The 115343-nt window shown below is 43.9% G+C and carries 93 protein-coding genes (2 of these 93 running past the window's edge); 40 read left to right on the top strand and 53 right to left on the bottom strand.

Annotated elements, in window-relative coordinates; genetic code table 11:
* Nucleotides 1-5379, bottom strand: partial view of a KxYKxGKxW signal peptide domain-containing protein gene (locus ACYQ0Y_RS07500; protein WP_459935469.1) — the 5' portion only. It extends 111 nt beyond the left edge of the window; only the first 5379 of its 5490 coding nucleotides appear in the window; it begins with the start codon at nucleotides 5377-5379; the stop codon falls past the left edge of the window.
* A 686-nt stretch (nucleotides 5380-6065) separates the two neighbouring features.
* Between ACYQ0Y_RS07500 and ACYQ0Y_RS07495 the strand changes: the two genes are divergently transcribed.
* From ACYQ0Y_RS07495 to wecB, 8 genes are all read left to right on the top strand, one after another.
* Entirely contained in the window at nucleotides 6066-6860 is a 795-nt protein-coding gene (locus ACYQ0Y_RS07495) for a helix-turn-helix domain-containing protein (RefSeq protein WP_407882922.1), read from the top strand.
* A gap of 816 nt (nucleotides 6861-7676) precedes the next feature.
* Nucleotides 7677-7805 carry a hypothetical protein gene (locus ACYQ0Y_RS07490; RefSeq protein ID WP_407882920.1) on the top strand — a complete coding sequence of 43 codons (129 nt, stop codon included), beginning with the start codon at nucleotides 7677-7679 and terminating at the stop codon, nucleotides 7803-7805.
* A gap of 130 nt (nucleotides 7806-7935) precedes the next feature.
* Nucleotides 7936-9708, top strand: coding sequence for an ABC transporter ATP-binding protein (locus ACYQ0Y_RS07485; protein ID WP_407882918.1), 1773 nt, complete (start codon nucleotides 7936-7938; stop codon nucleotides 9706-9708).
* A 160-nt stretch (nucleotides 9709-9868) separates the two neighbouring features.
* Nucleotides 9869-10411 carry a hypothetical protein gene (locus ACYQ0Y_RS07480; RefSeq protein WP_407882916.1) on the top strand — a complete coding sequence of 181 codons (543 nt, stop codon included), beginning with the start codon at nucleotides 9869-9871 and terminating at the stop codon, nucleotides 10409-10411.
* A gap of 135 nt (nucleotides 10412-10546) precedes the next feature.
* Nucleotides 10547-11776, top strand: a complete 1230-nt coding sequence (locus ACYQ0Y_RS07475; protein WP_407882914.1) for a hypothetical protein — start codon at nucleotides 10547-10549, stop codon at nucleotides 11774-11776.
* A gap of 701 nt (nucleotides 11777-12477) precedes the next feature.
* Nucleotides 12478-13347 (top strand): helix-turn-helix domain-containing protein, encoded by an 870-nt coding sequence (locus ACYQ0Y_RS07470; RefSeq protein WP_407882913.1) that lies wholly within the window; start codon nucleotides 12478-12480, stop codon nucleotides 13345-13347.
* Nucleotides 13348-13485: 138 nt separating this feature from the next.
* On the top strand, nucleotides 13486-15375 hold the full coding sequence (locus tag ACYQ0Y_RS07465; RefSeq protein WP_407882911.1) for a SpaA isopeptide-forming pilin-related protein: 1890 nt from the start codon (nucleotides 13486-13488) through the stop codon (nucleotides 15373-15375).
* Between the two features lie 337 nt (nucleotides 15376-15712).
* Nucleotides 15713-16855: a non-hydrolyzing UDP-N-acetylglucosamine 2-epimerase gene (wecB, locus tag ACYQ0Y_RS07460; RefSeq protein WP_407882909.1), complete on the top strand. Its 1143-nt coding sequence runs from the start codon at nucleotides 15713-15715 to the stop codon at nucleotides 16853-16855.
* A gap of 18 nt (nucleotides 16856-16873) precedes the next feature.
* On the opposite strand, the gene ACYQ0Y_RS07455 is transcribed toward wecB, so the two are convergent.
* Nucleotides 16874-17632 carry an SDR family NAD(P)-dependent oxidoreductase gene (locus ACYQ0Y_RS07455; protein ID WP_407882907.1) on the bottom strand — a complete coding sequence of 253 codons (759 nt, stop codon included), beginning with the start codon at nucleotides 17630-17632 and terminating at the stop codon, nucleotides 16874-16876.
* Nucleotides 17633-17732: 100 nt separating this feature from the next.
* Between ACYQ0Y_RS07455 and ACYQ0Y_RS07450 the strand changes: the two genes are divergently transcribed.
* Nucleotides 17733-18134 carry a MerR family transcriptional regulator gene (locus ACYQ0Y_RS07450; protein WP_407882905.1) on the top strand — a complete coding sequence of 134 codons (402 nt, stop codon included), beginning with the start codon at nucleotides 17733-17735 and terminating at the stop codon, nucleotides 18132-18134.
* A gap of 270 nt (nucleotides 18135-18404) precedes the next feature.
* On the opposite strand, the gene ACYQ0Y_RS07445 is transcribed toward ACYQ0Y_RS07450, so the two are convergent.
* Together ACYQ0Y_RS07445 and ACYQ0Y_RS07440 are read right to left on the bottom strand one after the other, a co-directional pair.
* On the bottom strand, nucleotides 18405-19115 hold the full coding sequence (locus ACYQ0Y_RS07445; protein ID WP_407882903.1) for a DUF4811 domain-containing protein: 711 nt from the start codon (nucleotides 19113-19115) through the stop codon (nucleotides 18405-18407).
* A complete protein-coding gene (locus ACYQ0Y_RS07440; RefSeq protein ID WP_407883450.1) occupies nucleotides 19115-20542 on the bottom strand; it encodes an MDR family MFS transporter in 1428 nt (475 codons plus the stop codon). The genes ACYQ0Y_RS07445 and ACYQ0Y_RS07440 overlap by 1 nt, the downstream gene beginning before the upstream one ends.
* Nucleotides 20543-20645: 103 nt before the next feature.
* Between ACYQ0Y_RS07440 and ACYQ0Y_RS07435 the strand changes: the two genes are divergently transcribed.
* Nucleotides 20646-21329: a TetR/AcrR family transcriptional regulator gene (locus tag ACYQ0Y_RS07435; protein WP_407882901.1), complete on the top strand. Its 684-nt coding sequence runs from the start codon at nucleotides 20646-20648 to the stop codon at nucleotides 21327-21329.
* Nucleotides 21330-21691: 362 nt separating this feature from the next.
* Here the strand turns inward: ACYQ0Y_RS07435 and ACYQ0Y_RS07430 are convergent, their stop codons facing one another.
* The 5 genes from ACYQ0Y_RS07430 to ACYQ0Y_RS07410 all read right to left on the bottom strand — a co-directional run bounded on the left by ACYQ0Y_RS07430 (nucleotide 21692) and on the right by ACYQ0Y_RS07410 (nucleotide 26124).
* Nucleotides 21692-21922, bottom strand: a complete 231-nt coding sequence (locus tag ACYQ0Y_RS07430) for a hypothetical protein (RefSeq protein WP_407882899.1) — start codon at nucleotides 21920-21922, stop codon at nucleotides 21692-21694.
* 393 nt (nucleotides 21923-22315) lie between these two features.
* On the bottom strand, nucleotides 22316-22495 hold the full coding sequence (locus ACYQ0Y_RS07425; protein WP_407882897.1) for a PspC domain-containing protein: 180 nt from the start codon (nucleotides 22493-22495) through the stop codon (nucleotides 22316-22318).
* Between the two features lie 2 nt (nucleotides 22496-22497).
* Nucleotides 22498-23007: a helix-turn-helix domain-containing protein gene (locus tag ACYQ0Y_RS07420; protein WP_407882895.1), complete on the bottom strand. Its 510-nt coding sequence runs from the start codon at nucleotides 23005-23007 to the stop codon at nucleotides 22498-22500.
* 493 nt (nucleotides 23008-23500) lie between these two features.
* Nucleotides 23501-24958 carry an NCS2 family permease gene (locus ACYQ0Y_RS07415; protein WP_407882893.1) on the bottom strand — a complete coding sequence of 486 codons (1458 nt, stop codon included), beginning with the start codon at nucleotides 24956-24958 and terminating at the stop codon, nucleotides 23501-23503.
* A 179-nt stretch (nucleotides 24959-25137) separates the two neighbouring features.
* Nucleotides 25138-26124: an aldo/keto reductase gene (locus ACYQ0Y_RS07410; protein ID WP_407882891.1), complete on the bottom strand. Its 987-nt coding sequence runs from the start codon at nucleotides 26122-26124 to the stop codon at nucleotides 25138-25140.
* Between the two features lie 267 nt (nucleotides 26125-26391).
* On the opposite strand from ACYQ0Y_RS07410, the gene ACYQ0Y_RS07405 reads away from it, so the two are divergent.
* The 3 genes from ACYQ0Y_RS07405 to ACYQ0Y_RS07395 all read left to right on the top strand — a co-directional run bounded on the left by ACYQ0Y_RS07405 (nucleotide 26392) and on the right by ACYQ0Y_RS07395 (nucleotide 29100).
* On the top strand, nucleotides 26392-27459 hold the full coding sequence (locus ACYQ0Y_RS07405; RefSeq protein ID WP_407882889.1) for an ABC transporter permease: 1068 nt from the start codon (nucleotides 26392-26394) through the stop codon (nucleotides 27457-27459).
* A 9-nt stretch (nucleotides 27460-27468) separates the two neighbouring features.
* Nucleotides 27469-28158, top strand: a complete 690-nt coding sequence (locus ACYQ0Y_RS07400) for an ABC transporter ATP-binding protein (protein ID WP_407882887.1) — start codon at nucleotides 27469-27471, stop codon at nucleotides 28156-28158.
* Nucleotides 28159-28326: 168 nt separating this feature from the next.
* On the top strand, nucleotides 28327-29100 hold the full coding sequence (locus ACYQ0Y_RS07395) for a (S)-acetoin forming diacetyl reductase (protein WP_407882885.1): 774 nt from the start codon (nucleotides 28327-28329) through the stop codon (nucleotides 29098-29100).
* Nucleotides 29101-29166: 66 nt separating this feature from the next.
* On the opposite strand, the gene rihA is transcribed toward ACYQ0Y_RS07395, so the two are convergent.
* Nucleotides 29167-30099, bottom strand: a complete 933-nt coding sequence (gene rihA / locus ACYQ0Y_RS07390) for a pyrimidine-specific ribonucleoside hydrolase RihA (protein WP_407882883.1) — start codon at nucleotides 30097-30099, stop codon at nucleotides 29167-29169.
* A gap of 154 nt (nucleotides 30100-30253) precedes the next feature.
* On the opposite strand from rihA, the gene ACYQ0Y_RS07385 reads away from it, so the two are divergent.
* The 4 genes from ACYQ0Y_RS07385 to ACYQ0Y_RS07370 all read left to right on the top strand — a co-directional run bounded on the left by ACYQ0Y_RS07385 (nucleotide 30254) and on the right by ACYQ0Y_RS07370 (nucleotide 33053).
* Nucleotides 30254-30586, top strand: a complete 333-nt coding sequence (locus ACYQ0Y_RS07385) for an ArsR/SmtB family transcription factor (RefSeq protein ID WP_407882881.1) — start codon at nucleotides 30254-30256, stop codon at nucleotides 30584-30586.
* A complete protein-coding gene (locus ACYQ0Y_RS07380; RefSeq protein ID WP_407882879.1) occupies nucleotides 30576-31190 on the top strand; it encodes a cation efflux transmembrane domain-containing protein in 615 nt (204 codons plus the stop codon). The genes ACYQ0Y_RS07385 and ACYQ0Y_RS07380 overlap by 11 nt, the downstream gene beginning before the upstream one ends.
* A gap of 198 nt (nucleotides 31191-31388) precedes the next feature.
* Nucleotides 31389-31913: a DUF1440 domain-containing protein gene (locus ACYQ0Y_RS07375; RefSeq protein WP_407882877.1), complete on the top strand. Its 525-nt coding sequence runs from the start codon at nucleotides 31389-31391 to the stop codon at nucleotides 31911-31913.
* Between the two features lie 354 nt (nucleotides 31914-32267).
* Nucleotides 32268-33053, top strand: a complete 786-nt coding sequence (locus ACYQ0Y_RS07370) for a CPBP family intramembrane glutamic endopeptidase (RefSeq protein WP_407882875.1) — start codon at nucleotides 32268-32270, stop codon at nucleotides 33051-33053.
* Nucleotides 33054-33329: 276 nt separating this feature from the next.
* Here the strand turns inward: ACYQ0Y_RS07370 and ACYQ0Y_RS07365 are convergent, their stop codons facing one another.
* From ACYQ0Y_RS07365 to xylA, 3 genes are all read right to left on the bottom strand, one after another.
* Nucleotides 33330-34490: an ROK family transcriptional regulator gene (locus ACYQ0Y_RS07365; protein ID WP_407882873.1), complete on the bottom strand. Its 1161-nt coding sequence runs from the start codon at nucleotides 34488-34490 to the stop codon at nucleotides 33330-33332.
* A gap of 125 nt (nucleotides 34491-34615) precedes the next feature.
* Complete coding sequence (gene xylB, locus ACYQ0Y_RS07360) at nucleotides 34616-36118, bottom strand: xylulokinase (protein WP_407882871.1); 1503 nt, start codon at nucleotides 36116-36118, stop codon at nucleotides 34616-34618.
* 68 nt (nucleotides 36119-36186) lie between these two features.
* Nucleotides 36187-37527 (bottom strand): xylose isomerase, encoded by a 1341-nt coding sequence (gene xylA, locus ACYQ0Y_RS07355; RefSeq protein ID WP_407882869.1) that lies wholly within the window; start codon nucleotides 37525-37527, stop codon nucleotides 36187-36189.
* Between the two features lie 403 nt (nucleotides 37528-37930).
* On the opposite strand from xylA, the gene ACYQ0Y_RS07350 reads away from it, so the two are divergent.
* From ACYQ0Y_RS07350 to ACYQ0Y_RS07335, 4 genes are all read left to right on the top strand, one after another.
* Entirely contained in the window at nucleotides 37931-39322 is a 1392-nt protein-coding gene (locus ACYQ0Y_RS07350) for a sugar porter family MFS transporter (RefSeq protein WP_407882867.1), read from the top strand.
* A 183-nt stretch (nucleotides 39323-39505) separates the two neighbouring features.
* Nucleotides 39506-40576 carry an aldose epimerase family protein gene (locus ACYQ0Y_RS07345; protein ID WP_407882865.1) on the top strand — a complete coding sequence of 357 codons (1071 nt, stop codon included), beginning with the start codon at nucleotides 39506-39508 and terminating at the stop codon, nucleotides 40574-40576.
* Between the two features lie 63 nt (nucleotides 40577-40639).
* On the top strand, nucleotides 40640-42121 hold the full coding sequence (locus ACYQ0Y_RS07340) for an MFS transporter (protein ID WP_407882863.1): 1482 nt from the start codon (nucleotides 40640-40642) through the stop codon (nucleotides 42119-42121).
* A gap of 45 nt (nucleotides 42122-42166) precedes the next feature.
* Nucleotides 42167-43852, top strand: a complete 1686-nt coding sequence (locus tag ACYQ0Y_RS07335) for a glycoside hydrolase family 43 protein (RefSeq protein ID WP_407882861.1) — start codon at nucleotides 42167-42169, stop codon at nucleotides 43850-43852.
* 36 nt (nucleotides 43853-43888) lie between these two features.
* On the opposite strand, the gene ACYQ0Y_RS07330 is transcribed toward ACYQ0Y_RS07335, so the two are convergent.
* The 4 genes from ACYQ0Y_RS07330 to ACYQ0Y_RS07315 form a co-directional block, all read right to left on the bottom strand.
* Entirely contained in the window at nucleotides 43889-44599 is a 711-nt protein-coding gene (locus ACYQ0Y_RS07330; protein WP_407882859.1) for an N-acetylmannosamine-6-phosphate 2-epimerase, read from the bottom strand.
* Between the two features lie 129 nt (nucleotides 44600-44728).
* Nucleotides 44729-45469, bottom strand: coding sequence for an SDR family oxidoreductase (locus tag ACYQ0Y_RS07325; protein WP_407882857.1), 741 nt, complete (start codon nucleotides 45467-45469; stop codon nucleotides 44729-44731).
* Nucleotides 45470-45489: 20 nt separating this feature from the next.
* The gene (locus ACYQ0Y_RS07320; RefSeq protein WP_407882855.1) at nucleotides 45490-45921 is read right to left on the bottom strand and encodes an HIT family protein; all 432 of its coding nucleotides are present in this window, start codon (nucleotides 45919-45921) and stop codon (nucleotides 45490-45492) included.
* Between the two features lie 36 nt (nucleotides 45922-45957).
* The gene (locus tag ACYQ0Y_RS07315) at nucleotides 45958-47280 is read right to left on the bottom strand and encodes an MFS transporter (RefSeq protein ID WP_407882853.1); all 1323 of its coding nucleotides are present in this window, start codon (nucleotides 47278-47280) and stop codon (nucleotides 45958-45960) included.
* A gap of 157 nt (nucleotides 47281-47437) precedes the next feature.
* On the opposite strand from ACYQ0Y_RS07315, the gene ACYQ0Y_RS07310 reads away from it, so the two are divergent.
* Entirely contained in the window at nucleotides 47438-48334 is an 897-nt protein-coding gene (locus ACYQ0Y_RS07310) for an AraC family transcriptional regulator (RefSeq protein WP_407882851.1), read from the top strand.
* A gap of 105 nt (nucleotides 48335-48439) precedes the next feature.
* On the opposite strand, the gene ACYQ0Y_RS07305 is transcribed toward ACYQ0Y_RS07310, so the two are convergent.
* Nucleotides 48440-48904: a restriction endonuclease subunit S domain-containing protein gene (locus ACYQ0Y_RS07305; RefSeq protein ID WP_407882849.1), complete on the bottom strand. Its 465-nt coding sequence runs from the start codon at nucleotides 48902-48904 to the stop codon at nucleotides 48440-48442.
* A 10-nt stretch (nucleotides 48905-48914) separates the two neighbouring features.
* Between ACYQ0Y_RS07305 and ACYQ0Y_RS07300 the strand changes: the two genes are divergently transcribed.
* The gene (locus tag ACYQ0Y_RS07300; protein ID WP_407882847.1) at nucleotides 48915-49514 is read left to right on the top strand and encodes a restriction endonuclease subunit S; all 600 of its coding nucleotides are present in this window, start codon (nucleotides 48915-48917) and stop codon (nucleotides 49512-49514) included.
* Nucleotides 49515-49572: 58 nt separating this feature from the next.
* Nucleotides 49573-50490 carry a site-specific integrase gene (locus ACYQ0Y_RS07295; RefSeq protein WP_407882845.1) on the top strand — a complete coding sequence of 306 codons (918 nt, stop codon included), beginning with the start codon at nucleotides 49573-49575 and terminating at the stop codon, nucleotides 50488-50490.
* Nucleotides 50491-50534: 44 nt separating this feature from the next.
* On the opposite strand, the gene ACYQ0Y_RS07290 is transcribed toward ACYQ0Y_RS07295, so the two are convergent.
* From ACYQ0Y_RS07290 to ACYQ0Y_RS07275, 4 genes are all read right to left on the bottom strand, one after another.
* Complete coding sequence (locus ACYQ0Y_RS07290) at nucleotides 50535-53687, bottom strand: type I restriction endonuclease subunit R (protein ID WP_407882843.1); 3153 nt, start codon at nucleotides 53685-53687, stop codon at nucleotides 50535-50537.
* 63 nt (nucleotides 53688-53750) lie between these two features.
* On the bottom strand, nucleotides 53751-54938 hold the full coding sequence (locus tag ACYQ0Y_RS07285; RefSeq protein WP_407882841.1) for a restriction endonuclease subunit S: 1188 nt from the start codon (nucleotides 54936-54938) through the stop codon (nucleotides 53751-53753).
* Nucleotides 54928-57720, bottom strand: coding sequence for a type I restriction-modification system subunit M (locus tag ACYQ0Y_RS07280; protein WP_407882839.1), 2793 nt, complete (start codon nucleotides 57718-57720; stop codon nucleotides 54928-54930). The genes ACYQ0Y_RS07285 and ACYQ0Y_RS07280 overlap by 11 nt, the downstream gene beginning before the upstream one ends.
* 142 nt (nucleotides 57721-57862) lie before the next feature.
* Nucleotides 57863-58969, bottom strand: a complete 1107-nt coding sequence (locus tag ACYQ0Y_RS07275) for an acyltransferase (RefSeq protein WP_407882837.1) — start codon at nucleotides 58967-58969, stop codon at nucleotides 57863-57865.
* Nucleotides 58970-59117: 148 nt separating this feature from the next.
* On the opposite strand from ACYQ0Y_RS07275, the gene ACYQ0Y_RS07270 reads away from it, so the two are divergent.
* The 4 genes from ACYQ0Y_RS07270 to ACYQ0Y_RS07255 all read left to right on the top strand — a co-directional run bounded on the left by ACYQ0Y_RS07270 (nucleotide 59118) and on the right by ACYQ0Y_RS07255 (nucleotide 61987).
* On the top strand, nucleotides 59118-59966 hold the full coding sequence (locus ACYQ0Y_RS07270; protein WP_407882835.1) for an alpha/beta hydrolase: 849 nt from the start codon (nucleotides 59118-59120) through the stop codon (nucleotides 59964-59966).
* A 220-nt stretch (nucleotides 59967-60186) separates the two neighbouring features.
* Entirely contained in the window at nucleotides 60187-60933 is a 747-nt protein-coding gene (locus tag ACYQ0Y_RS07265; RefSeq protein ID WP_407882833.1) for a glycosyltransferase family 2 protein, read from the top strand.
* 112 nt (nucleotides 60934-61045) lie between these two features.
* The gene (gene greA, locus ACYQ0Y_RS07260) at nucleotides 61046-61495 is read left to right on the top strand and encodes a transcription elongation factor GreA (protein WP_407883448.1); all 450 of its coding nucleotides are present in this window, start codon (nucleotides 61046-61048) and stop codon (nucleotides 61493-61495) included.
* A gap of 171 nt (nucleotides 61496-61666) precedes the next feature.
* Entirely contained in the window at nucleotides 61667-61987 is a 321-nt protein-coding gene (locus ACYQ0Y_RS07255; RefSeq protein WP_407882832.1) for a DMT family transporter, read from the top strand.
* A gap of 84 nt (nucleotides 61988-62071) precedes the next feature.
* Here ACYQ0Y_RS07255 and ACYQ0Y_RS07250 read toward each other — a convergent pair whose 3' ends face one another.
* A complete protein-coding gene (locus ACYQ0Y_RS07250; RefSeq protein ID WP_407882830.1) occupies nucleotides 62072-63442 on the bottom strand; it encodes an FAD-dependent oxidoreductase in 1371 nt (456 codons plus the stop codon).
* Between the two features lie 262 nt (nucleotides 63443-63704).
* Here ACYQ0Y_RS07250 and ACYQ0Y_RS07245 point away from each other — a divergent pair, with 262 nt between their 5' ends.
* On the top strand, nucleotides 63705-66434 hold the full coding sequence (locus ACYQ0Y_RS07245; protein WP_407882828.1) for an HAD-IC family P-type ATPase: 2730 nt from the start codon (nucleotides 63705-63707) through the stop codon (nucleotides 66432-66434).
* A gap of 200 nt (nucleotides 66435-66634) precedes the next feature.
* On the opposite strand, the gene ACYQ0Y_RS07240 is transcribed toward ACYQ0Y_RS07245, so the two are convergent.
* From ACYQ0Y_RS07240 to ACYQ0Y_RS07215, 6 genes are all read right to left on the bottom strand, one after another.
* Nucleotides 66635-66919 (bottom strand): hypothetical protein, encoded by a 285-nt coding sequence (locus tag ACYQ0Y_RS07240; protein ID WP_407882826.1) that lies wholly within the window; start codon nucleotides 66917-66919, stop codon nucleotides 66635-66637.
* Between the two features lie 42 nt (nucleotides 66920-66961).
* Nucleotides 66962-67603 (bottom strand): DedA family protein, encoded by a 642-nt coding sequence (locus ACYQ0Y_RS07235; protein WP_407882824.1) that lies wholly within the window; start codon nucleotides 67601-67603, stop codon nucleotides 66962-66964.
* 90 nt (nucleotides 67604-67693) lie between these two features.
* Nucleotides 67694-69079, bottom strand: a complete 1386-nt coding sequence (locus ACYQ0Y_RS07230) for a sensor histidine kinase (RefSeq protein WP_407882823.1) — start codon at nucleotides 69077-69079, stop codon at nucleotides 67694-67696.
* Nucleotides 69069-69770, bottom strand: coding sequence for a response regulator transcription factor (locus tag ACYQ0Y_RS07225; RefSeq protein ID WP_407882821.1), 702 nt, complete (start codon nucleotides 69768-69770; stop codon nucleotides 69069-69071). The genes ACYQ0Y_RS07230 and ACYQ0Y_RS07225 overlap by 11 nt, the downstream gene beginning before the upstream one ends.
* Nucleotides 69771-69805: 35 nt before the next feature.
* Nucleotides 69806-71491 carry a hypothetical protein gene (locus tag ACYQ0Y_RS07220; protein ID WP_407882819.1) on the bottom strand — a complete coding sequence of 562 codons (1686 nt, stop codon included), beginning with the start codon at nucleotides 71489-71491 and terminating at the stop codon, nucleotides 69806-69808.
* Between the two features lie 90 nt (nucleotides 71492-71581).
* Nucleotides 71582-72451 carry a COG4705 family protein gene (locus ACYQ0Y_RS07215; protein ID WP_407882817.1) on the bottom strand — a complete coding sequence of 290 codons (870 nt, stop codon included), beginning with the start codon at nucleotides 72449-72451 and terminating at the stop codon, nucleotides 71582-71584.
* A 258-nt stretch (nucleotides 72452-72709) separates the two neighbouring features.
* Between ACYQ0Y_RS07215 and ACYQ0Y_RS07210 the strand changes: the two genes are divergently transcribed.
* The gene (locus tag ACYQ0Y_RS07210; RefSeq protein ID WP_407882815.1) at nucleotides 72710-73624 is read left to right on the top strand and encodes a DNA/RNA non-specific endonuclease; all 915 of its coding nucleotides are present in this window, start codon (nucleotides 72710-72712) and stop codon (nucleotides 73622-73624) included.
* A gap of 120 nt (nucleotides 73625-73744) precedes the next feature.
* Here ACYQ0Y_RS07210 and ACYQ0Y_RS07205 read toward each other — a convergent pair whose 3' ends face one another.
* A complete protein-coding gene (locus tag ACYQ0Y_RS07205; protein ID WP_407882813.1) occupies nucleotides 73745-75139 on the bottom strand; it encodes an FAD-binding oxidoreductase in 1395 nt (464 codons plus the stop codon).
* 143 nt (nucleotides 75140-75282) lie between these two features.
* On the opposite strand from ACYQ0Y_RS07205, the gene ACYQ0Y_RS07200 reads away from it, so the two are divergent.
* The 3 genes from ACYQ0Y_RS07200 (at nucleotide 75283) to ACYQ0Y_RS07190 (ending at nucleotide 78935) form a co-directional block, all read left to right on the top strand.
* Nucleotides 75283-76344, top strand: coding sequence for a TMEM175 family protein (locus ACYQ0Y_RS07200; RefSeq protein WP_407882811.1), 1062 nt, complete (start codon nucleotides 75283-75285; stop codon nucleotides 76342-76344).
* 176 nt (nucleotides 76345-76520) lie between these two features.
* Nucleotides 76521-76742, top strand: a complete 222-nt coding sequence (locus ACYQ0Y_RS07195; RefSeq protein ID WP_407883446.1) for a helix-turn-helix domain-containing protein — start codon at nucleotides 76521-76523, stop codon at nucleotides 76740-76742.
* A gap of 72 nt (nucleotides 76743-76814) precedes the next feature.
* On the top strand, nucleotides 76815-78935 hold the full coding sequence (locus ACYQ0Y_RS07190; protein ID WP_407882809.1) for an ATP-dependent Clp protease ATP-binding subunit: 2121 nt from the start codon (nucleotides 76815-76817) through the stop codon (nucleotides 78933-78935).
* A gap of 124 nt (nucleotides 78936-79059) precedes the next feature.
* Here ACYQ0Y_RS07190 and ACYQ0Y_RS07185 read toward each other — a convergent pair whose 3' ends face one another.
* The 5 genes from ACYQ0Y_RS07185 to ACYQ0Y_RS07165 form a co-directional block, all read right to left on the bottom strand.
* Nucleotides 79060-80652, bottom strand: a complete 1593-nt coding sequence (locus ACYQ0Y_RS07185; protein WP_407882807.1) for an SSURE domain-containing protein — start codon at nucleotides 80650-80652, stop codon at nucleotides 79060-79062.
* A 301-nt stretch (nucleotides 80653-80953) separates the two neighbouring features.
* Nucleotides 80954-81997 (bottom strand): sensor histidine kinase, encoded by a 1044-nt coding sequence (locus tag ACYQ0Y_RS07180; RefSeq protein WP_407882805.1) that lies wholly within the window; start codon nucleotides 81995-81997, stop codon nucleotides 80954-80956.
* A complete protein-coding gene (locus ACYQ0Y_RS07175; protein ID WP_407882803.1) occupies nucleotides 81984-82691 on the bottom strand; it encodes a response regulator transcription factor in 708 nt (235 codons plus the stop codon). Before ACYQ0Y_RS07175 ends, ACYQ0Y_RS07180 begins: the two co-directional genes overlap by 14 nt.
* A 157-nt stretch (nucleotides 82692-82848) precedes the next feature.
* Nucleotides 82849-85461 carry a cation-translocating P-type ATPase gene (locus ACYQ0Y_RS07170; protein WP_407883444.1) on the bottom strand — a complete coding sequence of 871 codons (2613 nt, stop codon included), beginning with the start codon at nucleotides 85459-85461 and terminating at the stop codon, nucleotides 82849-82851.
* A 288-nt stretch (nucleotides 85462-85749) separates the two neighbouring features.
* Nucleotides 85750-87048: an amino acid permease gene (locus tag ACYQ0Y_RS07165; RefSeq protein ID WP_407883442.1), complete on the bottom strand. Its 1299-nt coding sequence runs from the start codon at nucleotides 87046-87048 to the stop codon at nucleotides 85750-85752.
* A 373-nt stretch (nucleotides 87049-87421) separates the two neighbouring features.
* Here ACYQ0Y_RS07165 and ACYQ0Y_RS07160 point away from each other — a divergent pair, with 373 nt between their 5' ends.
* Complete coding sequence (locus tag ACYQ0Y_RS07160; RefSeq protein ID WP_407882801.1) at nucleotides 87422-88828, top strand: DHA2 family efflux MFS transporter permease subunit; 1407 nt, start codon at nucleotides 87422-87424, stop codon at nucleotides 88826-88828.
* Nucleotides 88829-88955: 127 nt separating this feature from the next.
* Here ACYQ0Y_RS07160 and ACYQ0Y_RS07155 read toward each other — a convergent pair whose 3' ends face one another.
* The 5 genes from ACYQ0Y_RS07155 to ACYQ0Y_RS07135 form a co-directional block, all read right to left on the bottom strand.
* Nucleotides 88956-89384, bottom strand: a complete 429-nt coding sequence (locus ACYQ0Y_RS07155) for a MarR family winged helix-turn-helix transcriptional regulator (protein WP_407882799.1) — start codon at nucleotides 89382-89384, stop codon at nucleotides 88956-88958.
* A gap of 3 nt (nucleotides 89385-89387) precedes the next feature.
* Complete coding sequence (locus ACYQ0Y_RS07150) at nucleotides 89388-90737, bottom strand: MFS transporter (RefSeq protein ID WP_407882797.1); 1350 nt, start codon at nucleotides 90735-90737, stop codon at nucleotides 89388-89390.
* A gap of 284 nt (nucleotides 90738-91021) precedes the next feature.
* Nucleotides 91022-91822, bottom strand: a complete 801-nt coding sequence (locus ACYQ0Y_RS07145) for an alpha/beta hydrolase fold domain-containing protein (RefSeq protein ID WP_407882795.1) — start codon at nucleotides 91820-91822, stop codon at nucleotides 91022-91024.
* Between the two features lie 476 nt (nucleotides 91823-92298).
* Nucleotides 92299-93147 carry an aldo/keto reductase gene (locus ACYQ0Y_RS07140; RefSeq protein WP_407882793.1) on the bottom strand — a complete coding sequence of 283 codons (849 nt, stop codon included), beginning with the start codon at nucleotides 93145-93147 and terminating at the stop codon, nucleotides 92299-92301.
* A 306-nt stretch (nucleotides 93148-93453) separates the two neighbouring features.
* The gene (locus tag ACYQ0Y_RS07135) at nucleotides 93454-93846 is read right to left on the bottom strand and encodes a tautomerase family protein (RefSeq protein ID WP_407882791.1); all 393 of its coding nucleotides are present in this window, start codon (nucleotides 93844-93846) and stop codon (nucleotides 93454-93456) included.
* A 276-nt stretch (nucleotides 93847-94122) separates the two neighbouring features.
* On the opposite strand from ACYQ0Y_RS07135, the gene ACYQ0Y_RS07130 reads away from it, so the two are divergent.
* On the top strand, nucleotides 94123-95016 hold the full coding sequence (locus ACYQ0Y_RS07130) for an ABC transporter ATP-binding protein (RefSeq protein WP_407882789.1): 894 nt from the start codon (nucleotides 94123-94125) through the stop codon (nucleotides 95014-95016).
* A complete protein-coding gene (locus ACYQ0Y_RS07125) occupies nucleotides 95013-96242 on the top strand; it encodes an ABC transporter permease (RefSeq protein ID WP_407882788.1) in 1230 nt (409 codons plus the stop codon). The genes ACYQ0Y_RS07130 and ACYQ0Y_RS07125 overlap by 4 nt, the downstream gene beginning before the upstream one ends.
* 102 nt (nucleotides 96243-96344) lie before the next feature.
* Here ACYQ0Y_RS07125 and ACYQ0Y_RS07120 read toward each other — a convergent pair whose 3' ends face one another.
* Entirely contained in the window at nucleotides 96345-97346 is a 1002-nt protein-coding gene (locus ACYQ0Y_RS07120; protein ID WP_407882786.1) for a tRNA dihydrouridine synthase, read from the bottom strand.
* Nucleotides 97347-97417: 71 nt separating this feature from the next.
* A complete protein-coding gene (locus ACYQ0Y_RS07115; RefSeq protein WP_407882784.1) occupies nucleotides 97418-98344 on the bottom strand; it encodes a LysR family transcriptional regulator in 927 nt (308 codons plus the stop codon).
* A 185-nt stretch (nucleotides 98345-98529) separates the two neighbouring features.
* On the opposite strand from ACYQ0Y_RS07115, the gene ACYQ0Y_RS07110 reads away from it, so the two are divergent.
* Nucleotides 98530-100398 (top strand): FAD-binding protein, encoded by a 1869-nt coding sequence (locus ACYQ0Y_RS07110; protein WP_407882783.1) that lies wholly within the window; start codon nucleotides 98530-98532, stop codon nucleotides 100396-100398.
* Nucleotides 100399-100492: 94 nt separating this feature from the next.
* Here the strand turns inward: ACYQ0Y_RS07110 and ACYQ0Y_RS07105 are convergent, their stop codons facing one another.
* The 5 genes from ACYQ0Y_RS07105 to citC all read right to left on the bottom strand — a co-directional run bounded on the left by ACYQ0Y_RS07105 (nucleotide 100493) and on the right by citC (nucleotide 105437).
* The gene (locus ACYQ0Y_RS07105) at nucleotides 100493-101389 is read right to left on the bottom strand and encodes a LysR family transcriptional regulator (RefSeq protein ID WP_407882781.1); all 897 of its coding nucleotides are present in this window, start codon (nucleotides 101387-101389) and stop codon (nucleotides 100493-100495) included.
* A 261-nt stretch (nucleotides 101390-101650) separates the two neighbouring features.
* On the bottom strand, nucleotides 101651-103189 hold the full coding sequence (gene citF, locus ACYQ0Y_RS07100) for a citrate lyase subunit alpha (RefSeq protein ID WP_407882779.1): 1539 nt from the start codon (nucleotides 103187-103189) through the stop codon (nucleotides 101651-101653).
* On the bottom strand, nucleotides 103179-104093 hold the full coding sequence (gene citE / locus ACYQ0Y_RS07095; RefSeq protein ID WP_407882777.1) for a citrate (pro-3S)-lyase subunit beta: 915 nt from the start codon (nucleotides 104091-104093) through the stop codon (nucleotides 103179-103181). The genes citF and citE overlap by 11 nt, the downstream gene beginning before the upstream one ends.
* A gap of 2 nt (nucleotides 104094-104095) precedes the next feature.
* Nucleotides 104096-104389 (bottom strand): citrate lyase acyl carrier protein, encoded by a 294-nt coding sequence (citD, locus tag ACYQ0Y_RS07090; protein ID WP_407882775.1) that lies wholly within the window; start codon nucleotides 104387-104389, stop codon nucleotides 104096-104098.
* Nucleotides 104379-105437, bottom strand: a complete 1059-nt coding sequence (gene citC, locus ACYQ0Y_RS07085) for a [citrate (pro-3S)-lyase] ligase (RefSeq protein ID WP_407882773.1) — start codon at nucleotides 105435-105437, stop codon at nucleotides 104379-104381. Before citC ends, citD begins: the two co-directional genes overlap by 11 nt.
* 243 nt (nucleotides 105438-105680) lie before the next feature.
* On the opposite strand from citC, the gene ACYQ0Y_RS07080 reads away from it, so the two are divergent.
* Nucleotides 105681-106625: a sugar-binding transcriptional regulator gene (locus ACYQ0Y_RS07080; RefSeq protein ID WP_407882771.1), complete on the top strand. Its 945-nt coding sequence runs from the start codon at nucleotides 105681-105683 to the stop codon at nucleotides 106623-106625.
* 82 nt (nucleotides 106626-106707) lie between these two features.
* On the opposite strand, the gene ACYQ0Y_RS07075 is transcribed toward ACYQ0Y_RS07080, so the two are convergent.
* The 6 genes from ACYQ0Y_RS07075 to ACYQ0Y_RS07050 form a co-directional block, all read right to left on the bottom strand.
* Complete coding sequence (locus ACYQ0Y_RS07075; RefSeq protein ID WP_407882769.1) at nucleotides 106708-107637, bottom strand: aldo/keto reductase; 930 nt, start codon at nucleotides 107635-107637, stop codon at nucleotides 106708-106710.
* 172 nt (nucleotides 107638-107809) lie between these two features.
* Entirely contained in the window at nucleotides 107810-109228 is a 1419-nt protein-coding gene (locus ACYQ0Y_RS07070; protein WP_407882768.1) for an anion permease, read from the bottom strand.
* Nucleotides 109229-109239: 11 nt separating this feature from the next.
* Nucleotides 109240-109371, bottom strand: a complete 132-nt coding sequence (locus ACYQ0Y_RS07065) for a hypothetical protein (protein ID WP_407882766.1) — start codon at nucleotides 109369-109371, stop codon at nucleotides 109240-109242.
* 23 nt (nucleotides 109372-109394) lie between these two features.
* Complete coding sequence (locus ACYQ0Y_RS07060) at nucleotides 109395-110777, bottom strand: class II fumarate hydratase (RefSeq protein ID WP_407882764.1); 1383 nt, start codon at nucleotides 110775-110777, stop codon at nucleotides 109395-109397.
* A gap of 210 nt (nucleotides 110778-110987) precedes the next feature.
* A complete protein-coding gene (locus ACYQ0Y_RS07055) occupies nucleotides 110988-111938 on the bottom strand; it encodes an L-lactate dehydrogenase (protein WP_407882762.1) in 951 nt (316 codons plus the stop codon).
* A gap of 276 nt (nucleotides 111939-112214) precedes the next feature.
* Nucleotides 112215-113006, bottom strand: coding sequence for an alpha/beta hydrolase fold domain-containing protein (locus ACYQ0Y_RS07050; RefSeq protein ID WP_407882760.1), 792 nt, complete (start codon nucleotides 113004-113006; stop codon nucleotides 112215-112217).
* A 303-nt stretch (nucleotides 113007-113309) separates the two neighbouring features.
* Here ACYQ0Y_RS07050 and map point away from each other — a divergent pair, with 303 nt between their 5' ends.
* Nucleotides 113310-114092 carry a type I methionyl aminopeptidase gene (gene map, locus ACYQ0Y_RS07045; RefSeq protein WP_407882758.1) on the top strand — a complete coding sequence of 261 codons (783 nt, stop codon included), beginning with the start codon at nucleotides 113310-113312 and terminating at the stop codon, nucleotides 114090-114092.
* Between the two features lie 93 nt (nucleotides 114093-114185).
* Nucleotides 114186-115343: the 5' portion of a DUF2252 domain-containing protein gene (locus tag ACYQ0Y_RS07040; protein WP_407882756.1), read on the top strand. Its footprint extends 201 nt past the window's final position; the window shows 1158 of its 1359 coding nt (coding positions 1-1158); it begins with the start codon at nucleotides 114186-114188; its stop codon lies off the right edge, out of view.

Here is a 115343-nt window from a genome sequence, read left to right as displayed (position 1 = left end):
CCCATCAGCATCCTTACCTTGACCAGCCTTGTTGGAGCCAGTTGAAGAAGCTGTTAATGGCGTCTTCGAGGAACCCATTGCGGATAACTGTTGGTTGCCAAGGTTGGCAGCATTGACAGTTGTCGGTGCAGCATTGGTAAACCCCATGTTGCTGGAATTAGCACCATTATTGTTTTGACTTCCAGTAGTATCATTGTTATTCGTATGATCCGTGTTTGAACCGACACTTGAACCATCAGAAGTCCCATTTCCTTCGGAGTTGCCACTACCTTCGGACGTTTGGCCGCCCTCTGAATGATCGTTACCTTCAGAAGATTGGTTGCCTTCGGAACTGTTGTTACCCTCTGAACCAGAGCCAGAAGTCGAGTCACCAGCTTCTGCACGGGCAACAGCTTGATTCAAATCGGCCGTCGCCAGTTCAATTTGTTTTGGCGTTGCATTAGGGTCATTTAATAGCTTGTTTAAAGCATTTAAGTCAGCTTGAACGGTTGCATCACCAGCAACTGAGGACTGTTTGGCATTAACCATCGCGGCGTTTGCATCCTGCTTGGCTTGCACAGCAGTCGCTTGATCAGCCTGTTGACGCTGGGCAGTGCCAATCGCATCATTTAGCTTAGCCGCTGCCTTTTCAATCGCGTCTGCGTTGGCTTCTGGATCTTGAGCCAATAACTGTTTCAAGGCGTTTTCAGCATCAACCACAGCTGGATCCTTAGTGACTGTTGAATGTTCCGCATTTAAAATTGCGTTATTTGCATCTGTCACTGCACTGACCCAAGCTGGCGTCTTTGCTTCATTCAACTCGCTATTACCTTTAGCAATATCAGACTTACCTTGCGTAACTTCACTGTTACCTTTGGCAATGTCAGCATTGCCAGTGGCGACCTCACTATTACCTTTAGCGATGTCAGACTTACCAACGGCAATTTCACTGTTACCTTTGGCAATATCAACGTTGCCAGTAGCGACTTCGCTCTTACCTTGGGCAATGTCGGAATTACCTTGGGCAATTTCGCTATTACCAGTAGCAATATCAGACTTACCTTGGGCAATTTCACTATTACCTTTGGTGATATCCTGATTGCCTTGGGCTTGTTCAGACTTACCCTTGTTGACTTCACTAGCACCTTTAGCCAAATCAGAGGCGCCTTGGTTCAACTCACTGAGCCCTTTGGTCATATCTGATTGACCGGCCGCATTGTCACCAGCATTTAACTCTGATTCGCCTTTAGCATAATCAGACGTTCCGGCAGCTGCTTCAGAACTACCGTTGTTCAGATCATGATTACCTTGGGCAATATCACTAGCTGCTTGGTTTAACTCGTCATTACCTTTAGCAATATCGGAACTTCCAGCGGCAATTTCACTATTCCCTTTAGTAATATCAGAATTACCAGCGACAATTTCACTGTTACCTTTGGCAATATCAGAATTACCAGCAGCGACTTCACTAGATCCTTTAGTAACATCTGAATTACCGGTTGCAATTTCACTATTGCCTTTGGCGATATCTGAGTTACCGGCCGCGATCTCACTAGATCCTTTGGCGATATCTGAGTTACCAGTTGCAATTTCACTAGAACCCTTCGCAATGTCTGAGTTTCCTTTGGCTGTTTCTGAACTAGCAACGTCACTATTCGTCACTGCCAAGCCTTCGTTAGCGGCTAACTTGGCTTCTGCGTCGGCCACTGCATTTGTTAACGCCGCTGTGTCATCTGCTAATTGTTTGGCCGAGCTATCGGGGTTATCCAAGTCATTTTGTAACTGCTTTTTGGCGGCTGCGACGGCGGAATCATTGGCAACGGAAGACTGATCAGCACCAGTGATTGCTGACTTTGCATCAGTAATTGCAGCTGGTTTTGAAATTGAAGCATCATTTTGCTTTTGCGCATTTGCAACAGCTCGATTTAAATCGGCAGCTGCTTGTTCAATCTGCGCAGTCGTACTGGTTGGATCGGTGGCCAATAAGTTCTTTAATGCATTTTCTGCTTGTACAACGGCCGGATCATCCTTGACCGATGACGCATCAGCGTTGTTAATCGCAGCCTTAGCATCCGTTACTGCATTCAACCAATTTGAATCAGATGCATTTTGGTTTTCACTATTACCTTTGGCCGTATCAGAACTGCCAGCCGCAATTTCGCTGTTACCTTTGGCGGTATCGGAACTACCGGCGGCAATTTCGCTGTTACCTTTGGCGGTATCGGAACTACCGGCGGCAATTTCACTGTTACCTTTAGCCGTGTCGGAACTACCGGCGGCAATTTCACTGTTACCTTTAGCCGTGTCGGAACTACCGGCGGCAATTTCGCTGTTACCTTTGGCGGTATCGGAACTACCGGCGGCAATTTCACTGTTACCTTTGGCCGTGTCGGAACTACCAGCCGCGATTTCACTGTTACCTTTGGCGGTATCAGAACTGCCAGCCGCGATTTCACTGTTACCTTTGGCCGTGTCGGAACTGCCAGCCGCGATTTCACTGTTACCTTTGGCCGTGTCAGAACTACCAGCCGCGATTTCACTGTTACCTTTGGCCGTATCAGAACTGCCAGCCGCGATTTCACTGTTACCTTTGGCGGTATCAGAATCACCAGCGGCCGCTTCACTACTGCCTTTGGCATAATCAGAACTGCCCTGAGCGTAGTCGGAACTGCCTTTGGCGTAATCAGAACTGCCTTTAGCCAGCTCACTGGAGCCGTTAGCTTTATCAGAGTTCCCAGCATTGATTTCAGACTGGCCCTTGTCAACGTCACTGTTACCTGCAGTACTGTCACCAGCATTTAATTCACTCCGGCCTTTATCGAGGTCACTAAGTCCCGTATTGACCTCTGATTCACCTTTAGCTATATCTGAGCTACCAGTAGCCATCTCGCTGGACCCCTGGACCATTTCGCTAGAACCTTGGGCCATTTCGCTGCTACCCTTATCCATATCGGAACTACCCGTGACTGCTTCACTGGATCCTTTAGCAACGTCGGAATTACCAGCTACTGTTTCACTGGATCCTTTAGCAACGTCGGAATTACCAGCTGCTGTTTCGCTGGATCCTTTAGCAACATCGGAATTACCAGCTGCTGTTTCGCTGGATCCTTTAGCAACATCGGAATTACCAGCTGCTGTTTCACTGGATCCTTTAGCAACGTCGGAATTACCAGCTGCTGTTTCACTCGAACCTTTAGCTAGATCGGAACTACCGGCTGCTGTTTCACTCGAACCTTTAGCTAGATCGGAACTACCGGCTGCCGTTTCACTAGACCCCTTAACTTGATCGGAATTGCCGGCAGCGATTTCGCTCGATCCTTTAGCAACGTCGGAATTACCGGCGTCTGTTTCACTTGAGCCCTTAGCCAAATCGGAACTACCGGCTGCTGTCTCGCTAGAACCTTTAGCAACATCAGAATTACCGTCATTCGTCTCGCTGGAACCTTTAGCTAAGTCAGAACTACCTTTTGCTTTTTCTGAACTAGCAACGTCAGATGTCTGGCTATTGTCAGATGAACCGGTGCCTTCGGACGAACCAGTCCCTTCGGATGAACCGGTGCCTTCGGATGATCCAGTACCTTCAGACGAACCGGTGCCTTCGGATGATCCAGTGCCTTCAGATGATCCGGTGCCTTCAGATGATCCAGTACCTTCAGATGATCCGGTGCCTTCAGATGATCCGGTGCCTTCGGATGATCCAGTGCCTTCAGATGATCCAGTGCCTTCAGATGATCCAGTACCTTCAGATGATCCAGTACCTTCAGATGATCCAGTACCTTCAGATGATCCAGTACCTTCAGATGATCCAGTACCTTCGGATGAACTGTTTCCATCAGACGTCTGATCACTGCCACCAGTTGTTGGGTTTGCCACGTACATCAACTTCACCGCCTGTGGATTGGCAGAGTTGCCGACAACGTAAGTCACGGGACTGAGTAGCGTATATCCTGCAACTGTCGGAGCTACGGCGACTAAAGTTGGATCCGCGCCATTGGCAATCGCCTTATCTGCGGCCGCTTGTGTTGGATAAATCGCTACGGAATCACCTACAAACCCAGTCGCAATCGTTGTCGTCGTTCCTGATAGGTATGCGCCAGTCGCTGCATCCACTTCACTAATCGAAAGTGTCCCTGGAGCCTTTGAGTAACTTACTGAGGTAATCATGCCACCAAATGGATTAACTCCCTTGTCATTGGCAACACCATCACCAGTTGCACCAGTACCTGTCCCATTAGAGGCAGAAATAGCAAATGAAAACGCTTTGTTCCGCAAATCAACTGGCACCGTATAGGTCCAAGTATTGTAATTTGCAACCGCATATTCGCCATTTGGATTTTTAGCCTGCATGGCTTGCGGTTTCCCATTACTTAAATCAGCGGCATCTGGAACATAGATGGTCATGACACCAGTTGTCGCATCATAATCAATCTTAAACTGATGATAGTTACCGTCAGTCATGTTGCTGTCTAAGGTTACTAATTGTGCAATCGTACTATCTGATGTGTAACTTGTATGTCCTAGCCAAGAGTTAGCCTTTACTGAAACAGGTACCAGATTCCCATTGCCATCGGTGATTCGCCAACCGATATACCCGTTTTGGGAGGGTTTGTTGACTTGGATTCCGCTAACGTCGTGCCATTGAGGGTCATAGTTATTCCCTTCTACTTCGTCAAAAACGAGCCCAAACGAATTTGGTAACCCGGTCATCCCCAGTGAACCTGATGATGTATCAACTGAGTGTTGCGTGGTATCGTTGCTTGTTCCATAACCGCCTTGCGCCAACTGTTGTGGTGTAGATGGACTAAAAATTAAAGCTAACCCATCACCACCGGTATCGTGATCGCCCAAGTTAACTTGTCCAGTAATGGAGAAATTCTTGGAAAAATCGATCGCGTTGTTCATGGTCATGTGTGCTTGCTGGCCAATTCCTTCCGACGTCAATTGGCTTGAACCATCAGCCTGAATCGGTGCGGCACTACCATTAACAGTAAAATCATTCTGGGTATCAGCGGCTTGTTTAGTGGCGCTTTCCGCGGTTCCAAACTGAGTCACATCGGTAACCAGTGGCGCAGAATTGGTATTCGTAGTTGTTGTGGTAGGGGCAGCGATGGTTGCTGCTTGTGGTGCCGGCGTAACCGGTGCCGCAGTTACTGCTGACGTTGCTGACTTGGATGGCGTCACCGTCGTCGTGCTAGATGGTGCATTTGCGGGAGCTTGCGTGGTTACCACTGCTTGATTAGCGGTGTCCGCATTAGCAACCACATCAACACCGGTAAGCCCCATCCCGAAGGTCAAGACAGCAATTCCGGCAAACAACCATCGCTTGCCATCCTTGTACATCTTGTAGTGCACCTTATCGGAAATCACTTTTTCGTGAAGATTATTATGCTTGTTGATCAATGAAATACCCCCTAGTTTTAAGTCCTATGACAGACTGGATAACACAGCAGCCCGTAGGTGAACGATGTGAAAAAGTGAGTGTTTAGCAATCACCATCCATCGGTTAGCTGTCTTCAGCATCAAAACTAACTAATAATTTAATTAACGTATTGTGTCGAAATGGCCAAAGTTGTAATTTTCTCGTGTGAAATAAATCGAGAAACAAAAAAGTTGCACACCAGTTATTTGGTGTGCAACTTAAATCTCCCATGCAACATTTTTAAAATCGACGGCTTACATCCCCCTTGGAGTTAGGATAAGCTGAATAATGTGTCAGATATTGTACTTTTTAGCAAATTAATTGTATTAAAAAGGGTTTAATTACATACTTTGTGGTAATAACTAAATAAAGATAGCGTTATTACTAATATTCTTGGGTACAATCACAGTAATCCCAAATACGACTTGCAGAATCAAATTATCGAATCGAAATCTCAGTACAAATACTTAACTCAAAATCACAATGTGTTGGTAAAGGTGTTTATCGAACTGCTTAAGCTTGATGGGCCTGAGTTTTTGTGCTGTTCATTTATTCGAGACGACTTTAACGTAAAATCTTCCATGACTTGATTCTGATCACATGCTCTGTTCAATATTAATCGACGCTTGCGGTTGCCCTGCTAAATACTCAGGGGGAATAAAGTTGTATGCAGTTCTTTGTAGACACCGACTATAAGCAATTCATCGCACACCAAAATGCCAACTCGACACCAGTTCGGTTAGCTATTTTTAATTTTGAGCAACTCGTTATGGATCAGTTACCGAATGGTGGGATCGACGAGATGTTATTTTCTTTTAACCAGCTCACCACAACTTATGAAGATCAGCTGAACAACCTGTCACACCAGCAGGTTGAAGATGTTTTGATTGAAATTGTCTGTTGTTGTAGTGATGCAGCACTAACAATTGGTGTCAGCCATGTTCCTTACATGTATCTACGTGACTATTTCATTAACCAGTTACATCGCCAACAAAATCTGCAAGCTAATCTACTGGCGATCGCTAAAGAGATCATGCTGACATTTGGAAATAAACTCGCCAGTGAACAACAACAGCATCGTCCATATTCTAAGGTGACCTTGATGATCCTTGAAGCTGCTGATACGATCCCTATCGACCAACTAACACCCAGTGCTATCAGTAAACAACTGCGTTATTCGACATCTTATATTTCACGACTGTTCAAACAAGAAACTGGTGAATCTCTGATGAGCTTTATTACCAAGAATAAGATCAAAATAGCGTTACACTTACTCACAACATCGGCCCTAAGTATCGCTGATATTGCGACAACTCTCGGTTTTTATGACAGCAGCGCCTTTATCCACGCATTTAAGAAAACATGTCATGAAACCCCTTCTCATTACCGTAAAAATCATCAATTTGAAATTGTGAATACAAAATATGATCCTACATTACCGTCATTACATCTCTTCAGCTAATCATTTTTAATGAAATTAATCCTGCGTTATAACCTGTCTTTGGTGAATCTGCCAAAAAGACAGGCTTTTTTGCTCTACTGAACTGTGCCAGTTGTTGCCAATTGAGTAGTGACTCAGATTCCGCGCCTGTCTCATAGTTTGAGGTGCAAGCTGCTTAAAAATCAGCCCCACCTATAATTAAATATTTCGAAATTGTCTTTTTTGTCAAAAATTGTAAAAAAGCGTCGGGGCGTTTCAATTTTGACCCACTTTCGTGAAGCGCTATCAAACAGCGATATCTTTTAGTTTGTGGCAAACAGACAGCTGCTTCACAAGTTGTACACAACTCAGTCACACAAAGGAGGTGAAGCCTCATGTCATGGATCTCACAAGCATCGTACTGGGTTCAGATGGCCTTCCAAATTGTCTTTGGTGGTGGTCTTGCATTACCTTGGTACCCAAAGAACTAGCGACAATTTGAAGCCGCAAAAAATTTAATGACAAAAGAGGTGAACATCATGTCATGGATTGCACAATTATCTTACTGGGTTGAATTCGCCTTCCAAGGTGTCTTTGGCGGCGGGCTTCCATTACCATGGTACCCACAGAATTAGTTTAACCGCGTGACGATCAGTCGCCTTGTTAAATTCAGCCGTCATTTTCCAACTGTGGAAATGACGGCCTTTTTAAATCAATATGACGCAACGTTAGTGGAAAGGAGAGATACAAATGCCTTCTTGGATTGATCAATTTAAAATTTGGTGGACAGGATTTACCACTTTTCTTGAAAACTGGTTTACTTCAATGATGCGGTAATTCCGCGGAAAGGACTCGCTTATGTCTTGGATTGCACAGCTTTCGTATTGGCTACAACTAGGCTTGCAGATCGTATTTGGCGGTGGCTTACAGCTGCCTTGGGCGACCAGCAACACGCTACAAACAAGTAGTACCTGTGGTTGTCGCTAAGCCAATATGCCTGTGATTTTTATATCATCAAAGTTTCACTCATCCCCCATGTTTTTTTGCAACACCTTATGAGAATGGCTAGCATCCCCCAAAAGTTAACTAGTCAATCTCTCATCACTAGGAGCATTCAATGACTCAATCACAAAAAACTCACTCAACTCATTCTTTGAATAAACGTTCGACACATCTACGTGCATTAATCGCGCAGACTCGACCGAGTTATTGGCGCCTATCTTTAGGTTTATTCATTAGCCTGTTATCAACCAGTGCCAGCTTAGTGTTACCGCTAATTGCTCAACGACTCATTGATCGTTTGGCCCACCAAACATTTTCATTATCAGCGCTGGGACCTTTGGCCTTGTTATTTCTCTTATCCGGCGTTCTATCAATGATGGGAATGTATTTGTTTGGCTACGTGGGTAACCAGATCGTGGCCAACCTACGTAAAACCCTGTGGGCGAAGTATGTACACTTACCGTTATCCTACTTTACCGACCACTCATCTGGTGAAAGCGTGAGCCGGCTCATTAACGACACGACACTGATCAAGGATGTCGCCACCAGCTATCTGCCGCAGTTTATTTCCGCCGTTGTGATGGTAACGGGCAGTTTTGTCATTTTATTGTGGATGGACTGGCATCTAACGCTCGTGATCTTGCTGGCGATTCCCGTAACTTTTTTGGTCATGTGGCCGTTAGGGAGATTGATGGGCCATATCTCTAAACTAACTCAAGATGGTTTAGCAAACCTGAACGGCTATGCTGAGGAAGTCCTTAGCAACATGCGTCTCGTTAAATCGGCCAATGCTGAGGCCTACGAAAAAAATCGGGGCAATCAACGCATTGATGGCTTATTTAACTTGGGGATGCGTGAAACTCGCCTCTTTTCCATCATCAATCCAATTATGTCGATTGTGATGATGGTCATCATCATTGGCGTCATTAGCTACGGCGGTGCTTTGGTTCGTCAAAACGTCATGACCAGTGGGACGTTTGTCGCTTTTCTCTTATATTTATTTCAAGTCGTTCCCCAAATCACAACGGTTGCTTCATTTGGTAACCAAATGCAACGGGTCAACGGCGCAACGACTCGCGTCTATGACTTGCTCCAACTAGCAAGTGAGCAGCTTGGTGATCGTCATGCGACGGTAGCGCTGAACAAGATACCGCTAACATTTCGTGATGTTTCTTTCGGCTACGACAAACGTCCTGTCTTACACAACTTGAACTTCACTTTTCAACCAGGTCGTGTGTATGCACTAGTTGGCCCTTCTGGTGGTGGAAAAACTACCATTCTTTCCATCATCGAACGCTATTACTACCCGAATATTCGTCAAGCTGACAAGCTCGGTAGATTCATGGCCGGTGATCAAAATGTAGCCAGTCTATCATTAAGCCAATGGCGACAACAGATTGGTTACGTCGCTCAAGAAAATAGTCTGATCACAGGAACCATCGCCGATAATGTTCGCTATGGTCTGTCAAATGCAACGGATGAAGCTATTTGGTCAGCACTGGCCGCTGCCGACGCTGCTAATTTTGTTCGCCAGACTGAGCATGGATTAGCGACTCAGGTCGGCGAAAGCGGGCTAAAACTTTCAGGTGGGCAACGACAACGAATTGCAATTGCCAGAGCCTTTTTAAGAAATCCGAAATTGTTAATTTTGGACGAAGCTACGGCCAGTTTAGATAGTAATACCGAAGCCCATATCCAAGTCGCCCTAACCCGCCTGATGCACGATCGGACCACACTAATTTCCGCTCATCGTCTTGCGACGGTTCAACAAGCCGATGAGATTTTGTTTATCCAACAAGGCCGGATTACCGGCCGTGGTACTCATGCTCAGTTATATCGAACTCATGAACTTTATCGTGAATTCGTGGACCATCAGATCATTAAATAAATTGTGTCAAGGATGATTGTTGAACGTTATTTTGTGAAAAATTTGAATGTTTCCAATCTAGACGGGTAACTTCTGACCCTTTCGACATTACAGTTAGGGTCGAAAATTACAATGACGATGAGGGCTAAACCCCTTAAAAATTCAAAAGGAGCGTCGATCTATGTCAATTAAACAAAATACCATGAAGTTAATTGGTGCCACTTTATTCAGTGGTGCTTTGGTCTTAGCTGGCGGTGGTTTAAGTGCCAACGCCGCCGTTGTTGACCAGGGAACAACCCAAAACCTATGGACCTCTAGTGTAATCACACCTCACTATGGTAATGGTTGCAACCCAGGTAACAACAATAATGGTGGCAACGGTGGGGGTACTGCTGGCACTGGTGGTACTGCTGGTACTGCTGGTACTGCCGGTACTGCCGGTACTGCTGGTACTGCTGGTACTGCTGGTACTGCCGGTACTGCTGGTACTGCTGGTACTGCTGGTACTGCTGGTACTGCCGGTACTGCTGGTACTGCCGGTACTGCTGGTACTAACGGAACGGACGGAACTAATGGTTCTAACGGCTCTAACGGCACAGACGGAACTAACGGCTCTGACGGGAGTAATGGCTCCAATGGAAGTAACGGTTCCAATGGGAGCAACGGGTTCGACTATGGTCACTATCAAAACAACCCATTCTTCACAAGCTCAATTATTTGGTAATTCTTCCTATTGACTCGTGATCTAGCACGTTAACATTGGGATAAAGGTTGCCATCAAAGGCTTGGAAATCACATTATACGGTGTTTCCAAGCCTTTTTACTTAGCAATGACGTTTTAAAAAAAGGGGATTTACTCATGAATAAATCACAGGTCCATGGGGTGCGGTTTGCGACTGCACTCGCTTTAGCGATGACATTTGGCGGTCTAACTGCCACTCAATTGACGACTAACGCTTCTGCCGACGTGTTTAGCGCTGGCTCTTCATTTAGCTACTCTGGTTCGACCAGTTCAAATCTGTCGATGAACTCACCACGATCTAATAATAGCTTCTACTCTTCCTCCGTTGTTAGTGTGCCATCAGCCACGACAACGCCAACCGTTGTGCCAGCGAATCCCGTGACATCAACTACTAACTCAACTGATTCATCGACGACCACATCGACCACGGCAACGCAACCAACCAACTCAGTGAGCACGTCACCAGCAAGCAGTGACACCCAGGCTCCTAGTAATACAAGCGTGACACCAACCGATCATGATAATACGCCTGCTGGTGCTTTGCTTGGTGAAATTGGTCTAGGTCCTGATCAATCAGCCTCTGCCAACAACCCCATTAATGGTGGGATGTTGCAACAGGCCGTCTCAACCATTGTTGTAAATAACATTCCTCGAGTTGATGAAATCGCCAAGGGCATTCAAACAACCTATGCAACTACTTCAACGCCGGTTGCCGTCAACGGGAATGTTTCACAATCTGGATCCAGAGTCCCAACAGCTAAAGAAGAAAATGATGTCTTTGTTTCCAATGAACAAATGGCCGACATGCGAATTAGTTTCATCTCTTCGCTCAATATTAACAATGTTGCCAGTATTGTTGGCAACGGTGTTACCGCTATCTTGGGTAATGTGACTAATCTTGGGACAAGTGTTGTTAATGCGATTCAAAATGCGAATAACACCCCTGCGTTAGTTGATGGCAGCGGTGTCATTATCGGTTTAACTAGTGCCGCCGCAACGCTCGGCAGTGGCGTATTTAATTTGATTGGCGCTGTAGGCAATGGACTCGTTCGCACGATCAACGGCGAAATTAAGTATCCAATCTTAAGTGATGAACCCGACCGTGTGGTTCTTTGTGCAACAGCTTCAATCCTCACTACGTGCAATCAAACGATTCACGATCTCTTACAGGCTTGTGATTCCGCAATCGCTAAGCTCACTAATAACGGCAAAACAGTCGGTCACACACTAATCTGCATCACAGGCGCAGTCGCCGATTCATTAGCCAATGCTATTTGGGACACAGCGGCGACTGGAATGAACTTAGCTGAAATCCCACATCCACATGGTTTAGTCGCTTACGTTTAATTCACAGTTATTAGTCAAAGTATCTGATGATGAAGATCAAGTCATAGCACACATAGCGGGCATATCCCACCAAGTGGCGTAATTAAAACGGTCCCGCACTCCAAATTCGGATACGGAACCGTTTTATTTTTTTAATTTGCTGTTTTTATTACCTAACCACGATCATCAGCAAAAACATTACAATCCAAGCCCTGCTTTTGCCTATCAATTACATTTTTCAATGGTTACCATCTTAATGGTTGCTTTATTGAAACCATTAACCAAATCGATTCGTCGCCTCGTTAATCGATGAAAAGCGAGCCATTTATGGCAACAAAAAGAACGATTCCTGATCAGAACCGTCCTTCGTCGAAGACAAGTTGCATCGCTCATTTAACGCATGACCGCTTGCAACACAAAACTGCCACATACAGTTGGCGTCAATTATAGTGTCATATCTAATTACGATCATCATTAGGATTCACGGGTTCCAATCAAGTACCACATGGTTACGCCTCCATTCGTCTAACTAATTGAGCTAGTCCGAGGAGCAGCGTTGAACTGATCCTTTCACTAACTACGATCAGCGTACCGGTGCAGTCGAATTCCGTGAGTAGATGCTTCATAACTTACACACAACTAAATTGTGACCTTTTAAATTTTCAAATTGTAATTTCCTAGCTAAATCGCAACCTAATTTTAGGAGGAGGAAAAAATTGACTATGCACACTGGAAGCACCATTCGACAAATTCGCTTAGATAAACAGCTCAAAGCGAACACTGTTTACGACAACTTGCTTTCCCGTTCAATGTATTACAAATACGAACACGGCCAGGTGGAAACAAACGCCGCTAGCTTCTTGGAAATTTTGGAGCGTTTAAACGTAACTCTAGATGAATTTCAACTCATGTTTAACGACCAAGATCACGAACGCGAAGATTACCAAAGCTTAGTTGTTCGTAATAACAACGCTTTTATCTCAGGCGATGAAGCAACAATCCAGTTGGTTGTGAAAGAGGCTAATCAACACTACCTCAAAACCAACAATCTAAAATTTAAACACCTAGCTTTGCTTGGAGCTGGTCTAATTAAACGCTTACGTCGTGAAACAAATTTTGAACCAGAAAGTACTGAAATTTTGAATTATTTATTCAAAAACGAAAATTGGATGTATTACGAACTCACTTTATTTAATAACAGCTTTTTTATGTTCGATATTAATGTGGTTGATATGTTATTCAAACGCGTCCTGCAACGTATGGATTTCTACAAACAACTCAATACCGAGCATGATGAAGTGACACTAATGATCTGTAATATTGTTTTGAAGGCCATTGAAGATGGCGCAATGAACGTCGCCAATCGCTTTTTTGTGTTATTAAAACATCGCAAACGCAACGTGACCGATATGTTTTCACGTAGCGTCCTGATGTTTTACGAAGGTATTGATCAGATTTTTCATGGCCAACGAAATCAAGGCATCGCTCAGGCAGAACGCACAATCAACATTTTTGAATCCCTGGAAATGACTAATGCGGCAACCCAGCATCAAGCTATTTTGCAGCGGGTGCTTGCCATGACACCAAGTTAATTCATCGCCAACATCATTGATACAGTAACTAATCGCGTCTAATTTAACTTGTCCGCGATTCAGTTTTGAATCATTTAACCCGCTTGATGGTGGTTAGACGGGATAATAACGATATAAATTCATTCGGAGGTGAATTACATGTCGATTAGTTCAAAAAAAGATCCTAGTATGTCTGTCAAATTAGTTTTGCCTTTCTTGACGACGCTGCTAGCAATATTTTTATTACTATTCACATTTAGCACCACGTCGGTCAACGCTGCGACCACAGATTTTTCTAACAATCTATCCAATGCAAAATTAACCGATGAAAAGACGGGAAGTAGCAATGAACTTGATGTCAATGACACCATCAAATTAAGCTATGACTGGAAATTAGGCACCTTGAAGAAAGGTGATGCGGCGACATTCAAATTACCCGCCGCCTTGCAAGTTGCGAATAATGTTAATTTTGACTTGAAGGCCAGTGACGGCACTGTAATTGGAACGGTTGCCTTAACTGCAGATGGTACCGTTACCGTCAACTTTACTGATCCAAATAACTATCTGGCCACACATAGTAATGTCGGTGGCCAATTAAATTTCGAGACGACAATTAACACTCACGTTGTCAAACCTGGTGAAAACGTCACGATCAACCTTGGTTCTAACTCCGTCGTCACTAATATAACCGGCGATGGTGGCTCCACAACAGACGCTCCTGATCCTAACGAACTCATTTACAAATGGGCTGAAGGAAACACAACGAGTAACACGATTAGTTGGGTTGCTCGTGTTAACTACGCAGGTAAAAGCTTAAACAACGTGACCATGCACGATACTTTAGGTACTGGCCAATCCTTTAAAGCCAGCTCGCTCAAAATCTTACAGGTCACCCATAACCAAGCAGGCAATATCACGAGTTCTAAGGATGTGACAAATCAATTTCAAGTAACCAGCAGTGATGATGGAACGGGTTTCACCATTGCCTTTGGTAACATCAACGCGACTTATTTGGTGCAATATGACAGTCAAATCACAGCTGAACAAGCAGGTGGCCAGTACGCGAATACCATTTGGCTAACCGGTTCTTCCACCACCAGCCCAATTACTGTCACAACTTCTAAGACCACTGCCGGCGGTTCACTAACCGGCGACACTGGTACCTTAGTCTTAACCAAAATCGATGCGCAAACCAAGCAAGCGCTTGCCAATGCCACCTTCACCCTAACCAACGCCACGACTGGCAAAGTGGTTGGCACTTATACAACAGATGCCAATGGCCAAATCACCATTACGGACTTGCTGCTTGGCCAGTACACTTTGACAGAGACTAAGGCGCCCATCGGTTATCAGTTGGCCAAACCAACACCAATCACCGTCTCTGATAACCAACAAACACAAACCATTACAATCGCAGATCAACACCAAACTGGACAAGCCACGCTAACCAAACTTGATGCCGACACCAAGACACCATTGGCCGGCGCCATTTTCAAAGTCGTTAATACTGATACTGGTGCGGTTGTGGAAACCAATTTGGTCTCAAATGACCGTGGCCAAGTTGCGATCAATGACCTACCGTTGGGTCATTATGAATTTATTGAAATGATCGCTCCACAGGGTTACGACTTGAACACACAACCTGCTTTATTCCAAATCACCAGCGACAATGTCGCCCAACCCCAGCAAGTCACCATGGTTGATCGTAAGACTCCGGCTATCGTAACGCCGCCGATTAATCCTACAAAACCAACCGCACCAACTAAGCCAATGAAACCAACGGTACCGACATTGCCGACGACTCCGAATACCCCAACCATCCAAACAATGCCAATCACGCCAACAACGCCCACATTAACTAAACCAGTCACAAGCGTTATCAAGCCGCACACATCAACGCCGGCTAAACAGACAACGCCGCAGACAAAAACAAAGGGATTGTTACCACAGACAAGCGCGGATGAACAAGCCACCTTTGCAGCAGTATTAGCCTTACTGATCCTTGCTTTGATCACGACCTTAGCTGCCAAACAACAACGGCGGCATTAGTAAAACAGTCGCTAACGATAATTTTTCAAATCGAAGCTGATCATTAAACAATGTTCCTTAGCACATCTGTGACAACGGATAACTTTGTTCAGACCAAAAGATCCCTATCCCAAAGTTCGGGATGGGGATCTTTTAGAATCCAATACATCAAAAATCAACAAAAAAACCGGTCATCAGCGTTTGAATCCGGTCAATGCCGAATTCAAACAACTTAACGACCAGTTTGAAAATGAACGAACTCGCTATTGTCCGTTTCACTCATCCCACCAACATTGTCTCAAAAACTACAATTTTTAGTCAGAATGGCTCGAAAATGAACCCTTTGGAGGAAGTTATTATGCAATCAAATCAACTTAAAGTGATGCTGATTTTTGGCACTCGTCCTGAGGCCATCAAAATGGCGCCGGTCGTCCAACAATTGCAACGTGATGAACGTTTTCAAGTCGTCGTCACCGTTACCGCACAACACCGGGAAATGCTGGACCAAGTGTTGGCCATCTTTCATATTTCGCCGGATTATGATTTAAACATCATGAGCACTGCCCAAACCTTAGCCGGTATCACAACTAATGTTATCAATCAGCTCGACGAAATCCTCACGAAGGAACAACCGGATATTGTCTTAGTTCATGGCGACACAACAACAACATTCGCTGCAGCAGTCAGTGCCTTCTACCACCGAATTCCCATTGGGCATGTCGAGGCCGGTTTACGAACTTGGCATAAATATTCGCCATTCCCAGAAGAAATGAACCGCCAAATGACAGATATCCTCAGTGATCTCTATTTTGCACCGACCACAACTAGCGCCACTAATCTGATCAAACAAAATTTACCGTTACAAAACATCTTCGTCACTGGGAACACCGCAATTGATGCTTTAAAAGAAACCGTCAATGAAGACTATCATCACGACGTTTTAAATCAGATTCCGACTGATCACCAATACATCTTATTAACGATGCATCGTCGTGAAAATCAAGGTAATCCAATGCGCGATACCTTTCAAGCGATTAAACACGTGGTTGATCAACACGATCATTTAGATGTCATCTATCCCGTACATTTGAGTCCAAGCGTTCAGACCGTGGCGAAAGAAGTATTTGCAAATGACTCCCGCATTCACCTCATCGCGCCGTTAGATGTAGTTGATTTCCACAATCTAGCTGCTAAAGCGCTCTTTATCATGACCGATTCCGGCGGGGTTCAAGAAGAAGCACCAGCTTTAGGTAAACCAGTCCTTGTTTTACGCAACACCACTGAACGACCGGAAGGCGTTGCCGCTGGCACACTCAAACTTGTTGGTACAGATCAACATGCTGTCTATCAAGCGATGACGCATCTGCTCAATGATCCAACCGAATTTAAACGCATGAGTTCGGCAAAGAATCCTTACGGAGATGGCCATGCTAGCGAACGCATCGCTAATAGCATCGCAAAATACTTTGCGCAACAAGGTGATCAAATGGAGAAGGACTGATCATCACATTTCCACTGCTTACCAACCAACAGCTCCATCACTATTCGTAAAGGTCGCCGTCGCTTGATTCGTGAAATCGGTGGCTAACTCCATGGTTCGTACAACACCGTCTTCAATCGGCAACGCTCCCATCGCTTTTGATTTTTCTGGGTCACCTGAGCCAAACGCTGTGGCAATCATCCCGGGATCAGTCGCGTTGACTGTAATTGGTTGCTGACGACGTTGAAATTCTTTGGCCAGTTGAACGGTATACATGTTAGCGGCGGCCTTAGCCGATTGATAACCAACGGCTACCGCCTGATACACATTCGTGGTTGGATCTAATGCGGCCGTTTTAGACCCCATCATGCTGGAAATGTTAATGATTTTTGCCTGCGAACTCTTTTCAAGCAATGGAATCATTTTTTCTGTTACATCAATCAAGCCAAAGTAGTTTAACTCGAAATCCGCTCGAACATCGTCCAAATTAACTTGGGATGGCGCTTGTCTGCCATCAAATACAGCACCCGCGTTATTAATCAAAGTGGTCAAATAGCCGAATTTGTTTTCAATCGTTTGTGCAGCTTGGGTTACCGACGCAGGATCGGTCACATCAAGCTGAATCACCGTGACTTGATCATCAGTTAGTCCTAGCTGTTTGACAGCAGCCACACCGTTATCCAAATTGCGACTTCCCATCAACACCCGTTGACCAGCCTGACTCAGTTGTTTAACCAATTCGAGCCCCATACCACGGTTACCACCGGTTACTAACGTTAAAATTTGTGTTTCTGTCATTGTTAAAATCTCCTTTCTAAATCAATATGTAGTTAGCCTACCACGCTGGTGTTACACTAGCGCAAGGATCAACTAAACCTCATGTGAAAGGACTGATTTCATGCATTCTATTCGCGAAGTTGCTGACCAATTCAACATTACCTATGACACGCTTCGTTATTATGAAAAGGAAGGGCTCTTACGACCAATTAACCGTGATTCCCAAGGCCGACGGGTCTATTCGTCAGCCGACATTGATGACTTGAACCGTCTCATTCATTTGCGTCATCTTGGTGCATCGATAGCAGAAAGTCGGCAGATGATGTCATTTTTTCACAGCTCATCCCCAACCATAGATGAATTGAATCAAGGCATCGCTTTTTTAAATCAATTAAATAAACAGCTAGATCATCGGCTTACCGAGATCCAGCAGCAGAAGATCTTTTTAGATCAAAAGGTCACTCATCTTAACACCCAACGCTCCAAGTTACTGTCATCAACAACTAAGCCAAACAGAAGCTAACAATTCTGGATGATCTTTGAGCAACTTGCCTAAGAAATGAGCGACTGGAATAAGAGTAAAATCTAAATTTCATTTCCAATCTAGATAGTCAAATACGGGACATAAAAAATCAAGTGACTCTACCTAAAAGCGACCGGCGAACGATGAATAAACCATCATCATTCGCCGGTCACCCTTAGTGCTCGTCACTTACCGACTTATGTCCCGCTCTTTGGCTCTTTGGCTCTTTGGCTCTTTGGCTCTTTGCTAATATGACTAAATCTACTTAGACTAATGTGTCCCCCGCATAACCGCATTTTTGGCTAAAATTTTCCCAACAAATTGTTGCATTGCCTGATTTTTGATCTGCTTTAATGCGGCAGGATTGGCAGCCAACCCTGGTTGAGCGGCCAGTTTGACCTGCTCAGTTACGCTAGCCTTCAATGCTGCTTGCTGCTGTTTAAGTTCACTAGCCGCTTGACCCAATTGTTGGCTGGTCATCAAGTACCAATTGCTTGGTAGGCGATAACTAATGGTAGTGCGCTTAACTTGCTGATTATTCATGACACCAGCAAAGAGAAATTGAGCAAATCGATTATCATATACCCATCTTTGTACTGATTTAACGCGCTTCGCACGCTCACTAACATTACGACGTATCTGAATCGTAGCACCATCAGAATATGTCATCACTTTCTGCTTCCCATTAGATTTGTTGGTCGCCACATAAATCTGCTTTTGATTTTTCCCCGAGCCAACATTGCGAAAAACTAAGACATGATTATCACCTGGCATCGTTGCTAAGGAATATAACGATTGTGTGGTTTGGGTTGTTTGGATATGGGCACCCCAATGTTGATTCACGTTGGCTATCAGTATACCTTGCGACCCAATCAAAACAATTCCCATCAAGATTAACCAAAAGCGGCGATGTTTAACAACAACTTTTAGACCAACTAAAATGAGCCCAGTTATACAAAGCAAATTTAATCCAATTAACATTAGGCTGCCTCCTTACTCGTTTTTTCTGAAACCGAGGTAGTTGAACGATGGTGAGTCAAGAACCAGGCCGGCACTATTGCTAGACCAGTAAAAACAACAGACCAAATAAACGCCATGTGATAAGCATTTGTTAATTTAGTGACGGTTGGTACAACTCCGTTAATTTGATTTTGAATTACCGTGGCCAAAATTGCCGACCCAAAGGCACCACCAACGTTTTGTAACATCCGTGTTGCGGTGGTCGCTTGAGAAACCAATTCCTTTGGCAAACTTACATATGAGTCTGACATTACTGGAATTGTCATTCCTGCTTGTGCTATCCCGCGGAAGAATAAGACGACTAAGACTAAATATTTGCTAGTGTTGGCATCAAAATAAGCAAAGGGTAACGTGCTAAGCACTGATATCACAACGGCAACGATGACGACCCATCGTGCACCAATTTGATCAGTTAACTTTCCGACCTGCGTTCGACTAATGAACATGCCAATTCCTTGGCTAATCAAGTACGTTCCGGCCCAAGCAACGCTCAGCCCCCGAACATTTTGCAGGTATAAAGGAAGAATGAACATTGCACCATTCACGGTGATCCCCGACATCAACAAAATGCACATGGAGCCTGAGAAGTTGGGAAATTTAAACATATCCAGATTAACCAAGGCGCGATCAGGAAATCGGCGTGCGTAAAGAACATACGCGACCATCAAATCAAGACCGACAAAGATCGGAAGAAGGACTCCCATTGCCGCCAAATTGTCATGCGTACTATACTGAACAATTCCAATAATAAGACCTGAAAACATCCCGCCAAGCATCAAGAAACTGAGCCAGTCAAATCTTTTGTTTGGAAATGGTGGTTTAAAATCTGGCATTAACCACATAATTAAACCGATTGAAATTACTGCAATTGGAATATTGACATAAAAAATCCAGTGCCAATTTAGCTGTTGAATAATGTAGCCGCCAATGGTTGGACCTAAAATTGGAATCAATACCATTGGCAAACCAATAATTGCCATCAAGCTACCAAGGTTCTTGCCGCCAGCCGCTCGGACGATTAAAGTGGTTAATAAAGGAATCATAATTCCTGAACCGGCCCCTTGGATTAATCGGCCGATAATTAATGCGGTGATTGTCGTGGCTGTTCCGGAAATAACTGAGCCAATTAAAAACAGGGCCAGCCCAACTAGGTTCACCATTTTTCCGTTAAAGCGATCGACCGCCCATCCAGTGAAGGGCACGCCCACGCCCATCGCCAGTACATAGCCGGTGGTCACCCATTGGACAATATCCACTGTACTGTTTAAACTTTTCATAATCGTGGCAATTGCGACATTGGTCATAGTGGTATCTAACATGGGGGCAATCGCGCCAACTACTAAAATTGCCGCCACTTTAACTAACGCTCGATGCTGTTGCTTCGTCATTTGCTCTGTTTCACTCATGATTGTAACCTCATTTTTTTATTAAGGAACTCGAGTGTCTTAATAATAAACCCTCTTTAAAAAAAAGCAAGTAGGAGCCCTAAAAATGTCACAAAACAACGCACAATCCGCTGAAAAAAGTGAATACTCCGCGACTCGCTCACCTCACCATCGAGCCACGGGGCGTCCAAAAAATTCACAAGGTCGACCATCACGGCGACGGGGAAAGGCCCTTGAAGACGCGATTTTGTCAGTTGCATGGGACCAGTTAAATACCATTGGTTATGAAAAATTGACGATTCAAGATGTCGCAAAGTTAGCCGGCACGAATAAAGCCACCCTCTATCGAAGGTGGCCCAATAAAGTTGAATTAGTCGCAGCAGCTTTCCGCCAATTTGGTTCACACCCAGACATCATTGTACCCAATACAGGTAATTTGCGTGAAGATCTTCGCGCATTACTAGACCAAATTCAAAAGGCGTTAGCACAATTAACAACCGGCAAAATGACTGGCTTAATGGCTGATCGTATCAAGGAACTAGATACAGGCCAAATTTTTGGTGCCCTCAATGGTTCAACTATGCTAACCCAAATGCTAAACACCATTTTAGAACAGGCTGAGTCTCGCGGTGAGTTGACTACCGCCACAATACCTGAACGCGTATTAGAACTGCCACTCCTACTTTTATTGAATGAAGCCATTTCCAAAGGATCATTAGATGACACAGCCATTAGTGAAATTGTCGACCAAATTTTGATGCCATTGTTGACGCAAAAGAAGCAAAACTAACTGTAAAACAACTGAATATGATCAATAAAAGATTACTGTAAGCTCATCAGTAAACAGGGGTTTTTAAATCAAAAAATCACTCGCTTAGTTTCATTACAGTATTTCAATTAGAATGTCCAAAAATCGGGCAACCGTCACGATTTTTGGACATTTTTAAAATTCAAAACGGCGAATTCATTAACAAAACTGGTGTTTGAATTAATCTAAACACCAGTCACATCAGACGTTTGAGCTCTTCAACAACCTTGTCTTTTCATCGCAAATAATATTAACTGACTTGACCACCATTATCCCTGCCAGCATTATCTATGGCTACGTTCTGTCACCCTTCGGACTAAGAACCTGGCAAATAGATAAGGCCATCAACGAAAATTAATCTGGAAATGTTCCAGTCCTTCGACTCCTTGGACATTAACCTGCATTTTATCGGTTAGTTGCCCCATTATCCAAAAACTGGTGTGCTTGTGTTCAGCAAAGCTAAATCGATAGCGAACCTCCCCGTCGTGTGTGTCAACTGATAACTGGCAATGCGAGATATCTGATAAGGTAATCGTTTGGTCTGCTTGCTGTGGATCAACATAAATCTGGGTCATCTCACTCACCTCCGGTTACATTGTAACAACAGACGATTTGTAGGTACACCTAAAAGTATTATTTTGTTGTCTTGAATTTTTTCGGCAATTTGCGCAATGTGCAGGCTAATTGAGTGACTAATGATCGATTAACATTTTCGGCAGAAAAAAATTGCGCGCCATAATGGTGAACGATCAAAATGCATGAAGAGGGCTTATTTAGTTAGTTAGAGGAGATATAAACAACATTATTATACTTTTAGACCTGCTAATTTCCTTTACACCATGAAGTTCACGATGAACAGTAGCGAAACCGATCCAAATCAGCGGATGAACCTCGCGTGAGTTACCTAAAACGACTTTGATGAAACTTGTTTGTTGTCAGAAAGAAGCAAACCGATACCCTTAATTACGTCAATTATCACTCGGAATAATGGCCCATATCACTAAATAGACAATCAATCCCGGGAATGGCGTTAAAGTCAGTAGTACCCACACCACCCGTAGAACACTAGTATTCCAATGATACCGATCTGCTATTCCACCAAGAATTCCTGCCACAATTCGATTAGTCCTCGATCTTCGCAACTTCATGATTAGTCTCCTTCTACTGATTGATGAGCCTCTTTATAAGCTTTAAGATCAATACCCTTCGTTAACGGATATTTCGTATCTAACTTCGGTTGTAGCCAAATCGTGTTAACAACACTAAAGATAATGAACCCAATTGGCCACATAAATAGCCAGAAAACCCACAGCAAGCCGGTTTGAATGAACGATGTCAAACAAATCATGGCCAGACCAAAAATAATTTTTGCAATAACGTATAATTTATGTGCACTTCTACGTTGAGTCACTTGATTCTGCTGTAATTCAGCATAATTGGTAATTTCTTGTTCCTTATCGTGATTTGCAATTGAATCAAATAAATCACCAATCTTGACGTCCAATGCCTGAGCAATAACATTTAGAGTGGAAATATTTCCATCTTCACCTGACTCTAAACGTTGAATCGTTCTGACACTTAGATTACATTTTTCGGCTAAAATTTCTTGGGTCCAACCTTTCTGCTTCCGTAAAGCTGCAATTAATGTTTTGTTTTTCATTATTATGCTCCTCATCTTTGTTAGTCCACACCACCATCGAACACCAAAACCAGCCAACTGTGGCCACTTCGTTACTGCTTGAAATCACTCAGCTTGCTTTGTTCTGATTTATACTTCTAGCATAAGAAACCCTGAAGATAAAAGCTACGCCATTAACCCGACACTGACACGAAATCAACCCGCCATCACGCTGTATTTACCGACTTTCACTAATAAAATCAGTTATCGGCCCATAGTTCAGTGCTTTAGCATATTGACTGGCTCAGTTCGTAAAACGGGCACGACCACTCTTCCGGCCAAGCTAATCTGGTCAAATTAAAATGGCACCATCTTCCAAAAACTAGAAGATGGTGCCATTTTAATTGAGCCAGCATTTCGCAGACTCGAAGCAAGCACAAATTCACTACGATTGGGTCATTTGAAATGATAGACAGCTAATCCCGACTACGCCAAGGTTTACGTTTTACAAACTAGCCTGTCCTTAAAGCAACGATTACACCACGGCCAAGACGACAAAGTTCACAACAAACAGTAACGAAACGATCCAAATCAATGGGTGAACTTCTCTCGGCTTACCCAAGACAGTCTTGATTAAGCAGAAGAAGATAAAACCAGCTGCAATGCCATAAGTAATGTTGTAAGCAAAGGCCATGATGAAAGCGGTCATGAACGCAGGAATGGCCTCGGCCAAATCATTCCATGGAATCTGATTGAATGAACTCATCATCATAATTCCAACCAGAATTAATGACGGTGCGATGGCTGCGGTTGGAATAACCGAAAGTAATGGCGAAGCAAGTGAACTAAGAAGGAACAGTCCTGCAACCACGACGCTCGTTAAACCAGTTCGGCCACCCGCACTAATGCCAGCGGAGCTCTCTACATAAGTTGTTAAGTTAGACGTCCCAAAAATCGAACCCACACCAGTCGCAATTGAATCCGCAAATAACGCTTTATCAAGCTTCGACTTAAAGCCTGACTGAGCTTCTAATGCTAGCTCCTCTTTACCAGCGAAAATGCCTGTTTGGCGGCCGGTCCCAATAAAAGTGCCTAAAGAGTCAAAAATATCAGACAAACTAAATGACAAAATCGTCATTAACACCAGCATAATTCGATTTCGACTAGCAAATAACGATCCCATTCCTTTATCTGAAAAAGCAGCTAAAAAGGTCGTGCTGAGTGAATGCCACGATGCTGCAAAGGAGAAATCACTGGATGGATGAATATTTGTTACGCCCATTGGGATCCCAATCACAGTTGTGAGCAAAATGCCCATTAACAAAGCGCCAGGGATCTTTCTGACTTTGAGCAGGACGGTAATGATTAAACCAATCAAGGCCAATAAAACGCTCGGTGAACTGAATGCCTGCAGCGCTGGCACAATGCCACCACCGGTGACCACAGTTTCAATACCATGGCCAAAATGGTGTTGTGTCGCTGAAAATGTCGTGCCATTAACAGACAGTATATTACCCGCATCGCTGGTAAATTGCAGAAAATTCGCGTTTTTCAGCCCGACATAAGCAATAAACGCACCAATACCACCGCTAATTGCCAACTGTAAATTGAGGGGAATCGCCGAAATCAGCATTTTTCTAACTTTAGTGACCGTGATGAGGATGTTGATGACGCCACAGAAGAACACGAGCGCCAACGCCTGTTGCCACCTGAACCCCAATCCCATCACGACGGTGTAAGTGAAAAAAGCGTTCAGTCCCATTCCTGGTGCCAAAGCATAAGGAACATTAGCGAACAAACCGACGACTAATGTACCAGTCACTGAGGCAATAATTGTGGCTAAAAAAACTGCTTGAACAGGCATTCCCGTCTGTCCCAAAATCTGTGGGTTAACAAAAAGAATGTAAGACATGGCAAAAAAAGTTGTGATCCCTGCCCCAATTTCAGTTCCTACGGTGGTACCATTTTGCTTCAGTTTAAAATAGTCAGTCACAATTTCTTCCTCCATATACGAACAATACAAGCAAATGTAAAGAAAAAAGTTCCCTTAAAACGAGTAAATCATATCACTAACAGCATTGAACCGCCACAAGTTTCTTGAAATACGAATCTAACATAAAAATAGCCGTGGAAATTCCGAACATTTCTCGGATTTCCACGGCTATTTTTATGTTATGCAGTAATTTCATCAATTTTCGTTAATTCTGCCGATGTAAAGTCAAGTCGATCTAACGCCTTTAAGTTATCCAACAACTGACTTGGTCGACTAGCGCCAATGAGCACACTACTGATATCAGGTTGACGAATCAGCCAAGACAACGCCATTTCAGCCAGACTCTGTTCGCGAGCTTGCGCCACTTCGTTGAGCTGGCGAATCTTAGTCAAGGACGATTCGACTTGATCTTCATGTAAAAATGGGCTATCAGACCGATGTGCACGTGAATCAGCAGGAATCCCTTGCAAATAGCGTCCCGTCAGTAACCCCTGTGCCAAAGAGCTAAACGTCACTAATCCCGTATGATCTTGTCGCAATTTTTGCAGCAGACCATCCGCTACATGTCGATCAAATAAATTGTATCGATCCTGATGAACAACATAAGGCGTATGTAAATCTGCAAAAACAGCCTCAATTGCCGCTGTTTGTTGTGGATTATATTTTGAAATCCCAACATACAGAGCCTTGCCTTGTCGCACTAATTTGTCTAAAGCATACGCGGTTTCCTCGACCGGCGTGTCAGGATCAGGACGATGAGAGTAAAAGATGTCCACATAGTCTGTTTGCAGCCGATGCAAACTTTGGTCGGCACTCGCCAAAACATTTTTCATTGAACCGCCATCGCCATAAGGCCCAGGCCACATTCGATGACCTGCTTTAGTTGCGATCACGATTTCATCACGATAAGGTTTTAAATCCGTAGCTAATATTTGTCCGAAATTTGTTTCCGCGCTCCCTGGCTCTGGCCCATAATTATTTGCTAAGTCAAAATAGGTAATCCCAGCGTCAAAAGCCGTCCGCACGATTTTTTTTTGCGTCTCGAACACATCAACACTGCCAAAGTTATGCCACAGTCCCAGTCCTAATGCGGATAATTTTAGTCCACTATGACCAGCTCGGCGATAAAGCATTATTTGATAACGTTGTTCATTTGCCAGATACATGACCATCCCTCATTTCGTGTTTCTTCTAGTATACGGCTTTTGCACGCCTCATCAGAGATTGTTTGATTATCGAATAAGATTAGCCTCCTGTACCTTCCCTAGACTTTCAATTTGGCAGCAGGCGTCACACATTAAATCTCAGTTAGTAGCTAACAGGATTAGGTTATTTTCATTCGGGATAAATTTAATCGTTGTATTTTTATCAGCATTGGTTATAATAAAGTCATTCGTTTATCACTTGATAAATAAACTTAAGGAGCAAATAAAATGTACTTAGGATTAAAAGAAATGCGCCGTGAACGACTCCGTTTCAGTCTACTCACTGGTGTTATGGTACTAATCGCCTTAGTCGTCTTTGTCTTGGCTGGACTGGCCAATGGGCTTTCGCAAGGAAATCGCCTCGCAATCGACCAGTGGCAAGCAAAATATGTCTATCTCAATAAAGACGCCAATAAGAACATCTCGGCCTCACAACTCACGACGGCAGCCAAGAATGACGTTAAAGGTCGCAAAGTTGTGCCGGTTAGTTTGACTAACACGGCTTTACAAAAAGCCGGCAAATCGACCAAAATTAACATATCTGCACTAGCAACCAACCGCGATGCGTTCGTCATGCCGAAGGTTACGCATGGTCATGCAGTTAATGGCAAGAACCAAGTGATTATTTCTAAGAATCTGAAGGATCAGGGCGTTAAGATTGGCGATCAGATTCGCTTAGGTTCTAACACCCAATTGCTGAAGGTCGTCGGTAGTTATGGGAAAAGTACCTACAGCATTGCGCCAACGTTATATACCGATATCAGTACGCTGGCTCATATCAAATCAGTCGGTGGCCAACCAGTCACAAAGCCACTACCGATCAATGCGCTGATTTCAAAAAGCAGCAAGTTGACTTCAAATGATCACAACTTACAGCGATTACCAATCAACACGTTCATTCAAAATTTACCTGGTTACAGTGCTGAACAGACTACGTTAAATACGATGATTTACTTCTTGTTTGCCATGTCATTAGCGATTATCGGGATCTTCATGTACGTCTTAACGCTACAAAAGCAGTCCCTCTTCGGCGTCATGAAGGTTGAAGGTATTGGGACCAATCATATTCTCGCTAGCGTTGTCACGCAGGCCACTGTGATGAGTCTCATCAGTGTCATTATCGGGCTAGCTGTCACGATTCTAATCGGTAACGTGGCCCCAAGTGGGATGCCATTTGCCCTAAATTATGGTCAGCTCGGCATCTATGGTATTTCACTGGTGGTCGCCTCGATTCTCGGTTCCTTGTTATCATGGCGCACCATTGCTCACATTAACCCAGTTATCGCGATTAAATAGGAGGTTCACATGGCAAACGTAATGGAACTTGTTAATGTCACCAAACAATTCGGTAGCGGTCACGTGGCCGTTAATGCTCTAACCAACGTCAATTTTCAAATCGAACCTGGACAATTTGTCTCAGTAATTGGGCCTTCAGGTTCAGGAAAGAGTACGTTTCTCACAATTGCGGCCGGTTTACAACGACCAACGAGTGGGCAAGTCCTACTCAATGGCGTTGATATCGCTCAACAGACAGAAAAACAACGCCTTCAATATCGATTTGACCACGTGGGCTTTATCTTACAAAGCTCAAACTTAATTCCATTCTTAACTGTCAGTGAACAATTTAAGCTCATCGATCGCCTTGCTCATCAAAAATTCCAAGTAGATGAAATGCGGCAATTACTCGACCGCTTAGATTTACGCGATATGGATAATGCGTTACCAAACGAATTGTCCGGTGGTGAGCGTCAACGAGTAGCTATCGCCAAAGCATTATTCCATAATCCCGACGTCATTTTGGCTGACGAACCGACTGCTAGCCTTGACTCACAACGGTCATTCGATGTGGTTGATCGCTTAGTTAGTGAAGCTCATGACCTGAATAAAGCCATCATCATGGTGACCCATGATGAACGACTGATTACTAAAAGTGATGTAATCTACAAAATTGAAGATGGACAAATGACACGTCAAACTCCAGTCAACAACGCTTAACCAATCACCCAGCCAAGCCTTAGGTTGCCCAAAAGGCTTGGCTTTTTATTGTCTAAAAATCAATTTTTTCGAGCATACATCTCATTAAATTAGGACTAGTTTTTATTGGTCGAGTTCGGTATACTGATTTTTAGTTCATAATTTCACAAGAAACAGAGGTTCTTACACATGACTCAAAAAGTCGCTTTTATTACCGGTGCTGGTCAAGGAATCGGCGCTGCCATTGCTGATCGTTTATCTCGTGATGGTTTTGCCGTTGCCCTTATCGGCCGCACCAAATCTAAATTAGATGATGTCGCTGCTACAATTACAAATCATGGTGGTAAAGCAATCGCACTTGTTGCCGATGTTGCTGACCGCGATCAGGTTTTCAAAGCGGTTGATGATACCGTTGCCCAGTTAGGCGATTTAAATGTCATCGTCAATAACGCTGGTGTGGCACCAACCACTCCGATTGATGACGTGACACCAGAACAATTAACCAACGTGACGATGATTAACACCGGTGGTGTCGTTTGGGGCACGCAAGCTGCTCATGCTGCCATGAAACGGTTGGGTCACGGTGGAAAAATCATTAACGCCACCTCTCAAGCTGGCGAAGTCGGCAATCCAAATTTAACCGTTTATGGCTCAACTAAATTTGCCATTCGCGGTATTACCCAGACCACGGCTAAAGAATTAGCAGCCGATCAAATCACCGTTAACGCGTATGCACCGGGAATTGTCCGGACACCGATGATGATGGACATTGCTCATGAAGTTGGTCAAAATGCCGGTAAAGATGACGAGTGGGGACTACAAACCTTCACAAAAGACATCACATTAAATCGCTTATCTGAGGCAGAAGATGTTGCAAATGTTGTTAGTTTCTTAGCTGGAACTGACTCTGATTACATCACCGGTCAGACAATCACTGTCGACGGTGGCATGGTCTTCCACTAAAATTTAAATCCTATATCTGAAAAGCCATCGATTTTGATATCGGTGGCTTTTTGGTTGCTCATTTAGTTAGTTGAATGATTTTAACGATTGCATAATTAATTCGATAAAACGTGATCGATCAATTTTTAGCAAAACATCTGTATTCTTCGGCTTACCCGTTAATTCATAGTAATCGCAAACCGTTTCTCCTTTGACCAAATCCCCTGTTGTTTCTACATCGACATTCATCAAGTCACTTTCAAACATCGTCGGATCAATCAGCCAGGCAATTGTGCACGGATCATGTAACGGTGCGCCAGAAAAGCCCCATTTTGGATTTTCATGATAAATTTCAAAGAAGTCTAGAAGGCCTTTAAAAGCTTGTGCCACTGGATTATTAATCGTACCAATTGTCGCAATTTCATCTTTCATAATTTGCGCTTGATGTGTGACGTTCAATGGGGCCATTGTTAACGGAATCCCTGAATTCATAACGATCTTAGCGGCTTCCGGATCAACATAAATATTAAATTCCACCGATGGGGTCCAATTACCCAATCCCATCGCACCGCCCATAAAGACAATTCGTTCAATACGTGCGGCCAATTCTGGATACACGCGCAAAAATAAGGCGGCATTCGTCATCGGCCCAGTCACAACTAAAGTTACCTTCTCAGTTGCTTCCCGGATCGTCTTCGCCATCAACTCAATTGCCGTCATATCTTGGGGTTGGAAGTCCGGATCCGGTAAGTCCGCTCCATCTAACCCCGTCTTACCATGAACATTTCCGGCAGTCGCCAATGGTTGCACCAGTGGTGTTTTATTACCACTGGCGACCGGGATATCTTGCCGTTGCAAAAGGGTCAACATCCGCATCGCATTATTTAGCGTTTTTTCAGGCGTTTGATTGCCCGCCGAAGTCGTTACGGCCGCCAACTCAATCTCCGGTGAGGCGACCGCCAACATCATCGCCAAGGCGTCATCGTGGCCGGGATCGCAATCCAGAATAATTTTCTTCATTAGGAACTCCTTTGTGTTTATTATCAGAACACTTAACAATAGTGTATCAGACGATAGTATATTAGAAAACGCTTACACTAGTGCAACTTAACCGTTTGCAATTTAGAGCAAACGGTTATATGATGATTTCATCATATGAAAGGATGATCATCTGATGACATCTCCGTCACCTCGCTTCATCGAAGAACAACATCTCAATGAGGCTCATACATTATTTCAATTACTCAGTAACCCGACTCGGATGCAATTATTGTATCTGCTGGAACAACAAGATTTAACGGTCTCGCAAATCAGTGCTCAATTAGGCTTAGAACAGTCAGCTGCTTCGCATCAATTGGCCAAATTGCGCCAACACCAGCTTATTAGTGCAACCAGACAAGGCAAGACAAATGTGTATCGCTTAGACGACCCGCATATTTTGGATGTTTTAAATGAGGCACTCGAGCACGTTGATCACGTTATTAGGGGAGAAAAGCATGGACACTAATGTCAAAACACGTTATATCACTCAGGGTTTGCACACCGAGTACTTTTCGGTCGCTTGGATGGCATTTGAATTTTTAGTCGGGTTATGTGCCGGAATTAAGGCCGGTTCTATATTATTGGTCGCTTTTGGTTTGGACAGCTTCCTGGAAATTATCGCTGGCATCACGCTCGTCTGGCGGTTACGGCAAGAACAAGCCGGCGCTAGTAAGGAACGAATTGAACAAGCTGAACGGCGCTCCGGTCGCATTGTCGGCGGTATTCTATTACTGTTGGCCGTTTATGTCACCTTGACGGCTGGCTATAATCTCTTGACTCACCAAGCCCCTGAATCAAGCTTTTCAGGGATGGCCATTGCAATCGCTTCGGTTCTGCTGATGCCGATCTTGACCATTCGCAAACGATCGTTGGGCAAGAAAATTAATTCACTGGCCTTAATTGAAGACGGCATGTGCAATATTACCTGCGCTTATATGGCGGCTACCGTTCTGATCGGTGCTATGGTCACAGCCCTATTAGGTTGGTGGTGGGCCGATTCGATCGGTGCATTAGTCCTCGTTTACTTCATCGCTAGCGAAGGTTGGGAAGCTTTTCACGGCGAGGATTAGAATCGCTGCAAGACAAAGAGATGGCCTTTTGAGGACCACCTCTTTTTAAATTAGTTCTAATTTGTACGCAATCATCCGCTCCCCCTTTTTATAAAGGATCGCAAAATTATTTTCCGCGTTAGCCACATCCATTACTCGCACTTTAGCCAGCCACAGCCTATAATTAACCTAGCCAAAAACGTGAGGAGCTTGATCATTATGGCAAAATATAAGTCTAAACCAAACAAACACAAAACCAACATGTCAGCTGCCATTGAAGCTGGTTTAATCGCTGGCGTTATCTCTGGCATGGTCAAGATTGGCTGGGAGGCGCTATTGCCACCGCGCACACCCGAGCGTGATAATCCCAACCCACCGCAACATCTGCTGGAACAATTGCGCTTACCACCACGCCTATTAAATGCAAGTTACACTTACTCAAAACAGCAAATGCCCATTGCTGGCTTTCTCATGCATTTTGGTTTCTCGACAACATTTGCTGTTGCCTACGCATTAGCCGGACAACGACTGCCAAAAGTAAAAGCTGGCCATGGTGTTATCTTTGGCTTAGGTGTATGGGCAGCTTATCACCTGTACTTATTGCCAAAAATGCATACCATTCCGGCCGCAAAAGATCAGCCACTAGCAGAGCATCTCTCAGAATCTTTTGGTCACGCAGTTTGGATGTGGACCAACGACGTATTCATCAGCCAACTCTACCAAACCCTAAATCACAAACAATGAGGATATTTTCATGACAAAACAAACTTTTTACCACGCCTGCTGGTACGTTGCCGGCGGGTTAGCAACCCTCGCAATGATAACTGGCATCCTCGAAGCAATTCGTTTAATGTTACGTATCTTGCTTAACTAAACAGGATTGGTTGCAATCTTGCAAAGATAACAATTGTTTTATTGCTAAATTTACCATGGTTATTAATGACCAAATTTGTATACTTTTCCTGTAATATTCAACGACTTTGAGTTATTGGGCGCTCTTTAAGACCATCGCCTTGCACTTCTAACCGTTACCTGGCAGAATTAGGCATTACTTGATTCGTTAACTCGGTTGGTTAGCGACCTTTAGGAGTTGGTTTCATGCAACGTTTGAAACGTTATTTCGTTCTTGAACCTAATGACCAAACAGATATCACCCTAGTCTTTTGGCTAGGGAAGTCTCCTTGGTTATCATGGTTTCTGATTATTTTAACTGCTGTCTGTGGCATACTGAGTGAATTACTGCCGGATTTACAGCATACTCACCTACTACCCCAAGGCTTCCCTGCTTGGTTAAATAATATCGTCGTATTCGGTGGTTGGTATAGCTATTATATCGCGGGAATTGTGTTTTTCTTTTTCTGGCAATTAAGCCGCTGGTTACACCGCCGTCAACGACCTGCACCGCCTCGACGGACCGGAATCATCGAATCAATTTTGGCCATTATCATCATTACTTATTTAGGTGGTGTCTTAGATAGTTGGGCTAGCCAAATCGGTGCTGCAGCGAAGATTAAAGATGTGACAGACGCCGCTGAAGGTTTGGTCACTGTTCATGGAACCATCTGGCAACGCTTTGTCACCTATATGATCAACAACTGGTATGAACTGCCTAGTGAAGATGTCTTCCGCCTGAGTCTGTTCACGATTTTATTTGTGGCCTTGTGGTGGATTAACCGTCCTACCTTACGATATTGGTTGGCATTTCTCATGACCGCCCTACTATTTGGTGCCTGGCATTATAGTTCTTACGGTTACAACCTGCCGGAAGCTGTTTTTGAAGTTGGCCTCCCCACCATCATTGACGGCTGCCTATGGTTACGAACACGCAACTTATGGACCTTTACCGCCAGCCACTTTTTGTACGACTATTCTGGAAATTTTTAGGTAAAATAAGTGCCTGTAAATGAGCTTTAAATCTCTCATTTACAGGCACTTTTATGTGACACAATTTTTTAAAGTTAGCTTTTATTTTTTCAGTCAGCGATCGAAATCAACTGATATCACGAACATGAATTGAGCTTGTACATTACCTTCAATCGTCAAAACAGAATTAACTGACAACTTTTTAAAAAGAATACATCTTCTTTCATCAATGACTCGGCTAACCATCACAACCGCAACATACTCACATCATTGCTGCCAGTTATTGAGAATATCTCACTAAAATTTCAGTACATAATCCGTCATATTTAGAAATTCATGAGTGATTAACGAGCATCCTCCCAGCAATGTTGCATACTGTGAATTTTGTGCCAATTGAATCAGAGAACGGTTTTCTGCAATTTGCCGATAATCCTGACGTATTTCGGACAACAATTCTGGTAAAGCCTCAATAAGTGGTGAATTAAGAAAAATAACTTCTGGGTCAAAATTTGCAGCAACGTTAAATAAAATTTTTGAAATAGCGGCACAAAATTCTTTTAAAATCCGTTTTATATCCGCGTCATCTGCCAAAAACAAGGTGACTAAGTCCTGTCGTTGAATAGTGGAATCTTCCTTAATCGACTGTGCTAGCCCAATAATCGCATCTTCAGAGCAATAATCCTCAACCTTGCGAAATTGATCCATCACACCTACATTAGCATCCATCATAATGCTTCGTCCGATTTCACCGGCTTCACCATGGAGGCCACGATACAGCCGGCCGTTAATGATAATTCCCGCACCAATTCCTTTATGGATACTAACCGTTAAGGTGTTATTAAAATCCCCAGCACTATTGAAATCTCGTTCATAAATGGCCGACAGGTTGGCTTCGTTTTCAATCACAACTGGGACCGAAAACTCGTTTTCCAAGTCTGTTTGAAGATTTTCGTGCGACATATCTAAAAAAGGCGCATAAGTTATGCGATTGTTATCAACAATTCCAGAAACAGCCACGCAAATCCCCAATAAGCCACGACTAGTATCAGAAATCCTTAGAACATGTAATTTTGCCACCATTAATTCTAAAATTGCCGACATATCAAAGCCAACGATGTCGTAATTATTGAATGAGATAATTTCTCCGCCAAGATAATTAACCATCATATGCAAATGCCGGTAGCCAATTTCAAAACTAACAGTATACCCCCAATGACCATTTATTTTAGTGAAACGAGGCCGACGACCACCATTGACGGACGCCTCGCCTTCACCGAGTTCTACGACAAGGTTTTCATCCTGAAGCATATTAAAAAGCGTAGATACAGTCGATTTATTTAGTTTAAGCCGTTTGGAAATGTCAATTCGAGAAATGGGTCCCTCGTTGAAAATTTGCTGCAACACCAACTTTTGGTTCACATCCCGCATCACATCTTGATTTAAAACTTTTTTCGCCAATAGTTGTTCCTACCTTGCTTTTTTATCATAAGTATAAACCAGAATAGTAGCTATCAGCTCAAAAACGAAAAATGGTACCTTTTATAGTTCGATATCTGCCGCCTAAACAGATCGCTGTCGAACTTCTATAAATCACGTCTAAAATTCAATAATTGATGACTCAAATCCGCTGTTTTCCCATAGATTTGTCGATAAATTTCATGTAATTTTTGATAATTTCGAACATTTTCTGTAATCGGCCGATAAACCTTATCAAAATGAACAAATTCTTTCGCACAATCTGCTAGAGTGTCAAACCACCCTAAGCCGACTGCAGCTAACATTGCAGCTCCCATTCCTGGACCCTGTTCGTTTTTTAAGCTCACTACTTTTGTATTAAAAATATCTGCTTGAATTTGTAGCCACACCGCACTTTTGGCCCCACCACCAATCGAAACAGCGGTATCAAATTGGCTGCCTTGTTCTTTAAACAGATCCAAAATATCCCGAAATGAAAAGACAATTCCTTCAAGGATGGCACGGACAAAATCACTTCTTTTTTGCGTGCCATCTAAACCAATAAAGCTACCGCGAATATCTGCATCTGCATATGGTGCCCGTTCACCAACAATATAAGGTGCGAACAACAATCCATGGCTACCAACAGGTGCACTCGACGCAGTTGATACAAAATCACTAAAGTCTTCATCGGGGGCGAACGTTTTTTTAAACCAATTTAAACTATATCCGGCCGCAAGTGTGACTCCCATCGAATAATAAGCATTTGGAATCGCATGGTTTTCAAACTGCAATTGACCGTGATAATTCACAGTAGGATCATCCTCAAATTTCAAAACAACGCCCGATGTACCAATGCTGGATAAAACCATATTTGATTTAAGGATTCCAGCGCCAATTGCCCCACAGGCATTATCTGCCCCACCAGCAAAAACCTTTGTATGATTATCCAATCCTGAAAAAGCTGCATAACTTGTCGAAATATTGCCAACGTAGTCAACAGATTCAAGTAACGGCGGACACATTGAACGAGGAATTCCAAAACGATCGCAAATAACTTCACTCCATTGATGGCCGATGACATCAATCATTACAGTGCCAGAAGCATCTGAATAGTCCATTCCTAATTTTCCTGTCATTCGATATCTTAAGTAATCCTTCGGAAGTAAAAAGGTAGTCGCTTGGTTAAAGATATCTGGTTCATGTTCTTTAACCCATAATAGTTTAGGTAAAGTAAAGCCTTCCAGTGGTTCATTTCGAGTAATGTTAACAAAGTCATCACCCATTGCCCGCATGATTTCTGTTCGCTGTTCACTAGTTCGTGTGTCATTCCAGAGAATTGCTGGTCGCAAAACTTGATTGTTTTCATCTAATAAAACTAACCCATGCATTTGTCCTGAATAACTGATCCCGTCAATATCTTCAGATCGAATATGATCATTTAATATCAACCGCACGATAGCCACCGTCGTTCCAGAAACCCAATCTTCAGGGTTTTGTTCACTATAACCGGGTGCTGGCTGATGCAAATCATACGCATAACTTTCTTGGGCCACTATTTTACCATGACGATCAACGGCTGATACCTTAACGGCGCTGGTTCCTAAATCAACACCTAATACATAACTCATGATTCATCCTCCTAAAAAAAGAGAGTGAGGACTTGCCTCACCCTCTCTGTTTAACTTTTATAACATAATTACTTGCCTAAGGTATCAACAATGTAGTGGTTGATAGTATCTTTAATTTGTTCCAAATGGTCAGAGTGAGTTGCAGCAATTAATTCAGACTGTGGTTTATCGATTGCATATGCTTCCAGTGATTTAAAGTCTGCCTTGCCGCTTTCAATATCTGCGCCTATGCCAGATTTATATGATGCGTATCGGTTGTCTTTAAGATCTTCCAATACTTTATCTTCATACATTCTTTGAGCCACTAAGAGACCGGCAGCAAAGCTGTCCATCCCCACAATGTGCCCGTAGAATAAATCATTTGGTTCAAACGATGAGCGTCGTGGTTTTGAATCAAAGTTTAATCCACCGTGAGGACCGATTCCCCCATTTAGAATTACTTCATACATCGCAGCAGTTGTTTCATACAAATCAGACGGATATTCATCAATATCCCAACCAATTAACTTGTCCCCTTGATTAGCATCAAGTGAACCAAGTAATCCTGCGTCAACCGCGGTCTTAATTTCGTGTTGATAAGTATGGCCAGCAAGATTGGCATGGTTGCCTTCCAAGTTCAACTTAAAATCGTCTTCCAAGCCATATTCTTTCATAAAGGCAATCGTTGTCGCGGCATCAGTATCGTACTGATGGGTCGTTGGTTCCTTTGGTTTTGGTTCCAACAACATTTGTGCATCAAAACCAATTTCGTTCGCATAATCCTTAGCCATATGGAAGAATTTGGCCGCGTGTTCTTGTTCTTCCTTCATATTTGTGTTCCAAAGTGACTCATAACCTTCACGGCCACCCCAGAAAACATAGTTTTCCGAACCCACACGCTTACCAATTTCGAGACTGTGTTTTAATTGTGCAGCAGAATAAGCAAAGATGTCGGCGTATGGTGCAGTTGCAGCACCTTCAACAAAACGAGGGTTACTGAATAAATTAGACGTATTCCATAATACTTTCATACCAGATGTTTTTTGATACTCAACAATCTTATCAACGACTTTATCCAAGTTCGCATTAGTTTCCCGTAATGTATTTCCTTCAGGCGCTAAATCGCGATCATGGAAGCACAGGAAATCAACACCAAGTTTGTCATAAAACTCAAATGCTGCATCGACTTTTGCTAAAGCAAGGTCCATCGGATCCGTGAATTTATCGTAGGGACGCTGAGCAGTTCCATCACCAAATGGATCAACTAGCCGCTGGTCAAAAGTATGCCAATAGGCAACTGCAAAACGCAACCAGTCCCGCATCTTTTTGCCACCAACCATTTTATCTGGCTGGTAGTAATGAAAACCTAGTCCAGATTTCAAATTGCTTGTACCTACATAAGGCACCTTGTCAACATTCCAATAAGCCATGATTATGAACCTCCATTTTTTATGTTAGTTTTCCTAAACAACCAACTTACGAATCAAACTATATTCGCATGTTTCTATTTTTGCAACCCCTTTCATTAATTTTATTTTATTATCGACCACGTCCTGACAATTGCTTCTTTATATACCTACTTTAAAATCATCAAATATACATCTATGCTTGCTACGCCGGGATCTGTCTCCACCAACTAATAAAACGGTTTACCGTCCTAATAATGATTGTGATAAAAATCACTATTTTAGAGAAAGCGCTTGCATTATTTCAGCAAACGCGCCACAATGTCACCAGTTAGTTTTTCGGTTCTACTAACTCGTTTCTTTCGTGTTATTAGACCAACTTACAAAGGCGTTACAGACTAACTATAAACATGAGGAGTTTGCTGCTATGCATAAAGTATCGACCGGTTTCGTTTATTTCTTTGGTGCCTTAGGCGGTCTTCTATTTGGCTATGACACTGGTGTCATCTCTGGAGCAATTTTATTTATTCAAAAACAGCTTCGTTTGGGTTCGTGGCAACAAGGTTGGGTTGTCAGTGCTGTCCTTCTAGGTGCTGTACTAGGTGCCGCAATTATCGGACCTATGTCTGATCATTATGGACGGCGTAAATTAGTTCTACTGTCATCCGTCATTTTCTTTGTGGGAGCGTTAGGATCAGCTTTTTCACCTGAATTTTGGACGCTAATCCTTTCTCGAATCGTCTTAGGAATGGGTGTTGGTGCGGCCTCTGCACTCATTCCAACTTACCTGTCGGAATTATCACCGGCGGATAAACGTGGAACGGTTTCAAGTCTGTTCCAACTCATGGTAATGACAGGCATTTTATTAGCTTATATTACCAATTACAGTTTCTCCGGATTCTATTATGGTTGGCGCTGGATGCTAGGCTTTGCGGCGATTCCAGCGGCAATTCTCTTCTTAGGAGGACTCTTGTTACCTGAAAGCCCACGTTTCCTAGTAAAGACAGGACAGCTTGAGACTGCTAAGCAGGTTTTAGATCAAATGAATCATCACGACCAAGCAGCCGTTGACACAGAGCTTAAGCAAATTACTCAACAAGCTTCTATTAAAAGTGGTGGTTGGCATGAGTTATTTGGCAAAACTGTCCGACCAGCCCTAGTCATTGGCGTCGGTTTAGCCATTTTTCAACAAGTAATGGGTTGTAACACGGTTCTTTACTACGCCCCGACTATTTTCACTGATGTTGGTTTTGGTGTCTCGGCAGCTTTACTCGCTCATATCGGCATTGGCATTTTTAACGTCATCGTCACGGCAATTGCCGTTGCTGTCATGGATAAAATTGACCGTAAAAAAATGCTTATTGGTGGTGGTATTGGAATGGGTGTATGCCTCTTAATCATGAGTATTGCAATGAAGTTTTCTCATGGATCAACCACTGCCGCAATCGTTTGTGTCATCGCACTAACCATTTATATTGCATTTTTCTCAGCAACTTGGGGTCCAGTAATGTGGGTCATGATTGGTGAAGTATTCCCGCTAAATATACGTGGTTTAGGGAACTCTTTCAGCAGTGTGGTCAACTGGGGTGCTAACATGATTGTTTCACTTACATTTCCACCATTGCTTAACCTATTTGGTACCGGCAGTCTTTTCATCGGTTACGGCATACTTTGTTTTGTGGCAATTTGGTTTGTTCATGCTAGGGTCTTCGAAACTCGCAATCGTTCACTCGAAGATATTGAAATGTCTTTACGAGCACGTGCCGGAGAGCCAGAAACATCAACTGACAAAACAGTTTCTTCAGACAGCCTTAACTAAATATTTCTTTTAAAGGAAGTGGATTTATATGCTGCTCAAACAGCTCTTTAAAACACTTTGTATTTGGGCCAATCGTCCTTTAACAAAGAAAGATCCGGTCCAACCACCTTTTTTCACACCACTTTGGTGGTAACTCCGAATATATACGATTTACTAAACTAATTTTTAAGACAGGTTCATTGAATGAAAAAACGTTATCAAACTTCAATTAGACCATTTGACATTTTTAATAATCAACAGATTTACCAGTATAAGCTTCAAAATGACAATGGCGTCTGTATCTCAGTACTCAATCTTGGCGGAATTCTGTATGAAATCACGATTCCAACAAAAAAAGGCCCGCGTAATCTCGTCTTAAATTATCCTAATAGTACCGACTATTTTGATAATCCATTCTATGTCTGCATGGCAATTGGGCGAACTGCGGGGCGTATCAGCAACGCTGAATTTCAACTAAATGGTCATTCTTATAAATTGCTCCCAAATGAAGGAACCACCTTATTGCACGGTGGACCGCACGGTTTTAATTCTCAGGTCTGGTCTGGAGAATTAACAACGCGGCATGGAATTCCCGCCATTCACTTAACGAGGATTCAACGCCCTGAAGATGATGGATTCCCTGGTATTTTGCAAACCTCAATTTACTACCAATTGTCAGAGGACAATACAATTACTATTGAATTTGTTGGTACCAGTGACGCCGATTCGCTTTTCAATCCAACCCTGCATACCTATTTTAATCTTGGTTCCGATAACACAATTCTGCAACATACCTTACAAATTAATAGCACAAGACGATTGTTAACTTTACCCAACAAAGTCCCGACAGGCCAATTTTTATCAACCACTTCTACACCCTTTGATTTTCACCAATCGCGTCAACTTGGTTTCGCCATTAATCAACTAAAGAACACTCAGGAAAAAGGACTAGATGATGTTTTTGATGTTCAACCAGACGACAACAATATTGTCGCAACTTTAAATGATCCTACCAGCAATACGAGTGTTGCCATTGAATCAGCACGTAATGGTCTCGTTGTTTTTACGGCAAATTCTTTCACACATTCACACATGAACTTCATCCGAACCAACGGTACTGGCAACCCTTATCTAGGTGTTGCACTTGAAGCTCAAAATCTGCCTGATGCAACTAAACATGCTCAATTTGGTACGACAATTCTTCGGGCAGGAGAAACTAAAACTGAACAAATTAAATATCATCTCAGCTTTGAGAAAACTCAAAACTCAATTTAATCAATTTTTTGAAGCGACTCGCATCACTTTATAAAACACATAATAATTAAGGAGCTCTGTCTTATGGCGGCAAATGCAAAACATCCAAATGAGTTTGCTCATCTAAGTACTGGTGACAGACTAGCTTATGGTTCCGGTGATTTCGCTCAAAACCTGATTTTTGGAACTGTGGGTGGTTGGTTACTATTTTACTTAACTAGTATTGACGGTATTTCAGCCGGAGTTGGGGCCACAATTTTCTTAGTCGTTCGATGGATTAATGTTTTCTGGGATCCATGGGTCGGCGCCGTCATTGATAAATCCAAAATTAAAAGGAACGGTAAATACCGGCCTTATCTGCTTAATTTCGGAATTCCGCTAGTTATTTTGGCAGCTTTATTATTTCTACCTGTTGGAAAGGTTTTAGGAACTAACACAGTGGCCACCATTTCTTATGCAACGCTCTCTTATGCAGCTACGGCATTAGTGTATTCCTTTGTTAACATTCCTTATGGTGCATTAAATGCTTCACTAACACGCGATGAAGAAGAAGTTAACAAACTAACCTCTGTTCGAATGATGTTAGCCAATACAGGCAATTTATTGGTTTACACACTTTTTCCACTACTTGTTCAAATGGCGGCTCCAAAAGATAATAAGCTAACCGATACAGGACTGTTTGGCCTAAAACTACACATGGGAAATTGGGCAGACCCATCGGCAGCTGGAGCTTGGTTTAAAGTATTCGGTGTCTATATGATTTTAGGCGCAATTTTACTTTTTATTACTTACCGTGGGACTAAAGAGCGAGTTATCGCCTCAGATGAAGAATCTGACCAAGTTAAATATTCAGACTTATTTGCAGAATTGCGTCGGAACACAGCATTGCGAGTTCTCGGTGGGTTCTTCCTAGTTGCTTTCACATTTATGTTTTTCCAAAATACTGTTTGGGCTTACTTCATGCAATTTAACTTCGGCGGTGGTACTGGAAAGTCTGCCATGATGGCCTCAGTTGGGCTTATCGGCTCCATTCCTGGAATATTTCTTGTAACACTTTGGCCTTGGCTTCGACGTGTCCTAGGTAAAAAAGGATTTTTCTACACCTTCCTAATTATTTTCACCGCGGGTACGTTATTACTTTGGGGTTGGTCTAAAGCGCCTTCTGCTAACTGGATGGGATTTCTTGGCAGATTCTTGCAGCAGTGGGGTTTAACGTCTGCAACCGGATTCATGTGGGCATTGGTTCCAGAAGTTGTTTCAAATGGTGAATATATTTCAGGAAAGCGCGTTGCGGGAATCATCAATGCCATCATGGGATTATTCTTTAAAATTGGGCTAGCCCTAGGTGGTATTATCCCCGGATTTATTTTGCAATTTGCAAAATTTAAATCAAGCTCTACCACTCAATCTGCGTCAGCTCAAAGTGGTATCGAATTTTCAATGATTTGGTTACCGATTATCTTTGCAGTATTGGCAGCAATTATTATGAGTCGCTACCCACTGTCAGATGCTTACGTTGCCAAGATGAACGCTGAGTTAAAAGCTAAAGATTCTGTTACACAATAACTAATCAATCTTGCTTGCTACGAATCAGTGAAAGGAAATAAGATCATGTCACAAATTAAGAATCCTGTTTTACCTGGTTTTAATTCAGATCCTTCGTTTATTCGGGTTAACGACACCTATTATCTAGCAACTTCCACTTTTGAATGGTTCCCTGGTGTGCGTATTCATGCTTCAAAAGATTTGATTCATTGGAACCTAGTAAAAAATGTTTTAGATACGACAACGCTTTTAGATATGAAAGGCAATCCGTCTTCTGGCGGCATTTGGGCGCCAGATCTATCCTATGCCGATGGTAAATTCTGGTTAATTTTTACCGACGTTAAAATTACCGATGGTGCTTTTAAGGATATGACCAATTACTTAACGACGGCTCCGACAATCGAAGGACCTTGGTCTGACCCCATCACCGTTAACGGCGTCGGTTTTGACGCCAGCCTTTTCCACGATCAAAATGGACGCAAATACTTAGTCCAACAAACGTGGGATCATCGTGAATACCATCACCCGTTTAATGGGATCACCTTAACAGAGTTCGATGTGGCAACTATGCAACTCAAACCCGAAACTGCCACAACAATCTGGAATGGCGATGAAGTCAAATTAGTTGAGGGCCCTCACCTTTATCAAATCAATGGTTATTATTATCTATTCGCGGCTGAAGGTGGCACAATTTTCACACACCAAGAGGTCGTCGCCCGATCAAAATCGCTTGGTGAACTTTCATTTGAACCTGAACCTGATGCACCCTTTATCACTAATTTTGATACGCCAAAGACCTACTTACAAAAGCAAGGTCATGGCGCGTTAGTCACGACCCCTGGCGGCGAGTATTATTATGCCTCATTATCAGCTCGCCCATGGCATCATCAAAACGAATCGTCGACTGATCCACGTGGCTGGTCGACACTTGGTCGAGAAACATCTATCCAAAAAGTAACCTGGGACCAAGAAGGTTGGCCAAGAATTGTCGGAGGACACGGTGGTCAAACCCTCGTTGACGCGCCAAAAGATGCCATTGAAACCGTCGCTCCTAAAACACACTCGCAACACGATGAATTTGAAAACAGCATGCTTGATATTAATTGGAATACTTTGCGAGTGCCTTTCAGTCAACACATGGGAAGAGCCGGACATGGCAAATTAGAACTTATCGGCCGAGGATCACTTGCAAATCCTTTTGATTTATCCTTAATCGCACGGCGCTGGCAGGCATTCTACTTCGACGCTGAAACAAAGGTCAAATTCGACCCTTATTCCTATCAATCGATGGCTGGTTTAACTAATTACTATAACCATTCCAATTGGTCATGGATCTTTATTACGAAAAATGATGATGGAAAGCGAGTCGTAGAAGTTGCTGAAAACAAAGGCGGGCTGCGTAATGGTATGTATACTTCTTACCTCAAGGACCAGGCACCAATTATTCCCGATGGTACAGAGTATGTTTGGTTCAAGACAGAAGTACGAAAACAATCTTACACTTATCTATATTCGTTCGATGGATCGGATTGGAACGAAACTGGGGTTCAGTTAGATGCTGCCGTTCTTTCTGATGATTATGTTGTGCAAGAGTATGGTGGTTTCTTTACCGGTGCTTTTGTTGGTTTGGCAGCCGTCGATTATTCTGGCTATCAATCTACGGCTGAATTTGAATCATTTGATTACCTTGAGCTTGGTGATGAAATCACTGCGGATGGCAGTTTTACGTTCGACAAGCCAACTAATTCATAATAATTGATTGCTATAAAGAGATGAATGATATTAAAATCATTCATCCCTTTTTTCGACCGCTGCCGTCGCCTCCACAAACGGTACCGCGATCAACTGGGGGCGTGTGATAATCGACCCCACAACCACGCTATAGCAGCCCAATTCAAGCGCTTTAGTTACTTTTGCCGGTGTATCAATTTTCCCTTCTGCAATTACTGGCGCCTGGGCAGTCTTTAGCACATCCTTTAGGTAAGCAAAATTATTATCGGCAATATTTTGTCCTTGGGTAGCCGACGTATAGCCATGCATCGTCGTACCAATAAGGTCAAAGCCAAGTTGATCGGCGGCAATAACATCGCTGACAGTGGCGGTATCAGCCATTAGCAGCGTATTGGGGTATTCAGCGTGCATAGCTGCCACAATGTCGGCTAAATGTTCGTCATGTGGCCGCGACTGTCCTGTCACCTGACAAGCGACGGCAGCAACGCCGGTGGCCGCCACTGCCCGCATTTCCTTAAGTGTCGGCGTGATATAAACTGGCGAATCTGGATAATCAACTTTGTCCAAGCCGATCAACGGCAAATCAACGACATCTTGAATCGCCTGTAAATCGACGATTGAATTGGCTCGGATTGCACTGGCACCAGCCATCGCCGCTGCTTTTGCCATTCGACTCATGATAAACGAACTGTGTAATGGCTCGTCTGATAATGCCTGACAAGAAATAATCAGTTTACCTTTGATCTGCTTTAAAAAATCTGCTTGCATTTCATCACTCCTCAGCTTAAGTAATCGCTTACATTAAGCATAACGTGAACTAACCCTGTTCACAAGTTGGCCCTATGTAAAAAAGTGTTCCCTGCACTTACTACAGGGAACACTTTTTTAACACGATAATTAGTTTTCTTGAACTGTTGGCCGCAAGAGAATTTCGTCGATGCCGACATTTTCTGGTTGATCAATTGCGTAAAGAACTGCATTGGCTAGGTCATCCGGACTCAAGCCGATCGCTTCTTCACGAGCACGAGCCTTCTTTTGCAATTCAGGATCGCCAACCGTCTTCCATAGTGACGTATTGACGTTGCCTGGTGATACGATCGTGGAGCGAATCATGTTCGGACCTTCCTCTTGACGCAAAGCATCCATGATTGCCCGTAACGCAAACTTAGTTCCGGAGTAAATGGCGGCGTTTGGATTAATCACATGGCCAGCGTTTGAGTCGGTTGCAATAAAGTGACCGAATCCTTGTTCACGCATAATCGGTAATGCTGCAGCGATTCCATACAGAACGCCCATCACGTTAATCTGGAAAGCTTGTTCCCAGTCATTTACGCGCAAGTCACGCAAGGCTGAGTTCGGCATCACTCCAGCATTGTTATACATCACGTCAATCTTGCCATACTTTTCGTGGGCTGCATCGACGAATTCTTGAACCGATTGTTTATCTGTAACATCAACTGTCTTGTAGGCAGCTACTCCACCGGCGCCTTCAATGCCGGCAACTTGTTGCTTCAGTAAATCTTCACGTCGAGCCCCGATAAATAACTTGGCCCCGTGTTCAGCTAACTTTTTTGCCGTGGCAGCGCCAATTCCTGATGAAGCCCCAGCGATTACAACAACTTTTCCTGCTACTGTCATGATAGATGACCTCCTATAATTTAAAGATTAGCTTTGATTTTTTCAACAATATCTTGATATTCAGCGTCTGATAAATACTTAGGATCAGCTGGATTGTTGACAAATGAGTCGTTCCAATCTGCTTCACCTGGCTTCTTTGGTACCACGTGAACATGCAAGTGAGAAACGGTATCGCCATAAGTACCGTAGTTAATTTTCCCTGGGTTAAATGCTTTTTCAACCGCTTCAGCTGCATGAGCCACGTCATCATAAAATTCATGTCGTTCAACTTCCGACAACTGGAATGGTTCATCCACGTGCCAATTCAAAACAACCGCCACGCGACCGGGATGGGTTTGATCGCGGCTCAGATAAACCGTGGCTACATGCAATGGTTCAATTTCAATATAGTTTGCAGCTAGTTTTTCCGTGTGTGCGCAATATAAACAATCTGGTTGATACCGTTCTACCATGGTCAAGATCTCCTTTAAGATAATTAGTTAACCAAGTTAAGCCTCTTTAGGCATCGTCGTATCTGGTTGTTTCACCACCGGCTTGTGTTCATGCAAACTGATGACAATTAGACCGGTGATAATCAAGGTGGCCGCTAAAAAGTACATGCCAACTTCGGTACTGCCAGTGGCTGACTTCAACCAGCCAATCGCGTATGGCCCAAAGAAACCACCGAAGTTACCTACAGCGTTAACGATCCCTAAGCCAACCGCCGCAATTCGCGGGTCAACGGTGGTCGTGATCGCCCAGTATGGTCCAGAGTAAGCATAGACACCAATCGCTGAAAGGCAGATAAAGCCGACTGACAAAACAGGAATGCCAGTTGTTAAAGCCGCGCCGATAAAACCGATACCACCGAGAATAGCTCCACCGGCCGTATGCCAAATTCGCTCACCAGAACTGTCTGACCAACGACTGTTAACGACTAAGGCGATCGCTCCTAACAAATACGGAATGGCACTGATTAAGCCGACCTGCATCGTTGTGATATTGTTCGACAAGGACTTAACCATTTGTGGCATCCAAAATGTAATACCGTATAGTCCGATACAATAGAAGAAATTAACCCCGGTCATTTTCCAAATCTTGGCGTCTTTGAACGCATCAATAAATGGCGCATTGACAACTTTGTTTTCTTTCTGCTGTTCAGCGTCATCAGCTAAGGCTTTGATGAGCCAGTTCTTCTCGTCTGAATTGAGCCAACGAGCCTTTGCTGGACCATCGGCTAGGAAGAAAATGGTATAAATTCCCATCAAAACGGCTGGAATCCCAATGATGATAAACAACCAACGCCAACCAGCTAAGTCAAGTTCCATGTGGACACTCGTGATAATCCATGTTGCAATGGGCGCTCCGATCGAGTTGGCAACGGGCGGTGCGATCATGAATGCGGCAATGGCTCGTGCCCGGTCTTTACTGCGAATCCAGTACGTAATGTACAATGTCATCCCTGGGAATAATCCTGCTTCAGACACCCCAAGCAGGAATCGTAAAACAACTAGCATTGATACTGAACTAACAAAACCAGTGATCAAAGTCACCGTGCCCCAGAACACGAGGATAAATGCCATCCAGCGGCGAGCTCCGATGCGTTCCAGCATCATGTTGCCCGGAATACCGAACAGGAAATAACCGATAAAGAAAATTCCGGCAATGAAGCCGTATGTCGTCGCGGTTAAACCTAATTCTTTATCCATGCCACCAATCGAGGCATAAGTGATACTACTACGATCCAAAAAAGCGATAAAATAAATAACGAATAGATACGGCAAAATGTGCCAAGAGACCTTTGATAGTGCGCTATGCTTTGCATCTGTCATTGAAGCCACGTCCTCACCTGTGTTTGTGATTTCCTTACAAAGTAACCATCCAGATATCCATCTTTCTGACGATAGTATAGCTTGAATAAAGCGTTTACATTTGGCCGTAACCAGCTCATTTTCTGGAAAATATCACACAAAATGGAGAATCCCTCTCATGCAACTAGCAGTTCGTGACCCACAAATCAAAGTCTTATGGATGAGTGGTCGGCTTTATCACCGTCATGAAGTGGTCGAAGAGCATCAACATATGTTTGCTCAAGCCCAAATTGTGCTCAATGGCCAAGAGTATATTGAAATTAATCACCATCAACTCACCGTTTTTGCTAACCAACTGGTCCTCATCCAGCCGCACACCCCGCACAGTTTTCATTTTGAACACGACACAGTGATTATCGACATTAAATTTGAATTAAGTGAAGATGTTCAACAGCTCATTACAACAGCAAGCAACCAAGAAATTTTTCCTGTTCTCGCCATCGAAAGCTTTCGCCACTTGCTAAATGAAGGCGTGCCGACCGAGTTGGGGACTCACGCATATTCAGCACTTCAACTCGATGTCGACTTCAAGCAACTATTACTCAAAACCATCTTTGCCACGACACCCCACATGACCGACTTACCTAATGATTTTTCGGCCGCTACCGACCCCAATGCGACCTTTCCGCTGCAATTATATTTGCAACAACACTATGACGAACCCTTAACTTTAGAAAGTTTAGCCAAACACTTCAACTACAGCAAAAATTATTTAATTCGCATTTGTAAGCAACATACTGGCCTAACCCCGGCAAATCTACTACAACGCATCCGCATCAAACATGCCCAAAACTACCTAGAGTATACTGACCTCTCCGTCAACACAATCGGCATTAAGGTCGGTCTTGACCCCAACTACCTCACCAAGCTCTTCACCAGACTCGTCGGCCAAGCCCCCCTAACCTATCGCAAAACCAGCCGTGCCGAGCACGAACAAAACATCACCCTCGTTCAATCATTTAACCAGCAGAACGAACCCGCTGTGAGACAGACGGGGAGGTACTCGATGGATTAGGAAAATCAAAGCCACGAAAATTTAATCCCATTGCCAAAGCACTCGCAAAAAAATTGCGAGTGCTTTTATTACACTAAACGATCATCTTCCATAAAGATCGGCCCTTCACCTTAGTTTTAGATGAAAGTTTTTTATTGGAGGCCCTTTATTTTTGAATTTACGCTGATTTGCTGCGATGAGGGAATCTAACTTTTGGAAGAAGTTGGAAATCAACTTTTGTTCTGACAAAACGGGCACAAAATACTCTGATTTCGCAACCGTATGCCAGTCAGATCTTGGCATTTTTGTTCCGACCGAGTGGTTACTAGATTTAAAAAAGCTTTCTGTCTGAAGAATGCAGTAGACGAATGCAGCTGTTGCAATGCTTGTCGGCTTCATAACCCAAAAGTCACCGAGAGCGACACCTGAAAAGTCAGCTAGCAACCAATTCTTTAGATATGGACGCAGTTTTCCAAAAACAACATCGTTAGCCTCGAATTTTATTCCTCGGCGGACATCGTGCTTCTTTGTAATGTCTTTATTTAGAGTGCCTGATCCTGAATTAATATCTTCATATTCTAAATTCGGCAAGGAATAACTATTGGAGACTTCAGACTTTCTGGTGACAATTTCATCAAACTTACGCTTTTCCCAAGTGAGCAGATTGAAAACGAACGCATGGGAAAAGCGTAAGTTTTCAGAATTGTTTGAAAGGGTTAATGAACGAAACAATGGCCAGTTTGGTCGTTCTAGATGGATTTCTGTTGCAAAAATGTATTTTCAAACTGCAGATAGGGTTACATCTAATAACCTAGATACTAGAACTTATGTCATGAGAAAAGGAGATATCGCCTTTGAAGGTCACCCTAATGCAGATTTTGAATTTGGAAGATTCGTTTTAAATGATATTGGAGACGGTGTTGTATCCGAGTTATTTCCTGTGTACAGGCCTATAGCCAAAATGAATTTGTTTTATTGGAAATATGCCATTCAGTTAGATTGGGTAATGGCGCCAATTTTTTCCAAATCAATTAAATCGTCGGCAAATTCTTCGAATAAATTAGACGATCGTCACTTCTTAAAATATGCGGTATTGGTTCCATCTTTAGATGAGCAACAACAAATCGGCACCTTCTTCCAAAAACTAGATTCCCTCATCGCAGCAAATCAGCGTAAATTAGTAATTTTTCTATCTTTATGACGAAAAATTGCGTATTTTAAGCCATAGCACCATCTAAAAAATCAACGGGAGAGAATCTATGACATCACCAAAATTTCACGAATACTATTTGCAATGGATCAGACTTTACAAGGCTGGCGCTGTTCGGCCAGTTACCTACGATAAGTACAAAATGTGTTATCAAAATCTGGTGACTTTAGTTCCGGATCTTCGCTTAGATGAATTAACCCGGCTTTCTTATCAACAGCTACTGAATACATACGCAGAAACGCACGAACGAGTGACAACGACTGATTTCCATCATCACTTAAAAGCCTCATTGATGGATGCACTAGACGATGGCTTAATCAAACGCGATCCCACCAGAAAGGTCGTCATCAAGGGTACTGTTCAGCGCAGCCACAAGCCTAAGTTCTTAAATCAAAAGGAATTCGGTCGTTTAATGGATACTTTGTTTTTCACCGGTGAAGCTGATAATAACTATCTCATTGCCTTAATTGCCAAAACTGGGATCAGATTTTCCGAAGCGCTAGCAGTAACGCCCAAAGATTTTGATTTTAAACGTCAAATGCTCACTATTAATAAAACTTGGAACTATAAGAGCCGCACAGGTGGTTTCGCACCAACGAAAAATCGTAGTTCTGTTCGTAAAGTTTCCATTGACTGGCAAACACTGACAATGTTTTCTCGACTTACTCAAGATCTACCGTCTGACCAGCCAATCTTCGCTTCAACAGATAAACCAATTTTCAACGCGACCGTTAATGACTTTCTTCGCCGGAAATGCATGATGGCTGGTGTACCAGCCATTTCAGTTCATGCGCTCCGTCATACCCATGCTTCACTATTGCTATATGCGGGTGTTTCCCTCGCCTCAGTATCCCGACGTTTAGGTCACGCCAATATGACCACAACTCAGAAAGTATATCTTCATGTCATTCAAGAACTAGAAAATGTCGACAATGACAAAATTATGCGTTATCTAAGTTCTTTATAAAAAAGATGCCAGCGATTTTTTCAGCGCTGGCATCTTTTTAATCCTTATAATTCACCGTACATTGCTTGCATCTTTGGTAACCACTGTCGAACAGCAGTTCCTAGATCCGTCTTATAATTACCAGCCGGCAAAAATCCTGCTTGGTTTTCTGGGATCTTGTACCACTCCGATTCCTGATAATTTCCCGATTCACGCAACTCATCTAAATAATCAATCGTCTCTGCGTCTGGTTGATAGTTTTGATAAACCTTTAACAGAATTTGCCAATCAATTGCCCATTCATATGCAAACTTTTTTAACGCCGTTAGTCCTTTTTGAACAGCAAACTCATGAAATTTATCCTCAATTGCATCGTCATTGTTCAATGTTCCTGGATCTACCACTTCATTCATAAACTGTTGTAATAGCGTAGCGTTGTCATTATCACCGTACGTGCGTAACTTCAAAATGCCATCATTAATCAATCGCAAGTTTTCTTCGTTTGAATCACTACCGCCTTCTTGACCATTAACAACTTGTCCAATTAATCGAATAATTTCTTCAAAAGTGACATCTTGCGTATCAATCAGTTTAACAGCACCCAATTCAACTTCTTCTGGATCATCACTCGCCTCAGTTTGCGGGCGTAAAGCACGATAGGCACCCTGATACTGTAGCCACTCGTCCTCTGTTAGTGCAAGCTGTCGATCACCAGTGCCATTCCAATCGAATTCATAATATTGGGATAATAAATTTAAATATTTCGAGACTTGACGATAGTTACTAAGAAATGACGCTATCGCTTCTTCATCGCCAACTAACTCCGGCCATCTCGTTGGGTCAGACAAAGCGGCCTGTAATGCGGCATATAGTGGTTCTAATCCTTGGACTGCTAAAGGATATGGAGCTACAACAACTCCCGTACTAGATCCACCAGCACCATAGAGATGAAGCGCTTTGCTTAGTTCATAACGACTCGTAGCCGGGTAATAGTAATTGATGATCGTACCAAATTCTTTATCTGAGCCATAAACCCGATTCGTTCGTGAATAGGCCTGGATTAAGCCTTGAAGTTGAAGTTGACGATCTACATATAACGTATTCAATAGTTTTGAATCGTAACCTGTTAACAAACGATCCGCAACGATCATCAAATCAATATTCTTTTCATCCAGCGCATGCCCACCTCTTTTGAAGACACTCGTTATGTCCGCAAAGAAGCCCGATTCACCATTTTCCTTCTTACCATCGACTGAGTATTGTGGATGCCCCATCGCATGCCAGTCGTAAAATAAACGAGCGAGTTGAGCCTTATCATTTGCCCCACTATCAGTATTCTCATTATCCTCAGAAAAAGTGGCAGAAATATTTAGGTGGATTTCAGGATGATCGGCTAGTTGACGTTTAAATTCTTCATAATACGCAATCACGCGAGATTTACGAGCAACTGTCAAAATCGCATTAAACTTATACGGAACTCGCTGATTTTGAACAATTCCCGTAGAATGCTTTTCCCAATTCTTTAAAATCCGCTCGACTACAACAGGAATATGGGATTCATCATCATAATGAAGAACTTCTTCTAATCGCATCCGACCATCTTCAATGCCATCAGTGTCCTTACTATGATTACCCTCATATTCTCTGGCTTGTCGCCTTAAATCATCTTCATCAGGATCAGGCAACTCATGCATCTTTTGCTCAACCCAGCGTTCAGACAATTTCTCATAGCTGCCCACTTCACCGGTATCAATGTAATCCACATGGAATCCCAAAACATTGCGGTCTTTGATAGCTTGATCAATCGTATAGCGATGTAACTCCGGCCCGAACATCTGCTCTGTCGTCCGAATTCGCTCGGATTTTTCATTAATGACACCACTAACATCACTTTCATCAAACAGCGGCGTTCCTGTAAAGCCGTAGAACAATGTGTTTTTCAGCGCACTTTTGATGGTTAACATCATTGTTCCCATGGTTGTACGATGAGCCTCATCAATAATGATGGCCATGTGCTTGCCCAAAATGTCCTTTGCATCGCCATTATTGAGTAAATCATTGATCACATTATTTAACTTGAAAGTGGTTGCCACCACAATTCCTTTACCACCACTTTGCAAAGCTTGTCGCAATGAATCTGTATAAGGAGAATCATCTACCTCAATACTCTCATATTGCGAATACGCCTTAAAATTAGCGCTCGTTTGCTGATCCAAATCTTTTCGGTCTAGCAAAAAGATCACTTTGTCAAAATATTTAGCCAATGATGTCGCTGCTTTAAACGAAGTAATCGTCTTACCAGACCCAGTTGTATGCCATACGTAACCACCGTGAGGCTGATGTTCCTTGTTATCAATCCCGTTTGCCGCAAATTCAATGGCTCGCAAAGCTTCCACCTGGTATGGACGCATTAGCATATGAATTTCATGCTCCACATCAAGAACTAGATAATCGCCAACCATTTGGTGTGCCATGGGGATACTTAACAAGGTTTTAGTAATGTCTTCCATCCGGTTTAACGGATTATTATGAATATCCGCCCAATGGAATTGAAAGGCTGGGTTAAAGGCCTCTAAACTCTTTGGCGTTGCGAAATACCGTGTATCAATGTCACTCATAATAACCATCATTTGTGAAAAGGCGAAAAAGTTATGCGTGTATTCGCCATCTTGATAATAGCGACGAAATTGACCAAAAGCCTCGTCAGTGCTGTGATCAACTCGTTTCTGTTCAATATTTATTAATGGCAGCCCATTTATTAGCAAGATTAAATCAAAACGGTTTTGACCAGATTTTGACACAACTTCTCGAGCAATCTGATAACTGGTGTCGCCACCATTCACTTCGGCCTTTTTAAAAATCTGTAAGGTAATCCGCTTTTTCGTTACACCCGGCGCATCACGGATAATGCCGTCAATTTTCCCAGTTGAATTCTCGGCGGATAATATTTTGGCTGCCTCATAAGAATTACTGATTCCATTGACTTTACCCATCACTTGATCAAATTCTTGGTCAGTCAGATCGACTTGTTCTAATTCAATGGCGTTGATTCGATTTAAAATTGTTCGCCAATTCTGAAGTAGGGTGTCATAGGTTACTTTTCGCTTAGTACCGTCTAGCTCAGGCGAAGCAGTCCACGATTTTGTGCCATAGCCAGCCAATGCACGAACTGTTCCATCTTGAAACCGACGTTCTGATAAGCTTTTATCGCTTAACAAGCATGCCACCTCCCATTATTGTATATTTATTCATTATTTATTCGTAAAATTGTATTTTATTCGTCAAACAAACATCTCTTTCAGTAGCGATTGCTTCAATTCTTCCAATTTCTTCCCTTCACGCTGATTTGCTGCGATGAGGGAATCTAGTTTTTGGAAGAAGATGCCAATTTGTTGTTGCTCATTATTTGTGGCTGGAATTGATATTTCATATGAATTGATTTGCTTCACGCTAACATTGGGTTGTGCCCCAGCACCCCAAAGATTCCCAATGTATTTCTTGAACGAGGAACTCGCTAAAAACACCTTCAATAGGCGAACATTAATAGCTAGCTCTGCAAACAACCCGACACGTTGATTAACTAGTGCTGTAGCAGATACTTGCCCAATTTTTCCCGTAGTGGCACCCGACATGGCAATAACTAGTTGTCCTGATTTTGCAATATATTTATCAGCCAATTCTTTTTTTTCGTAAGTGACAAAGGTTCCTCCAACACTTCCATTCTCCAAAATATTCGTTATTCGAATGACTGGAAAAGATCCGATACCAAAGTTACTGCTTTTGAATGAATACCCACTAACTAATTTCGTCATTTCTCCCAACTTACGCTTTTCCCAAGCGTCAGTAAATCCAGGAAAACGTAGCTCTGGAACATCTTTTCCATCGGCTGGAAACATTTTATGCAAATATGCATTTTTCAAATCTGTTAATTTCTTATACTCACGCTGATTTGCTGCGATGAGGGAATCTAATTTTTGGAAGAAGGTGCCGATTTGTTGTTGCTCACGCTTCGTTGGAATATAGACCAAAAGATTTAACACCTGCGTGGTAGTGACGGAATCAAATGTTGACCCAGAACTTAAAACCTTCCAATACCCAGATGAATGAATATTATTTAAATACTGAAACAAAAATTCGTTACCTGAAATTCCTGCCACACCACGACCTAGAACAACATCGAACTCAGTCTTTCCAACTTCTCCAACTGGCGCCCGAACACTAAGAATTAAGCTTCCTTTTTTCGCAGTTTTCGTTATTTGTTTAGTATGAATTCTTGGAACAACCTGCCCATCAATCATGTCTGCGTTTCCTTGAACTAAGATCGGATCTGACAAGTCTAATGAATAATTCTTTGAACTTGGGGATACTCCCATTATTACTTGAGTTATTTCTCCCAACTTACGCTTTTCCCAAGCGTCAGTGAATCCAGGGAAGCGTAGATAGGGTTTGTTACTTTTTTTATTCATCATCGCCAAAATCCTCTGTCTTCACTAGTTGAGCTAACATTTCATTGAAAGAAGATTCAATTTCAGCTTTTTCACGTTGAATATCAGCTAGTGTGTCATGATATCGCTCAATTAACGACGATACGGTGTCCAGATCTCTATCCAACGCATGATCTAATAATTTAGTGACATCATGAGTAAACGAACCGAACCATTTCTGCCGCAAGACAGTCAAAATTTCATCTTTATCAAGATTAGTGAAATGTGCCAACACCGCTGCTGAAAGGCTTGCTGCTGCTTGCTTTTGTTGTTCATTAATTTCTTTACGCTGAGCATCAAGATCAAGAACCTTCGCTAAAAATGTGCCAACGGGATCATCCCCATCAGTCGAATTTAACAGTGCATCCTGCTGCAGACTACTGATTTCATTCAAGACAGCTGATTTTTTGACCGTTTCATGATTTTTATCCCAATCAGTGGGTTGAAAGACTTTGAAGGCATTTGGATGATCTGCAATTGTCGCCAGCTTTTCTTTCTTCTTCTGATCCGTATATTCTCGCAAGATAATGATTTCTGGTGTTTCTGCGTCCTTAGCTAGTTCATCCAGATCATTTTTAGCCTCTGTAAGCAATAATTTGCCATTATCTACATAGTCTTCAAGATCTTCATCGCTGGCGGCCTCTTCAATCAGCTCATTAAATTGCTCGTCTAAATCAGATATTTTGTCTTGAAGCTGTTCTAGCTCTTTTTCTCGATCTTCAAACAAAACGCTTGTGACTAAATCAATTGGTAGAAGTTGTCCTTCCTGACCAGCCTCTTTCGTCACCGTACGACCGTTACTCTTACTCGTCTTATAAAGCTGTCGTAGCGCCCGACCGGTTGTTAACAGACCAAATTTCGCAATCAATTCCACATCTTGCGTTAGGTTTTCAGTCCACAGATCCGCAACGACTTGATACGCATCGTAGACATCCACAATGCCGGGCAATCCTAGCCGATGCTGTGCATCTTCAGTCATTTCCCGCTTCACCTGTTCTAAATCGGCATCAGCGTTCACTTCAACTAACTTAGAAAACCATTCATCAGCAAATTCTTGCACAAGTTCACTGTAGTTTTGTTTTTTAGCTAACACAGCGGGCGCTTGATAAATCTTCGTTCGCAATTCATCTTTATCAAGAATTGCTTCCAAATAACCTGGTCGGATTGTCTTGAAGCTACCCATTAATTCATCTTTAGCTAGCGTATTCAAGACCGTCAATTGTTCTAACGCATATTCAGGAATGCCGCCATGTAGATGTGCATCGACATCTTGAACATCTTCTGCTTCAATTTTTTCGACATAACGCGGAATATTTAAATTAAAGTCATTATGTTCGATTTCCTTTAACGTTGCTAAATGGCTAAATCCTGCGACTTCTTGACGATTCCGCACAACGTCAACAATTTTAGCGATATCACGTTCACGTAGTCGATTTTGTTTACCGTCCTTAATAAATCCATCTGAGGCATCGATAACCAAAACATCATTCAGCTGTCGATCTGTCCGGTTCTTTTTTAAAACCATTACAATGACTGGAATTCCCGTGTTCGTGAATAAATTAGCTGGCATACCAATGATGGCATCAATCTGATTTTTCTTGAGGAGGTTTTGTCGAATCGTGCCCTCGTCACCACCTCGAAAAAGAACACCATGTGGCAAGACGATTGCCATCGCACCATCCTGGTCCAAGTGATATAAACCATGTAGTAAGAAGGCAAAATCAGCCTTGGTTTTAGGCGCCAACGCGCCATAATCCTGATATCGAGGATCGGTTAAGGTCGCCATGGCATACGCGCTGTTATCACCTTTACTCCAATTGTAAGAATAGGGTGGATTCATGACAACGGCGTCGAACTGTCGACTTTGCTGAGGGTTACGAGGGTCTTCAGGCCAATCTTCCTTCAACGTGTCCGCATTTCGCACCGTCATATGATCCGGTTGAACCCCATGTAGCAGCAAATTCATTCGGGTCAAGTTATATGTCGCGGTGTTATATTCCTGACCAAAATAATTTAATGTCTCAAGGCTTGCCTGTTTTAAATGTTTTGCCACCGTTAACAGCAATGAGCCAGAACCAACCGTTGGATCATAAATATTATGGATATCTTCAGTGGAATTTGTCACAACTTGCGCCATAACTTCAGAAACTTGTCGTGGAGTGTAAAATTCGCCAGCTTTCTTACCGGCTTCCATACCAAACTGTCCCACCAAATACTCATATGCATCCCCAAGTACGTCAGTTTTCTGAAGTTCGTTCATATCCAAGTCGGCAAACAATCGTACCAATGCTCGCAGATTCTCATTACGTTTGTGAAGATCACTACCTAAGTCAGGACTGGAAACATCCAGCGAACTAAAGAGTCCATCGAAGTCATCCTTATTGGTCGATCCTTGGACATTTCGCTGAAAGTTATTAAATGCATCTTCAATATTGGCAACTTCAAATGTATTTTGTTCGATTTTAACCATCCACGTTTGATATAAATCTTGTGGCTGTACATAATAACCGAGATCTGCAATGAGTCCTTTAAAAACCTGTTGTTGGGCTTCAGGGTGATCCAAAATCGACATGTATACATCGTAAGCCTGCTCACTTGGGACTTGGTTATATGACGAAAAAGAGGCTAATGTTTTATCGCTGAGAAATTTATAAAACATAATCCCTAACATGTAGTCTTTGTATTTGGACGCGTCCATCGAACCACGCAGCTGCTCTGCGCCATTCCACAATCGGCCATAAAGTTCTTGATTGGTTTGAATTGCCATTAATAGCTCCTTTATCGTTCTCGTTATAACTAAATAAACTATGCTTAATTTTAGCATAAATAGTGATGGTTAGATCCTTGCCATTTAGGTATTTAGCCTAGTCCCAGACTAAAAAATACCGACAAAAGTTCTGCCGGTATCTTCATCTTAAATTTGAATCTCTCCTACCATCCACCACCCGATGTCCTTTTACCGCGAACCCGAACGCCAGGCACCAACCAACAACAGCGGTCACACCGATCCGAATCCAGATCCAATCACGCCAACCAAGCCAGCGCTCGATTTGCCACAGTAGAACCAGCCAGAAGACGTTGCCTAAAAAGGCGCGATAGGCATAAATCGCGAGGAAGTGAATGATGCCTAGCCAACGCACTTGCTGGCGAATGCACCAATCGGCTAACACGCAAATGAGTCCAATCATACATAGCGCGTAAATCGTTATGGACGGTTTCAGATAGGGCGCATTTGCCAGCTTTACTGGGGCACCGAAGCTGCGCAGCTCTGTATTGGCCCGTAGCCACGCCATAATTGCGACAATCAATAGTCCCCACCACCAACGCCGAAGCCAGCGCATCATGGGCTCGTAAAATAACCACATTGATATGCCTAAAATTGCATAGGGTAAATAGCTGATGAATAATCGATCGGCTAAATACCATTGATGTTGGTGCAGTCCATTAAAGATGCTGAGGTCATAAACGGCCAACCACCAACTAAATCCGACTGCGAGCATGATTAAAACGCCAATTTCCCGCTGCGGGTGACCATTTAACCAACGTGAAAGTGCCAACCAAAGTGGCATTAATATAATAAATTGTAGCATCATCGTGTTGTACCACAGATGCGGTGCAGCATTCCCATTGATAAACTGCCAGTTGAAGGTCGCAATACTGTGATAAGGTGTGTGCTGTTGCTGACCTGGCATAAAGATTAAGTACACTGCGGTCCACAAAATCGTTGGCATCATCAACGCGTGCCATTGCTTTTGCAAATAAGGACCATACTCGCGACGACTCATCAATGGTGTCGTCCGCAGCGTCGTAAATAAAATACCAAATATAAACGCTGGGGCGGTGAATTTAACGGCGTCGTACACTGGAATCAGGCTACGTTGCATTGCCCAAGGTAGCGCTAATTTGCTTGCCAGACCTAAGACCGTTTGCAACATAACGGCGCTACAAGCGGCAACTTTCAAAAAATCGCCTAAATCCGTTCGATTCGGATCAAGCTGAGTATCATAATTGGTCATTCACTCACCTCCCAGTCACCAATGCCTTCACTGTACCATGTCTGGCAGAATCTGATAATTGGTATTCAAAAGTGCTCTTGCTTGGCTTCTTTCTCAGCAGGTGCCTACAATAACGGCAAATAGTTTAATTTGTCGGGGGGACTTTTATATGCGAAAGCAATTTTGGGGCGGCCTAATCGCGATGATCGCTGTCGTTACGGCAGTTATCTCATGGACAACCTTCACCGCCCATCAAGCGACGAACAATTATACCTACAGTAATGTGCCGACCTTATACTTACATGGTTACGGTGGCGGCGCGTCAGCATCTAATCATCAGATTGCCGCTGCTGAAAAAGCCGGCGCTGCCACCAAAGTGTTGACTGCTCGCGTGACGAAAACGGGGCACGTCAAACTCAGTGGTCACTGGCGCTCGGGCAAAGTGAATCCATTAGTCCAAGTTATCTTTGAAAATAACCGTAACTCTGACTTCAAAACCGATGGCCAGTGGCTTAAAAACATCTTGACGACGCTGCAATCGCGTTATCACATTAAGCAATTCAACGTTGTCGCTCACTCAATGGGCAACATGGCCGTCATGTACTATGAAACGGCCAATGGACAAAACAAGAATTTACCACAATTGAATAAACAAGTGGATTTGGCCGGTCACTTTGATGGCATTCTTGGCCGTGGCGACAAGCCGAATCAAAATCGCTTACTAGCGAACGGACAACCCAAAACGATGGATCAAAACTATCGCTATCTATTGGCACACATCAATAACTATCCCAGCCACCAAGTTCGCGTGCTGAATATTTACGGCAACTTAGAGGATGGCAGCAATTCCGATGGACGGGTCAGCAATGTTTCATCACGTTCCCTCAAGTACCTACTAGGAAACCGGCCCATCAGCTACCAAGAACACATGATTAAGGGCAAAGATGCCCAACACAGTAAATTACACAATAACGCTCAAGTTAATCGACTGGTGATCAACTTTTTGTGGGGCAAGTAGCGACTAACCTGTGCTATCGCACTATTTTGCTATAGATATTACTGACAAGGCTCTCAGTTATTTGCTATCCACATTAGTTCTCGTGATCCACTCTTTTACCGAAAAATCCGCCTGCGTTTTCGTCGTAGTCTTCATTTGCTTAGATATTCAAGTCCCTTTTCCCCCTTTTTTCGTCAAATCCTTGTATCCTAGCGGTAACAACATCTAGGAGGCACTCGCCATGGCAGATCCAACACCACTCATTACCGTCGTTGTCACCATTTACAATCTCGGTCACTTTTTGGCACCGTGTTTAACCAGCCTGAGAAATCAAACTTATCAGAATTATGAGGTGCTCCTTGTCGATGATCACTCTACTGACGAATCAGCGACTGTCGCTGATCAATGGGCACAGCAGGAAACAAACTTCACGGTGACTCACCTTTCCAAGCACAGTGGCGTTTCCGTTGCGCGTAACTATGGCATTGAACATGCTAATGGCGCGATTATTGTCTTTGTCGATGGCGATGACAAGTGTGAGCCAGCATACTTGGCCACCTTTGCAGAAGGTTTAGCTGATCCGAATATCGATTTAGTCACCGTCGGCTCAAGCTGGGGCGGCTGGGCGCGCGGCGCCGTGCGGCAACTTTCAGGTTGGCATGAGATTTCACAGGCAGACATGCTGGCAGAAGCAACTGAACATGGTACTCAAATTGGTGGTTACACGTGGAACAAAGCCTTTCGAATGAGCGTAATTAATCAGCTGAAACTGCGCTTTGACACCAGTTTGGCGTTAGCAGAAGACTTGTTATTTACCGCTGAATACGAAGCTGGCACCACCCACAAGTTTCTCTTTAATCCTGCGATTCTTTACGACAAGGTCAGCCGTCCAGGCAGTACCATTCACTCAGCCACGCGTCAAATGCGAGACCGCGAATGGGAGATCGACCAACGCATTGATGATCTACGCAACCATCTTGCCCAATAAAGATTCGTCACTTTTTCGCACCCTGATTTTGTCGTTTACGCGATACCACCTTTACGCTAGAATGACGCTAGTGAATCTAGGAGGTGTGCCTTTGGAATTAAACGAAAACGCCATGACGCCAGCCAGTTATCACCAAATCCAAGCTGATATTGACGCGTTAACTGCCGATCGGCCTCGCCGGATCAAACGTTTGGCGGACGCAGCCGCGCTAGGCGATCGCTCAGAAAATGCTGAATATAGTGCCGCTAAACGTGATCTACGTTGGTTGGAAAGTCGCCTTCATTATCTCAATAAATTGCAACAGTACGCTGAAGTCATCACACCACAAACCACCGACCACGTTGAATTAGGCCGCACCTTTACCGTGATGTTTGATGCTGATCCCACCAATACGGCGACCTATGAACTAGTCGGTAAATTTGAGGCTAATTTGGACGAAGGTAAAGTTTCATTTGACTCACCACTTGGTCGGGCCGTTTTAGACCGATCGGTGGGCGCCACCCAAACGGTCGCTGCACCCAATGGCAACTATCAGGTAACGATCACTAACCTGGCGCTTTGAGGTCTGGCTTTTTTTCATCACTCAAAACTTTTCTCTCCACAGCTGCCATGTTATGCTGTAGCTAATAAAGTAAATGATTCCACCGGGAATTTGTCAATGAAGACAACATCAACATTTCGTTAGGTCTGAGAAGAAATGTTGACGGTTGTCTATTTTTTTGGAGGTTTATGTATGTCATGGATTTATCTAGTTTTTGCTGGTTTATTTGAAGTTGTCTGGGCGTCGGCCATGAAATTAAGTGCCGGTTTTACTCAGATTTTTTGGACTGGCACTACCGTAGTCGGCATGATTCTTAGTTTTGTGATGCTGTCATTATCCCTAAAGGATCTCCCGTTAAGTGTTGCTTACCCGATCTGGACTGGTATTGGCGCCGTTGGTTCAATCATTGTCGGCGCACTGATCTTTCAAGATAAATTCTCACCACTCACCTGGCTGTTTGTCGGCCTACTCGTAGTGGGACTGATCGGGATCAAACTAACGACGTCTCATTAACCACTAAAATACGGTTTCATCTAGCTGCAATCCTTGACTACAGTGATGAAACCGTATTTTCATTTGAATTTGATTTGAATTATTTTAGAAACGCGCTCGGCCTAATGCATGTTGGGCAGCCAGGTTCAAGATACTCCACTGCCGGTCAAAACCAGGTTGGAAGAAGAAATCAGCCGTCGCCAGATCTTCAACCGTCAACTTGTGCGCTACCGCTAATGCGATCACATTACCTTGCGCGGTAATATCGTATTTAGACAGCACTGCGCCACCTAACAACTGATGGGTCAATGGGTCAAACGTCAAACTAACGTAAACATCCGTGTTGCCCGCCCTTTCTGGGACGTAGTTGGGCCGCAATGAATCTTGATAATAGCTTGTCGATACGGTGATATTTGCCTTATCTGCAGTAAACGTGTTCAAACCAGCTGCTGCAAAATGATAATCGAAGACGCTCAACGCTGAAGCACCGATTACACCCTTAAATGGCACTGCTGGTGTTGTTTCAAACAAATGATCGACCACGTATTGTGCTTCACGCCGCGCCGTCGTTGCTAAGGCAATTGGCATCTTTTGCCCAGCCGGAATCGATAACGGTAAAATCGCGTCCCCGATGGCGTAAACATCTGGCAAGTTGGTTTGTAAGTATTCATCCACATCGATGAAGCCGCGGTCGGTTAAGTTCACCGTATCCTGTAGCCAACCAGTATTCGGTCGTACACCTGCCGCACTGATCACGAGATCTGCCGGATATGTCGTTGACTTGGTCGTAACACCAGTGACCGTATCAGTTCCTTCAAATTTCTGAATGGCTGCACCCATGGCTAATTCAATCCCATGACCGGTTAATTCTGGTGCGATCAAATCCGTCAATTCCTGGTTAAGGTAGTTACCCAGTGGACGATCAATCATGTCGAGTAACGTGACATGTTTACCAGCCTTGGCAAAGACTTCAGCGGCTTCAATGCCAATATAGCCAGCGCCAATAACCGCTACATTTTGAATTTGCTCATTGGTCAAAGCAGCTTTGATTTTGGAAGCCCAGTCGTAACCACGCATCAAGTAAACATTCTTTAACTCATGCCCTGGGACTGGCAATGTGGTTGGCGTCACCCCAGAACTCAAAATCAGCTTATCATAAGCCACCTGTGTTGTTTCCCCACTAATGGCATCCTTCACACTAACTTCTTTTTTGTCCGCGTTAATGGCTGTCACTTCATGATTATTTAGCACATGGCCGCCTTTTTGAGTGATGTCTTCTGGCCGGAAATTGCGCACATCATCTTGTGCAGTGACTTGATCTTCTAAGAATAATTGCATGCCACACGACATGAATGAAACAAAGTCACCGGCTTCAAAAATTGTTACATCAACATTCTCATACTTGTCTAAAATCTCAATCGCTGATTCGTGACCACCATGAGATGCCCCTACAATAACAACCTTGGTCTTTTCCATTTTCTTTCAGCCTCCGTTTATTTTTTGTCAGTTTAGAATTATTCTAATTGATCACCAACATACTAACCATACGACAGCCTACCAACGGATGCAAGCATATTTCAACACAATTTAATTGTGGACAACTTATCGTTAACAAACCTACCAATAAATTTTAGGTAAATATTATCATTTCAATTGATGTCACTTTAACGGAACCTGCTCACCATGCTATACTAGTTGGACCAAAATAATCTTTATAACAAAAAGGAGTTTACTTTCGATGGAAAATGAAACACACGTAGCCTCTGATGCTAAACCTGGACCCAGTCCGCTCTTTACCGCCAGCACCGCAACTGTTCTAGCTCAGTATCAAACCGATTTTGAACAAGGCTTGACCACTAAGATGGCTGCCGATCGCCTGGCAAAAAATGGGCCAAATGAATTAACCACCACCGTCACCCCCAAATGGGTGATTTTTCTCCGCCAATTTAACAATGTGATTATCTACATTCTGCTATTTGCGGCGGCCTTTACCCTCGTGATTCGTCATTACTCAGATGCCGTTGTAATCGGGTTAGTGGTGATTATCAATGCATTAATCGGTTATTTCCAAGAAGTAAACGCCAGCAATGCGCTCGACAAAATTAAATCAATGCTCTCGACTGAAGCGACCGTCATTCGTGATGGCACGCGAACTGACATACCCGCGGCAGACTTAGTTACTGGTGATATCGTTTATTTAGAAGCTGGTGACAATGTTCCCGCCGACCTACGCTTGTTAGATGCCGACAATTTACGGATTCAAGAAGCGGCACTAACTGGGGAAGCAGACGCGGTCACCAAAACATTTGCGCCGTTGATTGACCAAAAAACACCGTTGGCCGACCGAACCAACATGGCCTACGCCAGTACCGCGGTCACTAATGGGAGTGCTACTGGGGTGGTGGTTGCCACTGGTGCTGAGACCGAACTTGGTCAAATTGCGACAGATGTGACCGATGTCAAACAGACTAAAACACCGCTCATGCGTGAACTAGACGGCTTAGGCACGTGGATTTCCTACTTCATCATTGCGGTCGCCATCGCATTGTTTATTTTTGGATGGCTTCGTCACCTTTATGCGCTCCCAACCTTGGCTTTAGCAGTGATCACGATGGTTGTCGGTTCATTGCCTGAAGGCCTCCCCGCTTCGACATCAGTCATCTTAGCCATGGGTGTCAACAAAATGGCTAAGAATCATGCCATCGTCAAGACATTACCATCTGTTGAAACGTTAGGCGCCGTCGACGTAATCGCAACTGATAAGACGGGGACTTTGACCAAAAATGAAATGACGGCTCAAGATATTATCACCCAAACGGCGCACTACCAAGTCACTGGGACTGGCTATGCGCCTAGTGGAACCATTACTTTAGCGGGTCAACCGGTTGATGTCTCCGCCGAAACAGCTTTAAAGCAACTGCTCATCAGTGGCTTTGAGGCCAACGACACGATGTTATACGAAGAGGCTGGGCAGTGGTTAATTAACGGCGAACCCACTGATGGTGCGTTTTTAACCCTGTACCACAAGGGATTAGGCCAGTCAGCCCCCGCTTATCAAGAGCTTGATCGCATTCCCTTTGACTCCGATTATCGTTACATGGCCCGTTTGTCCGTAAATGACACAGGTCAACATGAAATCTTCATCAAAGGAGCACCAGACAAAGTTTATGAAATGGCGCAGGCTGCTGATCCTACGTTTGATCGTACTAAGTGGGATACTGCCATTCATGACTTAACCCAAGCCGGCAAACGGGTTGTGGCAGTGGGGCATCGGCTGGTGCCGGAAACCGTCAACCAAATTGACCATGACACGCTCGCGCAAGGTATCGATTTTCTCGGCATCGTGGGGATTATTGATCCGCCACGTGAAGAAGTTATCGCCGCGTTAAAAGAAATGCGGACCGCCGGCGTTAAAGTGAAGATGATCACTGGAGATCACCCAGACACTGCCACCGCGATTGGCCGCCAACTCGGCCTAGCTGCGGATATTCAAACGATCACTGGAACTGAACTTGACCAACTTTCTCCTGAGGAATTAAAAGCAACGATCAATCGCTATGATGTCTTTGCCCGCACAACCCCTAGTAACAAATTGGCCATTATTTCGGCTTATCAAGAAACTGGTAAAATCACGGCCATGACCGGTGATGGCGTCAATGATGCGACGGCGCTAAAAAAGGCGGATATCGGGGTCGCCATGGGGATCAAAGGAACCGACGTTGCCAAAGATGCTGCAGATATGATCTTAGTGGATGACAACTTTACCACGATGACTAAAGCGATTCGCGAAGGTCGCCGGCTCTACGACAACATCAAAAAGACAATTGCTTTTCTCCTACCCACTAGCTTTGCCGAAGGATTAATCGTGGCCTTTAGTATTTTAATGCAACAAGAATTGCCGCTGGTCCCAACCCAGTTGTTGTGGATTAACATGGTCTCAGCGATCACGATTCAATTTGCTTTCATTTTTGAACCAGAAGAAGATGGACTGATGCATCGCCCACCGCGTCGTACTGGGGCCGCGTTAATGAATCGTCACGATGTCTTTCAGATGATTTATGTGTCAGTGCTGATTGCCGTAATGGGCTTATGGATGTTTGATCTGTTGACTGGTCAAGGCGTCAGCCAAGTCATCGCTAGCACAATTACCGTCAATGTGATCATCATGGGTAAAATCTTTTATCTATTTAACATTCGCACGCCACATCCCGTCATTTCTAGGAGCTTCTGGACCAACCCGATGGCCTTTGTCGTGATTGGCCTATTACTACTCTTACAAATCGCCCAAGCCTATCTACCATTTATGCAAGCGATCTTTAAAACAGGCCCCATGTCACTTAATCAATGGGGATTAGCCATTGCGGCCGGGTTTGTAACATTAGTTGTCACAGAAATTGATAAACTAATTCGCCTAGCTCTGAATAAACGACGGCGACAGTTTAAGGAACATTCAACCAACATCAATTAGATCAACCAAATGAAGCTTGAGCACTAGCTGGCTATTGATGTCCCACCCTTTAGCAAATTTGATTTAAAATCAAATTTTGCTTTTACTTTTGTCTCAAACTATAGTGTAAAACGAAAAAGACAGTCCTCAATGGAAACTGTCTTTTTCGTTTGTGCTCATGCTTAATAACCCCTAACGATCGTGAATTGTCTGTACTGTGATTAATACGACGGCGCTAAGACATCACTATTTGTACAAACCATTGGAACAGTCAGCAAAGGATGTAACTTGAAATAATGCTTGATTGTCGCAATTTCTGTAACGTACTCAGGTCGAATTAACGTCAATGGAATCGCCTGAAGTTCAACTAATAACGCAATGTTTTGCGCTTGTCTGGCCACGACAACTTGTTCATCTAAAACATTTAACATTATCCCCACGTCACCAGCCTTGGTGCGCAAGAGAACAAATGTAAGTACATTTTCAATAAGCTTTCCTTGATCCATGCGTTCATCTCCTGACAATTTTGTTGCTTACTTTGTACTTTGCTACACTTGATGACGAAAATAAGTTCGCAGTGTTGTTAATCCCATGGGAATAAGTGAAATTCCCACAATTCCCACTAAGATGATTTCAAAATTCGCTTTGACAAAAGGGATACTACCCAATAGATAGCCAGTGCCAATGACAACGCTCACCCACGTGAATCCACCCAGAGCGTTGAACTTAAGAAAGTCTTGGTAACGCATCTGTCCCATACCAGCGGTAAAGGGCACCATCGTACGGACAATTGGCACAAAACGACCCCAAAAGATCGCTAAATTACCATGCCGATTGAAAAAATGTTGTGTTCGCTTTAAGTACTTGGGCTTAATCAACCGTTGCCACCGCTGCTTATTCACCACGTAATTACCAAATCGATGACCAATTTCAAAATTGACCCAATCACCTAAGATTGCCGCAGAACTGAGTAGTAAAATGAGCAGTAATGGTGTTTCATGAGGAATTGTGACAGCCAATGAACCTGTTAGGAACAGGATTGAATCGCCTGGAAGAAAGGGCATGATCACAACGCCGGTTTCGATAAAAACTAATAACCATAACACGAGATTGACGAGTCCAAAATGTGAGATCATTAGTGCCGGTAGCCACGTTGTCACGTGGCTGAATGTAAGCAATAAAGTTGTCAAAAAACCACCTCACCTTCCAACTTGATCTCATCATAGTCGGTCAGCTGAGGTGGCACTACTTACATCACCTGAAGAATAAATTAGTTTTTCTCATGAAACCAAGGGCCCAAAACTGACTGTAAAAATCGCTCCATGTGGCTGATTATCTGCCACTATAATTTTGGCGTGGTTCAATGTCACTAGTTGTTGCACAATCGCTAAGCCTAAACCAGTCCCAGGAACCTGGCTGGAGCGAGCTTCATCAACTCGATAAAAACGTTCAAACACATGTTTCTTATTCTCATCAGTGAGACCAGGACCTTCATCACTAATACTCAAATTGATCTTATCGTTTTGCTGGGTCAACGCACAGGTGATATTGCTCGATTCAGGTGCATACTTTAAAGCGTTATCTAACAATCCCATCAGGATTTGTCGAACGCTTTCCGCGTCAGCCAAAACCAAACAGGTCGGAGGAACCTGAATTTGAATTCGGCGTTGAATTTCCGTTGTGTAACCCATCACCGTCGTTTTAACAATGTCACTTAAGTCCACCGCTTGTAAACTTAACTTCATCTGATCATTTCGGCTGATCGCCAATAAATTTTCCACTAAATGTTGCATCCGCTGTGATTCTTCATCTAAATATTTCAAGGAGTCAGCAATAATCTCGGGATGTTCTTGTCCACGACGGCGTAACAAACTCACGTGGCCCCTAATACCTGCCAATGGCGTCCGCAATTCATGAGAGGCATCCGCGACAAATTGATGTTCGCGTGCCATTTGGTCATTCAACGAAGTCAGCAATTGATTAAAACTATCTGCTAGCTGCTTAACTTCTGTGGGCGCACTGGGTACAGGTAATAACGCTTGTTGTTGCCAACCTCGAATTAAACGGGTTTGAGTCGCTGTTGTCAGGTCTGTTAACGGCCGTGTCAACCGTCGTGTCATCAACAAGATCAAAGTGATGCCAATGACAAAGCTAATCAGTGCAACTACCAACACACTTAATAATGTCAGCTGCACAACTTGCAAAATGCTATTTAAGCTTAGCCAAACTTGATAGTACGCTCGTTTCGTCAGTTTACTACGGTAATAAAAAACCCCATGCCCATCCACAAAGCGAACCGCTGAAAAAATTGGCGCATTGCGATGTTTAGCCGCCAAATAAGCTCGCGTTCCTGGCGCATAAAAAATTGCATCCGTTCGTCCAGTTTTCGTAATCGTTTGGATTTTAACGTAGGTTCGCGATGAATCTTCTTCACTAGTCGCTTGCCAAGCATCCCAATTGGGCGATTGATGGACAAAAGACGCTTGTAGTGACTGAATGACTTTTATCGCGGCTGTTTCTCGGTTACGAATCAATAGGGTACTCACAACACCTGCCGTAAACACTGCACTAAGTCCAGTCGTCACTAACATAATCAAAATGTACGTTCGAATAATCAATCCAGCGCTGGAATGACGATCAATTCGCCACCGTTGCCTAAGCGTCATCAGTGATCACCTTCAATGTATAGCCGACCCCGCGAATTGTATGAATCAGTCGCGGGCGCTGATCCCGATCAATTTTATTACGCAGATAACGAATGTACACATCCACAATGTTAGTTTGCCCCACAAAGTCAACACCCCAGACGTGGTCGAGTAATTCATCGCGCGTAACCGTCTCGCTCTGATGTTGCATCAAATATAAGAGCAACGTGTATTCTCGCTGAGTTAATTGAATAACGCCATCACCACGAGTTACTTGATGTGATTTCGTATCTAACGTCAAATTAGCAACCTGATACCGTGGTGCAATCGTGTTTTGCTGTGCAGCTCGGCGAAAGATCACCCGTAAGCGCGCTAACAATTCCTCGATCTCAAAAGGTTTCGTAATATAATCATCCGCTCCGTTATCAAGCCCAGCGACTTTATCACCAATATAGTCACGAGCAGTCATAAAGATCACTGGCAGTGTGGTGGTTTGTTTACGAATGCGCCGAAGCACTTCTAATCCATTTAATTTGGGAATCATCCAATCGAGTAAAACCACACCCAAAGTTTGCTGATGGTCCTTAAATAAGGCCAATGCCGCCTCACCATCTGCAGCTACTAGCACCTTGTAGTTCTCAAAAGTCAATTCCGTTTTCAAATAGGCACTTAGACTGGCCTCATCTTCAACAATCAAAATTTGATTACTCATCGTTTATCCTTCCACTAAGTAATGCTGTTGGTGAATTAGCTTGACCACACTAGTTGTCCTTGAGTTCGAAATCGTCGATGCCAACGATGCCAACAATACTCTAGCCCGATGAAAAGACTCGTCACCAGCGAAATCAAGCCGCTAACCTGTTGCCAATTCGTGCCTGCATAGCCAACTTTAAGTACACCAGAGCCAGAAACGTTCACCTTAGTTAATCCACGTTGATTTTCCGTCGTTGTAACCAATTGATGATCAAATTGGTTAATCGCTTGCATACCCTTATAATACACTAGCGGCAACGTTATCGTTGCTCGTTGTCGTTGATTATGCACTTGATATCGGAAAACAACATGTCCAGCCGATGTTTTGGCCGCCGTGATGGTGACATCTTCCTGATCGTAAATCAAAACGCGCTTTTTATGATCTAATATATCGCTGTAAGAAAGTCCTTTGGGCAAATATTCATGTCCCGACCCGATGTAGTAAGAATCGATTCGATTAAAGGCAGTCGCGGATTCAACTCGTTTAGGACTGGCCGCTACAGTATTTTGGCTAAGGCGTAACCCTAGTAAAATTGTAACTAGCCCCGTCAAAATTACGAGTCCACGCGTATAATAGCGCACGTGAACCACGTTTAAATCAGCTAAATCGAAGGCGACAAGGAGACTAATCAGTGAGAATAAGCGCCATGGAAATTGCAAAGTGTTAAAAAATGTGTGGTCAACTAACGTCCACGGAAACAACGTTGTCGTCATGAACAAAAGAGCCATTGCCATCAATGCTAAATCACGATTCTTATCCTGGCGGAAGGCCATTACTAACGTCAATAAGCTCCCTAATAAGATTATGGGGCCGACATTAACTGTCGATGCGTGAAACACTTGGTTAGAAAGCGAATTTTCAATTAATGAACTTAATGGAACCGCTTCATGTGAAATATAAACTAACGGTGTTGAAGTGACTTGAAAAGTCTGGGATAGTAGTTGCTCACCAACAGGAATTAAGTATGCGGCTAACAGCAAACCTGCAAGATTAGCTGCCCAAAAGAACTGCCGAACTCGATGCTGCCGCCAAAGTTGCCGACCATGACTGAGGACGTACAACCCACAAAAAAGCGTCATCATTTCTAACGAAAGCATATGTGCGTAACCAATCGCTGCCATTCCAATCGCTAACAACAACCAAGCCCGATGATCACCTCGGCGAAGCTTGATCAAACTAGCTAGCACCAGTGGAAAGAAGACCATTGCCACGGCTTCACCTAAATCTTGACGACTGAATAAATCTTGCAAATGATAAGTACTTAGCCCATACAACAAGGCAAAGATAACACTGCGTTGACGAGATAAATTCAATTGGCGACCGGCCCATTCAGTAACCGACATTGTCGCAAACAAAACACCAATGAGCATGCCAAAATAAACTTGCGCCGAACTAAAACCGATCAATCGCATGCTAGCCGGCAAATAAATGAATAAAGTTGGATAGAATAAACTAGCAGCATAACCGTAGCCACCGGCAAAAAAGGCATCCACCCGTGGCAGAAAGTTGCCATGCCGCATAGCCTCATAAAGACTTTCAATCCGATTTTGATGAAAGTGGTAATCACCTGTCGCAAAGACTTGCGAACCATGAACCAGTGCCATAAACATTACTAGACTAATCACCAAAAATCCGAGATTGATCAATAGTGTCGTCTGCCAACGAGATTTTGTCTGCATGCTTCTCACCTATTTTCATCTAGTTGCGGATGCCTTCATCATTTTAAAAATCGCCAACGATCTGACCCGTCGACGATTTTGAGCTAAACCTTATTTTTGATGAGCCATTGTTTCCTCGACTGGCTGTTCAAGTTGAACCGACGTAGAGCCGGATTTTTTGACGATGACCGTTAAAACGATCACAAAGGCAACGAACCAGATCAGTGACATACCACGATTACCGAGCACACCACCGTGAAAATCATAACCAAAGTAATCTGCAAAACTTGCCCCAATCGGCCGTGTCAGCGCATAGGCGGCCCAAAAGGAAATGATTTCTGGTAGTCCATTTTGAGTTGGTTTGCCAAAGCGACGAAAGGCGACAAGTACCAAAAAAATGGCGCCTAATAAGAGCCCTGTGTTTAAAAAACCTAACCCTAAACTACTCGTGTCGATATTGTAGGCTCCAGATCGAGAGCTGGCCATCCAATCACCGGCTGCAGTTCCTAACATAAAGGAGAACGCAACGGTCAACCAATAAAAAACTTCATTTAAACGACTGGTAATGTGATGAATTGATAAATCATGGCTTTGTGAATACCAGACGGCAAAACTAGCCAACATCAACACGAAAAAAATCATCGTGGTTTCAAAATAATGTAGCCCAGTGACTGCTTTAAAGCCATCAGCAGAAAAGGTACCAAAGACTGCCAGTAAGGCAACGGACAACCAATAATTAATGGGCTGATAACGATCATTGCGTAGCTGTCGAATCAGAAAGAAGCTAAACAAACCCAGTGACCAGACGACGGTAAAAATAGCTCCAGCAACTTGATTCTTTTGCCCAAAAATGCCAACAGAAAAATCAGAAACAGATTCTCCTAACCCAGTTGAAATCAATTTAGCTAGCCAGAACCCGCCAGTAATCAATGGGACTTTACTGTACGCAAACTGTCGATCCATACTCATCACTTCTTTCATAAAATTTCACTGCATTATTCATAAGCTATGCCTGTATTACACCACCACCGAACAGTTGCCTCTACTCAAGTTTGCTTAAAAACATCTGAATTTTTCTCATAAAAACTATCCAGTTAGTTCAGATATGGCCGATCGACGACAATCTTTATTATAAAAATCCAGCAAATTGTCAAAATACATTTTAAACACCAAAAAGTATCGATCATCAGGTAAACTAAATCTATCGACTGACATTCAAAAAAACGGGGCACATATTCCATGACAAAAAAACATCCACTACTGACATTGCTCACTGCTTTGCTCATCGTTGTTGGCGGTGGCTACTTTGCTAATCACTCTAAAACTACTGACTCATCGCCAGTGACTAGTTCCGTTCGTCAAGCAACGCGTCATTTGGCGAAATCTGCTAGCCAATTAGCGGGCACTTCCTCAGCACCACAACCTCACGGCGCCAAGGTTGCTCACGATGCGACAGATACCCAATTACTCGCGTTACAATTTGATCCGACCAAGTACCCTGAAAACTATGCCAATTTAGGCAAATCCACGTTAACCCATTTACAAATTCACGACGCCTTAACCCATAATCATGAGCGCGCGTGGGTCAGTATCGATCCCCTAGATGCGTTAGGGCGTAGTGGTACTGGGCAAGCATTGGTAACCTATGATTCCGTGGAATCAACTTCACGAATGAAACGGCCACCATTTGCTGAAAGTGCTGATCCAACTGGCTACCGAGGCAATAACCGCATTGCACAACTCGTCGGTTACCGCGGCTATTTCTATAATCGCTCACATACGATTGCTTGGTCGTTAGTCGGTAATCTCGGTGGCCCAGACTCGTCGGCCAATACCATCATGCAACGGCCTAACCTCACAACCGGAACGCGAGCGCAAAATGTTGGGACTAACGGACGAGGCACGCATACCGCCGGGGGAATGGCTTACGCAGAAACCGCGATACGAAACTTTGTCCGTTCACGCCCCAATATTCCCGTCTACTATGTGGTTACCCCACTGTATCAAGGTAACGAAATTGTTCCACGTGGAACGCACGTCCAAGCGGTCAGTGCCTCCGATAATGGAGCGGCACTAAACATCAACGTATACGTGTTTAACAACCAAAATGGTGCCACAATTAACTATGCAACAGGCAGCTGGACGCAGAATTAAAGTCAGCTTACCTTCATAATTCACAAACAAAAACGACCTAATTTTCACGAAAATCCGTGGAGAATTGGGTCGTTTTATGTCATTTAAGCTATTAGAAAATGGTTATCAAAGTGCAACCAACTAGTTGATTTTGCGTTTCGGGTTCAAAATCCCCATCGGATCCAATAACGATTTGATTTGATGTTGCACATAGTCGACGTTATCGCCTAGTTCTTCGTTAACCCATTGATTTTTCAACATTCCTACCGCATGTTCGCCAGAAATCGTGCCGCCTAACGCCAAGGCCTTTCTAAACATCAACTGTAAAGCTTGGATCACGTTGTCGGGTACTGCAGTCTGGTCCTTGGGCCACGTTAGCGTGGGATGAACATTACCATCGCCAGCATGCCCAGCCGTGAACACGTTGACGTGCAATTGATCAGCCACTTCAGTAATATAGTCCATCATTGGTGCCAGCTGTGACATTGGGACTGCCATGTCCTCCATCACATGGTTATTGCCGGCAAAAACGGCGGGCAACATGTCTTGACGTAACTTTTCAATGCTGGCCATCTCTGTATCATCAGTGGTGACATGTAAGTGATTTGCGCCATACTGATCGAGAATCTTTTCCGTTGCTGCCAACGCCTCATCACCGCCGACATCCAACCGTAGAATCAACATTGCGCCATTATTTTCAGCGTAATGTGTGCCTTCGTAGACGTCAAGTGCTGCCACCGTTTTAGCATCTAATGCTTCTAACATGGCAGGATAAACACCTGAAGCTCGTACTTCAGTGACCGCTTTTGATAATGCAGTCATATTGTCAAAAAATGCTAATCCCATCACTGCTTTGCCTAACGGAATTGGTAACAGCTTGACGGTAATTTCCGTAATAATTCCGAGTGTCCCTTCTGAACCGACAAACAGATGCGTTAAGTCATAACCAAAAGCTTGTTTAAACGTACGACCGCCAAGTTTTAACTCGCGACCGTCAGCCAAAACAACTTTGAGCCCCAACACGGCATCACGCGTGGCGCCATACTTCACGGTGCTCATACCGCCAGCGTTGGTTGAGGCATTTCCACCAATGCCTGAAATAGGTCGCGATCCAGGATCGGGGGCATAAAACATCCCAATTTTATTGGCCGCTTCATTCAAAGTCTGGTTGATAACGCCAGGTTGCACCACGGCTACTTGATCTTCACGACTAATGTCCAAAATTCGATTCATCTTGACTGTTGATAACATAAGAGCGTTGGTTTCAGCATCCGAACCGGAAACAGTACTCGTCGCCGTCGTTTGCGGAATAACGGGCAGATGATACTTTCTGGCCGTCGCCAAAACGCCTTTAATATCATCAACATCGCTAACCTCAATGTAGGCCAATAAGTCGCCATCGGCATCGCCAATGCCATTTGGATCATTTTTATGCTGCGCTAACGTGTCGGCATCCGTGTAAATGTCAGCATGCGGTGCGGCCTGTTTTAACGTTGCGATCATCTCTTCATGTGAATATGCATTAAACACTGCCATGATCTGTGCACCTCCGATTATTTATGAACACACTTACCATAAGGATTTACTCATCAAAGCGCAATTATTTGTGTCGGCAACTAGCCAAATCAGCCAACCACCAGTAAAATGAAAGCCATTATAAAGCATTGTTTGGAGTAATCATGAAAAAATTAAAAAATCGATTAGATGCCTTTAGCGACGCCATTATCGCGATCATTATTACGATCATGGTTCTGAACTTACATACGTTTATCAGCAACGATCTAAACGCCTACCTCAATTTGGCTAAAGAAATTGGTATTTATCTCATCAGTTTCTTTTACGTCGCCAACATGTGGTATCAACACGCAACCGTCTTCAATGAAATCGACACGATTAACTATCGCATCATTATTTTCGATTTTATCTTTCTCTCAGGCCTGTCATTAATGCCAATTGCCACGAGTCTAATGGCTAACAACACGACGCAAGTTAACGTCATCATCTACGGTCTATTATCAGTTGCGATCTATTTCCTTTTTCGCGGGCTTGCCAAAACCATCATTCACCTCAAATATGTCAATAAAACAGATATGCAAAATGTGTATATTAAAATTTATGGTACACATAATCAAGGTTTGTTCGCCATCAACATTGGGGTCATTATTTTAGCGTTGATCAGACCCACCTGGGCGGTCATCTTCTATCTAGGCTTCCCAATTTTTGACTTCTTGATTAATAGTGGTGATCGTCAGGAAATGTATGACGTAGAACAACTCACGCCTGAACAACGCGCCGATTTTCTAACCTTTGACGCCGCTGGTCGTAAGGCTTTCCGTCAGCAGCAACAAAAAATTGCCGCTTTGGCGCAAGAAAATCTAGCCGCTGATACGCCAACTGATTCATCCCCAGAAGTAATTGACGAATCAGTAGCATCAACACCAGCCACTAGGCAACCAGCTACCTCAACATCTGAAAACGGTCCGCGCACACCTCGTTCAACTTCACCGAATCCTCACGTGCCCAACCAACCTAATCCTCATCAACAAAATCGCCATCAAAATTATTGGCAGCAATGGTTAGATTCGAACCCTGACGTGCGTGAAAATGTGACCAGTCGATTAAACGCCCATCAAGGACTCACGCGTGAACAAAAGGAACAGTGGGCCGCTTGGTTTAAACAACAGCGGCAACAAATGCATCAACGGCCAAATCGGTCAAACCAGTCTAATCATCACAATTAAGCGATTGCGATACAAAACCCGTGGAATCCTCAGTTTGGAAACTCCACGGGTTTTGTGTCGAACGCTTCACCACCAATCAATTAAAAACTATTTCACATTTGTGGTACATTTACTCTTGTGGAACATCCACATATGTGCTATAGTAATTACATGAAGGGAGGGTTATTGAACTCATGATGCAAATTGACATCAAGACGTATTTATCAGAACATCATCTGACCATTTATGAAGTTGCTAAACGTAGCGGCTATGGCTATACCACCCTGCACAAATCATTTAATAAAAGACAGACTGACGCAACACCCCTTAACATTCGTGATTTAGACGCACTTGCCCAAGCGCAACACGTCCAGATGTGGGAAATATTGCGTGAGTTAGAAAATCGCTACATGCAGTAAATTTTATTTTTGGCCAGATAACCTTTAAATTAACCTTTGAACAGGATGTTTAGTACAGAGGAGGTACTTAATATGGCACAACAAAACTTTTCCAACGATCCATTTGGTAACAACATGGACGACATTTTTAACCAACTCATGGGTCGCATGAACGGGCTCAACTCTGAAGCTCGCTATTTAGTCAACGGTCGTGAAATGACTCCCGAAGAATTTGCCCAGTATCGGCAAACGGGTAAACTACCGACTAGTAGCCAAGCGACGGCCACTTCAAAACGCCCGGCCCAGGCTCAAAAGCAAGCCGGCATTCTAGAAAAGCTTGGTCGCAATCTAACTCAAGCCGCCAAAGATGGTCTGCTTGATCCAGTCATCGGCAGAAATAAAGAAATTCAAGAGACCGCTGAAATCCTCAGCCGGCGAACTAAAAATAATCCGATCCTTGTTGGTGACGCTGGTGTTGGTAAAACCGCCGTCGTTGAAGGATTAGCCCAAGCGATTATCAGTGGCGACGTACCGGCGGCCATCAAGGACAAAGAAATATGGTCAATTGATCTGTCTTCCCTGGAAGCCGGGACGCAATATCGTGGTTCCTTTGAAGAAAACATTCAAAACTTGATTAAGGAAGTTAAATCCGCTGGTAACGTGATTCTCTTCTTTGATGAAATCCATCAGATTTTGGGGACTGGCTCAACTGGCGGTGAGGATGGTGGCAAAGGTTTAGCTGACATCATTAAACCAGCATTAAGTCGCGGCGAATTGACCGTGATCGGTGCCACGACTCAAGACGAATATCGCAACACCATCATGAAAAACGCGGCCTTAGCACGACGATTCAACGATGTGACAGTGAACGCACCAAGTGCCGCCGACACTGTCGCCATCTTAAAGGGGATCCGCGACCTCTATCAAAAGCACCACCATGTTGATCTTCCTGATGATGTCTTAAAGGCCGCTGTGGATTATTCAATTCAATATATTCCACAACGTTCTTTGCCAGATAAAGCTATCGACTTATTGGACATGACCGCCGCCCACTTAGCCGCGCAACATCCCGTCACTGACAAAGTTAGTCTGGAAGCTGAATTGAAGCAAGCCGAAGCTGACAAGCAAAAGGCTGCTGAAGAAGAAGATTTCGAACAAGCCGCAACGGCCAAGGCTAAGGTAGACGACCTCACCAAACAACTACAACACGCGGATGGCGATGCCAAACGGCCAGTTGCAACAGTCAATGATGTCGCGGCCTCCATCGAACGTTTAACTGGCATTCCGGTGTCACAAATGGGCGCCAGTGACATTGAACGGTTAAAGACAATTAATGAACGGCTGAAAGGCAAGGTCATTGGTCAAGATGAAGCTGTCGACATGGTTGCTCGGGCAATCCGGAGAAACCGGGCGGGATTTGACGAAGGCAACCGTCCAATTGGGAGCTTCCTGTTCGTTGGGCCAACCGGTGTCGGGAAGACTGAACTGGCCAAACAATTAGCATTAGATATGTTTGGCAGTAAAGACGCGATCATCCGATTAGACATGAGTGAATACACGGACACGACCGCTGTTTCCAAGTTGATCGGAACGACTGCTGGTTATGTCGGTTATGAAGATAACGCCAACACACTGACGGAAAAGGTTCGTCGAAACCCATATTCGATTGTTTTGCTCGATGAAATTGAGAAAGCTAACCCACAAGTTCTAACCTTATTGTTACAAGTGATGGACGACGGTCGGCTTACTGATGGTCAAGGTAACGTGGTGGACTTCAAAAACACGATCATTATCGCGACTTCCAATGCGGGCTTTGGTCGTGAAAGCCTGACCGATGACGCGAAACATGATGAGACTTTGATGGACAAATTAGCGCCGTTCTTCCGCCCAGAATTCCTGAACCGCTTTAACGGAATCGTGGAATTCAGCCACTTAACTAAAACCGACTTGCATCAAATCGTCGACCTAATGATCGATGACGTCAATCAAACATTGGCTAAGAAAGACATCACCTTAACAGTTACCGAAGCGGCTAAGAATTGGCTTATTGACCAAGGTTATGATGAAGCAATGGGCGCTCGTCCGCTACGGCGCGTCATTGAACAGCAAATTCGCGACCAAGTCACTGACTTCTACTTGGATCACTTGGATGCTAAACACCTCGAAGCTGATTTGGTAGATGATCAGATTAAAATTCGTGACTTGGACAACTAGTCTTTTAATAGCATCGTGTTAAATAGCCTGATTAACTCAAGCCGCCACTTTAGATAGTTCAAAAACAAAAGGCCACGGAAATGAAACGATTTCCGTGGCCTTTTGTTTTACATATTTTAGAAAATTACTGACGCTTACGTAAGCCTAAAACGCCTGCTAAACCTGCTAAACTCGCCAAGATCGCTACCTCAATTGCGGCCCAACCTGTCATTTGATCAGCACTTGTCTGAGGTAATTGCTGCATCGAATGCTTAGCCGCCGACTTTTGCTGAACGTCCATCTTTGCGTGAGCCCTGGTACCCGCCTTAGCAGCCGCCATCATCGACATGGATTGATCCATGTTTGAAGCACTTTGCGCTTGCATTTTTGTTGCTTGACTATTACTTGGATTTCCAGAATTCATCGAACTAGCTGCCATTGAACCCGTCACATTAGTAGCTGTCGTACCAATTTTATCTGAAGAACCAGCCTGACTATCACTAGACACAGTTGAAGCGCCATTTAGCGTAATTTGAATTGTTTTCGTTCCAAGAACATTAGTCAAATCTGCTTGTCCATTTTTTACGCCATATATTTTAACGATAGCGTTATAAGTCATCGTTCCATTAGCTTTCAACTGATCCAATAATGCCTGACCTGATTTGCCTGTTGTATTACCATTTAAATCAACTTCATAGAAAAACTCGTCTGCATTCATTCCGATTGGTAACAAAGCAGCATTCTTATCTGAACCATTATTTGACCATGGAGCGCCATCGGCAGAATCCAGCAGCAATCGGGTTAACATGCCGTCGCCACCGAAAGCACTAAATGGAATGACTTGATTAACCCCAGCTGTAAATGGGCCTGGGTAATTAGCGGCAGACAGATAACTAGCAGGTACGTTAATCGTTGATTTAATGTGATCTGTTAGCCCATTTAAATTAATGGTCACCGATTTGGTAGCAACCGGTGCTGTCGTATCACCCTTAGCAAATACCTTAACCGTTGCAGCATAAGCCGTTTTTCCATTATCTTTCAGTTGATTTAATAAAGCTTGACCAGCCTTTCCAACTGTATTGCCATTTAAATCAACTTCATAGGTAAATTCATCTGCATTTGCAGAGATTGGCAACAAAGCGGAATTTTTAGCCACTCCATTGTCTGACCATGGTGCACCATCAGACGAATTCAATAATAATCGGGTCAACATCCCATCACCACCAAAGGCGTTAAATGGAATTTGCTGGTTTACGCCAGCTGTGAAAGGACCAGGATATTGTGCGTTGGCCAAATAACTTGCTGGCACAGTGACGTTATCTTTAATATTAGTCGTTAATTGAGCAGCCGTTGGCACCGCCGATGTTGCTGCGGTTGCTGTACTTGTCGTTTGAGCTGGCGCCACACTGACAGGTGAACTAGCTGCAGAAGAAGCTTTAACTGTTGAGTTAGATGAAGTCACATTGGCCGACATCACCCCTACTGTAGTAGCCGCTGATGAAGTAGGTGTTAACGCGACCGCTGCAGCATTAGAACTTGGAGCTGCCGATGACGGTGTCACGATTTGGGTTTCAGTCACTGATTGCGCATCCGCATGGGCGGTTGTAATTTGGCCACCAAATCCGGTATAGAAAGCTGCAACAGCAAGACTACTAAATAACCAGACTTTACCTGCTTTATACATCTTAAAGCGAGTCGAAACGACTTGATTTGTAGACTGAACTTTATTTTTGATCATGAATTTTCCCTCCAGATTTGTACCAAGACAATATTTTGGAATGATTTACTTCATTGGACAATGAACAGCATAACAACTGGCTCTAAAGCGTCTCTTATTCAATTCTTATTTAGTTCTTAAATCGACACGTGCTGAGAAATTATTTGATCATAAACGGACTTCTGCAAAAATAGTCATGTCTTGCCCTTAACAAAATTTTCCACTAACCAAATGGACCTGCGAATTTATGATAATTTCGCAGGTCCATTTCAACTTTTAGTCAGCATTTGAATAAGCAACCGATACGATCGTAGCTCATGAACTAACTCACTCGCATTGACTGTGGCAATGAAAAAACAAAAGTGCTGCCGTGATCGAGGGTACTCGTTAAGGTCACGTCACCACCTAATTGGCGAGCTAATTGGCGAGCAATATATAGTCCCAACCCGCTTCCGCCCGTCCGTGGATTGCGCGATTTTTCTACCCGATACAAGCGCTTGAAGACTTTTTCTTGATCAGCTGGCGCAATGCCAATGCCTTGATCAATAACGGCACAACGCCAAACATCATCTGACCGGGTAACCTTGATCGTTAAATCAGTACCAACGGGCGAGTAATGGATCGCATTCGTGATTAAATTCTGTAAAACGCGTTCCACGGCTTGTCGATTTGACATCAGTCGCTCTGCGCTTGGGTCAAGATCAATTTTTACGTGACGTTGTTCACGATGAAGTTGTGGTTTAAAACCGTCCATGATCATCACCAATAACTGATCGACATAAATCTGATCTGTTTGACGTAAAGTTTCCATTGGCTGATCCATCCAAGCCAATGCACGTAGGTCGTCCGTAAGCCCATTTAAACGCGTCACTTGCTGTTCAATTGATCGCAGATAATCTGATACCTCGCCATCTGACACAACGCCATCCAAAATTGCCTCAGTCTGTGATTGGATAGAGGTTAACGGTGTTTTAATATCGTGGGACAATTGGGCTACCATCGTCGTTCGTTCATCATTAATTCGTTTTAAATCGACGAAAGTTTGTTGTAATTGGTCAGCCATTTGATTTAAATCATTCGCCAATTGACGCAACTCAGCAGGACGTTCAATTTTAACTGACGTCGTGAAGTCTTGTTCGGCAATCGCATGTGTTTGCCGACTTAACTGACGAATACCACGAAAGGTTGGACGTAACATAACATAACTAACACTCAACCCGATGATACTCGTGCCGACCATCACCACGACCAATTCAAGGGCTTCTCTACCCGTTAACAGCATACGTTGTACCGCCAACCACGCGATTACCGCTGATAATATGACCGGGGTGAAAAAGGCAACAATCAATACATTACGTAATTTCACGGGTCTGATCCTCCAATCGGTAGCCTAACCCCCACACTGTTTTAATTGAGGGTACCGGCCGGTCACCGGCGATCTGCTGCAGTTTATCACGCACATCATGCACATGCACATTGAGCGTATTAGCATCGTCGAAATAATCAACGTCCCATACCTGATGATATAATTCGCTTTTTGAGAATACACGATTGGGTTCACTAGCCAATAGCCACAATAAGTCAAATTCTTTATTAGTTAAGCTCACCGGTGTCTGATATAACCTTGTTGTCCGTTGCTCAAACTGCATGGTCAATGGTCCCAACTGAATCTTCGTTTCGCTAGCGCCTCGCTTAATTCGATTCAAAATGTTTTTAACCCGCAAAACCAATTCACGAGGCGAAAATGGTTTGGTCACATAATCGTCCGCCCCTAATGTCAATGCATATAGTCGATCACGCTCTTCGGTTTTAGCAGTAATAAATAGAAATGGCTGTTCAGGCCGATAATCTAAAACCGCCTCCATAAAATCAAACCCATCCATTTCGGGCATCATTACATCCGTAATAATCAGGTCAATCATTCGTGATTTCACGACATTTAATGCCGTTTTTCCTTCATTAGCTGTCACGACTTCGAAGCCCTCACGTTCCAGATAACGTTTGGTCACGTCAACAATCGTTGCTTCATCATCGACCACTAAAATGGCGCCCTTTACCATAACTCTCCTCCATCGCGTAAATAGATAAATTGACCATAAACCCCGCTTCATCTAAAAGGCAACCAGAAGGGCTTCGTAATGACAGTAAAAAACCGTTTTGGCATAATCGTACGCCAAAACGGAAAAATTCATTAGTTTCAAGCTAACCATCTAAAAGCTATCTGATCGTTTGCTTACCTATTTGACGCCAGCGCTTTAAAGCCTCCAACAAGAACGTCGGTATCAACAGCGCGACCAAACTGATTAGCCACTGCCCCGCCGTTAAACTGGTCAGCGCGAACATCTGCTGAAGCATTGGGAGTATGGCAACGGCCAAAATTAACAGCGCTGCTACTGCTAAGGCGATGTTTAAAGAACGATTACTCTTGATTGCGGCCCAAGTCAACGGCTCACGGCGCTTGATTGGATAGATGTCGATCATTGAGCCAATGGCTAAGACGATAAACAACATCGTGCTACCAACGATCGCCTGATTATCCGAGAGCACAAACCGACCGAGCGCATAAATACCGAGCGTTAATCCCGTATAAATACCAGCTCGCCAAGCCATTCTTTTACCCAATCCGTTAGCAAAAATACTCTGATCATTTGGAATTGGTGGTGCTTGCATCGCTGAGGCTTCACCAGGCTCGCGGGCGAGGTAGAAACCAGGAATCCCGTCAGCCAGCACATTAATCAGCAATAACTGTTCCGCAATTAACGGGGCACCCCAGCCAAATAGGACACTACCAAGCATTAAGAAAATCTGGGCAAAATTGACCCCAACTAGGAACTCAACGGCTTTTAAAATATTTTGATAAATTGTTCGACCAGAGGCAACCGCATCAATAATCGTAGCAAAGTTATCATCGGTTAAAATCATATCGGCAGCGCCCTTAGCGACTTCAGTACCAGTAATCCCCATTGCGATCCCGACATCAGCTGCTTTTAGTGCTGGGGCGTCGTTGACCCCATCACCAGTCATCGCAACCACTTTGCCTTGGATCTGCCAAGCATTTACGATCCGAATCTTATCTTCTGGAGATACCCGAGCAAACACGCTGACTTGATCGACTTTTTCTTGTAACTTGTCATCGGACCATTTAGCCATCTGCGCGCCCGTTACAGTCAGATCTCCTGGTTGATACAGCCCGATCTGTTGGGCAATCGCCTGCGCCGTTTCCGGATGATCACCGGTAATCATAACTGGTTTAATCCCGGCCGCACGCGCTTTTTTAACCGCTGGGGCTGCTTCTGGTCGTGGCGGATCAATCAGCCCAATGAGTCCACCAAACGTTAAGTCTGTCTCCAACGCTGCCAAATCATCGCCCGGATCTTGATCAAATTGTCGATACCCGACCGCTAACACGCGCAACGCATCTTTGGCAAACGCTTGGTGAATTTGGTCTAACTGATCGCGCTGACTGGTGCTAAGTGTTACTGGTAACCGGTCAAGCGCCCCTTTGACAATGAGTAAATAGTGACCATCTTCATCCTGGTGCAAGGTCGCCATCGATTTAATGTCAGAGGAAAAGGGCCGTTCAGCCACTCGCGGTCGAGTCGCTTCTAATTGCCGTCGCGTGAGTTCTTGTTGAGCGAGCAGGCGCACAATTGCTAATTCCGTTGCATCTCCACTCGTCTGTTCGCCAGCATCCGTTTGATCAATTGTCGCATTGGTGGATAGCCCAAAATATTTAATTAGCGCTAGACCACTTTCGCTCAGTGGCTGGTCCGTCACCATTTCTGGCGTTTGACCGGGCACCCACAGCCGTGTAATGGTCATCTTGTTTTGCGTCAATGTCCCAGTCTTATCAGACGCAATCACATCCACGCTGCCGATCGTTTCCACAGCATTCAATTGGCGAATGATCGCGTTTTTTTTCGCCATCTTTTGCACACCAACCGCTAAACTAATCGTCACGATAACCGGCAATGTTTCTGGGACGGCTGCCACCGCTAGCGAGATGCCCATCATTAGATTGTCAGCCGTTGAGCCAAGATTTTGAACCATGCTCAGACCAAAAATTAACGCACCACCAGCCACAGCTACACCCGTTAAAATTAACGCTAACTTTGATAACCGCTTTTGTAACAATGTTTCGTGTGGTTTCGTGGCATTCAATAAATCAGCAATTTCTCCCAGTTGGGTCCGCATCCCAATCGCAGTCACCAGCATAATACCAGAACCGCGCGTGACGGAAGTCCCTGAGAAGACGCGGTTAATTTGGTCGCCAACTGATTGGACATCTGCGCCATTACCCGTCACGGATTTTTCAACGGCTTCACTTTCACCTGTTAAAATTGCCTCGTCAACCGCTAAAGCGGTCACTGATTCTAAAATACCATCGGCCGGTACCTGATCACCGGCTTTTAACAAGACAATATCGCCAACGACAATTTCAGACGCCGGAATTTCTTGCTCACGCCCATCCCGCCGCACGCGCGCCGTTGGGACACTCATTTGTTTCAAAGCCGCTAACGCTCGTTCTGCGCTGCGTTCCTGATATAATCCAATGACCACATTAAGCAACACGATGGCTCCGATGACAATTGGTTTTGTCCAACCGCCATCTAGAACAATGGCCATGTATGTTGATAACGCCACGGCGATTAGCAAAATAATCGTCGTCACTTCAGTTAATTGACGTCCAATTTTCTGCCAAAGACTCGGTGGTCGTTGTTCTTGCAACACGTTTTGGCCCTCAGCGGCTTGCCGTTTGGTCACATCTGCTTGGCTAAGTCCGGTTTCAATCAACGTGTGTGGTGATTGTGTTTGTGCAATCTGGTTCATCGCCTCAGTCCTTTCTATACTGGCTTCGGTGGAATCGATCGCGACATAACCGCCTGTCATGCACGACTCGTATATCAATTTTATCAATAAATATTATTGTAACGCAAAGAAGATGCTTATATGAGCCGATTGAACCAGCTGAATAATTCTGAGTGCTCGCTGGTCAGTACCGATTTACGCTTTTGCTAATTAGTGTTGGCAGGCTAGGCACAAATATCGAACTCGCGTAACTCGACGAAAAAGTAGCGTGCTATTGCTATTAGCCAGGAATAACCAGCCAAACATTCCCTATTTAGTCGGCGCTTTAATCACGATCCGACTTAGTAGACTCAAGCCAATAATTCCTGCCCCAGAACCAACGACCATCCACCAACGATTGGCATCTAGCACTAGGCCTAACAACACCAGCACAAAGAAGGCAATCGTTAGCCAATCTGTAAACGGCGCTAAAGGTAACGCAAAAAGACGTGGTTCAGTTCGGTGCAACTTTAAATAGCGAACATGGCAGGCGACTAGCATGAGCCACACCACAATGAAATTTACGGTCGACACACTCGCTACAAGTGTAAAAACCTGCGCGGGTAGCAAATAGTTTAGTAAGACCGTCAGCAACAGCGCTATTGCTGAAACCAGCATTGCTCCACGGGGAACATTGTAACGGTTAACGCGCCCTAATCGTTTCGGAGCGCCCCCCATGTTGGCCAATACGAATAAAGTTCTGCTAGTACTGAATAAGGCACTGTTCGCAGCCGAAACAGCCGCCGTCAGCACGACAAAGTTGATGATACCAGCCGCAACTTTGATCCCTAAACCGCTGAACACTTGAACAAACGGACTACCGTGTGATGATAATTGATTCCACGGGTAAATGACCATCATGGCAAACAGCGCGCCGACATAAAATAAAATCATTCGCAGTGGCAGACTATTAATGGCGCGTGGTAGTTCCTGCTTTGGGTTGGCCGTCTCGCCAGCAGTTATCCCTAACATTTCGATCCCAGTGAAGGCAAAGATCACTAATGTAAATGAAGCTAGAAAGCCATGCCAGCCTGTCGCAAAAAAACCGCCATGTTGCCATAAATTAGCCATGCTAGCCGCATGACCGTTTAATGAAATCCCTGGTACTAACATGATTAAACCACAGCCGATTAAGGCTACAATGGTGAGCACTTTAATCATTGAGAACCAATATTCTAGTTCACCAAATGCCCCAACCGAAAGTAAATTGATACCAACCAATAAACCAATGATGACAAGCGGAGCGACCCATTGTGGCAACGTTGGCCACCAATAGTGAAGATAGATTCCTGTTGCAGTTAAATCAGCCATCGCTAAACTCAACCAACATAGCCAGTAAATCCAACCCATCACAAAGGTGGTCCGCGGGCCAAAATACGTTTCGATAAAATCTAAAAACGATGTTTTATGTAAATCGGACAATAATAGTTCTCCCAGCGCCCGCATCATGAGGTAACAAAAGAAACCTCCGATGGCGTAACCGAGAATGATGGCTGGACCTGCCTGGCGAATTGCACTACCAGAACCCAAAAATAGTCCCGTACCAATGGTGCCGCCCAAGGCAATCATTTGAATATGGCGATGAGTGAGTTTACGTACTAGATGTCCGGTCTGTGAGTCTGCCAACTCGTCACCACCTTTCATAAATTTATTATTATATAACTCAGAGTGGAATCAGCCGGGTGATCCTGAGCACTAGCTGAGACTGAGCGGTTGGCGGGTTTAGCCAATTGCTCGGGCTGGGCTAGGCAAAGACTGCAGGCTTGTGTAGCTCGACAAAAAACATGGTAACACTGTCACTAGCCCGCAACAATCACTTAGGCTGTAAGGATTCCTTCCTGATTTTTCAAAAATAAAGCTTACTCCTTTACGGTGACTATGCTATAAACAAAAGTGTACTCACGCATCCTCGTGAGCGGTTCAATTTTTAGGAGGTTTTCTTTTGGCGCCAACACGCACTTTAAACGTCAACTTGATTCTTGCAATTTTTGCCACTGGCCTGATGTCTTTTGCCGGGGTAGTGGTGGAAACGGCCATGAATATTACTTTTCCCGTATTGATGAAGCAATTTGCCATCACGACGGGTACTGTTCAATGGCTAACAACTGGTTATTTACTGATTGTCGCAACTTTTGTACCAATTTCCGCGTTTTTAAAACAGCGCTTTAAAACACGCCAACTTTTTCTGACCGCTAATTTACTCTTCTTAAGTGGTCTTCTCTTAGACAGTGTTGCCCCCACTTTTTCCCTACTGTTAGTCGGCCGCCTCATCCAAGGGGTTGGAACCGGAATTGCGCTTCCTTTGATGTTCAACATCATCTTAGAACAAGCTCCGTTGGATAAGATTGGCTTATTGATGGGGATTGGTACACTGGTGACCGCTGTTGCGCCGGCATTAGGTCCTACATATGGTGGCTTAATTGTCAGTAATTTACAATGGCGCGATATCTTCATTTTCTTAATTCCCATCTTATTACTGTCGCTTTTGCTTGGCTTAACGGCCATTAAGCAAGTCAGCCCGACTAAGAATGTCCGTTTAGATACTGTCAGTTGGCTACTAATTGCTCTAGCATTTATCAGTCTGATTTTAGGTATCAGTCAATTGACCCTAATTACAATTAAACCGTGGTTCACCATCACTGGCCTCGTCGTCGGTAGTTTGGCAATTATCGGATTCTTTAGGCACGTTCAACGGGTCAATCAACCATTAATTAATGTTGCTGTCTTCAAACAACCAGTCTTTAATTGGCATCTACTTGGTTTCTTTTTGTTACAGGCAACCTCGCTTGGGCTCTCCTTTTTGTTGCCTAATTTTCTTCAACTTGTCAATGATAAGACCGCATTGGTGGCTGGGTTAATCGTGCTTCCAGGTGCTGCCATTGGCGCTTTATTCGCACCCCTGAGCGGTAGCATATTAGATCACTTTGGCCCCCGCTTTCCCATCTTAACAGGTGCCTTGTTACAATTAATCGCTGTTGCCGGCCTCGCGATAACTACCATGTCTTTAACCGCTAATCACTTGCTACTATGGTACTTAATCTTTATGTTTGGCACTGGACTAGCCTTCGGTAACATCATGACAACTGGCATCAGCGCACTGTCAGCTAGTCAACAGAGTGATGGCAACGCAATTTATAATACCGTCCAACAATTCGCTGGCGCGGTCGGAACTGCGATTGCTTCGGCGATTGTCGCGTTAACACAGGCTTCGCATCAGGCCAGCTTCACCTATCGAACACAATTGGGAACCCATCGAGCTTTCATCGTATTGAGCGGTATTTTATTCATTAATTTTATCGTGTTGGCTGTTGGCCTGCATTTGAATCAGCAGCAACGTACTAAAAGATAAATCAGCTATAGTAAGAACCATTGAGGCTACTCGGCCGTATTTATTGAATTGAAATAGACCCCTTGAGTTATCACTAAAAGCTAACTCAAGGGGTCTATTTGCATGAAAAAACAATAATTTTTAATAATTATTGCTGGATACCATCAATTGCTTTTTTAAGTAATCGTTCCAATTCTTGACCTTCTGTAGGCGTCAACCCTTGAGTTGCAAAATAATTTGCTCGAGTGGCCATATCCTTGATCACTGGATACTGAGCCATAGCCTTATCAGTGCCATAAACAGCCGATTTTCGCCGGTCACTTGGATCACGTTCAATCCGCAGCCAACCACTAGCAACTAAATGGCGAACGGCTTTAGTTACAATACTTTGTTCGCGATCAATGGCCGCGATCAGCTCACGTTGTGACACACCAGGCGTTTCTACCACAATCAAAATATAGTAGTAATTACTGTCATTTAAATCTGAAAAATCGCGGAGTTCATGATTTAGCCAATCGCGAATTGCCCGGTTAAACATTGAAGCCCATTTTTCGATTTTATCCGTCGTTTGTGCCATTGCCTACGCCTCGCTTGTTCGATAATTTCGTAAATAGCCAAGGCAGACACCAGTTAAAATCACGGCTGCACCAAGTGTGACACCCATGGCCAATCGATAACCAATAATTAGTTGGCTCGGAATTAAAGATACCATAATGAGCAATGTATTGGCCGCCGAACCACTAATTTGCCGTAGCGCATTGGTCCAAGCGGTACCATACCCAATCTGAGACGGATTCAGATCCTTTAGTGCTTCCGTCGCCGTGATAGACATAATCATCGAAACACCAATCATCCGCACAACATAAACAATTGCTAACCAACCTAGTGAGGTTGTCGCCGTCATCATCAAAAACGGGAGTGATGAAATCAACAGAATTCCCAGACCCCATAGCAAAGGTCCACGAACTCCGTGCGTATCGTAATATCGGCCAACAAGTGGCGCAGTGATTGCGTTGGCCACAGCCCCAGGTAACATGACTAGTCCAGCCATCAAACTGGAACTATGAACCACATTTTCGACATAAATTGGAATGAGCGCCTCCGTTCCCATTAAAATAGCAAAGATCAGCATAGTAATGAGAATCATGAGGGAAAAGCTCGGCTTTTTAAATAGGCTGACATCTAATAGTGGTTTTTTGATGCGTACCTGTCGTCTTAAAAAGTCCCAAGTAATAATGAACCCGGCCAACAACATCAAGGCTGCAACGCCAGCATGGTGACCAAAAACGGTCATGCTAGTCAGCATTAACCCAACACCTAACATTGAGCTAATAACCGAACGTGTATCAATATTGACTAGATGCGGTTCGGAATAATTGGGTAGCCAGCGCCAAGCCACCAAAAAGGCTAATACCATAATTGGCAGGATTAAGTAGAAAAGGAATTGCCAGGGGAAACGAGCCATGATCAACCCGCTAAGACTAGGACCAATCGCTGGTCCTGCTGAAATAACAAGTGAAACATAGCCCATCACTGTTCCACGCCGCTCTGGCGGAAAAATCGTGATCATGCTAGTCATCACAAAAGTCGTAAGGACGCCACCTGCCATCGCCTGAATAAGTCGACCAAGGAGAATAACCGCAAAGTTAGTCGTCAAGGGACCAATAATCGTTCCCAGTATGAAGACTGCGACAATACTTAAAAATAGTTGCCGACTAGTATATTTTTCTGCAAGATTGGCTGATAAAGGTGTGGTTAACCCAATCATCAATACATAACCTGCCGTGAGCCACTGAGCCAAGTTTAGCGAAACATGTAACGTTGTTGCCATAATCGGTAACGCCGTGATCATCAGCGTTTGATTTAAAAGAGCCGTAAAAGCGGTTAAGAGCAAAATTGTCGCCGTTAATAATCGTTGACGTTGCGTCATGATAAAATCTCACTTTCTTTCAAAATAAATGCATATGCATTTAAAACAGCAAGGATCATCATACATGCACATGCATATAAAGTCAATGAGGTTTTTAAAAAATTTGAAACATCCTGTTTAACTACAGCATTTTCACCACAACTATCCATGACATATATCTCATTTAATCATGTATGAGCGAACACAAAAACACACGCCTCTGCTGATACAAGGCGTGTGCCATATCGAAAGTACTATGGTGATTACAGTTCAAGTCGTCCAGTTATTGGCTAGATTTATCCCACCTATTCGGTAAAGTGATCATCAAAGAACGCGAGCGTTGCGGCCTGCGTGTGTGACATAAAGGCCTCACCATGCCGATTACCAGTAACAAACTGAACCGTTGTTTCAATCTGCTGGTCAGTTAATTCTTGCTGCAAGCGTAGAATACCATCTGTTGGTACGATTTCATCTAATGAATTAGCGATAAACATTGGTCCTGCCGTTTTCGTAATCCGGTTCAACAGCGAAGCCTTTTTCAATAAGTCTAAATCGCCATTCACGTAGTTCAACACGAACCATTTGTAATATGGATCGTTGCTGCCGTCTTGATTAATATCCCCGACTGGTGTACCTGGCACAGGCGCATTTTTATTCGACGCAACAACATCAGGATGCTTTTCAACCCAAGTATCTAAATCAATAATTCCTGACCAAGAAGCGATTGGGATTCCGGTTTGCAGTGATAATTCAATGGCAAGGTTCCCGCCGGCAGACATCCCCACCGCGCCAATCTTGGAACGGTCAAATTGATAGTCAGACTGCTTAATCCAGTTAAAAACATTTAGGATATCTTCAACTGGCGCTGGGTACAGAACTTTCGGCGCTAATCGATAATTAGGGACAAACACGATGTAACCGTGTTTAGCAAAATCAGTTGCCCAATCAGTCTCTTCTTCCTTATAACCGAGCCACCAACCGCCACCATGAATATCGATAATCGCGCGCCGTTGATCGCTGGCCTGGCTAGCGTCTTGGTACACGTCTAGCTGTAAACCATTTTTTGCATCATATTCAACATCTTTTTCAACTTTAATTTCCGCCACGACAAATGCCTCCCTTGATTGATGCCCGCAGTATAACAGCGTCATTTGACCAAGCGGTAATGATTGTACTCCGATAAAATATAGCGGGCTTATTTGTAATCAATCGGCCGCTCAATAAACTCAGAACAAAGCCAACCGGGTGATCCTGAGTATTAACGTATCGGAGCGGATTGACGATCTTGGTCAATTGGCTGCGATGAGTTAAGCACAAGGATCAGGTTGGTGTTGCTCGACAAAAACTCAGGGCAAAGCCAACCGGGTGATCCTGAGCATTAACGTATCGGAGCGGATTGACGATCTTGGTCAATTGGCTGCGATGAGTTAAGCACAAGGATCAGGTTGGTGTTGCTCGACAAAAACTCCCTCTAAGGCAAGTCAGCATTCATTAGCTGCGGTGCTTTTTTTAAAGGGAGTTTTTTCAAATATTTAAAGATGTCCAGTTAACTTCTCCGGCTGAGTCAAAATTATTAGTCGACCTAACCTTGAGTCTCGTTATGAAAATGCTGCGGCGCTGGGTCTGCAAACTGGTTCAATGTCAACATATCAGCGGGTTGAATTTCAAAATCTAATTCTGTATTGGCCTCAATATGTGCCAAACTCGTCGCTTTAGGGAGTGGTAGGACTTCGTTTTGAATACAGAAACGCAAGGCGAGTTGCGCCACGCTAACACCATATTTTTGCGCCATTGTGATGGCCATCTCATTTTTCAGCAAATCACCAGTAGCTAATGGCGAATAGGCTTCCACCAGTAAATCATTGTCTTTAGCAAATGTCGTGATTTTGGGTTCTGTAAATCCAACATAGTATTGAATTTGGTCCACCATTGGTTTAACCGTTGCCTTAGTAAAGAGGTTCTCTAAGTCATGAACATTAAAGTTTGACACACCAATCGCTTTGACGCGACCACTTTGATACAACGCTTCCATGGCATACCATGCCTCAATGTTACCTTCATCGTCACTTTGACCGATTTTAGACCATGGCCATGGTGCATGGATGAGATACAAGTCCAAGTAGTCAACATCTAACGCCGTAAATGTCTCCTCAAACGATGCCATCACCCCATCATATGTCTTAATGTCCGCTGGCAATTTTGAAGTGACAAATAAATCTTTCCGGTCGACCTTGGCATCATGAATCGCCCGACCAACACTCGCTTCATTTTGATAATTTCGGGCCGTATCAATGTGCCGATACCCAACAGATAACGCATTGCTGACTGCCTGATACGCCGCATCTCCATCTGGAATTTGCCAGGTACCAAACCCGACTTTTGGAATTTGATGCCCGTTACTTAGCATAAAAGGATCTGTTAAAACTGCCATTTTAAAACCTCCACCTATTATAATTGTGTGATTTTTATCAAAATTTCTATTACTGATTATTGTCCTCTTTACTGAGAACGGTAATGATTAACTTTACTCAAATTAGACCTCCTGCTGCATATGCCAAGTTAAATTACGTTAGTTAGCCTTGCTTAATTGTTACACTGACAATAGTACAGATTATTGATTAGACCCAGTCAGCACACTTTTAAACTCGTCTAAATTCTTTAACAGGCCTGACGCTAAGCAGGTAATAATCTTTAGGTTCACCATCTGACTATAAAATGGATCGTACAATACCGGGCCTTAAAGTTCGCCAGTCAAAAACTGTGCTTCACCATTACCAAAGCTCCAGTCCTCATCCTGATTGACCACTAGACTAATCACCACATCTTCAGGGCGTATCGCCATTTCACTATGTAATCGGTCAACTAACTGTCGATAAAAGGCTTGCTTCTGTTGGGTCGTTCTTGGCCGTGTAACTAATGTTAAAACCATCACTTGAGCCGTCCGCTTGATACCCAAACCGGTGTCCTTAATCTTCATTTCGTAAGAATCATGTTGGTTGACGACTTGATATTGGTCCCCCACTGGCGCTCCAAATGTTGACAACATAACTTCATAAGTAATCTCTAGTAACTGATCTATTTCTGTCTCTGAACGCTGTCCCTTGATTAAATCAAATTTCATTAATGGCATGTTAAGCCCTCCATGAGTTAGTTGAGCTCAGTCTAGGCCAGGTCTACTCAATTCGCAAACAAGAACAGCTGTTTGTCATCGAAACTTGGTTCAAAATATAGAATAGTTCTGTAGTACCAGTGCCCCTTTGAACGTTTACTGAACACAATCCGCCCTTTTTCAGCTTGGCCCATCCGTCATCAATGCATGGAACTGTAGTGCCGAACTTTGTTGGTTTATCAAGCCTGAACCCGTATACTAAAATTGTCATGATTAATCTCTAGTGAGGTACACACAATGCTAAAAGTCAGTCATTTAACTAAACAATTTGGTCAAAATCGGGGGGTCACCGATGAATCCTTCACCATCGCAGATGGGCAAATTATGGGGCTCATTGGCCAAAATGGCGCTGGTAAAACGACCACCTTTCGGATGATTCTTAATCTGTTACCAGAAGATTCAGGGACTGTACTATGGAACGGTCATCCCTTAACTCCTGCTGACTATAATACAGTGGGCTTTTTACCCGAAGAACGAGGCTTATACACGCAGATGACCATTCAAGAACAAGTTGTTTACTTCGCCGCCTTACGCGGACAAGCAGCAGGCATTACCAAACAAAAATTACCCCAATGGATGGATCGCTTCAATGTGAAAGGAAATTTAACTGATAAAATCAAAGACCTATCCAAGGGCAATCAACAGAAGGTTCAATTGATTGCTACCCTTATTCATGAACCAAAACTTATTATTCTAGATGAACCCTTTAGCGGTCTCGATCCCGTTAATGCCCAATTATTAGAGAATAGTATCTTACAAATGAAACAACAGGGGGCTAGTATTATTTTTTCTTCCCATGATATGGCCAATGTAGAACGAGTCAGTGACACCTTGCTCATGTTGCGTAATGGCAACACAGTATTACAGGGGACTCCCATCAGTATTCGGGAACAATTTGGTAATACCCGACTTCGCTTACGTTCCCCATTAACTAAAGAACAGCTAGCAACCTTCCCTGGAGTTACTCATATCACCTCACAGGGAAATGCCCTTTATCTCACGTTGGCTGAAGAATCAGTGGGCAAAAAAATATTTACGGCTGCCACGGCTCAAGGCTACATTCCGGAATTCTCCCAAGAACCACCGACTTTAGATGAAATTTTCCGCATTGAGGCAGGTGCTACACAATGAATAAACTATTAATTGTCGCCCGGCAAGTCATCCGCAAAAATTTAAAATCACGGGCCTACATTATTTCCTTGTTATTCCCGGTGATTCTAATTGCCTTAGTCGCATTGTTCGTCTTCATCAATCAGCAAACGCAAAAAACACCGCAAATTGCTGTGATTAGTAATCATAGTACTTTTCGTAAGGCTTTAATCAACGCGCCTACCCATGGGGACTATCACGTTAATCGTCAACTGACGTCACGAACTGCGGCCGAAAAGCAACTGGCCAACGAAAAAATTGATGGTTACCTTGTGGTAAAAATTACTGATACCAATGTTTCAGCCACCTATCGTCAACGTACAAATGGGAACTCCTTGAATGGATCGACCCTCAAGAATAATTTGAACACACTTAAAATTCGTCAAACAGCTATTCGCTTAGGTTTAACCGCCAAGCAACTACAGGAATTATTCACGCCAAGCAGTTATCATACTCAAAACGTCGCTTATCAAAACGGCCACGTTCGACGTCAACGTTCCAACCAGCAGGGAACCAACACAGCAGTGGCTTTTGCAGTCACGCTACTGATTTACATGTTTATTAATCTATATGCTAGTTTAATTGCCCAGGAGACTGCTACTGAAAAAGGTTCCCATATTATGGAAATTCTGGTTAGCTCGGTCAGTCCAGACATTCAATTTTTCGGCAAGATTACTGGTATGTTGGCATTAATTGTACTTCAGGTGATGGTTACTGGTATTGCTGGTCTGATTGGTGTCAAAATCCTTCATCAGAATGTTGGTGCACTGAAACAGTTCTCTTTTGAACAAATTCAGCCAGGTATGATCAGTGTCCTAATTGCTTACTTTTTAGTTGGCATCATGTTGTATACCGTCATTGCGGCCATGCTAGGAGCAATGGTCACTCGCCAAGAAGAAGTTGGTCAAGTGCTCTCACCGCTCACCACTATTGGCATGATTGCCTACATCATTTCCTTTATCGCAGTGAACAGTAACAGTCTCCTCATTCGGATTGGCTCATTTGTGCCATTTCTCTCCCAAAGTCTGATGCCTGTACGCTATGCAGTTGGCAACGCTTCGCTAACTGAGGTTTGGATTAGCGTCGGCTTAGCCTTTATGGCATTGATCGCACTCACATGGGTTGCGTTACGTGAATATCGTCGTCATGTCCTAGACTACAGCACGCGTCGCCGTTGGTTTAATTTTCGACGTCAAAAACAGGCTTAAATTCTTATTAAAAAAGACTTTCTCAACAACCTTTGCCCCAAAAGATGTTTCAGCTTTTTGAGGGGGTAAAGGCGGCAAAGAAGGTCTTTTTTAGAGTAAAATTCATGATGCATGAATGATTGGACTTGCAGCTAAAATTTCCCGAACCTCATCAGTACTCTTCGTTTCCATTAATTGGTTACGCAAATCAGCTGAGTGAGGTACATTGCGAATATAAATCTTGAAAAAACGCTTGAGTGACGGGAAGCGTGGATTGTCATAACGAGCAGAAAAATCATCAAATAGATCCAGTTGCGTTTCCAATAGCTGAATCAATTCAGTCGTGGAATGTGGTTGCGGATTTGCTTCAAACGCAAATGGATTGGTAAAAATTCCCCGACCGATCATGACGCCGTCTAGCCCAGGGTGCGCATTGGCTAATTCAGTGGCTTGCGTACGATCGGCAACATCACCATTGATGGCAAGAAGCGTTTGTGGCGCAATCTGATCGCGCATTTTGACCAATTCATCAATTAATTCATAATGTGCAGGCACCTTACTCATTTCTTGTCGCGTCCGCAAATGAATCGTCAGCATGGGCACATCTTGTTCGAGTAAGAATGGAATCCAAGTCCTAAATTCATCGATTTTACTAAAACCCAATCGTGTTTTAACTGAGACCGGCAACCCCGCCGTCTTGGCAGCTGCGATCACCTCTGCAGCAACTTGCGGGTGTCGAATTAAGTCACTGCCGCCATGATTCTTAATTACCGTGGCATCTGGACAGCCTGTATTGATATCAATGGCCTCATATCCACGCTGTTTAACAGCTGCAGCGGCTTTGACAAAGTCTTCCCCCTCATCGCCCCATAATTGAACAATCGGTGTGGACGCTTCATCATCAGCCACATATAATCGACCCTGCGCTGAAAATTTTGCTTGTGCATGTGTAATACTCTTAGCGTTGACAAACTCGGTATAAAAAACATCGGGAGCGCCGGCTTGCGCAACTACCCGTCGAAACACCGCATTGGTCACTGCTTCCATGGGCGCTAGCTGTAAGATTGGCCGATGTTCCTGACGCGCCTGCGCCGCAATCGTCTGCCAGTAGTTTGATTGAATCACGAAAAGATCTCCTTACCTTTGTTTAGTAACATCGGGTATCTTACCACGATTTTGGGAGGATGTGCACGTGATTACATTGGCACGGTATTGATGAGGCGCTGAGCCTTTTCCACACAAAGCTCGACAAACCTTGCCGTTGTTTGCGAAGGCATTTCTGCCAATCGATAAGCGACACTAAAATCCAGGCTTAGCAATGATTCATCAAAGTTAAAAATATTGATCGGTAGTTTTTGATCTAGTGAGGCAACCATATTTTGAGAAACGATAACACAGCCAAGCTGTTTTAGTGCAAGCTGAATTGCCACGCGTGAATCACTCGCTTCAATTCGCGAGTTAACATGAATACCACTATCATGAAAATGATGATTAACCACTTCTTGGAAACGAGATTCATTACCTATTGCAATAAAATTTTCACCGTTTAACTGGCTAATCGTTTGGATCGTTGCTGTTCGCTGAAACATTCCCGCTCGATATAAACGTGAATTTTGTGGGACTAATAATGACAATGGCATCACCCCCAAAGGATTAGATTCCAACTGAGGATGATAGATCGTCTTACCGATAAACACGTCTAATTGTCCATCCAGTAACATACCTTCAGCTTTAGAAGTTGTCACCTCTCGTAAATCAGTGTGAATTTGCGGATAAACTTGATAAAAGTCCGGCAGTAATTGTGGAAGCCAAGTGGCGGCTAAGGGCTGGTTAATCCCAATGCTAATGGATCCAAATTTAAATTCTCCTAATCGGTTCATTTCAGTTAATTTGGCTTGTTGCAACTGTTGTTCCCGCTGTAGATAGGACAGCAAGCGCTCACCTGCATAAGTTAAATGAACCGGGATTCGCTGCCGTTCAACTAGTCGAACGCCATATTCTTTTTCAGCATTGTTAAGTCGGCGACTGATGTAAGATTGGCTAACATACAAACTTTGAGCAGCGGCTGTTAACGTGTCAAATTGGTTAATCGCAGTCAGAAATTCGGTTAAACGTTCTGTCATGATCCCTTTCCTCCGTGATCTTTAGTGTGCTATCCCTATTTTACCGCATTACAAATCATGACAATTTGGTCATGATCGTTGATGCGAATTCGAATTTCACTTTTATTGACAGCGGTTACATAATCTATGCAAGGACTTGCTCAACAATTAACTTGAATCTTATTACGCAGAAAGGATCCTTTCTCATGAATGAAAAATTTACCTCTCCCACTTGGGATGCAACTTATGACGTGATTGTACTTGGATTCGGCGGAGCTGGCGCAACTGCTGCTCGATTTGCCGCCGATGCAGACACTAAGGTTTTATTGACTGATGCCGCACCCAATGGCCATGAAGGTGGTAACACACGGTATTCCGCACAATTAATTGGTACCGGCACTGATTTTAATGGACTTAAACAATACTATCAGGCGCTCACTGCACCGATGGACCTTGATGAATCGATGATTGACACATACGTGCAAGGGATGGTCGACATTCCTGATTATGTTCGACGATATTTAGGTGTCGTGCCAGTAAGTGGCGTTAAAGACCTAGCTCCCGTTGCCCCAATACCGCTTGAACCCGCAGTTCATGAATATCCAGAATTCCCCGGTGTCCAATCTTATGACTTTACAACCGTTCATAAAGGCCTCTTTGACGCCGCTCTTTGGCAAATTTTACGTCAAAAGGTGCTGGATCGTTCTGATTCAATCGATGTGTGGTTAAATTCACCAGCTAAACATTTAATCCAAGATCCAGAAAGCAAAGTGATTCTTGGTGTCTCAATCGAACGAAACGGTCAGACACGTTATGTTCAAGCTAAAAACGGCGTTGTGCTAGCAGTAGGGGGGTTCGAAAACGATCATCAAGCTATTCAAGATTATCTTGGTGCAGATCATTTGGCCGTCTTAGGCAGTCTCTACAACAAAGGCGATGGTATTCGGATGGCTGAAGAAGTCGGCGCAGATATGTGGCATATGCATAATTACGAGGCATTGGGCTTTCTTCATGGACTAGCCTTCAAGCCAAAAGATGGTGAACGAGCTCAATTATTGCTTAATCCAGGTGCAGCCATGTACTCCGGTAGTGTCATCACCGTCGCTGATGATGGTAGCCGTTACTTTAAGGAGGACGAGCTGAATCGTCATGGCCATATTTATGACCATGGCATGTGGCGCGTCCCACAAACCAATGTCCATCCACACCTAGTCTTTGATCAGGACCAATTAGCGGATTTTAAGGCAGCTAAAGCCTTGCCTTACCCAGCCTTTTTAGATGACCTGATTACGGCTGATTCATTAACCGAGTTAGCAACTAGGATTGAAGCCGATCCTACAATTCTTTCCGAAACAGTAACTGACTTTAACATCGCTGCTCAAACTGCCCGTGACGTCGCCTTCCATCGGAATCCAACAACGATGCGTGCCTTCAGCCAAGGACCGTTTTATGCAGTCGAACTCACTCATGATGTACTTAACACTCAGGGTGGTCCACGACGCAATGCACAAGCAGAAATCCTTGATGCCAATCGTCAACCAATTCCGCATCTCTATGGTGCTGGCGAATTAGGTGGCATCTCTGCCAATCAGTACCAAGGTGGTGGCAATTTGGCTGAATGCTTAATCTTCGGAAAAATTGCTGGTGAAAATGCTGCAAAGCCAAAATCAGACAACGTTAACACGGTTGAATCGGCTGAGACTGACGCAACCACTGGGGCTAGTCAGCATTCAACAACAGTGGCAACTAACGATAACGACTTGATTACTGCTCAACCAGATCTTGATCAAATTCCACTTGGTCCAGATCAATATTTAGGTATCAGTGATAACGGTATCGGTGGCCAAATTATCGTTCGAATCACGTATAAAGCTGGGCAGTTAATCAATGTCGACATTGTTTCACAAAGCGAAACCAGTGAAGTTGGTGGTCGTGCGGTCAAAGAAATGCCGGATCGTATAGTTAGCGCGAATACGTATGAAGTTGACGCCGTATCCGGTGCCTCCGTTACTAGCCATGCGATTAAAGATGCCGTCAAAGATGCCATCAATAAAGCAACAAACACAGTTGCCTAATTGATCTCCTGAGGAGCCCTTCTAGTCCTTTAAGAGATAATATAAAAATCAGCCGTCACTAACCAAATTGGCTAGTGACGGCTGATTTTAGTCGCTACTTCTTTCCCACCGCATCTTTCAATCCAGTCAACACGTTAATAAACTCCTGTTGAACCGGGTTCGGCATGAATGCTTTGCGAATCACTAATGACATGTTAAAACGTTCGGGCAATGGATCGGTTAGCGGCAACGCAACCACATCATCGCTGGGCTGAATGGCATCGTCAACCAATAAGCTAACACCTAGATTGGCGCGCACAAGCCCCTTAATCAGTGACAACACCGGCGTGCTATAGACGACATTGGGCGTAAAGCCCGCATAATCGCTGTACGCTTTAAGCGCTTGTGGATGAACAAATTTACCAGTCATCGTCACAAAATTATCATTAGCGAGTTGTTCAAACGCAATGGCCGATTGGTCAGCTAAGGGATGTTGCTTGCTGACAACGGCTCGAAATGGATGAGCTGCCAGCAACGTGCTACCTAAATTAGCTTCATGCATCGGTCGCACTGAACCTAACAAAGCGACGTCAATCTTACCAGCTTCTAATTCCTTTAACAGTTGATCAGAACCAACCTCCAGCGTTTCCAAATAGTGAAGCAAGCCCTTGGAAAATAATTCGCCGGCAATCAGTGGAAACCACATTGTCCCGATAATCGGTGGCATGCCGAAACGAATTGTCGATTGTTCCGCTTGTTCAACTTCAAGGTAGGCCAGGTCTAAATCCTTTAAGATACGTTGTGCTCGTTGATATAAAAGTTGCCCCGCACGAGTGATGACTAATTTATTATGGGCCCGATCACGCTGAACGAGTGGTGCCCCAAACTCATTTTCTAAACGCTGGATAGCCACTGTAATCGTTGGTTGACTCACTTTAAACTGACTGGCGACCACTGTATAATTTTTTTGCGTCACTAACGCCGAGAAATAAGCCAAATCACGTGTATTCATGGGGCACCCCTTTGACCAAGCTAATTTTTTAATTAATGTAAGATTACCATATTTTCCATGCAGGCCGTCCGTTGTTTCAAAAATGGCGTCGTTCAAGGCCGTATCAATGATCCAGACAATTAAAAATCACCTATTTTCCATTTTCAGGAGATAGGTGATTTTTACTGGAACGGCGGAACCTTTAGTATTCGATACCTTAATTGATATCACTCATACCACATGAGGCCACTTTCAGTCAGCTCCTGCCGTAACCATTCGACACTAATCTTTAACTTCGTGGATAGCATCAATAATCGTGCCATCTCGATATTCGGCCAACGCAACAACTCGATCCGTAAATTGCAATGGTTCAGGATGGCCTACTTTATCCGCAGCCATCTGTTGTAACTGTTCAATCGTATAAACTGGCACACCCGGAATGTTTGCTAACACTTGCTGCAAATCTTGACGTTTAGGATTGATCGCAATCCCATATTCAGTGACTAAAACGTCAATCGAGTCCCCTGGCGTAATTACCGTTGTCACATCTGGGACCACTGTCGCAATCCGTCCACGAACTAGGGGCGCAGAAATAATGGTCAGTTTAGCAGTCGCCGCATCCTGGTGCCCGCCAATGGCCCCACGAATAACGCCATCAGAACCCGTCATTACGTTGACATTGAATTTGGTATCAATTTCTAGCGCACTTAAAATGACAACATCCAGTTGATCAACCATGGCGCCCTTGTTATCGGGATCTGCATACCAGGAGGCGTCAATTTCTTGTTGGTTAGGGTTGGTGTGCATCGAATCGGCCGCACCCTTATCAAAGTCTTGCACGTCCATCACTTTGTCGATCAAACCTTCATTTAATAAATCGGTCGTTGGCTTGGTAATCCCACCTAGCGCAAACGATGCTTTAATTTGATTATCTAACATCGACTGGCGCAAGTACCGGGTAACTGCCAAGGCTGCTCCGCCGGAACCAGTCTGGAATGAGAAGCCATCTTTGAAGTACGGGGAATTTACAATGACGTTGTTCACCGTTTCGGCAATCTTCAATTCCTTAGGGTCTTTGGTAAACCGCGTCGCTCCTGAACCAATCTTGTCAGGGTCACCAACTTTATCAACTTGAACCACATAGTCCACCTGCGTCTGTTTGATGGAAGCCGGTGTATTCGGATATGGCATGAGATTATCTGTCAGCAAAACCACTTGATCCGCATATTGAGCGTCCATTAACGCATAGCCCAATGAACCAAAGACCGCCTTACCATCCATCCCATTCGCGTTGCCTAATTTATCAGCATTTGGCACCCCAAGAAAAGCCACGTCAATTTTAATATCACCATGTTCAATGGCACGCGCCCGATCACCGTGAGAACGAAAAATGACTGGGTTCTTCAAACCACCATGAGACACAAAGTCGCCTAATGAACCCCGCATGCCAGAACTGGTAATATTCGTGACAGTACCGGCTTTGATTGCTTCGATCACCATATCGTTCATCACCCCAGTCAATGACGAGGGTGCCAGTGTTAAATTCTTAATCCCTGCATCAATAATCACCCGCATCACTTGATTAAAGACAAAATCGCCATTACGAAAGTGGTGATGAAAAGAGATGGTCATCCCATCTTTAACCGTTGCTTTAACAACATCTTCAATCGAGTTTACTAGCTTATCGTCACCAGTTTGGGCCCGAACCTTAGGTGCCACCCGCTGAATTTCTGGATGACCAATCTCGGTCGTTTGATAAGGCTGATATTGCAATTGCGTCATCAATTCGTCTGGTAAGTCACGATTTACATTATTTTTCAAGGTCATTACCCTCCTCATCCACTAAGTGAGATGCTTTTGCCAAGCGCATCACCCGTTGAGCACGCAAGACAACGGGGCGATCTACCATTTGCCCATTCATTGAGATAACACCAGAACCCTTCAAACGGGCTTCTTCAATCGCATTAATCACATTACGAGCGTTATCAATTTCCGCTTGGGTGGGTTGATAGACTTCATTAACCATCGCAATTTGCCGCGGGTTAACCAAGGATTTTCCATCAAAGCCAAGTTGATGAATATAGCGAGTTTCACGATAGAAACCATCCGTATCATCCATATTGGTAAAGACTGTGTCAAACGCCGCAATCCCAGCTGCTCGAGCGGCGTGGAGCACCATGTTTCGGGCAAATTCGAGTTCGGCACCATCTGGATAGCGATGGGTTTTCATATCTGTGGTGTAGTCTTCAGCAGATAGTGCAATCCCAATCATGCGGTCAGAAGCAGCGGCAATTTCTGGCGCGTTGAGAACTCCCTTGGCACTTTCAATAGCAGCCATTAAATGTGTGGAGCCCACTTCGCGACCAAATTCTTTTTCAGCTGCTAAGACATCCGCTTCAAGGCTGGTGATCATTTCAGCCGTTTCCGTCTTCGGCAAGCGAATGACATCGATACCGGCCTTAACCATCGCACGAACATCATTTTGATAAAACGGTGTATCATCCCCGTTGATCCGCACAACCAGTTCTGCTTCACCGTAGTCTTGGCTGCTCAGGGCTTCGTAAACCAAATCACGAGCCGCGTCTTTTTCCGCTAATGAAACGGCATCTTCTAGGTCAAACATGATCGAGTCTGCCCCGTAAATTCCCGCATCTTTAACCATCGCCGGGTTATTTCCTGGGACAAACATCATGGTTCTTCGTAATCGTTCTTCTGTCTCCGCCATGTCTATAATACCTCCCACGCAGGTTGATCCTGAGTTGATAAAGCACGTTGCGCAGCCGCGATGGTGCGTGCTTTAATAACACAATCCAACGCGCCTTTATCAACTGCCTTGACTTTCACATCAGTTAGCTCAAATGCTTGTAACGTCTGGGTGATCACCTGGCGGATTTGTTTGCCAAATTGTTTTTCAACATCTGACTCTAAGTCAATCTGAATCCCATCGTTACCTTTTGAAAGCATGATTTGAATGTCAGAGGATTCCACAGTTCCCGCCAACGCGGTTTGTTTAATTTCCATTAATGTTCATTCCTTTCTGAATGCGAGCTTGCAGCTCATCAAGATGTTGCTCAATAAAGGTAAAGGTTGTTGTTGGTACAAATGAACGCACGGACTCCAGCGCATTTTCGGCAATTGCCTGGCGCACAGCGGTGGCGGTAATCAATGCACCACTTGGCGTGTGATTACGTTCAACCACTTTAACCTTTACGGCAGGCGGTAATTCTCGCTGGAGTACTTGATTGTAGATATTTGTCGTATGTGAGCGCGGTTCGCTACCCACGTAACGTCTTGAAATAGCCAGAGCTGGTGCAATCTGTTCGCGAAATAACCGGGCGTCTAAAGTTGTTTGGTAGTCAATCTGTTGATCCGGCGTCGGCAAAAAATAGGCTGGAAAAGTCGCATAGCTGACCATGTAGTCACCACCATTGATGACTTTGACATTCTTCAAATCAGCAGTACCAGCTTTGACCAACTGAACACGTTGTTCGGTGCCAAATAAAGAAACATCAGTGTTCACAACAAACACGTATACGAGGTCATTTTCCTTAGCCGCTGTTTCGACTAAATAACGATGTCCGTTGGTAAATGGATTAGCGTTCATCACAATACCAGCAACTTGTTTGGTCTGCTGATCAGCGATCCGGGGTACAGCTGCTAAAAAGTCATCGACACCTATATCGCCTGTTTCTAACAAAGCAGCCACGTCACTGTGGGCCAATTCCTTAAAGCCGACATGTTGAAAGCTCTGTTGATACTGTCGCTTAGTAAACACAAATAGATGAAAAATCTGTGCTTGAGCTAAGCGGTTGATCAATGCGGAAACAATCGTGTTGAAGCGAGCACCATTGGTTTCTCCTTCATTGCAAACGCCCACGTATTTCAAGACGTTTCCTGCCGCCGAGCCAGTCGCTACCAACCGATTACCTTCATAGATACCTAGCGTAAAGTCGATTTGCGCGGTTTCACTATTATCAAAATCTGTAATGCCCAATGACGTTAAAAATGTCATCCACGTCTGCCGTACTTGTGGATCGTGCAGATGCAGATCCACAACCGTTGCTGCCATCGACGCACCATCTCCTCGCTTATCGTGCAAATAATCACATTGAACTGATAATTCAACGTTCCACTCAGTGAATTCTACAATCACAGTGTAATTCCTCTGTCTAAATTTTGCAAATAATAGTCAATTATTTTTAATTCATAAAAATATTATCAGCTTATTTTTAAAATATACGAATTGACTTGTCATTTGTTAAAACTTGTGATGAAATGTATATAAATGAACAAAAAGAATGAGGCATAATTCATGGATGACGTGAAACATCGGGCTTTACTGGCTAGTATTGCCCAAGATTATTACCTATCTAAATTACCAATTACCGATCTGTCAAAAAAATACCAATTGAGTCGTTATTTGCTCAGCAAGGCTTTGGACGAAGCACTTGCCACTGGACTGGTTAAAATCAGTATTGATGCGCCAGTCTCCCGAAATTTGGAATTAGAATTACAATTCAAACGTCAATTTAAATTGGACCATATGTTTATCCTACGTGATAGTGAATCGCCAGATAAGGATTCGGCTAACATCATTGACTTTGCCGCTAGCGAAATTCAAGAATTAATCCACCACAGTCGTACAGTCGGGATGACTTGGGGTGGGACCGTTTGGAACATCATTGATCATTTTCAAGCTGAGGTTCAAGAAAACCTCGTCTTTACCCAGTTTATCGGGGATAATTTAAAGCTCAACACGGCGGCCAGCACGGTCCCTTTGGTTCAAAAAGCAGCTGCCAAATTTGATGCTCATTTTGTCACCATGCCAGCGCCACTCTATATTAAAAATGACCACGTCCGCGAGCAATTGGCTTCAGAACCAGCCTTTCAAGAGGCCTTCACATCCGCTAACCGGTTGGATCTCATCTTTGCTGGTATTGGTACTTTAGCGTCAATCAATAGTATTCCTGTTTGGAAGCAGCACTTTGCTGATTTGTTTCCAGATGTCTCCAGTCAGGCCATTGCCGGAGTCCTATTTGGCCGGCCATACGACATTAATGGTCAACTACTTAACCGCCAAGATAAAACGATGGGTCAGTCCATGACCGATTTATTAGCCATTCCACGCCGTGTCGCTATCGTTAAAAGCAAATTCAAGAGTCGTGCACTATTAGGTGCCCTACGTGGTGGCTTTTTAACGGATATCATTACGGATGAAGCGGTGGCCAATCGGGTTCTATTGGAAGCTGCGGAATAAGTCAAAAAAATAACAGGGTGGTCTAAACCATAAAAATGGTTTGGACCACCCTGTTATTAATATTCAACAAAAGTGTTCAACATCATTTTCTAGTTTTAAATGCAGCAAATGCTTGATCGATCTCCGCATATTCAACATCTGAAAGCTGCACATTTAACGCCTGAACGTTGCTTTCTACCTGCGCTGGCTTACGGGCGCCAGGAATAACGACCGCCACATCTGGGTTTGCTAAGTACCATGCTAAGACGACTTGCGCGACTGTTGCTTCATGTTGTTCGGCTAAATTACGCACGACAGTTACCGCTGTCATTATTGTTTTAAATTCTGTCGATGTGAACTGTCCGAACTTATCTGCATCCTTGTCAGAATATTTCCCGGTCAATAATCCAGACGCTAATGGGAAATAAGGTACAAACGAAATATCCTGCTCGCGGAGGTAAGGAAACAGATCCTGTTCTGGTTGTCGATGAACTAAACTATAATTATCTTCTACAATATCAACCTGTCCATCACGATTGGCTTCCTTAATCTGAGTCAGGCTAAAGTTCGACACGCCAATCGCACGAATCTTACCTGCCTGTTTCAATTTAGCCAACGCTGCCACTGCCTCCGCTTTAGGCGTCTTGTCATCTGGGAAATGAATGTAAAAGATGTCTAAGTAATCGGTCTGCAGTCGTTTCAACGCGTCATCCACCGCTTTAGTCAAAAAGTCTGGATCATTATTGGGCTTTAGATCATCTTCCGGGTCCTGGGCTGCCTTGGTCGCTAACACGATTTGATCGCGATCATATTTTTTCAACACTGATCCAATGATTTCTTCTGAACGACCAAGGCCATACATATATGCCGTGTCCAGTAGTTGAATTCCTTGATCCAAAGCTTTTTTCACAACCGCAGCGCCATCCTCATCAACTAAATCCTTAAACAAGTTATGACCACCAACTTTATTCGTCCCTAAACCTAACTTAGTGGTCATCACTGAACTCTTCCCAATCGTCACTTTTGTTGTCATTTAGTTATCCTCCTCGTTGATTTACCATTTTAAATTCATCATAGGAGTTTCAACAAAAAAGTAAAACAATCTGTCCACCGTTAACAAGCAAACGAATAAGCTAACTAAAAAACAAGCCATTTTCAAAGACTCAAAAAATGGTTTGTTTAACTGAATTATCAAATGGAAGCTTTTACCACATCCCTAATACTTTGGTCCAGAGTAGACCACCGCCAAGCCAAACGATAATGTAAAAGACACCTAAGATGGCATTTAGACGCCACCAATCAGACTGTTTGACATAGCCAGCCCCGAAAATAACAGTCGCTGGACCACTTGCATAGTGGGTTGTGGAACTAAACAACGGACCACATAAAGCTAACATGATTGCAGCTAGCATTGCCGGTACATGTGCTGAAATGGCCACCGCCAGCAAGGCCGCATACATCGCACTAACATGCGCTGTCCCACTTGCAAATAAATAATGGGTGTAGAAGTAAAACAGGAATAAAACAACGAGCACTAGCAACCAACTGACACCGTGAAGCGCAACTCCGATTGACTTAGATAGCCACGGAATTAACCCCATAGCTGTCAATTGGTTCGCTAAGAAAATCAGAATTGAGAACCACAGCACTGTGTTCCATGCCCCAGTTTCTTTTAAGACATCTTGAACGGATAAAACACCGGTAATTAATAAGAGCGTCACAGCAATGAAGGCCACCAATGTTGCATCTAAACCGATAAAACTAGAAATAACCCAAAGGAACAATGCGAGCAAGAAAACACCACACATGATCTTTTCAGCCACGCTCATCGGACCCATTTCAGCCAGTTCTTTTTCCGCCCACTCTTTTGCATTTGGCGTTTCTTTGACCTCTGGTGGATACAATTTATAAATGATCCATGGCACCGCAATCAAGCTGATAATCCCTGGCACCAAAGCTGCTAAGAACCAGCCGACCCAGGTAATGTTAACGTGGGCGGCTTTGGCCATTGCAACAGCAACTAAGTTTGGTGCCATCGCGGTCATAAACATCCCCGATGTGATAATGTCTCCCTGGAATTCTGAGAACATCAAGAATGAGCCAATTTTTCGTTCAGTCCCGTCTTTAGGATTTGAGCCAAAAGTTGTCGCCAATGAATCAATGATCGGAAAGACGATTCCCCCGGCACGAGCCGTGTTACTCGGGGTTGCCGGTGCAGTTACTAAATCTACGCCAATCAAGGCATAGGCTAGTCCAAGCGTCCGCCGACCAAACAACCGCACAAAATTTAACGCGACACGGCGACCAAAGCCAGTTTTAATGAAGCCACGGGAAAGAAAGTACGCCATGGCGATTAACCAGACCACATTCGTGCCAAAGGCGGTCACGGCTTTTTCCATCGGGACAAGTCCCAACAGAACGGTTAAAGTCATGCCCAATAAAGCAACCCCAGCGATCGGCAGTGGCTGTGTAATACAACCAACGATTGTAGCAACAAAAATAGCTAGTACATGCCACGCCGCCAGCGAAATTCCTGCTGGGCGAACAGGCGCGATAAACCAGATGATCAAACCAATGATGATCGGCCAAAGAAATTTTTTATAATTCACCTTTTCTAAACCCATAATTATTCCCCTTATTTTTCGTCCATCGGTATGTCAGACACTGCTACATCACGATAGCGCATTGTCTCACTTGGTAAGGCCGCTAATATCACCCCAACGAGCAAAGATGTCAGACCTAGACCACTTAGGAATAGAAATGCCATGCTAACTCCTCCATTTGGACTGATTATCGATCGATGTTCGTCATCTTCAACGGATCAACCCATTCATCAAATTGCGCAGCGGAAACCTTCCCAGATTTCAGGGCAGCCTCGCGCAAGGTGGTGCCCGCCTGATCAGCTTCTTGGGCAATTTTTGCACTATCATGATAGCCGATGTGTGGCGATAAAGCTGTTACCGTCATCAGGGAATTGTCGACGAGTTCTTGCATTCGTGTTTCATTAACGGTCAATCCATGAATCATCTTATCCGCAAAACCAATCATCGTGCCCCGCAACAATTCAGCCGATTCGAGAAAGGCATCGATGAGCACAGGTTTATAGACGTTCATTTCGAAATTCCCTTGTGAGGAGGCCATCGTAACCACCACATCATTGCCCATCACCCGCACAGCTGCCATCGTAATTGCCTCGGCTTGCGTGGGGTTAACTTTCCCAGGCATAATTGAAGAGCCTGGTTCATTGGCTGGAATGTTTAATTCTGCATAAGCCGCCCGTGGACCACTAGCCAAGAAACGGACATCGTTAGCGATCTTCATTAAATCGGCCGCTAGTGTCTTCATAGCACCGTGAACCACATCTAAATTAGAATGATGCGCCAAACCGTAGAATTTGTTGGTATCCGCAGTGAAGGATTGCCCGTAAACGTGCTTCATCCGGTTAGCAATATCATCAGCAAAACCTGGTGCCGCGTTTAAACCAGTGCCAACAGCAGTTCCACCCATCGCCAATTCCAATAACGTGTGATCCAAAGACTTCAAATAATCGCGATCATGTTCCAATGCACTGACCCAGCCACTAATTTCTTGGCCAAACGTCAATGGCGTCGCATCTTGCAAATGAGTTCGGCCAATTTTAACCGTTCGCCAATACTGATCCTGCTTTACCTTGAGTTCATCGATCAGATGTTGGGCTGCTTCCTCCAAATTGGCAATCGCAACACTTGCTGTAATGTTCATCGCTGTTGGAAAAATATCATTGGAACTTTGGCCCTTGTTAACATCATCATTAGGTAAAATTTCAATTGTTGGGTCTATTTTTGCGGCTTGATGAGCGACAACTTCATTGGTGTTCATGTTCGTTTGTGTGCCAGAGCCTGTCTGGTAGACTCGCAATGGAAAGTCCTTCCGCAGTTCTTCGTCATTGAGGGCCAATAGCGTCTCAATCGCACGCACAATCAATTTGCCCTTTGCAGCATCAATCTGCTCTAACTCTAAGTTCGCTTCTGCAGCAGCTTTTTTGATTTGCAATAACGCGCGAATAATGGCAATTGGCATAAACTGCCCAGTTGGAAAGTTATTTCGGCTTCGTTCCGTCTGCGGTCCCCACAGCGCGTCAGTAGGAATTTCAACTGGCCCGATTGTATCTTCTTCTACACGAAAATCTGACATTAGTGGTCCCTCCACTTTCTTGTGTAATTATTAACAATAGCTGCTAAAAAAACAGCTTTGAACGTTCTATCGTTGTTCAATGAATCACGATATTTTTGTTATGCCTAAGATAGCGCGCGTTTAGCTCGATAGTCAAACCCTACACGACTGATTAAAAATCTTAATATCACCACTGATTCAACCGGGCTGAAATATCTATCTCTAGAAGTTTTAATCCCCTAAGGCATCAGCCGCAATGGCCTGTAGAGACTTGGCTGACGCGACCATTTTTGCTTGCTCATCCGCAGATAACGGCACTTCTAAGATCTGCGCAATCCCTTGCGCGTTAATCACTGCTGGCGTGCCAATGTATAAGTCATGCAGGCCGTATTGTCCATCAACTGGTGCACCAATCGGTAACACGATATTCTCGTTATGTAGCACTGCACGACTCAAACGCATCAGACTTGTCGCTACGCCGTAAAAGGTGGCCCCTTTTAGTCCAATGATTGATCCACCTTTTTTGCGGGTTGTAGTCTCTAAATCTGTTAATTGCAGTTGGCTAACACCTTGTTTGGCGGCCACTGCGAGCAAAGGCTGTCCAGCAATTGCCGCTGCTTGATAGGCGGCAAATTGGCCATCACCATGTTCACCTAAGATATAGGCGTCCACAGTGCGCAAATCAACTGATAAACGGTTAGCCAATGCTACTTGCCATCGACTGGAATCTAATGAGGTTCCAGTACCAATCACCCGCTCCCGTGGAAAACCTGATAATTTCTGGGTCGCCATCGTCAAAATATCAACTGGATTAGCTGCGACGATGAAAATGCCAGCAAAGCCACTCTCGACAATGGGCTTTACAATTGTTTTCAAAATATTTAAATTCTTATTAACTAAATCGAGGCGTGTTTCGCCAGGTTTGCGGGGCACACCAGCTGTGATAACCACCAAGTCAGCATCAGTTGCATCTTGATAGGTTCCTGGATGCACATTTAATGGCCCTGTTAGGGGCTGAACATCCTCTAAATCTAAGGCGTCCCCGCTAACATGATCAGTTTGAATATCAACTATGACCAACTCGTCAGCAATTTGCTGCTGCAACATTGCAAAGGCATATGAAGAACCCACTGCCCCGTCGCCGATCAAAACAACTTTTTGATGTATGGTTTGATTTGCCAAAGTAAACTTCCTTTCCGTAGCTGTCTATAAATGAATTTATGCACAAAAATAAATCGTAGAATTCACGGATGTGCAATGAACCTCATCGGAAACATTGGTAGCGATAACATCACAATTCTGATGGTGTAACCGTAACCGTTGACTCGAATTATAGTCAAACGAGGTAGTCACCATTAAAATAATCTATGTGAATATTTTTTCAAACAATCAAGACAACAAAAAACCACGATCACCCTTTGGCAATCATGGTTGTTTTAAGTAACATACCGCCCAATTTTAGGCTAAATTTCGTTTTAAAAAGGCCACCGTTTCGTCATACACATCATCTAAGTAACCTTTAGCGTGACGTGAACCAGTCAAGAAACGACTAGTGGACGGAATTTGATGCACGTTCAACGTTTCTGCCAAGCTAATTACGCCAGACGTTGGCACAAATTCATTGAGCGAATTAGCTAAATACATTGGTCCAGTTTGATCCGTCACATGTAAATATGGCGTTGCATCCTTGTACTGATCAGTTCGACCATTAAAGTAATTTGTCACGAACCATTTATAGAAGGAATCATTCGCACCGGTTTGATCGATTTGAGCACTAGCTGCATTAAAGTCTTGCGTCGTGTCCGGTTTAGCAACGACTGCTTCATGATGCTGTAACCAATCTTCAATGTCGATAATTCCAGAAAGTGAGACAATCGGAATGCCAAATTTAATCCCCATTTCAACCGTCATATTCCCACCTGCTGAGGAACCAACAGCGGCAATTTTGCTTTTATCAAAGTCGTAATCGCTGTGTTTCAGCCAATCGTATACGTGGTCCATATCCGTCAACGGATCTGGATAATATCCAGCTGGCGTAATCCGATAATTGGGCACCACCACTAGAAAGCCTTCATTCGCTAATCGGGTGGCCCAATCGGCATCTTTAGCCTTGTCACCACGAAACCAGCCGCCACCATGAACATCAATAATGCCACCAAGTAATGATTGATTTTCTGGATAATAAACATCTAATTTCAAATCTAAAGTCGCATCATAGACGACATCTAACGTTTGCGAAATTTTTGCCATTTATCTCACCCATGCTTTCTTATCATTTCATCATTGGGATTCTAATCTAGAATTAGCCTACCACCAGATAAGTCACTAAGGGTAACAACTTTACTCAAGGAAGTATCAGGCTATGCTTGCACGAAGAACATGATCGCCTTCACGCTTGGTTTCCTGTCGAAAATGCGATTGTTCGCACGGCTACTTAGGCTCAAAGCATTCTCACACGTACGCTGGCTTTCTCGACCCTGCATTTTTTACCATAAATGGGTATACTAGACGAGTGAGTAACTAAGTCTTGTAGAAAAGAGAAGAAAATTAGTCATGATTACTTTAAAATCACCCCGTGAAATTGAAGGGATGCGCAAGGCTGGCGCTATTTTAGCCGGCATGCATATCGGTTTGCGCGACATCATCAAACCAGGCATTTCTAGTTGGGAAATTGAACGCTATGCGCTCCGCTATTTAGACGATCACCATGCAAAAGCAGAAGAGAAAGGATTCGAGGGCTACGACTACGCGACTTGTGTCAGTGTGAACGAAGAAGTTTGTCATGCCTTCCCAAGAAAAGCCTTACTCCTAAAAAACGGCGATTTAGTTAAAGTGGATACAGTGATCAGTGTCGATGGCTACATGTCTGATTCTTGCTGGGCATTTGCCGTTGGCGATGTCAGTGATGAAGTCAAAAAACTGATGGACGTCACTAAAAAAGGGCTCTATCTCGGCATTGATCAGGCTGTAATTGGCAATCGAATTGGCGATATTGGTTGGGCGATTCAACATTATGTCGAAGATGAAATGGGCTACGGAGATGTGCGTGAGTACGTAGGCCATGGTATTCAGCCAACGATGCACGAAGATCCGATGGTACCCGCTTACGGTGAACCTGGTAAAGGTTTGCGATTACGTGAAGGAATGACGATTACCATCGAACCCATGGTCAACATTGGTGATTGGCGATGTGCACCGGTGGCCGATGACGGTTGGACCGTTCGCACATTAGATGGCAGCCTGAGTTGTCAATATGAACACACACTCGTTGTCACTAAAGATGGTCCCAAGATTTTAACCAGTCAAGATCCTGAATTTGACGCTAAATATTTATAAGCTTTGCTATTTTGCGCAAAGCACACAAACGCCTTGGTTCACAAGTTATGGAACCAAGGCGTTTACACTAACTAATTAAGGGAGTGCAGGGTCATGCCAAAGACCGGACTCAATCTCACAAACATTCAAGTCACACAATCTCAACAAGCGTTACATCAACAAGGCCAGCAACTACGCCAACAAGTTTCCTTTGCTCAGTTGGGCCGTTTTGTTCCCCAACAACGAGACCCCACCCTGCTCATGTCACGCATCGCTGACATGCTAGTCCCCGAATTATTACCGGAACGCTATCGGCGGATGGGTGTCTCATCATTTACCTTTTTTCGGGGGACCGCTGAACTGATGGCTTATGACCTAAATCATCAAGCCAGTACCCACATTCCTGTGGTTATCTCTGGCGATGCCCACTTAGGCAATTTTGGCTTTTTTGCCTCGCCGGAACGTCGCTTAGTATTCGACCTCAACGATTTTGACGAAGCTGGCGTGAACTCGTGGGAACGCGATGTCAAACGACTACTTGTCAGTGTCAGTTTAGCTGGTCAAGAAAATGGTTTCTCCGCAAAAAAGATCCACAAAGCTGTTCGCCATGTCGCTAAAAGTTATCGTAAAGGGATTCACTTTAGTTGCCAACGATCAACACTAGATCGATTCTATCCAGCAAATGATGTGGAGAGCGTTTTATCGGCGGCACCGACCAGCCCAGCTCGCTCACTCATGCAAACATTTATTGACAAAGCCCAGAAACGTAACTCCGAACAAGTCGTTAACAAGTTCACTTCACTAACCGCTCATGGTCGACGCTTTATCGACAATGCCAAGATTACTCGGCATACCGATGATGACGTAACTCGCCATATCAGCGATTACTTAGCGGCCTATCGAACCACGGTACGATCCGACGTGGCATTATTGCTGTCACAATATGAACTAACTGATGTAGCCCGTCACTGTGTCGGCGTCGGCAGCTTTGGCTCACGGTGCTATTTAGTACTCCTCACCAGTAATGATGGTAGCCATTTAGTCCTACAAATCAAGGAAGCTCTGCCCACACGCAAAACAGGCGCAGAACGTCAATTGAATCTGAGCGCAACTTTTGAAGAGAGTGAAGGTCAACGGATTATTGAGTCGCAAAAAATTCTCCAGTCTGCTTCCGACCCGTTTCTCGGCTACTTTCAAAGTCGTCATCATAGCTTTTATGTTCGTCAGTTTCGGGATATGAAAACATCCGTTGATTTGCATAGTCTAAATTGG

The sequence above is a fragment of the Furfurilactobacillus curtus genome (genome assembly GCF_054657915.1).
The sequence above is the reverse complement of the archived record's forward strand: the minus strand, read 5'-3'. Positions and strand labels throughout refer to the sequence as shown.

Coding starts and splice junctions, on each gene's coding strand:
- ACYQ0Y_RS07400 (WP_407882887.1), top strand. CDS start 27,469: ATGGCAAACGTAATGGAACTTGTTAATGTCACCAAACAATTCGGTAGC.
- ACYQ0Y_RS07465 (WP_407882911.1), top strand. CDS start 13,486: ATGTCGATTAGTTCAAAAAAAGATCCTAGTATGTCTGTCAAATTAGTT.
- ACYQ0Y_RS07445 (WP_407882903.1), bottom strand. CDS start 19,115: ATGTTAATTGGATTAAATTTGCTTTGTATAACTGGGCTCATTTTAGTT.
- ACYQ0Y_RS07380 (WP_407882879.1), top strand. CDS start 30,576: ATGGACACTAATGTCAAAACACGTTATATCACTCAGGGTTTGCACACC.
- ACYQ0Y_RS07440 (WP_407883450.1), bottom strand. CDS start 20,542: ATGACGAAGCAACAGCATCGAGCGTTAGTTAAAGTGGCGGCAATTTTA.
- ACYQ0Y_RS07430 (WP_407882899.1), bottom strand. CDS start 21,922: ATGACCCAGATTTATGTTGATCCACAGCAAGCAGACCAAACGATTACC.
- ACYQ0Y_RS07150 (WP_407882797.1), bottom strand. CDS start 90,737: ATGACGCAACGTCAACGATTATTAACGGCGACAATTTTGCTCTTAACC.
- ACYQ0Y_RS07115 (WP_407882784.1), bottom strand. CDS start 98,344: ATGACAGAACGTTTAACCGAATTTCTGACTGCGATTAACCAATTTGAC.
- ACYQ0Y_RS07125 (WP_407882788.1), top strand. CDS start 95,013: ATGAATAAACTATTAATTGTCGCCCGGCAAGTCATCCGCAAAAATTTA.
- ACYQ0Y_RS07205 (WP_407882813.1), bottom strand. CDS start 75,139: ATGGCAGTGTTTAATGCATATTCACATGAAGAGATGATCGCAACGTTA.
- ACYQ0Y_RS07225 (WP_407882821.1), bottom strand. CDS start 69,770: ATGAGTAATCAAATTTTGATTGTTGAAGATGAGGCCAGTCTAAGTGCC.
- ACYQ0Y_RS07255 (WP_407882832.1), top strand. CDS start 61,667: ATGTCATGGATTTATCTAGTTTTTGCTGGTTTATTTGAAGTTGTCTGG.
- ACYQ0Y_RS07395 (WP_407882885.1), top strand. CDS start 28,327: ATGACTCAAAAAGTCGCTTTTATTACCGGTGCTGGTCAAGGAATCGGC.
- ACYQ0Y_RS07110 (WP_407882783.1), top strand. CDS start 98,530: ATGAATGAAAAATTTACCTCTCCCACTTGGGATGCAACTTATGACGTG.
- ACYQ0Y_RS07285 (WP_407882841.1), bottom strand. CDS start 54,938: ATGATGAATAAAAAAAGTAACAAACCCTATCTACGCTTCCCTGGATTC.
- ACYQ0Y_RS07050 (WP_407882760.1), bottom strand. CDS start 113,006: ATGGCAAAAATTTCGCAAACGTTAGATGTCGTCTATGATGCGACTTTA.
- ACYQ0Y_RS07420 (WP_407882895.1), bottom strand. CDS start 23,007: ATGAAAAACAAAACATTAATTGCAGCTTTACGGAAGCAGAAAGGTTGG.
- ACYQ0Y_RS07220 (WP_407882819.1), bottom strand. CDS start 71,491: ATGCAGACAAAATCTCGTTGGCAGACGACACTATTGATCAATCTCGGA.
- ACYQ0Y_RS07265 (WP_407882833.1), top strand. CDS start 60,187: ATGGCAGATCCAACACCACTCATTACCGTCGTTGTCACCATTTACAAT.
- ACYQ0Y_RS07140 (WP_407882793.1), bottom strand. CDS start 93,147: ATGGCAGTTTTAACAGATCCTTTTATGCTAAGTAACGGGCATCAAATT.
- rihA (WP_407882883.1), bottom strand. CDS start 30,099: ATGAAGAAAATTATTCTGGATTGCGATCCCGGCCACGATGACGCCTTG.
- wecB (WP_407882909.1), top strand. CDS start 15,713: ATGCAATCAAATCAACTTAAAGTGATGCTGATTTTTGGCACTCGTCCT.
- ACYQ0Y_RS07210 (WP_407882815.1), top strand. CDS start 72,710: ATGACAAAAAAACATCCACTACTGACATTGCTCACTGCTTTGCTCATC.
- ACYQ0Y_RS07240 (WP_407882826.1), bottom strand. CDS start 66,919: ATGGATCAAGGAAAGCTTATTGAAAATGTACTTACATTTGTTCTCTTG.
- ACYQ0Y_RS07245 (WP_407882828.1), top strand. CDS start 63,705: ATGGAAAATGAAACACACGTAGCCTCTGATGCTAAACCTGGACCCAGT.
- ACYQ0Y_RS07170 (WP_407883444.1), bottom strand. CDS start 85,461: ATGAACCAGATTGCACAAACACAATCACCACACACGTTGATTGAAACC.
- citE (WP_407882777.1), bottom strand. CDS start 104,093: ATGGCGGAGACAGAAGAACGATTACGAAGAACCATGATGTTTGTCCCA.
- ACYQ0Y_RS07320 (WP_407882855.1), bottom strand. CDS start 45,921: ATGGTAGAACGGTATCAACCAGATTGTTTATATTGCGCACACACGGAA.
- ACYQ0Y_RS07495 (WP_407882922.1), top strand. CDS start 6,066: ATGCAGTTCTTTGTAGACACCGACTATAAGCAATTCATCGCACACCAA.
- greA (WP_407883448.1), top strand. CDS start 61,046: ATGACGCCAGCCAGTTATCACCAAATCCAAGCTGATATTGACGCGTTA.
- xylA (WP_407882869.1), bottom strand. CDS start 37,527: ATGGCTTATTGGAATGTTGACAAGGTGCCTTATGTAGGTACAAGCAAT.
- ACYQ0Y_RS07175 (WP_407882803.1), bottom strand. CDS start 82,691: ATGGTAAAGGGCGCCATTTTAGTGGTCGATGATGAAGCAACGATTGTT.
- ACYQ0Y_RS07335 (WP_407882861.1), top strand. CDS start 42,167: ATGTCACAAATTAAGAATCCTGTTTTACCTGGTTTTAATTCAGATCCT.
- ACYQ0Y_RS07330 (WP_407882859.1), bottom strand. CDS start 44,599: ATGCAAGCAGATTTTTTAAAGCAGATCAAAGGTAAACTGATTATTTCT.
- ACYQ0Y_RS07270 (WP_407882835.1), top strand. CDS start 59,118: ATGCGAAAGCAATTTTGGGGCGGCCTAATCGCGATGATCGCTGTCGTT.
- ACYQ0Y_RS07250 (WP_407882830.1), bottom strand. CDS start 63,442: ATGGAAAAGACCAAGGTTGTTATTGTAGGGGCATCTCATGGTGGTCAC.
- ACYQ0Y_RS07195 (WP_407883446.1), top strand. CDS start 76,521: ATGCAAATTGACATCAAGACGTATTTATCAGAACATCATCTGACCATT.
- ACYQ0Y_RS07275 (WP_407882837.1), bottom strand. CDS start 58,969: ATGACCAATTATGATACTCAGCTTGATCCGAATCGAACGGATTTAGGC.
- ACYQ0Y_RS07385 (WP_407882881.1), top strand. CDS start 30,254: ATGACATCTCCGTCACCTCGCTTCATCGAAGAACAACATCTCAATGAG.
- ACYQ0Y_RS07425 (WP_407882897.1), bottom strand. CDS start 22,495: ATGAAGTTGCGAAGATCGAGGACTAATCGAATTGTGGCAGGAATTCTT.
- ACYQ0Y_RS07080 (WP_407882771.1), top strand. CDS start 105,681: ATGGATGACGTGAAACATCGGGCTTTACTGGCTAGTATTGCCCAAGAT.
- xylB (WP_407882871.1), bottom strand. CDS start 36,118: ATGAGTTATGTATTAGGTGTTGATTTAGGAACCAGCGCCGTTAAGGTA.
- citD (WP_407882775.1), bottom strand. CDS start 104,389: ATGGAAATTAAACAAACCGCGTTGGCGGGAACTGTGGAATCCTCTGAC.
- ACYQ0Y_RS07470 (WP_407882913.1), top strand. CDS start 12,478: ATGCACACTGGAAGCACCATTCGACAAATTCGCTTAGATAAACAGCTC.
- map (WP_407882758.1), top strand. CDS start 113,310: ATGATTACTTTAAAATCACCCCGTGAAATTGAAGGGATGCGCAAGGCT.
- ACYQ0Y_RS07480 (WP_407882916.1), top strand. CDS start 9,869: ATGTCAATTAAACAAAATACCATGAAGTTAATTGGTGCCACTTTATTC.
- ACYQ0Y_RS07295 (WP_407882845.1), top strand. CDS start 49,573: ATGACATCACCAAAATTTCACGAATACTATTTGCAATGGATCAGACTT.
- ACYQ0Y_RS07370 (WP_407882875.1), top strand. CDS start 32,268: ATGCAACGTTTGAAACGTTATTTCGTTCTTGAACCTAATGACCAAACA.
- ACYQ0Y_RS07190 (WP_407882809.1), top strand. CDS start 76,815: ATGGCACAACAAAACTTTTCCAACGATCCATTTGGTAACAACATGGAC.
- ACYQ0Y_RS07490 (WP_407882920.1), top strand. CDS start 7,677: ATGTCTTGGATTGCACAGCTTTCGTATTGGCTACAACTAGGCTTGCAG.
- ACYQ0Y_RS07340 (WP_407882863.1), top strand. CDS start 40,640: ATGGCGGCAAATGCAAAACATCCAAATGAGTTTGCTCATCTAAGTACT.
- ACYQ0Y_RS07310 (WP_407882851.1), top strand. CDS start 47,438: ATGCAACTAGCAGTTCGTGACCCACAAATCAAAGTCTTATGGATGAGT.
- ACYQ0Y_RS07345 (WP_407882865.1), top strand. CDS start 39,506: ATGAAAAAACGTTATCAAACTTCAATTAGACCATTTGACATTTTTAAT.
- ACYQ0Y_RS07070 (WP_407882768.1), bottom strand. CDS start 109,228: ATGGGTTTAGAAAAGGTGAATTATAAAAAATTTCTTTGGCCGATCATC.
- ACYQ0Y_RS07485 (WP_407882918.1), top strand. CDS start 7,936: ATGACTCAATCACAAAAAACTCACTCAACTCATTCTTTGAATAAACGT.
- ACYQ0Y_RS07455 (WP_407882907.1), bottom strand. CDS start 17,632: ATGACAGAAACACAAATTTTAACGTTAGTAACCGGTGGTAACCGTGGT.
- ACYQ0Y_RS07065 (WP_407882766.1), bottom strand. CDS start 109,371: ATGGCATTTCTATTCCTAAGTGGTCTAGGTCTGACATCTTTGCTCGTT.
- ACYQ0Y_RS07375 (WP_407882877.1), top strand. CDS start 31,389: ATGGCAAAATATAAGTCTAAACCAAACAAACACAAAACCAACATGTCA.
- ACYQ0Y_RS07450 (WP_407882905.1), top strand. CDS start 17,733: ATGCATTCTATTCGCGAAGTTGCTGACCAATTCAACATTACCTATGAC.
- ACYQ0Y_RS07060 (WP_407882764.1), bottom strand. CDS start 110,777: ATGTCAGATTTTCGTGTAGAAGAAGATACAATCGGGCCAGTTGAAATT.
- ACYQ0Y_RS07315 (WP_407882853.1), bottom strand. CDS start 47,280: ATGACAGATGCAAAGCATAGCGCACTATCAAAGGTCTCTTGGCACATT.
- ACYQ0Y_RS07435 (WP_407882901.1), top strand. CDS start 20,646: ATGTCACAAAACAACGCACAATCCGCTGAAAAAAGTGAATACTCCGCG.
- ACYQ0Y_RS07200 (WP_407882811.1), top strand. CDS start 75,283: ATGAAAAAATTAAAAAATCGATTAGATGCCTTTAGCGACGCCATTATC.
- ACYQ0Y_RS07165 (WP_407883442.1), bottom strand. CDS start 87,048: ATGATTGCCTTGGGCGGCACCATTGGTACGGGACTATTTTTGGGTTCT.
- ACYQ0Y_RS07215 (WP_407882817.1), bottom strand. CDS start 72,451: ATGAAAGAAGTGATGAGTATGGATCGACAGTTTGCGTACAGTAAAGTC.
- ACYQ0Y_RS07325 (WP_407882857.1), bottom strand. CDS start 45,469: ATGACAGTAGCAGGAAAAGTTGTTGTAATCGCTGGGGCTTCATCAGGA.
- citC (WP_407882773.1), bottom strand. CDS start 105,437: ATGGCAGCAACGGTTGTGGATCTGCATCTGCACGATCCACAAGTACGG.
- ACYQ0Y_RS07135 (WP_407882791.1), bottom strand. CDS start 93,846: ATGCCATTAATGAAATTTGATTTAATCAAGGGACAGCGTTCAGAGACA.
- ACYQ0Y_RS07185 (WP_407882807.1), bottom strand. CDS start 80,652: ATGATCAAAAATAAAGTTCAGTCTACAAATCAAGTCGTTTCGACTCGC.
- ACYQ0Y_RS07405 (WP_407882889.1), top strand. CDS start 26,392: ATGTACTTAGGATTAAAAGAAATGCGCCGTGAACGACTCCGTTTCAGT.
- ACYQ0Y_RS07410 (WP_407882891.1), bottom strand. CDS start 26,124: ATGTATCTGGCAAATGAACAACGTTATCAAATAATGCTTTATCGCCGA.
- ACYQ0Y_RS07475 (WP_407882914.1), top strand. CDS start 10,547: ATGAATAAATCACAGGTCCATGGGGTGCGGTTTGCGACTGCACTCGCT.
- ACYQ0Y_RS07130 (WP_407882789.1), top strand. CDS start 94,123: ATGCTAAAAGTCAGTCATTTAACTAAACAATTTGGTCAAAATCGGGGG.
- ACYQ0Y_RS07075 (WP_407882769.1), bottom strand. CDS start 107,637: ATGACAACAAAAGTGACGATTGGGAAGAGTTCAGTGATGACCACTAAG.
- ACYQ0Y_RS07350 (WP_407882867.1), top strand. CDS start 37,931: ATGCATAAAGTATCGACCGGTTTCGTTTATTTCTTTGGTGCCTTAGGC.
- ACYQ0Y_RS07105 (WP_407882781.1), bottom strand. CDS start 101,389: ATGAATACACGTGATTTGGCTTATTTCTCGGCGTTAGTGACGCAAAAA.
- ACYQ0Y_RS07230 (WP_407882823.1), bottom strand. CDS start 69,079: ATGACGCTTAGGCAACGGTGGCGAATTGATCGTCATTCCAGCGCTGGA.
- ACYQ0Y_RS07280 (WP_407882839.1), bottom strand. CDS start 57,720: ATGGCAATTCAAACCAATCAAGAACTTTATGGCCGATTGTGGAATGGC.
- ACYQ0Y_RS07155 (WP_407882799.1), bottom strand. CDS start 89,384: ATGGCACAAACGACGGATAAAATCGAAAAATGGGCTTCAATGTTTAAC.